Consider the following 115,343-nt stretch of genomic DNA (forward strand, 5'->3'; position numbering starts at 1 on the left):
TCGGGCACCATGAACGTGATGTTTGTTTTTGGCGACACGCTGGTGACGCCCGCCCTGAGTGACTCCATCCTGGCCGGCATCACACGCGACAGCGTGCTGGCCGTCGCGCGCCGGGAAGGCATGAAGGTGGAGGAACGCAAAATAGGGGTGAAAGAATTAATAGACGGTTTGAAAAGCGGCCTCGTCAAAGAAGCGTTTGGCGTGGGCACCGCGGCCACGATTGCCCCCATCCAGGCGATCGGCCACGAAGGCATAGATTACCCGTTGCCCGCGGCGTCAAAGCAAAATTTTGCCGCTCATATCTATTCGGTGTTGGACGAGATCAAACGCGGAATCGCTCCGGATCCGTTCGGATGGGTCGTAAAAATGTAATTTGTTTCCTTTACCTGAATAACTCAACCTGAAACGGTGGACTTGATTGTTCACCGTTTTTTTTACTTTTAGAGGGAAATCGCTACAGGTTGAAAAAGACAAAAGTGCTATGGTGTTTGACGGTGCTGATGGCGTTGGCAACGGCGGGCTATGCTCAGAAGCAACTGGTGTTGCTGAAAGGTGAAAAAGTGTTGTTGCGCCTCGGCTTTGGTGACGAGATCACCTTCCGTCTGAAAGGCAGCAAGACCGTCCGGGTAAGTTATGTGAACAACCTTTTCGACACCGCTGTAATGGCCCACAAGGACATCATTCCCTTCTACAAGATCGACCGCATCTATTTCAAACATTCCAGTTTTGCCAACCGCGTGGGAGGATTCCTGTTGATCGGAGGTGCCGGCTATTTCGTGATCGACCAATTCAATACCATGGTGGTGCAGGGTCACGATCCCAGCCTCGACAAAAGTGTAAACCGCGTATCCATCGCGATGGTGGCCGTGGGGCTGCCCATGATGCTGATCCGGAAAAAATCGCAGCGGATAGGGGGCCGCTACCGGTTGTTCACGGCCGACTATGATTCTCCTTTCTACCAGCACGACCTCGACAGGTTTTAGGCAGACCCTGATTTGTTGCCGGAATTCCTTACTTTTGCCCAAAATTTATTATTCACCATGACAACAGATCAACTGAAAGATTTGAAGGTTCGCGTTAGCGCCTTGAGGAGGTATCTTTGACTACGATCGTAAGATCGTTGAAGTAAGAGACGAGGAGCTCATTACCCAACAAGCGGATTTCTGGAACAATCCCAAACAAGCCGAAGCCATTCTGAAAAACATCCGCACCAAAAAAGTGTGGACCGACGCCTTCGATAACCTTTCCAAAGGTATCGACGACCTGGAAGTACTCTATGAATTCTACCAGGCCGGCGACGTAGGAGAAGAAGAATTAGACCGCGACTATGAGAAGACGGCCAAGGCCGTGGAGGAGTTGGAGTTCAAGAAAATGCTGAGCAAGGAGGAAGACCAGCTCAGTGCCGTGATCGAAATAAACCCCGGTGCCGGTGGCACCGAAAGCAACGACTGGGCCGATATGCTCAACCGCATGTACATCATGTGGGGCGAGAAGAGCGGCTACAAGGTGACACAGATCGACTATCAATCGGGCGAAGTCGCCGGCATCAAGTCGGCCACGCTGGAAATAGACGGCCCGTTTGCCTATGGTAAACTGAAGGCGGAGATCGGTGTCCACCGCCTGGTGCGCATCTCACCGTTCGACTCCAACCAACGCCGGCACACGTCGTTCGCATCCATCTTTGTATACCCGAAAGTGGACGACTCGATCGAGATCGAGATCAATCCCGCCGACATCGAAATACAAACCTCGCGTTCCGGTGGTGCGGGTGGCCAGAACGTGAACAAGGTGGAGACGAAAGTGCAGCTCACGCACAAGCCCACGGGCATCGTCATCGTGTGCCAGGTGGAACGTTCGCAGCACGCCAACCGCGAGCGCGCCATGCAGATGCTGAAATCGAAATTGTATCAGCTCGAAATGGAAAAACGCAACGCCGCCCGCGACAAGATCGAAGCCGGCAAGATGAAGATCGACTTCGGCTCGCAGATCCGTAACTACGTGCTGCATCCCTACAAGCTCGTGAAAGACGCCCGCACCGGCGTGGAGCGCCACGACGCCCAAACCGTGCTCGACGGCGACCTCGATGACTTTATCAAAGCTTTTTTATTGGGAGCACAAGAAATGCCCCAGCAAGCCTGATCCAAAAAAACGCGTTGCTCCCACCCAGGGGCAACGCGTTTCCTTTTTGCATAAGAAAAATTGACCACTCAAAAAATCTACAACACGCCGTTCTGGCTGCTCTGCCTGAGCTCGCTGCTTTTCTTTGGCAGCTTCAACATGATTGTTCCCGAACTGCCGGCGTATCTCACCAGCCTGGGTGGCGGGGAATATAAAGGACTCATCATTTTTTTATTTACAGTGACCGCGCTGCTCTCACGTCCTTTCAGCGGCAAGTTGGCCGACAGGATTGGACGCAAGCCCGTGATCATGGCCGGCGCGATGGTGTGTTTTGTCTGCAGCCTCATCTATCCCGTGCTCACTACCGTGATGGGATTTTTCTTGCTCAGACTCATGCACGGTTTCTCCACCGGCTTCACCCCCACCGGACAGGCAGCATATCTTTCCGATGTCATTCCCGCCAATCGCCGGGGAGAAGCCATGGGGATCCTGGCCACAGCAGGTTCGCTGGGTACGGCCGTGGCGCCGGCGATCGCCGATCCCATCGTGACACATTTTGGATTGCAGGTTATGTTCTATTGCTCATCGGGCGCCGCGATCATTTCCATGTTGGTGGTGTTGGGCATCAAAGAGACGCTACATGAAAAACATCCTTTTGGCGTAGGGCTTCTCAAGGTGAAACGCTCTGATCTGTTCGAGCCTCGCGTACTCAAACCAGGCGTCGTCATGTTCCTGAGCGTGTGTGCCTATGGCGCCATCCTGACGTTGTTGCCGGATTTTGGGACGTATGTAGGCATGCGCAATAAAGGTGTGTTGTTTACCTACTTCACGGTGGCTATCTTGTTCGTGCGCCTGCTGGGAGGCAAGGCGTCGGATCGGTATGGACGCGCGCCGGTGTTGCTGGTGGTCACGTTCGTGATCGCCATCGCGATGTTGGTGATTGCTTTTGCAAAGGATCAGACACAGCTCAGTGTGGGGATCATTTTGTATGGCCTCGCCTATGGAGCCACCTCGCCAACGCTGCTCGCCTGGGCCACGGACCTGAGCGATGAGCATCACCGGGGACGAGGCATTGCCACGTTGTATATTTCCATGGAACTGGGCATTGGCATAGGAGCGTTGGTTTCGGGTTGGCTATATGGAAATGACTATACGCATTTTGTTTATGCCTTTGTGTTTTGCAGCGCGATGTCGGTGTTGGCCTTTGTGTTTCTTTTGTTTCAACGATCCACTAAAAAAGTAAGCGTATGAAAAAAGCGGTATTGATATTCTTTGCGCTCGTTTGCCTGGGCGAATTGGCATCGGGGTGGATGGGTTGGCCGGAAGTTCACCGTGTATGCAAGCCGTTGATCATGATCACGCTGGGCTTGTACTACGTGATCAGTGCCACGCACCGTTCGCCGGTGGTGCTGCTGGCTATTTTCTTTTCGCTGGCCGGCGATGTGTTGTTGATGTTCGAAACCAGCCATGAATTGTTTTTCATTTTTGGACTGCTGGCTTTTCTGACATCACACGTCTTTTATATTTTTTCGTATCGTCAGCATCAGTGGGCTGGGGTCAACGATGCCTTGCAGGGGATTCAGAAAATACGGGCATCATTTCCCATTGTTTTGGCGGGAACGGGGTTGGTCATTGTTTTGTATCCCGTACTGGGACCCTTGCGCATTCCGGTGATGGTGTATGCGTTGGTGCTCATCGTCATGGTGCTCAATGCGCTGTTCCGCTATGGACGCACAGAGGCGATGAGCTTTCGGATGGTGTTTTTTGGGGCGCTGCTGTTCATGTTGTCGGATTCGCTTTTAGCGATCAATAAATTTCTGACGCCCGTTCCGAACAGTGCGAGTTGGATTATGTTGACGTATATGGTGGCGCAGTATTGGATTGTGCTCGGGTTAGTGCGGCACGAGGAAAAAAGTTAAACCGTCTCACCTTCAGTAACCCTTCGGAGACCACGAAAAGCGCGCATAGTGTGCACCCCCGCATCTTTACCTGCACTAGGAGCGGTCAGGGCTAAAGCCCGATGAGCAAAGTGTCGTGGACCCTGGCCTAAAGGCCAGGGTTATTCAGGTCCGGACTGTTCGGCGGACGTATCAATACACGAATGCGCCGGGTGGTATTTGCAATGCCTAACGCACGTCGCCACAGAAAGACACGAGGAATGCAAGTTCGCAGGTGATACCAGCCCTGTTGAATAGTAACCCCGGCCTTTAGGCCGGGGTGTAACAGCCATAAACGCAAGGGCTTTAGCCCTGACCCGCTTCGCAGGCCTACCCTACATTATTTGGATGCATGATCTACTTGTAACCCGGATTTTGGACACAACGACACGGGATTTGGATAACTCCGGAAGGTATCATTTGCGGTCCTTTGCAGAGAACAAAATTCAAAGCTCATGGAAAACATCACGAAAGTAAAGTTAGGCAGCCAGGGATTGGTTATTCCCGCGCTGGGCCTCGGTTGTATGGGGATGACTACTATTGCCGGTGCCGATATTTACGGTAAAGCAGATGAAACCGAATCGATCGCCACCATCCACCGGTCGCTGGAACTCGGAGGCAATTTTCTGGACACAGCCGATTTATACGGACCGTTGCTCAACGAAAGACTCATCGCAAAGGCCATCCGCGGAAACCGGGCGAAGTACATTATCGCCACAAAGTTCGGCTATGAAATTGACGACCAGGAAAAGTTGACCTGGGGATATAATGGAAAAAAAGAATACGTTAAAAAAGCAGCGGAGCGTTCCCTGAAAAATCTCGGAACAGATCACATCGACCTTTACTATCTCCACCGTCTCGATCCGAACACACCGATTGAAGAGACCGTAAGTGCCATGGCCGATCTGGTGAAGGAAGGCAAGGTGCGCTACATCGGTTTGTCGGAAGTCGGTTCCGGCACCATCAGAAAAGCGCATAGCATTCATCCGCTGACCGCGGTGCAAACCGAGTATTCATTGTTTGAAAGAAGTGTGGAAGAAGAAGGTGTTCTGGATACACTCCAGGAATTGGGGATCGGGTTTGTCGCCTATTCTCCGTTGGGAAGAGGCTTCCTTACGGGCGAGCTTAAGTCGCCTGATGATTTTGCTGCGGACGATTTCCGAAGGACGCTTCCGAAATTTCAGGGGGAGCAGTTTTACAAGAACATCGAATTGGCAGAGGCGATCAAAACTATGGCGCGCGAAAAGAACATCACCAGCTCGCAGCTGGCCATCGCCTGGATTGTAGCAAAAGGCTTTGTGCCGATCCCCGGAACAAAGCGGATAAAATACCTGGAGCAAAATATCGAAGCGGCAAAGATCAGACTGTCGTCAGCAGAACTGGCCAGACTGGAGTCGATCATTCCGCTGGGCACGGTTACCGGCGACCGCTATGATGCGGCCAACATGACGGTAGTGGGCAAATAAGGATCCGGTATCCTGCGCACCTCATTAAAGATCAAACAACCATGAAGAGATGCCGGGTGATCTACCCGGTATCCATTTTTTAACTTGGAAAAGAAACAATCACTAACTTCACCCAGGATGACACGCAAACATAAATCACCGCATGTAATTGATTCGGTAGCGGCGTTGCACAGCGCATTCGGCCTGCCTAAACCCGAACACCCGCTGATCAGCGTCGTAAATTTTGAAAATGTAAGCTTCACGGTGAGCGATGTGTGGGATCATTTTGTGATCAATCTTTATTGCGTCGCCATCAAAAAAGGCATTAATGGGAAAATGAAGTATGGCCAGACGTACTACGATTTTGATGAAGGCGTAATGACATTAACCGCCCCCAAACAGGTGATGTCAATCATGAATACAGATGAGATCGCCGTGTCAGGATACCTGATCTACTTTCATCCCGACTTTCTGCAAGGCTACCCGCTGATGAAAACCATCAAAGAGTATGGTTTCTTTTCTTATGAGTTGCACGAAGCCTTGTTACTTTCCGCAAAGGAAGAGGAGTCGATCATCAGGATCATGAAAGAAGTGGAGCGGGAATATCACCATGCGATCGACCGTTTCAGCCAGGACGTGATCATCTCGCATATTGAGCTTCTGCTGGTCTATGCGAACCGGTTCTACAATCGCCAGTTCATTACCCGCAAAAATCTGAACCACGACATGTTGTCAAAACTGGAAGCCATCCTGGAGGAATATTTCAAAGGCGAGAAGGTGGCAGAGAAGGGACTGCCCACGGTAAAATATATTTCAGACCAATTAAATGTATCCCCCGGCTACCTCAGCGATCTGCTAAAAAATCTCACCGGCCAAACCACCCAACAACACATCCACGACAAAGTGATCGACAAGGCAAAGGAAATACTTTCTACCACCTCCCTATCCGTCAGCGAAATTGCCTATCGATTGGGCTTCGAGTACCCGCAGTCCTTCAACAAACTGTTCAAAAGCAAAACCAACGTCTCTCCGCTTGAATTCCGGCAGTCTGTTAACTAATGATCAGCAGTCTGTTGAAATTAGTAATGTCTTTTTTTCAATAACCCCAAGCTGGGACATAGCCGCCATACTTGAAAAGGGCTTTAGCCCTCACTATTTTGACACTAACCCCAGCCTTTAGGCTGGGGTATCACAGCTACATCTGAAAGGGTTTTAGCCCTGACCGGCTTTCAGGGGATCAATACTCAAACATCTTCACCCGCTCATCCCGTTTCAAATACGTATTGAACGCATCCAAAAGCTTCTCTCTTCCATACACCTCATAAAACAACACGAACCCCTTCTCATCCTTCAAGTCACGCTTTCGCTGAAATCCCAACCGGAGTTTTTTCAACTCCAGTTCCAACCCAACAATGAAGTCGCGCTCGTCGGTATACACGATCTTGTAAGACCGCGCATGGTGAATACGATCGACTACGATTTGAAGTTTTTCGAATACGGTGAGCACGATCATCACCACGACCGATCCTACCAGTGCGATAAAATACTGCCCCGCACCCACGGCCATACCCAACGCCGCCGAGATCCAGATCGTCGTGGCCGTCGTGATCCCGGTCACCGTTAACCCGTCTTTAAAGATCACCCCAGCCCCCAGAAAGCCAACGCCGGTGATGATGTTGGATGCGATCCGGTCCTGCGAGTTTCCGCCAATGGCCATCGAGATCTGGGTGAACAACGTGGACCCCAGGCAAATGATGATCATCGTGCGCAGCCCCGCCGCCTTACTTCTGTATTCCCGTTCCAGGCCGATGGCCGCGCCAATCACAAACGAAAGCAGCAGTTGCAAAGCCGTTTCATAGTGCGAATCCAAAATTTCCATTACGCTCGTGTTTTCAGATCACAAGGTAATAAAAACCTTAGCGAAGGTGACGTTGAAAAATTAAATCAGGCCAATGCCAATTCCACTTGGCGAGTCCTGAGCATGGGCTGCCGTTTCCAATAGGTGAGACTTCGCCACACCCATTCCAGCGGTCCGAATAAAAAGTATTTCAGCCAGATGTTGCTGAAGGCGATTTGAAACGCCCAGATCGCAAAAATAAAATAGAACAATTCATAGCGTTCGAATTGTCCGAAGTATCCCAACCCATACCCCGAAAAAATAAAGGTGCAGATGATGGATTGCGAGAGGTAGTTGGTGAACGCCATCTGTCCAACAGCGGCATAAAGTTTCAGGAAGCCATGGAAAACGCCGCTCTTATACAGCAGGGTGATCAGGCCGATATGTCCCATGGCTACGAATGTCCGGTGAACATCATATAGCGTGAAGGGAATGGGCCAGACCTCGATATAGTTGTAATAATTCAATTGCGCATTGTACCACGTTATCCCCGCCAGCAGGCCTTCGCCAATACCCAATCCATAGCCCAGGATGAGCATGCCGGCATAAAATCCAGTCGACTTTTCTCCCGTGAGAATGCCCGCTTTATACAATGCCATGCCCAACAAAATACAGATCATGATGTCGAAAAATGTATTTTGATAGAATACGCTGGACTCAAATTTGGCGTTGGTCGACTGCAGGTGCTTCCATACTTCGGGATAAGATTTCAGCATGGCCTTGTTTTCTTTCTCCACTTCCTTTTTCACGTTCTCCACTTTGCGTTTGTCGATCGTTTCTTTCCATTTTTCAAGATCGCCTTTTTGGTCTTCGGTAAGTGTTTTCTTTTCTTTTTCCAGGGCCATGGCCGCCAATCCTTTTTCGCGTTTCACCAGGGCTTCCTGGTTGCTGAGGTAGGACTTGAACATGTTCACGCAGACAAAGAAAAGGCAGAGGCACAACAATAATTTGACGGAGCTTTTCCGCAGCGGGAACAGGAACAAGCCGCAGATGGCATAGTGGTATAGGATATCGCCGGGCCACAACAACACATAGGCGTTAACCAATCCAAAGACGAGCAGCCAGATAAGCCGCCGGTAATAGACATCGGCTGCCCCGAGGCCCGATTGTTTTTCCAATCGCGAAATGATGAGCAGCGCGCCGGCGCCGAACAACATGGAGAACATGGCCCGGAAAGATCCACCCAGCACAAAGCCGGTGACCATCCACGAAGCGATGTTGCGCATCGAGGTTTCATTGAGTACGCGCCAATCAAAATCCAGTTGATAGGCGCGGGCGAAGAACGGCATGTTGAGGATCAGGATGCCACAGAGGGCAACGCCACGCAGGGCGTCAATCATGAAGATGCGCTCCCTTTGTTGGAGCGGCAGTGAGGTTTCCATAGACATTAGAGAGGGTTAGGGTCAATGAAGATAACACTCAGCGCTCGAGATTACAATACCCGTAAACGGTCATAAAAAAAGCGGGTGTTGGCCCGCTTATTTTTTATGCTGTATGAACGATCACAATTTGTGCACATGCCCACTGCCGGAGGAGTGGCTGTTCACGCGACTGGGATTTCCTTTATAGCCTACGCTGCCACTGCCGGAGATGCTGCTGTCCAGCTCGTCTTTCACATTGATCTCAACATCGCCCGAGCCGGAGATCCGCACTTCGCACTTGCTGGTTTCCAGGTTGGAGGCCAGCACTTTTCCAGAGCCGCTGATCGACGTTTTCACATTGCCGGCGCTGCCCGATGCTTCGATCTTGCCGGAGCCCGTCACACCAAAGTCGGCCGTGCCGCTGACGTTGATGGCGAGGATCACTTTTCCGGAACCGCTCACGTCGCTGTTGAAGCTGCGGCATTTGCCTTTCAGGTTGATGTCGCCGCTGCCGCTCACGTCGCTTTCAATGTCGCCGGTGGCTTCGGCTTCCAGGCGCAGGTTGCCCGAGCCGCTCACATTCAGGTCGAGGTCGCCGGCCATGATCTTGGTTTCGGCGATCACGTCGCCGGAGCCGGCTACGCTGATGCCTTCAATATCTTTTACGGTGATGTATACATTCACCTCGTCGCCTTCCTTCCAGCGCCAGAACTTCCATTCGCCTTCTTTGCCGATCACGAGTTTGTTGCCGTCCACGTCGGTTTCGATCTCTTCCAACACGTCTTTCCTGCCTTCGATCTCGACCTTTTGCGGACTACCCTGGCGCAGGTAAAGCTTGCCGGGAACGCGGAAAGCGATCCGGGTGAAGGTGCCCACGTTGCGGGTTTCACGTGTCTGCGCTTGTGCCCACGAGGTCAGCATGACGAGTGCCAGCGCGATGAGGAATAGTTGTTTTTTCATATGTCTTAGATGTGGATGTCTTACGGTATAGACTGACCATCCCAGACCAAGGTTGCACGGGTTGGCCTGGAATTTTTAATTCTCTTTCTTTGACGCAAATTTCCGGTCTCGGTTACATGCCCGTCTTTTCATATCACACCCTCCAGGCCCCCACGCAGGGAAGCTATAAGGAAAAAGGAAGCAAATTCCTGGCTTTCGCCTACCCGGTGACGTCCGCCGCCGAGATCAAGGAAACACTGGACAGCCTCCGCAAAGAATATTTCGATGCCCGCCACCACTGCTATGCCTGGATGCTCGGTCCGGACCAAAAACATTTTCGCGCCGCCGACGATGGAGAACCCAACCACTCCGCCGGCGATCCCATTCTCGGACAGATCCGCGCCAAAGGATTGACCGATGTGCTCATCGTGGTGGTGCGCTATTTCGGTGGCATAAAGCTTGGCGTGGGCGGACTGATCACGGCCTACAAAGCCGCCGCCGCCGATGCTCTGCAACACGGCACGATCATTCAAAAAGATGTGATGGAAACCGTGACGTTGCGGTATGACTATTCAGCAACGCCCGAAGTGATGCGGCTGATCAAAGATCTCACGGTTCAAATGGGCGAACAGGAATTTGCCGAACAATGCCGGATGACCATCCACTTCCCCTTAAAACAAAAAGAAAAATTCGAGGAGGCCCTGGCGCTGCTTCAGGCATTGGGCACGGCGGTGAGCGCGGTCTGAAATTTTAGCCTTGCTTCCGGAGTTCATTGATGCGCTGCGAAGCCTCCGTTTCTTTCATGGAAGAAAGAATGGCCCACTGCACATCCGGGATCGACAACGGAGCATAGGCATTGAGTAATTCTTCACCGGAAGAATTCTTTTCGATTCGCGTACCCGACTGCCCGCTCAGCGCAAGATCAATGGAATCCAGGTCGAGCTGCTCCACCAAAATGCTGGTGTTCATCCGGTCCACCTGGTGGAGGATCTTTTCGTCGTAGCCGCTGGCTTTGAGTGTGGCCAGGTAGTGTCGTTTGTTTTCAATGAGGTCGCGGGAGATGGAGCGAAGCTTGTGGTCGGGGCCCACCATGTAGGTCTCGCCGCTTTCACCAAGACCGTCTTCGCGCCAGTGATTGTCGCCGGTCAATATTTGGTTGATCTTGTTGATGGGCATCTGGAAAACGAGGATGCCTGTTTTTTTGTCGTTGTCATAGATCGGGCAGGCAATGAACGATGCCGGCGCGTGGTAGGATGGAGCGTAAGGCTCGAAGTCCACCAGCTTTACAAAATTTTTATCAGTGCTCTCGATCGCCGCTTTCACCACGCGTCCGAAGTTTGTGGTCTGGTAACGGCCGGTCAGCAGGCTGGTGCCAAAGTCCACTTCTTTAAAAACACTGTACACAATGTTGCCCGTGATGGGATCGATAAGAAAAATATCATAGTAGCCAAACTTCTCCAGGAAGCTGAGCATCACCGGGTGATAAAGGGCGTGCACCCGGCCATAGTCGCTGTTTTCGCGCGACGTGATCATGAGCGACTTTTGGCCAGTAGGGTGGGGGTTGGAGGAGATGAAAAGGTATTGGAGCACCGTGGCAATGCCGGCGGGAGGCAGATAGTTTTCCACCTTTTCCACATGCGATGTGTTGTCCAGCAAACGCGGCATAAACTCACCGGTATAGTAGTGTTTCACGCTTTCCTTCATCTGCGCCGGATTTTCAGGGGGCAACGCATCGAACGCATGGGTAAAGGCGTTCATGGCGTCGATCACCATTTTGTTTTCCGAGAAGGTGATGATCTGGCTCCGGATGATGTCGAAATAATACTCCACGTTGCGCTTCTTGGTGGAGGTGATGGACTTGAGCTGGTCGAAACGGGATTGATGGTTCAGGCTGGTCAGTTGGCGGAACAGCTCGTGGTATTTGCGGCTGATCTCCTCCTGCGTGGCTTGCAACTCTTCCTGGTTTTGCCGCAGCTCCTCTTCCTGGGCGCGCATGTGCTCGGTCTGTTCCTGCGAATCCTGTAAAAGTTTGCGCGTATGTTCCGCCGTGCGAAAAGAGATGATGTTGTGGGCAATGGTTTCACCGATCTTCTCCACGAAAGCAATCTCGTGTTTTTCAAATTCCTTGAACGAAGCCAGCTCCACGACGCCGACAACGTCTTCATTCATTTTTAGCGGCGCGATCAAAACAAAACGCGGGTTGGCGTCGCCGAGACCGGAGGTGATGCGTATAAAATTGTCGGGCACATTCTTCAGGTAGGCGGTCCGCTTTTCCAGGAAGACTTGCCCGATCAGCCCTTCGCCCGGCGTGATGGTTTTGCTGAGATATTTCCGGCGGTCGAAGGCATAACAGGCCTGCATGTTCAGCAGGGTGTCGCCCGTGTCGGTGGTGTTGATGATGAAAATGGTGCCCTGGTTGGCGCGCAGCAACACGACCAGGTTGCGGAGAATGTCGTGACAGAGTTCGCTCAGGCTTTTGTCGGTGCGCATCACTTCCACAAAGCGGGCCAGCCCGTCGGTGGTCCAGTTGCGCTTCCGGTCTTCGTCTTTGACGGCGAGGAGGTTCTCTTTTATTTTTAGCAGGGAGTGACCGAGTTGATCATCGGCACTGGTAGGTTCATAGGTGGCTTGCAGGTTTCCGTCGCCGATGTGATTGGCAAAGGCCGTTTTGTGTTTTAGCCCTTCGCCGGTGTGGTGGATCGCTTGCGTGATCGCCATGAACTCGTCCTGACCATTTTGGTGGAACGGCTCATCCAGTTTTCCTGCCGCCAAAAGCTTTGATACTTCCTCTACTTTATCGAACCGCAGGATGAATGCCCTTAGAAAAAGGAAGGCAAACAATCCATACCCCAACGTCGCCACTAAAGCTCCAACCCAAACCGAGGCTGGGGGCGTGGGAAATATCGCGAGGGCAAGGACGAACAAAAGGAGGAATAGAACAGGAACGATGACCAGAAGAACGAGCTTAACCAAGAGCCTGCGCTTTGGAAGAATAAGAGCCATGAGAGATACACAGATTTAGGGTGACGCATGAAAATACAAATTTTCTAAATCCAAAGCGTCATGCCCCATTTGCATTTTACCGGTAACGTTTGTGGTAGAAAAGAATAAATTCAGGTCAAGCGCCCGTGTGTGCGTGTTCGTCTCTCAACCCGGCGGCCTATCCGCAGGGTTGGGATGGACTTTACGTCGGCGTGTTTTCATCCTAAACCAGCGCCGGAGCCTTCAGGGCAAAGCAGGCGCCCTGGAGGTTTTCGCTCAGGCGGATCTGGCACGCCAGCCGGCTTTGCGCCGTGGCATTGGGTAGCGTATCCAGCATGTCGAGCTCGGCATCGCCCGGTGCCGGCAGCCGGTCGCCACCCGACAGCACTTCGAGATGACACGTGGCACACAAGGCCATGCCCCCGCACGTGGCAGCGATGGGATAGTCGGAAGCTTTCAATACTTCCATCAGGCTTAGATTGATGTCGCCCGGGAGTTCCAGGGTCTGCACCTGGCCGGTGTGGTCTTCGACGGAGAACGTTATCATGGTCTTGCCGCAGGTTTATTTCAAAGGATCAAAAAGCATTCACGCCGTTGACGGTGGTGTATTTAAAGCTGAGCTTCTGACTGGGATACACAAACTCGAACGCGCGCTGTGCCATCAATGCCGCTTCGTGAAAGCCGCAAAGGATGAGCTTCAGTTTCCCGGGATACGTGTTGATGTCGCCAATGGCAAAGATGCCTTCCACGTTGGTGGAATAATCCACGGTGTTCACTTCAATGGCGCTCTTGTCGAGGTTCAGTCCCCAGTCGGCAATGGGTCCCAGCTTAGGACTCAGGCCGAAGAGCGGGATGAGAAAATCGGTTTCAATTTCCTTCACGACTTTCTGCTTGTCCACCACCGACACACTCTTCACCACGCCGTTGCCGTTCACCGCTTGCAGGTTGGCGCTGAGTAACAGATCGATCTTGCCTTCTTCAGCGAGCTTCATCACTTTCTCCGCAGAATCGGGAGCACCACGAAACGATTCGTTGCGATGGATCAGGGTGACACGCTCGGCGATCGCGGAGAGATAGATGGTCCAATCCAGGGCCGAGTCGCCGCCACCGGCAATCACAAGCCTGCGTTGGCGAAATGTTTCGGGGTCCTTCACCATATAGGTAACACCCCGGCCCTCAAAGCGCTCCAGGTTTTGCAACTCGGGCTTGCGCGGCTCGAAGCTCCCTAAACCCGCGGCGATCACCACCACTTTGCTTTTCACCTGCGTGCCGTCGACCGTCGTGACGATGAAGCTGCCGTCTTCCGAACGGGTCAGGCCATCCACGCGTTCGCCCAGGGTGAAGGTGGGTTTGAAGGGTGCGATCTGCTGACGGAGGTTGTCCACCAGGGTTTGGGCGTTCACTTCGGGAAACCCGGGGATGTCATAGATCGGTTTCTTTGGATAGATCTCCGAAAGCTGTCCACCGATCTGCGGCAACGCGTCGATCAGGTGACAACGCATTTTCAAAAGCCCGGCTTCGAAAACGGCAAACAGGCCCACCGGCCCGGCCCCGATAATGCAAATGTCTGTCTGGATCATAGCGTTTTTATGTTGGTATGCGTGTAAATGTAGTGTAATAACTATTAGTATAACAACTATTTCTATACGAATAAGTTTCAGAAAAGGCCTTTTTTAGCCTAAATTCTTATAGATCGTGTCCAGGATGCGCTTGAATTGGTTGAAGTCCCGCTCGGAGAGACCCTCCCAGGCCTTGAGGCGGATGGCCTTTATTTTCGGGCTCAGTTGCTCTACTTTTTTGGTGCCTTCCTTGGTCAGGCTCACCATGAAACTGCGCCGGTCCGTGGGATGCACGTTGCGCACGGTGAGGCCTTTGTCGCAAAGCAGATCGATGATGCGCGTGAGGGTGGGATTGTCTTTGAATAGGAACTCGGCCAGCTCGTTTTGCTTCATGCTGTCGTGTTCATACAGATGTTTCAACACGATCCATTGATCCACGGTGACATTGAACCCCAGTTCGGTGAAGCGCTGCTGGGCATATTGCTTTACGCGCTTCGCCGTGCGGTCCAACAGGAAGGAATACGAGCTGTACTGGTCGTCGTTCATAACACTAATAATTAGTATACAAACTTATGGATAATTCCGAAAGCTTTTCGGCTTTTCGGAAAAACCAGGAGACCGTAACAAAAATTGGAAAGGGCGGACTATTCGTTTTTCAACGTGGTCGCGGGATTGACACGGGCCATTTTCAACGTCAGCGCGCTGAGGGTGCCCCACGCCAGGCCAACGAGGGCCAACCCGGCGCCGGCAAAGATGAATGGATTCACATCTACCCGGTAGGTAAAATTCTGCAACCATTCGTTCATCAGCCACCAGGCCACCGGCGTGGCCAACACGATGGCGAACAACACCAGCTTGGTAAAGTCCTTCAATAAAATGAATACCAGGTCGGCAAAGCTTGCGCCTAATACTTTGCGCACACTCACTTCCTTTGTACGGTTCTGGAAGGTAAGGGCGGCAATACCCAGCAGGCCCAGGCAAGCGATGAGAATGGCCACCACCGAAAATACGAGCAGCACATTGGCGATCTTTTGTTCTTCGGCATATTGTTCGTTGAGGGTGTCGGATAAGAACGAGAACTCGAACCCGAAACGATTGTCGAACTTTTTCCAGGTGGCGGTGATATCCTTCAGCGTGGCGTCAAAATCAGTGGTGTTCAATTTTATCAGCACATAGTTGAAGCTGGCGTTGCGCACGGTGAAAATGAGGGGTTGCACGGCCTGGTGTAGCGATTGAAAATGAAAATCTTTTACGATGCCGAGGATGCTTCCTTTTTGCAGATCGCCATCGCGGTCCAATATGATTTCCTTCCCGACAGGCTGATTTAGGTTGAGACTCCTGGCGGCGGTCTCGTTCAGCAGGAAGCCTTCGACGTCGGCGGGATTTTCGCGGAGGAAGTCGCGGCCGTCGGCGAGCGGAATGTCGAGCACTTTCAGCAGGTCATAGCTCACGTCAAATTCCGACATATCGACGTCGTGGTCCGGATCGGCAACCGTGTGCACGTTTTGCTGGTTGAACGAGCGGCCCGGAATATTGGAGGCTGCCGACACTTCCATGACGCCTTTCACTTTGCTGAGCTCCGTGTGCAACTCATCCTGGTGTCCGCGAAGGGCACCGCGATTTTTTATCGGGATGACGACGACGGCTTCTTTGTTGAAACCGAGCGAGCGGTGTTCCACGGCGTTCAACTGTTTATAGATGATGGTGCTCACGCAAATCAGGATCATGGAGGCGCTAAACTGAAACACAGTGAATCCATTTCGCAACCTTGCGCCGCCAGGGCTTTGCAACAATTTGCCTTTCAAAACCGAAGCAGGCTTCACTCCCGAAAGAAAGACCGAAGGATAGAATCCCGCCAGCAATCCGGCCATTAGCCCAAGCGTTAAAAGGGCCGCGACGGAGTATCCGGTAAGATGCATTTGCTGATGCGTGGCAAAACTGAACAACGGCGACATCAATTCGATGATCACCAGCGAAAGCACAGTAGCCACCAACGCCACCAACACAGATTCCCCTGTGAACTGAGTCATCAGCTGCCCGCGAAAAGCCCCCAGCGATTTGCGGATGCCAATTTCCTTGGCTCGTCCCGACGATTGTGCGGTGCTGAGGTTTACAAAATTTATACAGGCAATGACCAGGATCAGGATGGCCGCTGCGCTCATCATGTACACATACTCGATGTTGCCGTTGGGCTCGAGTTCCCACCGCAGGTTCGAACGCAAGTGAATGTCAGTGATAGGTTGCAGCCGGAACTTGTAATGGTTCTCTTCGAGATACCGGAAAGTTTCAGCCGACCAGTCCTCGTATTTTTTTACCCAGGGGAGGAGCTTGGCTTCAAGGGCTTTTGCGTCTGTTCCGGGTTTCAGGCGGACGTAGTTGTAGTGACCGAAATCCTTCCAGGTATAATACTCACTGTCCGGATCACCCGCTTTTTCGCGAACATACGGCACCAGGATGTCAGCGTGGAAATGCGATAGTGCAGGCACATCTTTGAACACACCGATCACCGCGATGGTGTTACGCTCGTCATTTACCGAGAGCAATTTGCCCATCGGATCGTCGTTGCCGAAATATCTTTTGGCAGCCGATTCGGAGATCAGCACACCGTCTGTCCGTTTCAATGCTTTGTTAGGATCACCTTTGGTCAGTGAAAATGAAAATACTTTGAAGAACGTGCTGTCGACAGCCAGCACTTCGCGCTCCTCATACTGAATATCTTTTTCCGTGTTCCGGAAAGAGAACGTCCTCCGGGTTAGGCCGGGCCCCCAGAGCGGGGTTAGGCTGACCGCGCTCTCCACTTCCGGAAAGTCGCTCATCATGGCCTGCGCCATGGGGTGGGGAGTGCGTGTCTGTGGATCACCGCTTTCCCAAACGACGCGGTAAATATTTTCGGAACCGGTGTGGTACCGGTCATAGGCTAGTTCGGTGCGGAGGTATTGCAGGATCAAAAAGACGCAGGTGATGCCCAAAGTCAACCCCCCGATATTGATGAGGCTGTAGTTTTTATTCTTGAGCAGGCTCCGGAAGGAGGTGATGAAGTAATTTTTTAACATGGCATTGGGTTAGCGGTTTGCGTTACCCAATTTACGTACCAACGCCCAAATCCCATCCCAATCCATAAAATCCCGCATTTTTAGGTATCGACCGACCGGTTATGTGCAACGGCGTCCAATTCCGGACTATGGCTATTTCTTTGATTTTTTCTATTTTTGATGAGCCTATGAAAATCATGGTTTCTACATATCGCCCCGCAACTGCCGGAATAATGGTGGCCTAACGACAGGCACGTCGCATTTTTTTGTGATCGTCTTTTGCCTGTCGCCCGGATTCTAAACATCCCTTTTATTTCCATTTTCCATTGCCGGATCGCCTTTGCCTTTTTGGTTTAGGGTGGTCTGCTAAACTTTTTTATACCATGACATCATTGGATCAGTATGGCTGGCAAGCCTATCGCTCGTCACATCCACAACCCATAGAAATGAACGGTCTCATCCTGGGCCGCATCGTCAGCATCAAAGGATTTAAATATTATGCCCAAACCGAAAACGGCGAACTCGAGACCGAGCTCTCCGGAAAGTTGCTCTACATCGCCGAGAACACCGAGCTTCCAAAAGTAGGTGACTGGGTTTCGCTCATGGCCTACGACACGATGGGCTATATCATTGATGTGCTTCCGCGCAAGAACGCGTTGGCTCGCAGAAACCCTGGCGCGCCCACCCAAAAGCAAATCCTGGCCACGAACATCGATGCAGCCTTGATCGTGCAGGGCCTCGACCGCGAGTTCAACATCATGCGCCTGGAGCGTTACCTCGTGCAGTTGGCTGCCTGTGGCATTGCGTCCATCGTGGTGCTCAATAAGGCCGACCTTGTTCCTGACCCTCCTGCGTATGTTGACGCAGTTGAAAAATTGCAGCGTCCTTGTGTTGTGCAAGTGTGCAGCACCTATACCGGGATGGGGTTGGATGCGCTAAGACAAAACCTGTTGCAACCGGGCTGTACGTATGTAATGATCGGTTCCAGCGGCGTGGGGAAAAGCTCGCTCCTCAATGCGCTGATGAACACCGCCACCCAAACCATCAACGCTACCAGCGAAGCCAACCATAAAGGCAGGCACACCACGACGACGCGCGATCTTTTTCTGCTCCCTCAGGAAAGTTTGCTCATCGACACACCCGGTATGCGCGAGTTTGGTCTCACCGGCGACGAAGATGTCACATCCGGGGACCTCTTCCCGGTCATCCAGCGATTCGCGGCCCAGTGCCGATTCAACGACTGCCAGCATGTGGATGAATTGGGATGCGCAGTGATCGAAGCGCTTCACAACGGGACACTCTCGTCCGAGGTCTATGACAGCTATGTGAAGCTTAAAAAAGAACAACGCCGTTTCGAGATCGACGCCGAGGAAAAAAAACGATTGAACAAACAATTCGGCAAGATCACCCGCGAGGCCAAGAACTATCGCAAAAAGTACAAGTATTGATTTGCATTCGCGTTTTTAATCAAACAAAAAGCCCCGGCAGGAACCGGGGCTTTTTTTATCGGAGCAATTTATCCCGAATCTCTCTCCACGTGACCAATTGAATGGCATTGTCCTTTAACAACTTTTTGCAATCGGCGCTGCTAAAAAAATCAAAATCAGCTTGCCTCCAGGCAGCGCCGAAGTCCGGGTGCCCGATGGTGACGGCCTGCATCTCCGTGTTGTCGTACGCGGCGTGCAGGAGGATGCAGTTCAAACCCGGTTGAAGGGACGTGAGCGCGCCCGTGTAAAAATTTTTCATGCCCTTTGCATAATCGGCAGGCGTGGCCATCACGATCTTGTCGAGCATAACATCCTTGTCGGTGAGCAGGCCATTGAAATTGGCAGCGCCAAACATATTCACGATATCGCGATTCAGGAGCACAGGCACTTTATACTCGTGCCCCAGCTTGATATAGATCTTTAAGAAATCCAGGCTGGCCAGCACACTGCCCATGTGGGTGTCGAGGTGTGTTGGGTCTACTCCAAATTGTTTGGCCCGTTCCACCTGCGCATGCAACTCCTGTTCCACATCCTGGAGACTTGCCATTTTTGCTAACTCTTCGACGGAGGCGGGCAGAAAACCTTTTTGCGTGGTCAGGCTCTTGGCTTGCTGGTGCAAAACCGGTCCCCATTTATAAGGATCCCACTCGGCGGTCAGGGTAAGGTGCAAGCCAAGGTCTGCATTGGGATGGGCAGTGGCATAGGCCGCAATTTCCGGGAACCACGGGCAGGGCACCATGATACTCCCCGAATTCACCGCGCCTTTTTCCAACGCCTGGATCGAGGCCTCGTTCTCGCTGTGCGAAACACCGAGGTCGTCGGCGTGGATAATGAGGAGCTTGGTGTTTTTTGGATAGCCTAACCGTTCGGCAACGGTCTTCTGTTGCGCCTGCGCGCCGATCGATAACGAAAATAAAAACAGGAGTGCAAAGATTCGCATGGGGGTATTTTTTGGTTAAGGTATTCTTTCGTCAGAGCTTGATCTGCGACAAAGCTGATCTCGCCAGCCTTAGGGTTTCAGCCACAGATCGATGGGCCTGTCTACCTTGGCGTGAAAGGGCAGGCTGATCTTTTTGCCTTGTCCTGCGGCGGCATAGGCAGCATAGATCACTTCCAATACAGCGCGACCCAATTCTCCGGTGACGAGAGGTTCTTTATTTTGCTGAACACATTCGATGAAGTGCTTCAGCTCATGCGGATAACCTTGGTTGAACACTTCCTCGAAAATAGGAAAGCTCCAACCCGCTGTGGTGTCGGCTTTTTCCATAGCATAGCCGTAGCCGTTCTTGCTATAGGCCAACGCGGCGTTGCCCAGGAAGAGGTCGGCATAGATCACGCCTTCGGTGCCATAGACTTCGCTTTTGTCGTCCATGCCGCCGTGCTTTGCCCAACTGTTTTCGGCTACGGCGGTAACACCGTTTTCAAATTCTACGATTACGACCGAGTTGTCTTCGCCTTGCGTACGGCCTCCGTGCAACACGGTAGCCATGCTCGCGGATACGGATTTTACTTTGGCATTATTCAACATCCAGAAAAACCAGCCGAAAGCGTGACAGCCCATGTCCATGAGCACACCGCCGCCGGCTTGCTTGATGTCATAGAACCAGTCGCCATGGGGCCCGGAATGTTTCTCGGCTTGCTTTAGCATATAGACTTTGCCTACGGCGCCTTCTTTCACCAGGTGGCGCACGCGTTCATATTTTGGAGCGAAGCACAATTCTTCCGCATACATCAGTTTCACGTTGGCTTTCTTGCACGCATCGATCATGGCGTCGGCTTCTTCCAACGTAACGGCCAACGGTTTTTCGATGATGACATGTTTGCCAGCCTTGGCCGCTTTCAATGTTGTTTCGGCATGCAGAAAGTTGGGCAGACAAATATCGACCACTTCGCAGCCTGATTTTTGCAGGAGCTCGTCCACATTGTCGAACCATTGGGGGATGTGATATTTTTCGGCGAAGGCCTTGGCCTTGTCTTTATTGCGGGCATAAACGGCCACCACTTCGGCTTCGGGTATGAAGCGGTGGTAGCTTTCTACGTGAATGTCGGTGATGAATCCTGCGCCAAGGATGGCTACTTTTGTACGTTGCATGCGATGTAAGGTGGTTTTATTTTTTTATAATTTCGATGCTTAAAGCGCCCACGCTTTTTCACCCTCCGTATACGGCACACAGCCTTCGAAGCGGCCGGGCACAGGAAGATAATTCAGTGCTTTCGTGGCGCCAGGCTCGGAGGTGAAATATCCCCAGGTGGTGAGCTGTTTTATCAATGTGAAATAATGTTCAGGATCTGCCTCCCGCTTGGTGCTGGCATAGGCTTTTGCCTCCTTGTTCACGGCCGAGAGCAATGTATTTTGCTCTTCTCCGGAAAGTTTGATAAAGTCCTTATCATATTTCTTTTGGCTCAATGCTTTTAGCGTGGCCATGCCGTCGACAAAAATTTTGTGTTCGGCGTCGCTGTAACAATCCGTAACGATCACGCGCATGAAATCCCCGATGCGTGCCGCTTTTGCCCCGGGCGAATCCGTGGTTGTGGGAATGATCACTTCACCGACAGCATCGAGGAAGGCAATGTCGTCGGGGGAAAAAGGTTCTCGTTTCTTTTCCGGTGTTTTGCAGGCTGTCAGAAAAATCTGTGCGCCTACTATACTACCACCCAATACACGGGCCGTTGCGGCCAGGGCTTCTCTTCGGTTCATGATCAGAGGTTTTTGCGTTTCATTTCTTCTACGGCGTGGTTTGCGGCCCGCGCCGTCAGGGCCATGTATAAGATCGAAGGGCTTTGGTTGCCGGTGCTGGTCATGCACGCGCCATCGGTAACGAAAACATTTTTGCACTGATGCACTTGGTTCCACCCGTTGAGGATCGATGTCTTTGGATCGCGCCCCATGCGGGCACCACCCATTTCGTGGATGTCCAGGCCCGGTGCCTGGTGCGTGTCGTAGGGGCTGATGTCAAGACATCCCGCTTTCGCAAGCATCTCGCTGCTTTGCGTAAGAAAGTCTTTGATCATCTTTTCGTCGTTGTCGTCGTATCCTACGGAAGTGACGAGGAGTGGAATGCCCCACTGATCTTTTTCTGTATCGCTGAGCCGCACATGGTTCGAAGCTTTCGGGATGGTCTCGCCTTGCATATACATGTAGGTGCGCCAGCCTCCGGGTTTGGATAATGCACTTTTGAAGGGAGCACCCAGCTCTGTTTCACCGGCATCTTCCGCGCCCCGCGGCCGGTAAGCGCCCACGAACGTGGTGAAGCCACCAAAATAGTCGGTGTCCTGTTTATGAAGATTGCGATAGTTGGCCAGTATAGGTTCCGTTGGATTTCGCCCGTAAGTATAGCGATCTTGAAAACCTTCGATCGAAGCCGATACGCTTCCCCGATAGAGATGGAAGGCAACATACTTTCCAAGCACACCGCTGTCGTTGCCGAGCCCATTGGGGAAGCGATTGCTCTTGGAGTTGAGTAACACCAGCGTACTATTCAATGCCGAACCATTTACAAAAATGACACGGGCAAAATATTCGGTGGACTCCTGCGTGTTTGCGTCGATGACGCGCACGCCGGTGGCTTTTCCTTTTTGTTCGTCATATATAATAGAGTGCACGACGGAGAAAGGACGGACCGTGAGGTTTCCGGTCTTATGCGCCCACGGCAATGTGGATGAGACTGAACTGAAATAGCCACCATACGGACACCCTCGCATACACATGTTGCGCGCCTGACACTTTCCTCTTCCTTGTTTCAAATGAAGTTCTGTGGGCTGCGTCAGGTGTGCCCAGCGGGCGTGAACGAGGTGGCGATCCTTATAGTGTTCTTTGATTTTTTTCTGAAGATGGGATTCCACGCAGTTGAATTCAAAAGGAGGAAGGAATTCGCCATCGGGCATGGCTTCGATGCCGTCTTTGTTTCCGCAGATGCCGATAAATTTTTCAACATGCGAATACCATGGCGCCACGTCGTTATAACGGATGGGCCAGTCCAAACCATAGCCGAACCGGTCGGGTGCCGTGAATTCAAAATTGCTCCACCGTTGCGTGGCGCGCCCCCAGGTGAGTGACTTGCCGCCGACCTGGTAGCCACGAATCCAATCGAAAGGTTTTTCTTGTACGTAGGGGTGATCCTTGTCTTTGATAAAGAAGTGTGCAGACTCTTCGCCGAAGCCCGCGGCCTTACTGATGAGCGGATTTTCTTCCAGGAACTTCCGAGGCATTCGTCCGCGATGTTCAAGTTCCCAGGGTGCCTTTGTGGCGGTGGGATAGTCTTTCTGGTGCTCTACGTTTCGCCCGCGCTCCAAGACCAGCGTTTTCAATCCTTGTTCGCAAAGTTCTTTCGCGGCCCATCCACCGCTGATCCCCGAACCGATGACGATGGCGTCATACGTATTTTTTGCCACGCCGGCGGCGTTGACATTAACAGAACTACTATCTTTTTGCATGGACGCGTCAGTTGGTTTTCGAACTAAAATTGAAAACCGAATCCGACTAAAGCAAACGATTGAATTAAAAGTTGATGGGTGGCTCTGCTTTTATCCTTCGATCGAACGACGGATACCGAGCTCCAGTCCTCGCAACTCCGCCAGTCCTCTCAACCGCCCGATAGCTGAATAGCCTGGGTAGGTCGTTTTCTTCAGGTCGTCCAGCATTTGGTGGCCGTGGTCGGGTCGCATCGGGATGGACGTTTTGCGTCGTTGCATCAGGCGCACGATCGCGTGCACCACTGCGGGCATGTTCGCGTCGCCTTCCAGGTGGTTGGCTTCGTAGAAATTTCCTTGCGCGTCGCGTTGGGTGCTGCGCAGGTGGAGGAAATGAATGTGATCGCCTAGGCGTTGGATCATTCCCGGCAAGTCGTTGTCGGCACGTGCACCATAGGAACCCGTGCAAAAACAAAGACCGTTGGCAGGCGATGGTGCAGCTTGAATGATCTCGGTGGCATCTTTCTCCGTGCTCACAACGCGGGGCAAACCCAGGATGGGGTAGGGAGGATCGTCTGGATGAATAGCCATCTTCACACCGGCCTCCGCCGCGACCGGGATAATTTTCTGGAGAAAATGGAAAAGATTTTCCTTTAATTTGGCTGCGTCAATGCCTTCGTATTTTTTCAGAGCCTCCAATATTTCCTGCGGTGTGAAAGGAACATCGCTGCCGGGAAGTCCGAGCATGGTATTGCGAAATAATTTTTGACGCTCTGCATCACTCATGCTGTCGAAGCGCTCGCGTGCCAATTGTTGTTCGGCAGGGGTGTAGTCTTTCTCCGCTCCGGGACGCTTCAGCAAAAAGAGATCGAAGGCAATAAAGGCAGCCCGCTCGAAATAGAGCGCTTTGCTGCCATCGGGGAGGGTATACGAAATGTCGGTGCGCATCCAATCCAGGATGGGCATAAAATTATAAGTGATCACCTTCAATCCACACTGGCCCGCGTTGCGAAGGCTCTCTTTGTATTGTTCGATGTACCGCAAGTAGTCGCCCGTTTGACGCTTGATGTCTTCGTGGACGGGTAGGCTCTCCACAACCGTCCACCCCAACCCGGCTTTTTCGATCATGGCTTTGCGGAGATTGATCTCCTCGGTGGTCCACACATCGCCCACGGGAATGTGATGCAAGGCAGTGACAACACCGGTGCACCCGGCTTGACGAATATCGGCGAGACTGACCGGATCGTTGGGTCCGTACCAGCGCATGGTTTGTTCCATCATCATGATCGCAACTAAATTATTGGTTGAACGAAAATATACAGTCCTCCAGAACTTCACTACTTCGCAATAGACTTTTTTCGGCTGGGCCCTAATGCTCCTCGCCTTCCTCGCTGTTCTTCATTTTGCCCAGGATATCATAAGCGCCCTTGACGACAACGGCTGCGTTTGGAGAAAACTCCTGCGGTGTGATCACTTCCGTAAACCCGTTTTCGTGGATGCCGGTTTTTATCTCGATCAATTTAAACATACGGCCGCTTTCGCTTGCTCCCTCGGGAGTCGTGAAAATGTATTTCTTTCCTTCAAAGGCCACGATGGCTTCGTCGGGCAGCGTTGGGGTTTCGCGGTTGCCGGTCTCCACCTGGGCGGTCAGGTACATACCGGGCAGCAGGTTGGTGTCTTCGTTGTCGAGATGACAGTGCACGCGCACGGTGCGCTGTTCGCTGATCTCACGACCGATGAGGTGGACGGTGGCCGTGCGCTCCCGGGTTTCATTGGCCAGCACAAACCTTACTTTTTGCCCAATCTTAAGTTTGAGCACATCCTTCTCAAACACCGTGAGCTCAGCGTGCAGGTGCTCGGTGTCTACGATCTTGAAAATGGCGTGGGTGGGCGTGACATACATGCCGATGTTGGCGTTCACCTCGGTCACAAAACCGCTGATCGGCGAGTACAACGGAATGGTCTGATGGATCTCCGACGTCTTCTCCAATTGATCGGGGTTGATGTTGATGAGTTGGAGTTTTCCACGCAACCCGTTCACTTTCGCCAGCATCCCTAAATAGGAAGCCTTGGATTGTTGCAGCGTTTTTGTTGCGTTCACATTCTCTTTGGCCAATTCTTCCTGGCGCTTGAACTCTTCCTGCAGAAAATCCAATTGGCTTTTTTGTTCCAGGTAATCTTGCTGGAGCTGAATGTATTCGGTGCTTTCCATCACCGCCACCACTTCACCCTTGCGAACGGCTTTTCCTTGCAACAGGTCCGTGGATTTAAGAAAGCCTCCCAACGGCGCGGAGATGCTCACGAGATTTTGCGGCGGCACGTCCAACATACCATTTACCGTCACCGCCCCGCTAAGCGCTCTCGGTTCAATCTTTCCCCACTGAATGCCTGCCGTGGCAAACTGGTCGGTCGTAAATTCCACGGCATCGGCATGCACGGCAGTTTCTTCAGCTTTTGGTGTCTCCTCTGGTTTTGATTTTTGACACGCCGATAAGGCAGCCAGCATGACCATCGGAAAAGTGTATCGTATAAAATTTGAGCTCTTGAACATATGTCTTTAGGATTACAATTGACCTTGAATGAATTCGATGCGCAGCACGCTTTGATTGTAGTTGTTTAAAGTTTCCAGGTAGCCCACCTGGAGGGCCGTGGCGGTGTTGAGCCCCTGCAGATACTCCACGTAGCCAATGTCGCCACTCCGGTAGGCTTTGGCGGCGTGGCTTAGGATGAGTGCTGCTTGCGGGAGTGCGCTTTGCTGATAGTAGTTGAGCGATGCCCGGTATTTCTCCCACTCTTGTAGCAATATGGCATACTGGCTTTCTGTATTTTTTTTCGTTTGCTCATAGCGGCTCTCCGCCGAAAGTCTTGTCATCTCCGCGGCCTTGATCCGGCTGGTCTGGGGGTGAAACCAGAGGGGAATGCTCAACCCTACCTGAAAGCCCTGAAAGCGATTGGCCGAGGTGGCCAATTCCGTGTTGGTCACATTCAAGGGTGTGCTGATCAGGGTTTGGTTGAAGTAGCCAAAGGTGAGATCGGGGAGAAGATGATTTTTTTCGAGCGATTTTTCTTTTTCCGTAACGGCGATATCCTGGCGGTACAGTCGCAGGACGGGGTTCATGGCAGTGCTCGCGCTGTCGCCGGGAGTGAAATCGCGTGGTGCCAGTTGATCCGACTGAATGTCTACCGGCTGGTCGGCAAACAACAGCGTCTGCAGGCGTTTTTGAAAAATGAGAATGTCCGCTTCATTCTGACGCAAGGTGGTGTGGAATTGCTGAGCACTGGCTTCGGCTGTTGTTTTTTCCAGGAGGTTGGTTTCCCCCACGCGTTGCTTGGCGGCGGCAGCTTTTGCAAAGGAGGTGAACGTGCTGTCCTGTTGCTGAAGCCAACGATTCAATTTTTTCAGATAGGCCAGTTGATACCACGTTGACTTCACTTCATAGGCCAACTCATTTTCGGTGGTGGCCTTCACGATCTCGCGGCGTTCGACCTGGGCTTTCCCCACAGCGCTTCTTGCACCAAAGACAGTAGGAAAGGGAATGGTCTGCGTGACGGTGATGTTGTTGTCGTTCTTGGCAATACTGTTGTATTGTCCGATCGTGGCCAACACCGAGGTCTTCCCGATCTCGCCGGACGTTTGCTTCATGAACTTGCTGGCTTCTACATCGTAGGTGGCGGCTTTCACAGCAGGGTTTCGTTGCAACGCCAGCGCAACGGCGTTTTCCACCGACAGCGGGGCTGGGGTTTGCGCCACAGACACTCCCGGCAACGCCAGCGCCAGGAGGAGAAGGATGGTGACGATTGGTTTCATGTTTATTCGTTTTTCCAAATAGATATACAAACAGGGTAGCACCAGCAGCGTGAGCAACGTGGCGCTGATCAAGCCACCGATCACGACCGTGGCCAAAGGTTTTTGCACTTCCGCACCGCTGCCTTGCGACAGGGCCATCGGCAAAAAACCCAACGACGCTACCAGGGCCGTCATGATGACCGGGCGCAAACGTACGGTGGTTCCCTTTAAAACAATTTCTTTCAGATCGCTAAGGCCTTCGCTTTTCAAGTGGTTGAACTCCGCCAGCAACACAATGCCATTGAGTACCGATACGCCAAACAAGGCGATGAAGCCAATACCCGCAGAAATACTAAACGGCATGTCCCGTATCCATAAAGCGAAAATGCCGCCGATGGCCGACAGTGGAATGGCACTGAGGATGAGGAGGCTTTGGCCCACGGAGTGAAATGTGAAATATAAAAGCAGAAAGATCAACGCTAGCGCTATGGGCACGGCGATGCTGAGCCGGGTGCGCGCTTGTTGCAGGTTCTCGAATGTGCCACCGTAGGTCACATAATAGCCGGGTGCAAATTTTATTTGCTGATCGATTTTCTTCTGCATCTCGGTAACGATGCTCTCAACATCACGCCCCCGCACATTGAAGCCAACGAGGATACGCCGCTTGGCATCATCGCGCTGGATTTGGTTGGGTCCGGTCACCATCTCGATCGAAGCCAGTTGTGACAGCGGCACCTGACGCCCGTCGGACGCCGTGATGTAGAGCGTTCGCAAGTCGTCGATGCTTTGGCGGTTTTGTTGATCGAGCCTCACTACCAGGTCAAAGCGACGCTCTTGTTCAAAGACAAGCCCGGCAACTTCCCCGGCAAAACCCGCGCGGATAACGCGGTTCACTTCCTCAACGTTCAACCCGAACTGAGCCAGTTTGGCGCGGTCGAAATGCACCACGATCTGCGGCAAGCCGGCCATGCGCTCCACGTAAACGTCTTGCGCACCTTCGACTTTCTGGGCGATGGCGCCGATGCGTTCAGCGTAGGCAGAGAGTTGGGTCATGTCTTCGCCGTAAATTTTCACGACTACGTCCTGGCGGGCGCCGGTGGCCAATTCATTGAATCGCATTTGAATGGGCTGCTGAAAACCATAGGTGGCACCCGGCACATGTTGTTCCAATTTGGATTGCATTTTTTCGGCTAGCGCTTCGCGATTCTCAGCGCTGGTCCATTCGGATTTATCTTTCAAAATAACAATCAGGTCAAACGATTCTGCCGGCATGGGATCGATGGGAATCTCGGATGACCCGATCTTCGCTACCACTTCTTTGACCTCCGGAAAATTTGCCAGGATCACCTTTGATGATTGTGTGGCCGTTTCGATGGACTTCGATAAACTACTGCCTGTCAATATGCGCGTCTCAACGGCGAAGTCGCCCTCTTCCAACGTAGGAATAAATTCCGCGCCCAAGGTATTGAACAGGAACAGGCTGAACAGAAACAGGGCTACTCCGCTCGCCACCACGATTAATTTTTGGTGAATGACGAAACGGATAGCGGGATCGTACAAGCGATGAATGAAGTTCATGATCCGGTCGGAGATGGTTCGCTTGGGCGCGACGTTTTTGCTGAGGAACTGCGCGCTCATCATCGGCACGTAGGTAAGTGAAAGAATGAACGCACCCAAAATGGCGAACGAAACCGTTTCAGCCATGGGCCGGAACATTTTTCCCTCCGTTCCAACCAAGGCCAGGATGGGGAGATAGACGATGAGAATGATGATCTCGCCAAACGCTGCGCTGTTTCGGATCTTGGAGGCTGACTGATATACCTCAAGATCCATTTCTTCTTGCGTAAGCCTGCGGGTCAGGTTCCGGACACCCAGGTGATGCATGGTGGCTTCCACGATAATGACGGCGCCGTCCACAATCAACCCAAAGTCAATAGCACCCAGGCTCATGAGATTTCCGGAGACACCGAAAAGATTCATCATGGAGACCGTGAACAACATCGCCAGCGGAATAACCGAAGCTACGATGAGGCCGGCACGCAAATTCCCCAAGAGCAAGACCAGCACGAGAATAACAATGAGTGCACCTTCTGCCAGGTTTTTCGTCACCGTGCCAATGGCGTTGTTCACCAGCTTAGTACGATCGAGGAAGGGCTCGATGGTGACGCCTTTGGGTAGATTTTTTTGGATTTGGGCGATGCGCTCCTTCACGTTAACGATCACGCGCGAAGAGTTTGCCCCCTTGAGCATGAGCACCAACCCACCCACTACCTCCCCTTCCGTGTTGCGGGTCATCGCGCCATATCGTGTGGCATGACCGAAATGAACGTCGGCTACATTGCGGATCAATACCGGGATGCCATGGATGTCTCGCTTCACGACGATGTTATCAATGTCTTCGGTGCTTTTGATAAGCCCTTCGCTGCGGATAAAGTAAGCATTTGGTTTTTTGTCGATATACGCACCGCCGATGTTTTGATTGTTTTTTTCGAGCGCGGTGAAGACATCATTCATGCTGATGTTCATGCTACGCAGGCGCTCGGGGTTGAGCGTAATTTCATATTGTTTCAGAAATCCGCCGAAGCTGCTCACGTCGGCCACACCTTCCGTGCCCAGCAATTGACGGCGCACGATCCAATCTTGAAGCGTGCGTAGCTCCATGGCAGAATAGGCAGAGTCGTAGCCCGGCTCCGGCCGTAAAATGTATTGAAATATCTCGCCTAGCCCTGTCGTTACGGGAGCCAGGGTGGGCTTGCCCATGCCGGCAGGGATCTCGGTCAAAGCCTCATTGAGCCGTTCGCTCACTTGCTGACGCGCCCAATACACATCGATGTTCTCATGAAAAACAATGGTCACCACCGAAAGACCAAACCGGGAAATGGACCGTATTTCTTCTTTGCCCGGGATGGTGGCCATGGTCTGCTCGATCGGAAACGTCACAAAACGCTCGATGTCCTCGGCACCATTCGAAGGCGACACGGTGTACACCTGTACTTGATTGTTGGTGATGTCCGGCACGGCGTCGATGGGAAGCTGAGTCAGCGAATAGCTCCCCCACGCAATCAACGCGATGACGAAGAGGCCAACAATGAACTTGTTGTGAATGGAGAAATGAATGATCTTATCTAACATAATTTTAGCATATGGAATAAAAAGGCCATGGTGCGCATAGCCGTTCCGGGAAAAAAATGATTACACCGCCATCTTCCTCACGCGACGAAGAGACGGGTTCGGGAATGCCCAGAAAAGGATGGATTATGAACGCCGGGGTGGCTGCCAGATGGATGTCTGACTGTGGACAAGATGTCTATCCAGGTATGGCGTAATGAATTTCGAATTGTGGTTGGGTGCAGCGGTTAGCAGAATGGCATTGGTCGTGAGTTGCACGCTGGTGGCGCAGCACGCGCAGATGCAAAACGGCGAGCATTGGTCAGCGCCGGGTTGCGCGTGTTGGATGTGAAGGGCCGTTTCTCCATGCGCACGCTCATCGGCATCGGTACACGGGTAGCCGACCAGGATGGTGAGGTAGAGCGCGAGAAATAAATAGAGAAGCTTCACGTACCAAAGGTAGCAGGAATCGTCGTGCAACAGGTTTTCATTTGCCGAAAATTTGTGCCTCCCGGGCCCTTTTCAAGGCATTGACCAACCTAATTTGAAATCCGAGCCCGTTTCACGGCAAATATTTCCCCATCCTGTTGCCGCCCTCCCGAGCCCGTTTCCAGGGTATGGGCCTTGTGGGCCACGTCGGAAAGGCTTTGAGCGTGGTATGAATGTTGTCCGCGGGCTAAGGAGTTAGTGCATGTATCACCAAATAATATCAATCATGGAAGACCTGAAAAAAATGAAAGTGGCGATCCTCACGGAAAACGGATTCGAGCAATCGGAACTGACCAGCCCGAAGGAGGCGATGGAAGCCAAGGGCGTGACGGTGCACATCGTATCACCCCAACCCAAGGAAGTGCGGGGTTGGGATGAGAAGGACTGGGGAATCACCCTGAAAGTGGACAAACACATTTCGGAAGCCAAGGCCGACGACTATGATGGCCTGGTCTTGCCCGGCGGTGTGATCAACCCCGACAAGCTGCGCACCAACAAAGAAGCGGTGCGCTTCATCCAGGATTTCTTTGAAGCCGGAAAACCCGTGGCCGCTATTTGTCACGGTCCACAGTCGCTCATCGAAGCAGGCGTGGTGGATGGCCGGGAGATGACGTCATACAAATCCATCAAAACCGATTTGATCAACGCCGGCGCAAACTGGACAGACAAAGAAGTGGTCGTGGACAACGGTTTGGTTACCAGCCGCTCTCCGGCAGACTTAGAAGCCTTTAACCAAAAACTTTTGGAGGAACTTCAGGAAGGCATTCATGCGAAAGTATGATGTACTCATAAAAGATGTACTCATAAAATAAGAAGGCGCACGATAACTCGTGCGCCTTTTTCCTGTAAACTATTGAAATGGCTTAATGCCCAACGTTGCTCATATCCACTTTGTTCTTCGCAGGCTTTAACAACAACACCAGCGGCACGCAGATCAGGAAGAACAGGCCGATGCCCAGGAACACATCCATGTAGGTAAGCAAAGCGGCTTGCTTCGACACCATGCCATCGAGGGATTGATACGCTTGCAAGGTAGCTTTCTCCGCACCGCTTCCGGTGGCCATGAAACCTGCCTTCAATCCTGCGATGCGTTGTTGAACGTCTGTGCTGTACGTTGTTATGTTGGTTACCAGGTCGCCACGGTGGTGCACCGTTTGGCGACTGATGTAGGTACTGATCAAGGCAATGCCAAACGAGCCCCCCAGCTGACGGACCATACCCGTAAAGGCTGCCCCTTGGCCAATCTCTTTTCCTTTGAGGGATGAAAGCGCCAGTGTCGTCGTGGGAACGAACAAGAAGCCCAACCCAATCCCCCGTGTCATCAGCAGCCAAAAGAAGTCGCTTTCACCGGTAAAGGGTGTGATGATCGTGTAGGCCCACAAGCTGTATCCGAAGAACACCGAAAAACCCAGTGCGATCAGATACTTATGCGGAATATCTTTTTGAATGGCTCGCCCCACAATGGGCATCATCAAACCGGTGGCCACCGAACTGGGCACGAGCATTAAGCCCGATTGCAAAGCTGTCCATCCCAACACGTTCTGTGTAAAAAGCGGGATCACAAAAGTAGATCCGTATAAACCGAAACCCAGGATGAAGGACAGCACGGTGCCGATCGCGAGATTCTTGTCTTTCAATACCCGCAGATCCACCACAGGGTCTTTCACGACGAGCTCACGCCAGATGAACAAGTACACGCCAAGGAACGCAACCACCGACAACACGATGATCCAGCTGTATTCAAACCAATCGTGCTCTTGTCCTTTTTCCAATACGAATTGGAGGGCGCCAACGGCCATGACGAGGAACAAGATGCCCAGCCAGTCCACATCGGCCATGGATTTCTTGCCGCCATAGTTGGGGCTTTTCACATACGACAATGTCAACAGCGTGGCAATTACCCCGATGGGTATGTTGATATAGAAAATGTCGGGCCACGAATAGTTGTCGACAATATAACCGCCCAGAGGAGGACCCAGTGTAGGACCAACGATCACACCCATGCCATACAATGCCTGGGCCATACCTCTTTTTTCGGGCGGGTAAACTTCGGTAATGATCGTTTGCGAAGTTACCAGCAATGCACCACCACCCAAACCCTGGATGAAGCGGAAGAACACCAACTCCCAAATGTTGTCGGCGTTGCCGCAAAGGAAAGAAGCGACGGTGAAAATGATGATGGAGGCCGCGAAATAATTACGGCGTCCGAATTGTTGCGACAACCAACTGGTCAACGGAACGATGATCACGTTGGCGATGGCATAGGCCGTGATGACCCAGCTCACGTCGTTGAGGGTGGCGCCCAGGTTTCCCTTCATTTCATTGAGCGCCACGTTCACGATCGTGGTATCGATGATCTCCAGCAAGGCACACATCACCGCGGTGATGGTGATGATCGCCCGCTTCCAACCGTATTCTACCAAAGATTCTTGCTGAAGCATAGAATGGATTAATCTAAATGTACGTCCACGATCACGTTCATGCCGGCGCGGAGCAGGCTTGCTTTTTCAGGAGCATCGGTGAGCACGATCTTTACGGGCACACGTTGTACCACTTTCACAAAGTTGCCCGACGCATTGTCGGCAGGCAGCAAGGCGAACCGTGCACCGGTGGCCGGCGAAAGCGACTCCACTTTGCCCTGGAACGATTCGTGCGGAAAAGCATCTACGGCGATCTCCACCACTTGTCCGGGCTTCATTTTTTCCAATTGGGTTTCTTTGAAGTTGGCGATGACCCATTTTTGTTTTGCCGTCACCAGCGCGAAAATCGATTGACCAGCTTGAACCAATTGTCCGGGTTGAACACTCTTGCGGGAGATGACACCATCGGTGGGTGCCAGAATGTAGGCGTATGAAAGTTGGAGTTTGGCAAACTCAAGATCGGCTTCGCGTTCTTTCACCACGGTTTCGGCCAGGGCGATATTGCGACCGCTCACCGTGCTTTGCGCTCTGCGCGACGAAGTCTCGCGCGACAAAGCTTCCCGTTGACGTTTCGATACTTCCAGTTGCTTTAAAGCAGCATCGCGATCGGCTTCAGCTTGCTCATATTGTTGCAGGGTGATCGAATTGGATTTGATCAACTCCTGGTAACGTTTAAAATCTTGTTCCGCACGACGCGCCCGCACTTCAGCAATGGAAATGCTGGATTCGGATGCTTCGAGGTTTGACTTCGCGGTGAGGACGTTTTCGGTAGAAGTCGTAAGACCGGCTTTAACGGCTGCCAGGTTGGCTTGTGCATTGTCAAGCGCGGCTTGTGCCTGTAATACGCGCAACGCCAGGTCGCGATCGTCCAATACCACCAATGTATCGCCTTTTTTTACTACGACGTTGTCATCAACAAGCAAGCGATCGATGTAGCCCGGCACTTTGGGAATGATGGGGCTGATATCGCCTTCCACCTGGGCGTCGTCTGTTTCTTCGTGGTGTTGTCCGTGAATATATTTTGTGATACCGAAGGTTGCTCCGGCAATAACCAAGACGCCTAACACAATGGCAAATCTTTTATTCTTTTTTGGTTTCGTTTCCATACGTTTAATGATGATGCTTTTTTATTGAAGTGTTCCCATTGATTCCTGAAGTTCATAGTAGGCGATCATGCTGTCCGCCCGGGTTGTAAAGTATTGGATCTTCGCCCGCAACAACGCCACGTCGGCGTCGAGGTAGTCGGAGAGGATCATCAGGCCTTGCTTGTATTTGTTTTCCGAGATCTGGAAATTTTCCTGCGCTTGCTCGATCGCGCGTTGGTTGATGATCAGTTTGTCGACCATCTCCTGCGATTTGAGAAACTTCTGGCGAACATCTAGTTTCACCTGGTCGGTCGCCATCTGGTTATAGGCTGTGGCCTGCTCGTAGCGCGCCCGGGCTTCGTGCATACCATGTTTGGCATGAATCGCACCGGTGATGCTGTATTTCAGCGACAAGCCGCCATTCAACGCATTGGTTACGGTAAATACATTCGGTATATAAACGTTGGCATATCCTGCGCTCACTCCTAATGTAGGCAGCAAGTCGGCTTTGGCAATTTTATACCCCGACTCGCTCGCTTTGATTTGCAGGTCCGACGACTTTATTTCCGTGCGATTGGTCAGACCCGTTTGCAGCGATTCTTCCCAGGTGATCTGTTTGGGCAAGTCGAAACTGGCCGTTGTATCGAACTGGATGGTCGTGTCGTCGGGCACGCCGAGTAATATGTGGAGGTTGTACTCCGCTACTTTCACGCTGTTGTTTATTTCCGTGAGGGCAAGCTCTACGTTGTTGGCTTGCAACTCGGCTTTCAACCGGTCGTTGCGCGCCAGCAAACCTTGCTTCTCCAGGTTTTTAAATTCCGTCACGCGCTGCTGTTCACCCTTCAGATTTTCTTCGATCGTGCGACGGCTTTGCAGCAGTTCGTAATATTGATACACCGCTTTGATGGTGTTGATGGCCACCTGGCTTCGGGTGGTCTGTGCATCATATTGTGCCGCTTGCTGTAAGTAGTCGTTCATGATCTTCGTGTTGCGGATCTTAAAGCCGTTGAACACGGGCATGGAGGCCGTCACCTGTGCCAGGCCGATGTCGTGCAGACTGGCGAGCGATGCCAGGGGCGAATCAGAACCGGAACCGCTGCTGCTACCGGACCCTGAATTGGCCATGGAAATATTCGGGGTGTTGATGTGCAGATACGTTCCGCTCACACCCACGTCCGGCAACGCCCGGTCTTTTGCTTCTGCCAATTTCGCTTGCGCTTCTTTCACCTTGGCGTTGGAGATCATCAATTGCTTGCTGTTGGTGTATCCCAGGTCAATGGCTTCCTTTAAGGTTAAGGTCTTAACCGATTGCGCCTGTAGCTGGAACACAGCCAGCAGGCTCGCCAATCCGATACTGATTTTTCTATACATAAATTTGAACATCTATTTCTTTAGGTATTTAAGGAGTATTTCGTACATGAATTTCTCGATGCGAACCTTGTAGGCCTCGTCTTCTTCATCGGGGCGGCGGTAGCGTTTGCTGAACAGGGTGTGCGTGGTTTGGTACAGGATCCCGGACAGCGTGGCCATGACCAGGTCCAGGTCCGCTTCTTTACGAAACACTTTTTTCTTTTGGCCGTCTTCCAGGAGCTTGCGCAATTCATTGGTATTGCGGTTCAGGATCTTTGTAAATCCTTCCACCAGCTCCACGCGCTCGGTGTTGGCAAACTCGCGGTGGATAAAATGGTAGAATTTACAGTTCGTGAAGATCTTGCTGACGTAGAGTGCGGCCACCTGTTTTAATTTTTCCTCGGGTGTTTGTGTCGACGAATTGATGTCGCTCAGTTTCATCCGGGTGGTATCCATGGAAGTCTCCATGGTCGTGAAGAGCAGATTTTCTTTGGAGCCAAAGTGATAATTGATCAACGCCACATTGACACCTGCCCGCGCAGCAATTTCGCGAACGCTTGTAAGGTCGAAACCTTTCTCTTCAAAGAGATCGCGGGCTGCCGAAAGTATTTTGTCGCTTGTCATATGCTTGATAACGGGCCCAAAATTAAACGGTTGTTTAAATTTAAACAAATGTTTAAAACAATATTGTTCAAAGCGCTTTTTAACCCTCGTGCAAACGGGTGAAAACTTTGAAGTTTTTTCTAAAAAATGATGGCAGCGATGAAAGGCGCCATCGGCTTCCGGCTTCCTTTTTCATTGGGAAAATTTGGGGTGACAGAAATGTTATTTGGCGGCGTAACGCACCTGCCAAATAGTATTGGCCACATCGTCGGCAATCAGCAAAGAACCATCGGGAAGCACCACCACGCCCACCGGCCGGCCGTGCACCTTTTCTTTTTCAAGATCCACGATAAAACCGGTGAGAAAATCTTCCGGCTTTCCGGAGGGCTTGCCGTTTTGGAACGGTACAAACAATACTTTATAACCCGAAAGGGTGGAACGATTCCACGAACCGTGCTGTGCAATAAAGGCACCGTTGTGATATTTTTCGGGAAACGCTTTTTGGGTATAAAACGCCAGCCCCAACGACGCGGTGTGCGGATGGAGATTGATGTCGGGGACCAGGGCGCCTTTGGCCATCACGGGTTTGTCTTTGACCCGGGGATCTTCGTGTTGTCCATAATAAACATAGGGCCAGCCATAAAATCCTTCTTCTTCCACATGGGTGAAGTAATCGGGCACCAGTTCATCGCCTAATTCGTCGCGCTCATTCACCACGGTCCACAGCGTTTTTGTACCCACTGCCCATCCCATGCCAACGGGATTGCGCAACCCGCTGGCGTACACCCGCAGATCGGTCCCGTCGGGGTTGATCTCCAGGATGTCGGCCCGTAAGAGCTCGTTGGCTATGCCGTGTTCCGCTACGTTGCTGCCGGAACCGACGGCGATATATATTTTAGAACCGTCGGCATTGGCAATGAGATTTCGGGTCCAGTGGCGGTTATGTTTTCCTGCGGGCAGGTCGACGATCTTAGTTCCTTTTTCGGAGATCTTGGTTTGACCTGGGGTGTAAGGGAAACGCCACAGGCCATCGGTATTGGCTACATAAAACCAGTTTCCCAGCACCAGCATGCCAAACGGTTGGTTTAGGTGGGACAAGAATGTTTCGCGCACTTCCGGAACCCCATCGTGATTGGCGTCGCGCAGTAGGGTGATGCGGTCGGCGCTGTGTTTCATGCTGTTGGATTTGGTTGCTCCGATAAAGAGCGCCCCGATGCGTTCGAGCAGCGGATGGTTGCTGTTGCTTTCGGCCACCAGGATGTCGCCGTTGGGTGTGACGTAGAGCCACCGGGGGTTTTGAAACGCATCGGCATAGATCGTGACATTGAAGCCCGCCGGCGCTTTGGGCATCGCGTCTTTCCACCCTACAACATTGCTGAAGTTCATGCTCGACTTGGTGGCATAAGGCGCGGGCAACGTATCGGAAGGAGATGTCTTTTTGTAATGGGCTGCAGCTTCGCGGGCTTTCTTCTGCGACCCGCAAGACGCAAATAAGAGGAGGGTAACCAGGAGGGCTAATGAATTCCGGCGTGACATAATATATTATAGAGTTAGACAGGGTGCTCACGCCCCCAATTTTTTCAGACAGGTGTTAAGATTTGTTTTTTCCTTGAGCACGCCCGTAAAGAGATCGCCGGTCTTGGCAAGTCTTTTGGCGATGGTGGTGATGGTGAACGCGCTGGGATGCAAACCAGGCTTCACTTCTTTCCAGGTCAGGGGAGTAGAGACCGTGGCGCCTTCCACCGGGCGAAGACTGTAGGCGGAGGCCAAGGTCTGGCCCCTGCTGTTTTGGAGATAATCGAGGTAGATACGGTTTTTTCTTTTCGACAGCGAACGCTCGAGCGTTGTGGTGCGAGGCAGCTTTTCGCTGGCAAGCCGGGCAACGATCTCTGCGAAGTCGCGCGCGTGATCATAATCATACTGGGCGTGCAGCGGGACATAGATATGCAATCCCGTGGCGCCCGAAGTTTTGCAATATCCGTTGGCCCCCGCCTGGTCCAGCACTTCTTTGATGGCCAGGGCCGCTTCGATCACTTCGTCGAAAGAGTTTCTTTCCGAGGGGTCGATGTCCAGCACGAGGTAGTCCGGCTTGTCGAGGTTTTTCACGCGCGAGCTCCAGGGGTTGATCTCGATGCAACCGAGATTGTTCAGGTAAAGCAGCGTAGCCTTATCGTTGCAAAGGATGTAGTCGACGTCTTTCCCGGTGCTCTCCGAGTGCAAGGGGATGTGCTTTACCCACGATGGCGCGGCCTGCCCGGCATCCTTGTGGAAAAACCCCTTGTTCTCGATGCCGTTCGGATTCCGCTTCAAAGACTCGGGCCGGTCTTTCAAATAGGGAATGATGTAGGGATAGATCGCATCGTAATACGCAATGACATCTCCTTTCGTGATGCCGCTTTTGGGCCAATATACTTTGCTTTGGTGGGTGAGATGAAGCTCGTGACCGTCAACACGCTTGATGACACCGTCTTTGGCCGCAGGATCGTTTTTGGCAACCGCTGGTTTCTTTGATGCGGTCTTTCCGGGGGCGTGCTTTTGCGATGGGTTAGTTTTTTTGTCCACGGCTTTTTGATTTGGTTTCTTTACGTCGACATGATCCACATCTTTGGCCGGCTTATCGATGCGCAACCCCATAAAGACCGGGTGACGCAAAATGCCGTCATCGGTAATTTCGGTAAATTTCACCTGACACACTTTCACGGGCTCAACCCAGGTCACGGGCGAGTTCACCGGCACATGCTCCTCGAAAGGCGAGGTTTCGCGAATGAGCGGTTTCAGGAGGCCGTGGATCTCTTTCAAAACTTTCTCCGTGAACCCGGTACCGGTGTGCCCGATGTATTTCAATTTTCCCTTTTCATATAGACCCAAAACAAGCGCACCGAAATAGCTCCGGCTGTTGCGCGGCGCAGTAAAGCCTGCAATGATGGCTTCCTGCGTGTTTTGATTTTTTATCTTCAGCCAATCGTTCGAACGTTTCCCCTCCGTGTAAGTGCTGTTCTTCCTTTTGGCGATCATGCCTTCCAACCCCATTTCAGAAACCTTTTGGAAAAAAGTTATCCCATCATTTTCAACGTGGTCGGAGTAGCGGATGATGTTGCTTTTCGGAAGGAGCTTTTCCAGGATCTTCTTGCGCTCCTCGAGTGGAAGACCGGTGAGGTCTTTGTTTTTATAGCGAAGACAGTCAAAGACGTAGTACACCAGTGGCCGGTTGCGATTTTCGTCGTAGTGTTGCAATTTTTGAAAACTGGGTTTGCTGTGTTCGTCCAGCACCACGATCTCGCCGTCGAGCATGACGTCGTCTTTTATTTTCTTCAATTCCCGGACGACGGGTGCATAGAGGTCGATGAAGGAAAGGCCATTTCGTGAATACAGGCGTACATCATTTTTTGTTACTTCGGCCACGGCGCGATAGCCGTCCCACTTCACTTCAAACAACCAGTGGTTGTCATCAAACGGCTTGTCGCCAATCTGCGCCAGCATGGGTTGGTGGAAGTGCGCGAGTTTGTCCCGGGTCGAGCGCACAGCGTGAACGCTTGTATGAGTGGCGGCCAGGCTCATTTAGGATGCTTTTTTAATGCTGGCTTTCAACATGCTCATCAGGTCCTCCGTCTTGCGGTGTGTCACCTTCATCGGCGCTTGCTTCACGGGTTTGCCTTTGGCTTTGGCCTTGATGAGCTTCAACAACGCGCTGGCATAGGTGTCTTTGAAGGAATCGATCTTGAACTTGGTCGTCAGCTGATCGATCAGGGAAAGGGCCATCTTCAACTCGGTGGGTTTCACCTTGGTGGTCTTGGGGACTTTGATGGAGCTGGTGTCGCGAATTTCTTCGGCAAACCGGATCTTGTTGAGCAGGATCACTTTTTCATAGGGTTTCAGGATGCAAAGATGTTCCTTGCTCCGCAGCACAAAACTGCCCACCCCAGCCTTGCCGCTTTTCTCCAACGCTTCGTGCAGCAGCAAGTAGGCTTTCTCGCCCGATTTTTCGGGTTCCAGGTAATACGGTGTTTCGAAGTAAAGGCTTTCCACTTCTTCTTCGGCGATGAAATGATCGATGTTGATGATCTTCGTTTTGTCGGGGCTGGCTTGTTGAAAATCCTTGTCGTCCAGCACGACATAGTCGCCGTTGTATTTATAGGCTTTTACGATATTTTTCCAGTCGACTTCTTTTCCCGTGTCTTCGTTCACGCGGTGAAAGCGGATGTGGGCCAGGTCTTTTTTGTCGAGCATGTCCAGGTCCAGATCGCTGGATTGGGATGCACTATAGAGCTTCACGGGAATGTTCACCAGGCCGAACCCAATCGCTCCTTTCCAGATGGCTTTCATAGCATTTCAATTTCGTGACCGGCCGTTCCCGACCGTTTCCGGAGTAAGTTGTTTTGTTGATCTTAATTTTTCCAGCACTTTGGCCGTTGCCCCTTTCGCCAGGAAAGGAAGGACGAGCCGCGTGATCCAATTCGACTTGGCCAACAGCTTTTGGCGGAGCAATAACTCCACCCCCACATCGGCGCCGAACTGGAGCAGGCTTTGGTCGGGCTTTCGCTGGAAGACGCTCAGGAACGAAACCAGGGAAAAAATGGGATGAAGCTTTTCCTTGATCACGCTCACCTCGGTGGCGATCGTGGCTTTGTGCTCGCGCAATAAGCCCTCCAGGCGGAGGCGCTCGGCCAGCAGCTCGTCGTAGTTACTAATCTTGGTCATAGATCTTTTTGATCAACAGGTTTCGGATATTTGGCAAAAGGACTTTGCGCGCCGTCAACAACAGGATGAGCAGCACGAGGACGTAGAAGCCCCCCACGATAAAGAAGCCCGCCTTCATGTTGTCGAGGGTTTCGCCGGCCCACCACGCCAGGCCAACGCCAATAAAGAGCAGGATGAAAACCACCACCAGCAAAAACAGTATCCCGACAATGCTCATAGATGCGCCAAGCGTGGTTTGCTCCACGACGCGCACCGTAACCAGGTTGCGGTAGGTCTCCACCAGGTCGGCGGCGGCCTCTATAATTTTCTCGGTGGATTTCGTCGGCTCTAAAATAAGTCCTTACACTTTTTCACTCAATGCCTTTGTACCTTTCGTCAGGCCTGCCAGGGCTTCTTCGCCTTGCGACCGCGCTTCCTGGGCCATCTCCTTGCCCATGTGGAGGAGAGAGGTGAACTCTGCCAACCAATCTTTCGCACCATCCCTGATCTTGGCTTGCAGATCTTTTCCTTTTTCCGGCGCGAGCAGCATGCCGATCATGGCACCTGCAGCAGCGGCGGCGGCTACACTCAGAATTACTTTTGTCGCTGTTTTCATAGTTGTGGTTTTTATGATTTACAATTTTGGACTAGACTTTTTCAAATGTTGGGCGCGGCCATTCAATCTTCAATTTTTAGATCTTCCGTCTCTGTTACAGAGGCCTGTGACTTCAAAACAGGTTTTGCTTTCGCATGGGGCCGCGGAAAGGTTTTTATTTTCGACAAGACCACGCGCGTGTGTTGTGCCGGCACCGTATCGGGGCATTCGTCACCAAACAAAACGCCCCAAGGATTGAGCTCGGGCACTTTGTCGAAGATCACTTTGCAAACCGCCATGGCGGGGATGGCCAGGAACATGCCGGGAACCCCGCACAATGCGCCCCCGATCAACACGCCGACAATGGTCACCAAAGCATTGATGCGCACCTTGTTGCTGACGATCATGGGCATGCCGATGTTGTTATCGAACAACTGCACCACGGCCAACACCACCCCAACCCAAACCACATCGCCCAGCGTGTCGGAGCTGACGAGAGTCACCAGCATGCACAGCATATTTGCCACGATCATGCCGACATAAGGCACCAGGTTCAGTAGCGCTGCCAGCAGCGCCAGGAAGATGGCGTATTTTATACCGAGCACGAGGAAGCCAATCGTGTTCAGCCCAAAGACAATGGACGTTTCAATGAGCAAACCAAACACGTAATGCTGCCCGATGGTGGTAGACTCCGTCAACACCTCGCGGACCCGTTGTTCAGAGCCGTTGCGAAAGACGCCGATCAGGAAGGTCTTGATGGTGTTCTTATGATAAAGAATCAGGAATGTATACAGCGGAAGAAAAATGAGATAACTCAGCAGGCCCGTCAGCGAGATAAAGGTCATACCCACCAACTGAGGCACTTGTTCCTTCAGGTTCTCTGCCGCCTGCGCGATGTATTGATTTTGTTTGCGCACAGTAATGTGGGTGTTTTCATTCACCCACTTTTGAAAGCCTGTGCTCACTTCGCTGATCCGTTCCTTCAGCGCGGGGATGTCGTCCAGGAAATTCACAACCTGGCTCGACAACACATACAGGACGCCGGCAATAGCGAAGAAAGAAAGTAAAACGGGGATCAGTATGGAGAAGACTTTATGGACTCCCTTTCGCTGCAGGAAGGCTGTGAAGGGCAACAGTAGCGTCGACAACAACACCGAGAACAGCAGGGGAAGAAGAATGTCTTTTCCCAGGAAAACCAGGAGACCTAATAACACCACCGCCAGGAGCGTGAGGCTAAGTTTCAGATAAAAGGGCGAGGCGTGAGGGGTTGCGTCCATAATACAATGCGGTAACTTTTCACTAAGCGTAAGGTAATTTCCGTGCCAATAAAAAAGACACCTGTCCAGGAGATCGAGCGGTTATGCTGGCATCGGTGTTGGGTAAATATCTCCACACCCGGCAGTTTGTTATTCTACAATACGGCCCTTTCAACGCACGACACAGGCCATGTCGTTTGGGAATGTTTCTTGCGAGGGGTGGGTTGATATGAAAAAATTTTTTACGTCGAGCTGGACCATCTTAAAAAAGACCGTCAAGAATTTTATCGAAGACGATTCGTTTAGCTATGCATCGTCCATTGCGTTTTACACGATCTTTTCTTTGCCGGCCATCCTGATCATCGCCCTGGCCATCGGGTCGACGTTCTACGAACAGGAGGTGGTGCAGCGCGAACTGATCAACCAGGTCGCACGGCTCATCGGTCGTACCAGCGCCCTCGAAATCGAAAAAATATTACTGAATGCTTCCATCGACGCCACAAGTTTCTTCGCGAAGACCGTCGGCGGGATCACCCTCGTCTTTAGTGCCACCACGGTGTTCATCTCGCTGCAATCGAGCCTCAACAAAATATGGGGGATCAAGCCAAAGCCATTGCGGGGCATTGTGAAATATATTTTAAACCGGCTTTTGTCGTTGGCCATGGTCATCAGCATCGGCTTTGTGTTGCTGGTGTCGCTCGTGGTGGACACAGCCCTCGTGGTCTTTCAGGGTTTCCTGTCGCGGATCCTGGAAGGATTGACCCTATATATATTAGCCGCCATCAACATTGTTATCTCTTTGGGATTCATCACGCTGATCTTTGGGATGATGTTCAAGGTGCTGCCCGATGCCAAAATAAAATGGCGCGACGTCTGGGTGGGCTCTTTTGTGACGACGATCCTGTTTACGATTGGAAAATTCCTTATTGGATTTTATTTGGGAAACAGCTCCTTTAACTCAGCCTATGGAGCAGCCGGTTCGCTGGTGGTCATCCTGGTGTGGGTGTATTATTCTACGGTTATTTTCCTGCTGGGAGCCGAACTCACTTCCGTGTATGCAGAGGAGACTGGTAGCGAGATCACCCCCTACGACAACGCGGTGAAAGTTCAATTGGTGGAATTGGAAAAGGATGAAAAAAACGGCGAAACTGTAGTGGCCAACACACAGGCCCGCCACTCCGAAGAGCCCACCCATCTTGCGGCAGACGGCCACGAAATTCCACACGCCGAAAATACAAACTAGCGCGTATCTTTGTTGACCAGGTATTCTTGCAAGTGGCACAATTCTTTCTGTCCGAATTAGAAACGAAACGACACAGGTTATGGAAAAGAAGACCCAAACTCCCAGGCCCGGCAAAAAGCAAGTTGCTGTCCGCGCCCCACGCAAGCGCGAACCCAAGGCGCCGTCGAAAGAACCGGTAACGGAAACAGAAATAGATCAGGACGAGCCCCACCTGAACCAGGACGAGCAACATAAGGTGGTCAATCACCTCGAGGAAAATGCGCAAGGTTCGGCCAAAGATCGCGACGAAGCCAATTGACGGATACTAAAAACACGTCAGGTTTCGTTAAACAACACATAAGGCTTCGTAGGGGACCTTCTGGCGATGCATGAATGAAGTGGTTTGTTTGTCAATCATGTGCGCGGGGAGGCTCCCTACGGGGCCATTTTTTTAAACATATACAGGAGTTAAATTTTTTCAGCAGCAAGCATCATAAGGATCATGCTGTGTTTTGCCGTCATTGGGGTTATAAAAGTGGTGGCGCTTTCCAAGTGATGTTCCTGAAGGTGGGCTTCTTTAGGAGAGTCTCTTAACCTTTATCTTTTCCGGTCCGTTTTTTTTCTTTCTTCGCGGACCCATCCAGCACGCTGGACTTTAATCCCGAGAGAAGCGATTTCCACCACAAGTTGAAGATGGCTTTGTGTCTGTCGCGATCAAACTCGATGATACCCGATCGCTTTGCTTTACTCATGGTTTTATCCTTATCGTTTTTGATAAACAGATTGATGAGCCACGTTTTGAATTCACTGGCGTGTGAATGTTTTTCTTTTGTAAAACCGTTGATCTTCAGGTTCTCGTAGTCCACCAGGATGGAGCCGCGCGACTGAACATCGTCATAATGGAAATTGAAAGACAAGTCGTTAAGCTTTCCTGACTCAATGTTCACAAAGGCCATATTTTCCACGGCGCGGTTCAACGCCGGTAGGGGTAGATTCCGAATGTGACCTTCGGCGCGATAGGATTGTTGTTTCCCATAAGGCAACGTGAAAGTAGACGTAATGAGCCCTTTCCCCATCAGTTTGGCAGAGGCAACCAGCGTTGCCTGTCCTTTTGCGGAGGAGTCGCGATTATTGAGATGCGTAAGCGTTGCGTTGAGATCGTCGAACTCGACCTGGCCGGTGTGAAAGCCCTTTTCCGGAAATTCCTCATACACAATTTTGGCATCCGTGATCTTCACGCTATCCACCTGCAAGGCAAAGGGAAATTTGCGGATCATAGCCACGGGCAAAGGCACGTTTTGATGTTTGATAAACGGAAATCGTTTGTCGCGAAAAACATGAAGGCGGGCCGAAGCGATGTGGATGGAGGAGATCACGGTACTGTCGTTGAGCGGATTGAATGTCAGTCCCTCCAGCGCGATTTTCGGGATGCGCAGCGTAAACCGGTCGGTTTGCTTGCCCACCTTCCGGGCAAAGGCGTAGCGGCCATAATTTGGCGTAAGCGAAATGGAATCGAGCTGCAGCTTGCCCGCTGCGCTGTTGATCTGTATAGACGAAATCTTGGTGGTATACAATTTTGAAGAAAGTTGAACCGACGTAAATTCTGCCTGAAATGATTTGACTTTTAAAGCGGATAGAATTTTTTGCGCCAGCGTCGAATCGAGTTGGACTTCCTTTATTGAGACATTGACCACGCCGGATAACGTCTGGATGGAATCGATATGAATAGTGGCTTTGATATTTTTTAAAACTACTTCCCGCACGCCGATCTTTTTGAAGGGCAATGCGGCGTTCGCAGTGTCTGAATGGGCCAAAGCGGAATCGGATCGGTTGACGCTGTCTTTTTTGACTTTCTTCACCACGCTGTAGGTGGCTTCGCCGTCGACAAGTTCGATTCTATCGACCGTGATGTTTTTGTGGATCAGCCAAGCCAGCACGTGAATGCCGCTAACGCGTATGCGTTTCACGGCAATGTGATTTGGAATTCTGATCGAGTCGGCTGCCGTCCACGTAGCGCCCTGAACCGTGACGGCGCGCTGGAACAAATTGAGGTCGAGATCTTCGAGCGAGCCGTTCTTTTCCTCCAGCGCGGCAATGACCTTAGCTTTCAGCACATGCGATAACACAACACCGGCGACGACGAGCAGGATCGATAGAATGAGAACGGGCAACAGCACCCAACGTGTCAGTCGCGAACGGAAGAACGGCTTCATGGAAAGGAGAAGCTGTCTTGACTCCATGCGGAATCAAGACAGCTCAAGGTTAAATCCGCTCTCCGCGAATAAGGCGTAAGATGATAGCGACAATGGCGACGACCAATAATATGTGGATAAGACCGCCTGCGCTGTACACAAAAAAGCCAAGGGCCCATGCGATGATCAATATCACGGCGATGGCATACAATAGACTGCTCATAAGGATTAAATTTTGATTCAACCGGAGAAGTACATTTTCGTGCCAGCGCGCGGCGTGAGTTTGAGGCGCGCACAGGCGCTTTTTTGGCCTGAAAATGACGCTTTTTCGCACAGATGGGGAAATAATTCCCCAATTCCGGGGGGATAAAGCAGGCTCCGGGGCTAGGGGGCGGATGGCATGATTTTTACCCATTGGATCGTAAAAATCCTCTGAGTATGATCGAGTTTCTAAAGTTTGTCGCACTGATGGGAGGTACCTATTTGTGCAGTATGGGATTTGCCATAGTTTTGTTTAGACTATTTTTCCCCTTGAAAACCAAGGAGGAAGTGCAAAAGATGAGAACAGCAAGAAGCACCCAGCCCAGACCGAAACGTCAGCGCCGGGGAGTACTAACGCTAGCCGGTCACGGTCACTAGTCTGGCGAATGAGAAAAGTTCTAGTGGTTGACGATGAAATGGAGATTTGCCTGTTGGTAACTCAATACCTTAAGAAATTAGGGTATGAAGCTGCGTTTGCCCTTTCCATATCGGAGGCCATTTCAAAAATCGCCGGTTCATCGTATGATATTTTGTTTATCGATCTGAATTTAACCGACGGCTCAGGCTATGATCTTATTCATGCCTTGCAGGCGTCGAACAACGCATCAAAAATTGTCGTGATCAGTGCCTACGACAGCGAACGTCAGAAAGCCTTGCAAAAAGGGGCTAGCGTTTTTATGGCCAAGCCCTTTTCCGTCAAGACCATTGAAGAATCGCTGCAGCAACTGAAATTTATAAACTAACGGCCTGGAAACCGGTCGCTATTCTAAACCCGTATTTATTTTTTGCCTATGCCCCGAATATTAATTATAGACGACGACAAAGACATTTGTCTCGTATTATCGAAATTTCTGACGAAGAATAACTACGACGTAGACGCCGCCTACAAAGGAGAAGAAGGCCTGAAGCTACTGCGGGCCTCGCGCTACAACCTGGTGCTGTGCGACTATCGCTTGCCCGATCTGACCGGCGTAGAAATGCTCCGGAAAATAAAACTGCTGCAATCGGATGTCGCCGTGGTGATCATCACCGGCTATTCGGATGTGCGCACGGCCGTGGAAACCTTCCGCTATGGTGCCAATGATTATGTGACCAAACCGCTCTACCCGGACGAGTTGCTGGTCACCATACGCGAGACCATCGCCAAGAATGAAAAGAAGGCCGTCAACGGCGAAAGCAACGACACGGCGCAAGATCCACGCAAACCCAAGTCGCTGGCCAGCTCCAGTTTCTTCATCGTCGGGAAAAGCATTCAATCGCAAACCGTTCAAAAATACATCGAACTCATTGCCCCTTCCGATATGTCGGTCATCATCAACGGTGAGACCGGCACGGGAAAGGAATTTGTGGCACAATCGGTGCATAAATTCAGCAAACGTTCCGACAAACCCTTCGTGGCCATTGATTGCGGGGCCCTGCCAAAAGAATTGGCGGGCAGCGAATTGTTCGGCCATGTGAAGGGTGCCTTCACCGGCGCCGTGAACGACAAGCAGGGAAGCTTTGAAGTGGCCGACACGGGCACGATCTTCCTGGATGAAGTGGGAAACCTTTCCTACGAAAACCAGGTGAAGTTGCTGCGCGTGATCCAGGAACGAAGAATAAAACGCATCGGCGCCACACGCGACACCCCCATCGATGTGCGCATCATCGCGGCGACCAACGAAGATCTCATCAAATCGGTGAAAGAAGGACGCTTCCGCGAAGACCTGTATCACCGCCTCAACGAATTCAAGATCCAGCTTTCCCCGCTGCGCGAGCGCAAGGAGGACATTGTCATTTTCGCCAATTATTTCCTGGAAAAATCAAACCAGGCCCTTCATAAAAATGTGCAGTCGTTCTCGCCGGAGGTGATCGAGCAGCTCACCAACTACTATTGGCACGGCAACCTGCGGGAGCTCAACAACGTCATCAAGCGTTCGGTGTTGCTCACGATGGGCGATGTGGTGCAGATGGATAGTCTTCCACAAGAGATCATTCAGGCCAACAACTCCATGCCGGCTCCAGGGGTTTCGATAGAGGACAATGTAGGTTTGTTGAAATCGATCGCCGGTTCTGCCGAGCGCCAGGCCATCATCGACATCCTCGAGAAAGTGAATTACAACAAGTCGAAGGCTGCCGAACTTTTGAAGATCGACCGCAAGACCTTGTACAACAAATTGAAATTGTATAGCATCAATGCATAGTCTATAGGAGCCCAACCATCAGTCAATGTATCCGTAATGGTTTTAGGTAATACACAAAAAAGAGAGGCTGCCTTGCGACAGCCTCTCTACCTATTTGCCTACCCCTTATGTTTATTGACTGTTATGATTCAGATTGAGCGCCAGGTAGAGTTGTGCACAGGAGTTTTTCGAGTCACCCAGCATTCTCCGGGCTGCATTGCTATCGGCGATCTTCACCAGACCGTAGTTATAGCGTGCTCCCACCTGGACGGCGCCGAAGTTCAGACCAAAGCCACCCACCAAACCAAAGTCGTATGATTTGAGGTTGTCTTTTTTGATCTCGTCGGTGCCATTGACAAAATCGCCCTTGTAGTTGATGTTGGCATTGAGCAGGTAGCTGGCATACGGACCAACGTGGATCTCGGCAGCTTTGCCCAATTTAAAAACGGCCAGCACCGGGAGATCGAGATAGTTGAGATTGTACTTAACGGTTTGGTTGACGATGTTGCTGTATTCTACTTTCGAACCTTTCGTGCTATACAACAATTCGGGCTGGATGGCGAAAACTTCGCTTGCTAAAATCTGACCGTATAGCCCAGCGTTGAAACCGTAGCGTGCATTTTCGTCATCTACATCATCTACGTACAGATTGCTTGCATTGAAACCACCTTTGATACCGTACCGGGCGTTGCTGTTCACTTGCGCGTTCGCATCGTGACTCGACATAACGCCGGCAAAAGCGGTTATTAAGAAAATGGATAAAAGTTTAAATTTCGTATTCATGGTAAAAATTCATTTGTTTGCACAACACCCCCAAAACATCAGGCCAAAACTGGAAAACGTCCATAATCGTCTTATTTTCAAGGAAAAAAGATTTTTGTGTTGAAGGCCAAACGGTGGCATTTGTACACAAGTGTAGACGAGCGACCACAAGATGAAGAATAAGTATATAAAGATTTTGTTCCTGGGGATCGTGATGGTGCTGCTCATCATCAGTGTGATCACGTATAGGAATTTGAAGAATTATACGGAGGAGGTGCGGTTGATCCGTCACTCCAACCACTTGTTCCGTTCGCTGGAACTCGTGTTGTCTACCATCAAGGATGCGGAGACCGGTCACCGGGGTTATCAGCTCACCCACGATACGCTGTACCTGCAACCGTACTATGCCTCTGTGAAGTTGCTGCCCGTGCAGTTGCGCACCCTGGAAGAGCTTGTCGCCGGCAACAAAGTGCAATCCAAACAAGTGGACACGCTTCGGCAACTGGTGAACTATCAGTTTGCCATCATCCAGAAAATCCTCACCAACGTGCAACGCAGTTCGCTCTATATGGACCGCTATGAGAGCCAGTTGCTGTTGGACGGCCGTACGAATATGAATGCGATCCGCGGGCTGGTGCATCGCATGAATACGGCAGAAGAGAGCATCTATCGCCAGCGCGTCGCCAGCGAGACAGATTTCAGGGCGACAACGCCCATGGCGATGTTGGGTTATGGACTTGTGGCGCTGGCCGGCATTAGCCTGTTGTTTGTGCGTATACTCGATGCGTTGGAAAAGCGACGCATCGCAGAAGAACAATTGAAGACGAATTTGCAAGCCCTGCGCACAGAGGTCGGCATCCGCGAGTTCACACAAAAAACATTGCGCAGCGTGCTGGACAATTCGTTGTCGGGTATCATGGCTTTGCGCGCCATTCGCGCGAAGGATGGGAGTATTGTGGATTTCGAATGGACACTGGCGAATGCCGTCAGCGAAGAAATGTTGGCGCTCGAAAGAAATACGTTGGTGGGAAAGCGCATGCTGGTAGCTTATCCTAAAACCCGTTATGAAGAATCCTGGAACATCTATAACCATGTGGTGGAGACCGGCCAGCCGGCGCTATTTGAAAAATTTCAACCGGCTGCGAGAAACAGCTGGTTGCAGGTCACGGCGGTGAAGTTTGAAGACGGTTTTGTGGTTACCATGACGGACATTACGCGACAAAAATCACAAAGGCTGTTGCTGGAAGAGCGCGGCCTCCTGCTCAATGAAGCCGAACACCTGGCAAAGATGGGCAGTTGGAGATGGAACGAGAAGACGAATGAACTCATCTGGTCCGATGGCCTTTACGCCATGCTTGGCAAGATCCGCGACACGTATAGGCCAACCTGGGACGCGTTCCTGGAAAATGTGTATGCCGATGATCGCCTGTTGGTGGAAGATTTTCTGCGGGAGGTGAAAGAGAATAAGACAAGGCTGGAGATTGAATACCGGATTGAAGCACAAGGCGCGCTTCGCTATCTGTCGCTGGTGGCCAAACCTACGTCGACGAGCGATACCAACGATGTGTTGGGGGCGCTGATCGACATCACCGACCGCAAGCTCTACGAGGCCCGCCTGGAAAAATATACCGAGGAACTGCAACGATCAAACGAAGACCTCGAGCAATTTGCGTATGTGGCCTCACACGATTTGCAGGAGCCATTGCGGAAAATACGAGCCTTTGGCGACCGGCTCGCCACGAAATATGACAGCAAGCTGGAGGGGCAGGGGGTAGACTATATTCAACGGATGCAGTCGGCTGCTGCGCGTATGCAGGTCCTTATTGAAGACCTGCTTTCCTTCTCGCGGGTGTCGCGTGGCGTGGCCGTGCCGGAGGTGCTGGACATGGCGCCGTTGCTGCGCGAAGTCATCGACGACCTCGACGCGCAGGTTCGGCGCGACGAGGCGGCCGTGCGTCTGGGAATCGTGCCGGCCATTCTCGGCGACAGGACCCAGATGAAGCGATTGTTTCAAAATATCATCAGCAACGGAATAAAATTCCACAAACCCGACGAGAAACCGGTGGTGGAGGTTCGCGGCCACAAAGAAAAAAGCATGGTACTGAACGCACGTTTTGGCCTTTCGCTGGCCGACCCGGAATATGTGGTCGTTAGCGTCAAAGACAACGGGATCGGCTTTGACGAGAAATACACCGAAAAGATCTTTACACTGTTCCATCGCCTCCATGGCCGCAACGAATATGAGGGTACGGGCATCGGGCTTTCGATTTGCCGGAAGATCGTGAATAACCATAAAGGGTTTATTACCGCCCACAGTACGGAAAATGTGGGATCAGAATTTATAATTATCTTACCTGCCGGTTAACTAAAAACCGCTGCGACATGAAGCACAACCTAAGCCTGCCCTCCATTCTTATGGCCGACGATGATCCTGACGACCGGATGTTGGTCAAAGAGGCGCTGGAAGAAAACAACCTGCGCAACCCCATCCACTTTGTGGAGGATGGAACGGAACTGCTGGACTACCTGCACCGCCGCGGACGGTTCATCACCGAGAAAGCGCCCAAACCGGCCCTCATTTTGCTTGACTTGAATATGCCAAAGATGGACGGTCGCGAGGCCTTGCACTACATCAAAAGCGATCCGTCCCTGCGACGTATCCCGGTGGTGGTGCTCACCACATCCAAGGCCGAAGAAGACATTGTGAAAACCTATGACCTCGGGGTAAATTCTTTCATCTGCAAACCAGTGCGGTTTGATGAATTGGTGGAAGTGACGCGTGAGATCGGCAACTACTGGTTCGGAACGGTGGCGCTGCCCCGGGCATGAGACCATAGAAATTATGAAGAAAACACCCTCGGTTAAAGTTCTCCTGATCGAAGACGATGAAGACGACGTGCTGTTGGCCCGGGAATACCTGGCGGAGAGCGAATACTACCATTTTGATGTGGAATGGGAACCTTTGCCCGAAAAAGCAAAGGACAAGATGGTCCACGGTCACTATGATATCTTTTTGATCGACTATCGGCTGGGCAGTGAAAACGGTCTCGACCTCATCAAGTTTGCCCAGGACAAAGGTGTGATCACACCTTGCATCCTGTTGACCGGCCAGGGCGATCTGAACGTCGATTTGGACGCAACACGCTACGGTGCGGCCGACTACATCGTGAAAACCGAGTTGAATCCCTCTATGCTGGAGCGTAGCATCCGCTATGCGCTGAGCCAGGCGGGGGTGATCCGGGAACTGGACGAGAAGGAAAAAAAATACAGGTCCCTGTTCGAACGCTCCATCGATCCCATTTACTTAGCCAACAACGACCTGAAGCTGATGGATGTGAACGATGCATTCCTCAAATTTTTTAAGTATACAAAAGAGGAGGCCCTCTCGCTGACCATCAGTGAAATATTCGAGCACGACGAGGATTTCAATTATTTCTTTTCCTCGCTGAAGACCGCCGAGCAGATCCGCGACTTTGAAGTGGTGCTGCTCAACAAAGACCGCGAAAAAAAGATCTCGATGCTGAACTGTGTTTTCATCCCCGACCAGATCTCGGAATTTTGCTGTTACCAGGGGATCATTCACGACCTGACCATGCGCAAGAAGGCAGAGCGCGACATGCTGGTGGCCGAGCGGTTGTCCATGACGGGCAAGATCGCGCGCACCATCGCGCACGAAGTACGCAATCCACTGACCAACCTAACCCTGGCATTGGAACAGCTCAAGGATGAAATGCCGCGCAACAACGAAACGGTTAAATTATACAGCGACATCATCGAGCGAAACGCCAACCGCATCGAACAGCTCATCGGCGAAATGCTCAATTCCTCCAAGCCCAAAGAATTGAACCTGCAGTTGTCGAATGTGGACGAAATACTGGAAGAGACGATCGGTCTGGCCATCGACCGGATGAACCTGAACCAGATCCGGCTGGAGCGGAGTTTTGCATCGTCGCTGCCGCGCGTGTTGCTGGACAAAGAGAAGATCAAGATCGCTTTCCTCAACATTATCGTGAACGCCGTGGAGGCAATGAAACCCGGAAAGGGTGTGTTGCGCATCGAAACCCAGATGAGCGACAGTCGCATCACGGTCTGCATCATCGACAATGGAAAAGGCATTCCGCAGGAAGATATCGAAAAACTGTTCGACCCCTTCTTCACCGACAAACAAGGCGGTATGGGGTTGGGTCTTACCTCAACAAAAAATATTCTGAATAGCCACAACGCCGATGTGGAAGTCACCAGCAAGCAAGATGAAGGGACCACCTTTATTGTGGCGTTCAAGCTTCCCTCGTGATCTGGTGGTTTGAAGCCCATCCCAGGTCAGCTCTCCTAGAAGGGGTAGCCGATGGCAATGTTGAATACAAGATTTTTCCCTCGCCAGCTGCTGCTTCCAAAATCGATGTCGTTCGTCACCCAGCCTGAGGTTTGGCGCAACGGGAAGGCTGTATCGAATCGAAGTACAAAAAAACTGAAGTCAAAACGAAGCCCGAAACCTGTGCCGACGGCCAGTTGTTGCAGAAAGTCGCTGCTGATCTTTCCGCCCGTACGCAGTGGGTCTTCATGCCAAAGCCAGATATTCCCCGCATCTACGAACACCGCGCCTTTCAACATCCGGATGATGTCGAAGCGATATTCCACGTTGGATTCCAATTTTATATCCCCGCGCTGATCGACAAACAAAGTTCCTTTATACACTTCTTCAGACTTCGGGTCAGTGCGCACATTGTACGTACCGGGTCCCACCGAACGTGCGGGGAAGGCACGGATACTGTTGGAACCGCCAATGGCAAATTGTTTCACATAGGGCAGGGTCGTAGAGTTGCCAAAGGCATAGCCTGCCCCGAGAATGAGTCGTGTAGCGAGCTTGTTGTGCTCGTCAAATTGCCAGTAATAACGGAAATCAATATCGCCCTTCACATACTGCGAGTAGGGCAGCCCGAAGATCTCGAGCGAACCCGTCTCTCCGCCATGGAATGCACCTTGCACGGTGTGAAGCAGGTTGCCGGCCACGTCTACGTTGCCATTGAAATAGAAGTTGTGCGTTTTATATTGACGCTTCTCATATTTCTGCGTGGGTGTTTCATTGAGTTGCGTATTGATGGTATACGAATAGCGTGTGCCCAGGATGAATTGATTTTCAAAAGAATTTTTCAGTACCGGATTGTGTGCCACTAGCGTGTCGAAGGTGGCAGAACGTTTGTCCGTTCGAACGTAGTTGAGATCGATGGGAAATAATTCGTGGCTTCTCGAAACAGTTTCCCTCCAGTTGTAGCCATAGGCCGCGTTCGCCGAGCTGAGGCGATAATAGCCAACCCGGTTCTGCAAATTAAAACCGGTCTTGATGACCGTCTTTGGTAAATACTTTCGGGAGTTGTAATTGATCTTTATCGGGGTAATGAAACGCGGAATGGTCAGGCTGGCTTCAAACCCCAGCTCGAACGAATTCAACGGATTTTGCTGCTGTTTGCTGATCTGCACTTCATAAGCGGAGTTAAGCTTAAGCTGAAACAATTCCGCACCGCGCAGAAAATTCCGGTTCGTGAACGTAAGCGTCACGCCCGGTCCCACAAAGTTGTTGGACTTGGATACTCCTTGTACTTCGCCGCGTACCGATTTCTTCTTCAACGGGGTCAGAAAAATATTGCTGCGCAACAGGGAAGAGTCGGTCCCCGTTTCCGCAAATTTGATGTTCACAAACTTAAATACCCCCAAACCCATGAGATGGCTTAGGGTGAGGTCCTGCGCTTCGCGGCTGTAGCGGTCGCCCTTCTTGAGGTTGATCACGTTGGTGATGATCTCCGGCCGGAACATGTTCCCCTTCTCCACGTAGGTGACGCCGTTGACGTGTGTGGCGGTGGCGGCATTCTCCAACGAATCTTCGGCGAGTACGTAGTTTGGAAATACTTTTACTTCGCTCAAGGAATAGATCTTGCGGGCCTTGGCCGGGATACCTTGTTCCAATCGTAGCCGGAGATCGACCTTCCGCTCGGCCACCGTACTGTCGGCCTCAAAGATCAGGTAGCGATCATCGAAATAATAGAACCCAAAATCTTTCAACACTTTCTCGATGCGTTCCTGCTCGGCCTGGAGACGCTGCAGATCATAACGCTGTTTCGGCGCCAACAGGGATTCGTCTTTCAGGGTCCTGAAGATGGCGGCATACGTGCTGTCGCGCCCCGCGGGAAAATTGATCTCGCGCAAACGATAGGGTCGCGTCAGGTTCACATGATAGATGACTTTGCTTGCCGTCTTACCCGTTTTTACTTCTGGTCTTACGGTCGATTCGAAATAGCCCTCATTGTTCAATTGTCCAGCCAATATCTTGGCGGTGCGCTCGGGTGCGGCATCTTTTAGCAATACGGGAGGCTGGCCCAATTTATTTTTAATAAAGCCGCGCAGACCATTTTTCTTTTTTGGCTCGCCGGCGACATAATAAAACCAAACGCCGGGACGCATGCCGAAGAGTTTGTTGTTCGGCTTGGGCGTAATGTAGGCATCGAGATCTTTGCGCAACGTTTTTCTGCGACCGACACGCCTGCCGTGTGTATCGAAATCAATGTCGGCGCCCGTATAGAATGTTTCGCCTTCTTTTAAATAGCGCACACCGGTGCATCCCGGAAGAAGCAGCGTCGAACAAAGTCCCAGCCAACAGAGAGACGACCACAGGAGGGTGATGTTATTTTTCCTTCTCATTGGCCCTGAACAGTTCGCGTAGCGTATTATAATCCTTGATGTAGATGAGGCCGGCTCCGGTTTCAATCAGTTCGCCATCGATCATGTCGTAGTTGCTGTTCCGGAAACCCGTGATGCGCAGGCGGCCATCTTCTGTGAGTTTGTATTCCAGCGCAAGGTCGCCGATGTAATCGGCAAACGATTCCTGGCTCGACGCTTCGCCCTCTACATCCACATTGCCTGATACTTTCACCACAAGCCGGTTGTTTAACAGATTCTTCGACACACCGAGTTGTACCTGGGTTTGTCCCTGGGCAGTGCCGGTGGAGTAATCATCATAGGATTTCACATCAAAGGTCAACTGCACGCCTTTAATATTTTCAGAGAGTCGGTTGAGCTGTTCGGTTAAAAGCCTGCCCACACTTCTTCTTGCCGTGGCCGAGACGTCGGAGCCTCCTTGGGCGGCAAAGGGATTGTCGGAGATGAATCGTTTGAGGATCAACAAAGCAAAGACCTGTTTGTTGAGATCGGATTCGCGGGTGTTAATATCCTTGATGATGGCGTAGACCGCTGGATTGCGTGAGTTCTCTGGCATATCAAGCTGAAAACTTACTTCGGGTGTTAACAAATTTCCCTTCAGTTGTAAATAGACCAGGAAAGGCATGCGCTGCATTCGATCCTGTGTCGACGGTTCAATACCCGCTTGAGTGAGCAGTTCGGCGGGCGAGGTCTCCACATTAAAAATGGCGCGGATCGACATCGTTGCATCCAGCGGATCTCCGGCCCACGTGAGTGAGCCACCCTTCTCGATCTTGAATTTGCGCTTCACCAGTTTGTAGAACGAGAGATCATACGTGCCGTCCGTAATTTCGTAGCGCCCCGCGAGTTGCATGTTACCGGTGGGATCGATGTCGAGGGTAAGCGTGGAATTTCCGCGCACAGAAAGCTTGTCACCCGTCACCGGGTCGATGATGATGTTGAAGGTGACTTTATCGGTCAGTTCAATGTTGGCCGTCAGCTCCAATCCGCGAAACCTTGATTTGATGGTGTCTTTCGGGTGAATATTTTTCAGGAAGGGATCTTGTTTGGCGTCATTGTCCACCCACCGAACGATACCTTTTTGTTCCAGCACACCTTTCTCGGATTGTGGTACGATGTAGGTGAAATTACTGTCATCGGTCAATCCTGCGGTGGCGCGTACGTTGGGTTGGTCTGCGTTGCCCGTGATCTTTGCCTCGAGGTTGATGCCCACTTTGCCATAGAATAAGTCGCTGTTGTCTTCGGTAGTGTTCAGCAACTGAAAATTGTTGGCGTTCAGGGTCAGGTTGAGATCGAAGGTTTTGTAGGATTTTGTCTGGATGACGCCTTTCAAGGTGGCTTTGTTGTTGTTTTCATCCAGCACGGTGAAATTGTCGATGGTGATGCCGTCTTCGGTAAACTTCAGCGTTTCATTTTTCAGCGTAAAGCGGCTGTTCACAAACGATGGAACAAAGGAAGCATCGTGAAACTCGATCTCACCCCGAATATCAGGCGACGATGGCCGGCCGGTTATTTTTATGTCACCCACGATGCCGCCCGAAGATTTTTTCAATTGTCCCGCCGAAAGCGGCTCGACGATCGCCAGGTCGGAGATGTCGATATGGGTGGTTAAGTCGATTTCGGGTGCCGTCTCATCGGGGGTGAAATGCCCCGACACCTTGACGTTGGCTTTTTTCCCATCGACCCTTAGGTCGATGATGTAGGGTTTATCCTTTCGCTCCACAGCCAGGGCCAAATTGCCCCACGGCTGGTCGAACAGTTTGAAATCTTTTATCGTGAGTTCCGATTGAAAAGCGCCTTGCGCGGCCAGCTTGAAGTCTCCATTGATCAACCCCTCGGCGGGCGTTACCCCCTCCACCACACTGGTGAGGTTTGGCAGGTTCACATCCTTGAAGACGACCGACAGCGTGGAATCCGTTTCGCTTTTGGTGATGAGCGAAATCCTTTCATTGATGTTCGTCAACGAAAAATGATAGGCCACCAAACCTTGCCGGGTAAAGCGAAGCGCGTTGTCGGGCGGCGTTTCCCAGGGTGAATAGTTCATGATCACCTCGTCTTTCAAAAAGTGAAACTGGAACACATTCTTCAGGCTATTGAATACGCCACCCCAAACATATTTTTCCTTTTGCAAGGAGTCCAGCAAGGTGAATCGGGTGCGGATGGAATCGTCGGCCACGTTGCCCGTGAGTTTTATGGCGGAGATGTGCAGGGTATCGATCTTTAGATTCTTCAGAGCGAAAGTATAATCGAGTGAATTTTTGTCGGAGGTGGCTAAGAATGCGAGGGAATCGACACCAAAGTCGGCGTATTTAACCCCGGCAAGATTCACCCGCAGATCCAGCTTGCTGGCTTCACTGTCGAACGCTCCCGTGATCTCACCGGGTACAAAGGGTTCCAGGTCGGGGAAAATAATTTCCGTGAGCAGGTCGGTGTTTTTGATGACCAGGTTGAACGCGAAATTTTGAGGTGCTGCCGGTTTTTTGTAGGCGTCATCCTGCAGGGAAAAATAATGATCGAAGTGCCGACGCAAAACTTCAGGTAAGCTATAAAGGTTGATGGTGCCTTTGAAATCGCCGGAAAGAATGTCAGAGCGGATGGTGATCGTGCTTTCACCATGTTGATCGATGGAAGCAAACAACAGCGAGTCTACTTTATAGAGAGACTCGCCATTAAAGATGGCAACTTTACGAATGTCGAGGTTGCCGTTGATGACTTTGAAGTCGGAAGTGGCGAGGTCGACATCGATGGTTCCCCTTGCACGGAGGGGTCGCTCAGAGAGGTGCAGGGCTTTGAAGTCGGCGTTCTTTAGTTCGAGATTGAATTTGTATTCGGGCACCTCCTGGTTATAGTCCAGGTCACCCTTCAGTTTGATGTCCAGGTTTTCGTCCGCCAGCAGGGCGGTGCCGGAGAAGAAATATTTTTTCATGGACCCGTTCACTTTGAGGTCTTGATACGTGTAGCCGGCATATTTAAAATCGTCGACATGCACATCGAGCCGCGCATTCAAGTCGTCGATGGAAAGTCCTGAGCCTTTCACACCGGCCCGCATATTCAGCCTGCCCATGGAATCTTGCTTGAGCAGTTTCCCCAAATCAAAATCCTTCACGACAACTTGCGCCGAATAATTTTCTTTTTGTGATTTCTCCAGGTTCATTCGGCCGTCGAGCTTAATGTTCCCCAGCGACGTGGTGAGCCAGGCGTTGGCCTGGGGTGCCTGCAACGTGCCGCTGAATTTCCCGGTCAACTTTATCCATTCCGGCAGGGCGATAGATTGCGGGATCACGGAATCTGGAACGACGGTGCGCACATCGGCAGCCGTGGTGTAAAATTCCTGCAACGTCAGGAGGGCCTTGGCGTGCTTCATGTCGGGCAGCCCGGTCAGGGTTCCGTTTGCTTTCAGGGATGTACGGGAAAGCAGGCTTATGTTGAGCTTATCCAGGGAGAGGTTTTTTACCTGGCCTTTCGCATCGGCGCTTATCGATACCGTGGCGCTGGGAGGGAGGTTCAGCGGCAAGCTGTCGGTGAGGGCGGGATAAAAATACAATACGTCCTGTACGGCCACCGTCATATGGTTTAGGTTGAGGTCGACGCGGGCATCAGGGTAGGTCTTGTCCAGGGAAGCCAGCGACGCAAATTGGGCTTTGGCATTCAGGGCTATTTGGCTCTCGGGCGTTTGAAAATAAAAATCTTTTACCCGTAGCGACTGGTCTGTCAGGGCGAAGATGGTTTTGAATGCCGTCACGCCAAACCCGCTTTTTTCCTGGAGCGATAAATTTTGAAGATTGCCACCGATCGTGTTGCCGGCATATTTCAGGTCTTCCGCATGGACATGGAGGCGTGTAACCCACAAGTGATTAAAATCCACTCCCTTTTTTAAAAACGGCTCGCGGAAGTTGTGGTACTGCACATTGTCGTTGGCCAGTTCCAGGGTTCCCAAGGTGATGTTCCAGGGTTTGGCAACCGTGGTGTCTTTCGACCCGGATTGGGATGACGTTTGACCAGAGGTTTTGGTGGCCGCCTGGTGATAGGCCAGGAATGTATCGGAAAGTGAGAATTTATCGATAGCGATGTCCTGGCTTTCCAGGTCCATCTTCTCGATCTCCAACAGAAGTTTACCCAAGTTTAGGTGAACCATCTGCCCGGTAGCCGATTGTTTGTAGTCGGCCGCGATGTCGCTTAAAGTAATGTCCTCGACGGAAAATGTGAATCTTCCTTGAGCGTCAGGGGATGGGCGAGACGGAGGAGATGCATCTGGCCTCTTGCTCTGCGAAATCGTGGCCTGGACATTTTCCAGGTCAATCGAATTTATTTTTAGAACAGGACCCTCCAGGTCGAACGCGTCGATGTCAACCGTCAGGGTCGCCAGCGTCACATCGGCGTCATTTCCTTCCAGGGCGTCCTGGTAGCGCACATGGATTTGAGTGAGGTCGAGGGTGCCAACGGTGAATTTCCAGGGAGTCTTTGTCGTATCCGGGGGAGAGGTTGGGATGGAGTCGCCGGCAAAGGCTTTGATAATATAATCGAAGTTGAACGCGCTGTCCTGGGCCGGGCGTTTGATGTTTCCAGAAAAGTGATCGAGCTCCACACCGCTCAAGTCGATCTCGTGGCGGGTGAGCGCCCAAAGGTTGGTGTTCACGGCCAGCCTCCCGGCATAGAGCAGCGTGTCGGTGGATTGATCTTCGACATAAAGTCCTTCCAATACGATTTTTTTTGGGAAGGAGAGGCTGATGTGATCCAGCCGCACTTCCGTGCCGATCTTGTCTTTGAGGAAGCCAACGGCCTTGGCCGTGAGTTTATGTTGAACGTAGGGGATTTGAATGACCAGGGCGAGAACCAGGAGAAGGGCGATCACCGACAGGAAGATCCAGCCAAAGATCTTCAAGGTCCTGATCATATATTTTCGTAGACGCCACTGCGTGAGCATTCAAAGTAATGTTAAACCTGGAGCTTCAATTTTCAGGAGTGGATGACCTGTGACCAATATCCCTAACCAACTATTTTTATCCACTCGCAACGCTGCCGAACCATACCGTTGTGGCTATGGTTTGCGTTTTGTTTTTCGCTTGTGCAATATACGATCTCCTGGGTCACTTTCCAGCGCACCGGGTCCATTATCCTCCTCCCGGCTATCGTTGACGCTATAGTTGAGGCGCGTCACCGAAGCATAGAGCGGCCGGCCGGTCTTGTCTTCCTGGTTGGGATGATGTTGTATGCGTGAAGCGTTTTTCATGTTGTTGTATAGAAACGAAAATCCCGGCGCACACGTACGCCGGGATTTCAATTGTTCTTTGTCATCGCTTAAAGATGCTGGCACCAAAGACCAGCGAGAGTACGAAGAGTACCAGGAAGATAAAGAACAAAACCTTGGCAATGGCCGCAGCGCCGGCTGCGATGCCACCGAATCCGAAGACGGCAGCGACCAATGCGATGATGAGAAATGTGACTGTCCAGCGTAACATAGTTTTAGCGTTTTAAGTGGTTATTGTATTTGGAAGGATGGATTAGGCTGCGTCTTCCATGGCAGCTTGCTTCAATTCTTGTGTGAGGGGATAATGCAGCACATTCAAACCGACGATGCCGAAAAACTTGTCGAGTTTCCGCAACACCACGATCACTGAATTTAAGGCGTCCACTTCCGACGAGAACAAAGCTCCGGAAGATTGCTTGTCGTGGTGATAAATACTTTCCACCAGCTCGTCGAGATGCTCGATGGTGTTCGCCTTCTCCTCGTAGCGCCAGTTGGTCACAAAGAGCAACTGGAAGAGACTCGGCATCTTTTTGATAAAGAGCGTCGCCTGCTCGTGCGACAATGATTTTCGCAATTGAGAAAGCACTGCACGCACGAGTTTTACGATCTTCTGCGTGGAGTTGGCGCCCAGGTCATTTTTTATCTCCCGGAAGAACTTTACGGCCTGCTCTTCTTGTGCTAAGGTATTTTCCATCGGTGTAATCATGGTGAGAATAGGTTGGGTTGAGAGTTAGTGTTTCCGGTGAGGGGATATACATTCTTATACCAAACCTGCAAACCTTGAAATTTTGCTGATTTAGGGTGTTCGTTGAATAGAAGTGTGGAATTATATGCCCGTTGCGGGGGATAGATTGAGGAGTCTGAAACCAATTGCTGCAGAGGACGGCCCCCGGTCTACGGCAGGATTCAGTCTGGAGGTGCTTGATTTTTGATGTGATTGTTCTTTGCCTTTTTCGGCAAGTCATACCAAGTCATACATAGCGGGTTTCAGCGGACACCTGACGATTCTCATGCTGATTTCCCGGGTCAAAGTGTAGAGATCACTACCCGTTTGATACGCATAGAACCGGTTAATACCTATGCTCAGCGATTGGCATAATGTTTTCTAAAGGTTAGGCGGATGTTAAATGCATCATCACAGAAATTATCAAATAAATAAAAGAAACGTGTTATGAAAGACCCTAAGAACTTGATTGGAGGTTTTATCGCAGGCGCAGCACTGGGAATAGCCGCCGGAATGTTACTGGCCCCGGATTCGGGTCAACGCACCAGAAAGAAAATTGTGGACGGTTCGATAAAACTGAAAGACGACCTGATGAATACCGTAGATACCTCCCTGGATAATATTCGCCGGCAATTCAATTCGAAGATTGATCAGTTGGCCCGCGCCGGCAAACAAAATATAGACGAGGCGAGTGAAAAGGTTAAAGCCTGACGCCCGGAGATTTTATTTTTTTTATTGTCACATACTAAACCACAGAACGCATGAACAAGCTCACGATAAAAGGATCATGGAACGAAGCAAAAGGTAAACTCAAACAAAAATATGGAGAGCTCACCGACGACGACCTCACGTTCTCGGAAGGTAAGGAAGACGAATTGGTAGGCCGTCTTCAAAAACGCCTGGGTAAGACCAAGGACGAGATCCGCAAAGAATTGGAATCATTATAAGCAGTTAAATAAAACCTGTGGGAAAACCCTGAACGGTTTTCCCACAACAACATAACCCCCAAAAGCAATGAAACGAATCGTATATATGGTTGCCGTGGCGTGTAGCGCGGCAGTCTTCTATCAGTGTAGCCCGTCCTCCAAAGAGAAAGTGGACCAGGCACAGGAAGAAGTGAAAAAAGACATTAGCAAGGACAAAGAAGAGATTACCAAAAATCTTCAATCGATCCGCGACGACATCAACGGACGGCTCGACAAGATCACGGCAAAGCTCGAAAATGCCAAAGCCGACTCCAAGGCACAATTGGAAGAAGCCAAGGAAAACCTGACGCAGCAACGCGACCGCGTGGAAAAATCACTGGATGAGATCGATAAAGCTTCTGAGACCGCATGGGACGATATTCAACAACGTGCCCGCAATACGGCCGATGACGCGAAGATCGAAGTTCAACGCTGGGGCGACAAGATCGACGCGGCACTAAAAGATAAGCCTTAACGATCCGTAAAAACGTACGACTATGAAAAACAAGATCATAACCTTCTTTGCCGCCCTCATGATGTTCCTTGCCGTGTTGCTGACGCAACTCCTGGTAGGGTGCCAGGCCTCCAACACAACAAAAGGCGGCGCCATTGGTGCCGGTGCGGGAGCGGCCATCGGCGGCGTGATTGGACACCAATCGGATAATACGGTGGTCGGCGCCATCATTGGCGCGGCCGTGGGTGGCACAGCCGGTGCGCTCATCGGACACCATATGGACAAGCAAGCAGAAGAGTTGAAAAACGACTTGAAAGGTGCACACGTTCAACGCGTGGGCGAAGGCATTCTCATCACTTTCGATTCGGGATTGCTCTTTGAGTCGAATTCGTTTGGCCTGCAACAGGCGACGAAAACAAATCTCACCAACCTTGCCCAAACGCTCAATAAGTATGATGACACGGACATCCTCATCGAAGGACATACCGACAACACCGGCGAGGATGCCTACAATCAATCCCTTTCCGAACGCCGTGCGAATGCGGTGGAAGGATACCTCGAACAACAGGGCGTGAAAGCCACCCGCATCACCACGAAAGGATACGGCGAGAAACAACCCCTTGGTTCCAACGAAACGGAAGCGGGACGACAATCCAACCGCAGAGTGGAAGTGGCCATCTATGCCAACAAGGAGATGAAGAAGCTGGCGAAGAACGGCCAGTTGGGTGAGTAACACCAGTACGCTAATTATATAAAAGGGAAGCGCTATGCAAAACGCATAGCGCTTCACCTATAGGTTGACGGATATTGAAACCATAACAACGATGAGACTGCGATCGAAGGAGCCCTACTGGCTATTGAAGAACGGCATCCTTCATGCCTACCCATCGTTGCGAAAAGACATTTCCTGCGATGTGCTGGTGATGGGTGGCGGCATAACCGGCGCCCTCCTGGCCTACCAGGTGGCCAGCGAAGGATACCGGACCGTGCTCATCGACAAGCGCGACGTATCTCAAGGCAGCACCAGTGCCACGACCTCCCTCTTGCAATATGAGATCGATGAACCGCTGTATTCCCTCAAGAAAAAAGTTGGCGACGCCGTGGCGATAGAAAGTTACCGGCAAGGCATTGCGGCCATTGCGCAGCTGGGAAAATTGGTGGACAAGCTTGACATCGACTGTGACTTTGAAAAACGAAGAAGCCTCTATATCGCCCATTCAAAAAAAGATGCAAAGTGGCTGGCAGAAGAATGCCGGCACCGCGCCGAAGCCCGGATAAAGGTGCGGTGGTTGAGCGGGGAAGAATTGGAACAAGAATTTAACGTTCATGGCGGTGGCGCCATTCTTTCCGAAGACGCTGCCTCTGTGGATGGCTACAGCCTTGCGCACGGCCTATTGACCTATGCCGTAGAGCATCTGCACCTGGAGATCTACGATCACACCGAGGTGACGGGGGTGAAGTACGATCAGCACAAAAATTTCGTGCGCACCGATAGTGATCATCAGATCACCGCCCAGTACGTGATCTATGCCACCGGCTACGAGAGTCATGAGATCTTAAAACATAAAGTGGCGGACCTCATCAGCACCTATGCCTGTATCAGCGAACCGCTGGATGCCCTGCCCGCCATTTTGAACGACACGGTGCTTTGGAATACGCACGATCCCTATCTCTACGTCCGCAGCACCGCCGACAACCGCATCCTGGTGGGCGGTGCCGACGAAAAATTCAAGGACCCGGAGCGTCGCGACCGGCTGATCGAAAAGAAAGAAGTGGAGTTGATGGAGCAGTTTGGCCATTTAATGCCGGGCGTGTCCTTCATACCGGATTTTAGCAGGGCAGGAACCTTTGGGGTGACCAAAGATTCGCTACCCTATATCGGCGGGCACCCGGATTTTCCGCAGAGCTATTTCGTGCTGGGTTTTGGAGGCAATGGCATCACGTTTAGCGTGATGGGCATGCAGATGATCTCCGATGCCCTGGCGGGAAGACCGAATCGGTTTTTGGAATATTTCAGGTTTGGAAGATAGAATATCTAATCGTCAAGCATTATGGAAAGCAACATCGAGAAATTGAAAGCGCTGGTGGCCAAGTGCCGCGTGGGCATGCTGGGCTGCTGGGAAGACGAGGAAACACCGATGCGTTTCCGCCCCATGTCGCACGTCGACGTGGATGACTCGGGGAACGTTTGGTTCTTCACGTCGGTCGATTCGGGAAGGATGGAACAGCTCAAAAAGCATCCGGCCATTCAGCTCACCTATGCGTGCGAGAGCGAAAGTACGTACCTGCATATCTCGGGGGCCGCTCACCTGAGCACGAACAAGGGCAAGATGAAAGAACTTTTTAATCCCTATATCAAGGCATGGTTCCCGCGAGGCCTGGAAGATCCGACGATCGCGCTGCTGGTGGTGCGGCCACTGGAGGTAGAGTATTGGGTGAGCAACAAGGACAAGGTGTTGCAGAACCAATGGCTCATGGGCCGTGAAGAAACGATAGACGCCAAAGCCATGCACGGCAAGCTGCAGGTTTGACAGGCAGCGCCAGGTTTTCAAGGACGTGGCGATGTAGTTATACTAAGCAAAAGCGTGGCTTCGTACACGGAAAAAAACAAACATCCCGAAACAATCTGGGCAGACAGATAGTATCCTATTTGGGGAACACATTTTTTATAAACTTCAAAAAGAAATGCTCATGAGAACCACAACAAAATCGAAGACGGCCGTTTCCATGAAACGCGCGCCGGCCAAAACAAAAACGATCAAATCCTCCAAGGAAAACCTGGAAGATATTTTCGAAGACCAACTGAGAGACATCTATTGGGCCGAGAAGCACCTCGTCAAGGCCTTGCCAAAAATGGCTCGGGCAGCATTTAATGACGAATTGAAAAATGCCTTTAACACGCACCTGGACGAAACGCGGATACAGGTAACCAGGCTCGAAAAATGTTTTGAATTGCTTGAAAAAAAGGCCGTAGCCAAAAAGTGTGAAGCCATGGAGGGTCTGGTGGAAGAAGGTGAAGAGGTCATCGAAGAATATGACGAAGGCCACGCTCGCGATGCTGCCCTCATCGCTGCCGCGCAAAAGGTCGAGCACTATGAGATTTCAGCCTATGGCACCCTCCGCACGATGGCCAACGTGTTGGGCAAAGTCCAATGCGCCCAATTGCTGGAGGAAACCAAAGACGAGGAGGCGCAAGCCGATTTGAAGCTGACCAAGCTGGCAGGAAGGATAAATCAGCTTGCCGCTGAATTGGAAGAAGAAGAGGTTGAGTGAAAAGATTATGTTACTCATTCGGCAAGAAGTCATCCTGAAGGATGACTTCTTTTTTTATTGGTGTCTCAGCATGGCTAACCTGGCGGTGAGGCAATCAAACAGACATCGGTGTGTAGATCCTATAGTATTTGACGCGCTTTGGGGAAACTCCGCCACACTGTATCATGTCGAACCCCCTGAAATCGTTTGTTTTTTCCTGGCAGGATTTTTTATACACCACCAGCAAAACAAAACAACATTCCCCATGAAAAAGGACGAACAAAACGCCACCCTGCAGATGCCGACGCTGTTGGAAATCACCAACAAGGCGATCCAGGATGGATATACCGAAAATTTTAAAGTCGTGTCGGAGGGGTTGACCAGCGGCAAGGAAGAAAAATTCTATACGCCACAGGAAATATCCATCGCCAATTTTCACCGGTTCGAAGGCTATTCCAACACGGACGACAATGCTGTGGTCTACTTCATCGAAACCAACGACGGCGTGAAAGGCTTGCTCATCGATGCCTACGGGGCTTATGCCGACGCCAAGCAGTCGAACTTCATTCGCGAAGTCGAAGACATGCAAAACCATATCAAGAAAAACTTAAGAAAATAATCGACGAGGACGATCGCCCATGATACGGTTTGCCCAAAATTTGCCCGTCCCTGATGTGAAGAGTTTACAACGCCACACAGAACCTCCGGTTATAACCTTTCACCGGATGGTGTTCGCCTTTCTTCACAACGATTGGATCGCGCTGTTGAACGCCTCCTGTATCCTGAGTGTCACCTTGCTTTTCGTACTCATGTCGGGCGCGCATTCCGGTAGCACAAACGCCTGACCATGCTGCAAGTTGTGCCCATCGCCATCACACGCACCGAGTCCATCAAAATGCACCGCGACTATAAGCGTGCCGCTGCCGTAGCCAGTTTGCGCTATGTGAGCGACACCCTGCCGGGCATCCGCAGACAAAAGAAAGGAACGGGTTTCAGCTACCTGCAGGACGCCCGACCGGTGAGAGACAAAGACACGTTGCAGCGCATCCGCAAACTGGCCATTCCACCGGCATGGACAAAGGTGTGGATCTGCGCGCAAGAGAACGGACACATACAAGCTACAGGCTATGATGTGCGCGGGCGGAAACAATACAAGTACCACGCCCAATGGAGCACCGTCCGGAGCCAGACCAAGTTCCATCGTCTCCTTGAATTTGGAAAAGGATTACCCGCCCTGCGTCAACGCATCGAGCGTGATATTTGTGTTTCCAGCCTCACCAAGGAAAAAGTGTTGGCCACGGTGGTGAGCCTTATGGAGCGAACGTTTATTCGCGTTGGCAATAATGAATATGAAAAATTATACGGATCCTATGGATTGACGACGTTGAAAGACGACCATGTGAACATCAGCGGCGCCACGCTGAAATTTTCGTTCAAAGGAAAAAAAGGAATCTTTCATTCGATAACACTGAAAAGCAAACGGCTGGCCCGCATCGTCAAAGCCTGTCGCGACATTCCCGGGAAAGAGTTGTTTCAATATATGAATGATGAAGGCATTCGCTGTACCATCGATTCGGGGATGATCAACAACTATATCAAAGAGGCCTCCGGAAATGATTTTTCGGCTAAAGATTTTCGCACCTGGGCAGGAACGCTGGCGATGTTGAATTCCTTCAAATCGCTAGGAGAGGCCCTGACGCCAGCCGAAACCCGGAGAAATGTCCTGCTGGCCTTGGATGAGGTGAGCGCCAAATTGGGCAACACCCGCACCGTCTGCCGCAAATATTACGTGCACCCACAGATCATCGCACTCTACGAAGATCACGGCTTGCAAAAATATCTTTCCCAGCTCGAAGACATCGAAGCCTGCGACGGGCTGATGGATCTCACACCGGATGAAAAAGTATTGATGCGTATTCTACGGAAAGTATAGTACGGGGAAAGACAGTAAGGATTTCTCAACAATGCTCAGTAATTTGGCTACAAACCGGAAATAACCACTGTTTATATGAACTCAACAACGCCTTCCAGCGACGACAAGAAACTACCTCAAGAAATCGCTCCTAAGCCTCCTGCCAAATCAGTGAAGCTCTTTGACAAGATCTCAAAATATGTGACCCGCGCTGCCGGTCGCCCCGCCGCCTTTATCACTGCGTTTTGTGTGATCGTGGTTTGGGGTATCACCGGGCCCATCTTTAAATATTCCGACACCTGGCAGTTGGTCATCAACACCGGCACCACCATCATCACCTTCCTCATGGTGTTTGTCATCCAACAATCGCAAAACCGCGACACCATGGCCTTGCAATTGAAGCTCAACGAACTGATTGCTTCACAGGAAAATGCCAGCAACCGGCTCGTGGATGTCGAAGATCTCACGGAAGACGAACTGCAGGTGCTGAAGAAATTTTACATCCAGCTGTCGGTATTGGCCGAAAAGGAAAAGGACCTTTACGGTTCGCACTCCATCGATGACGCTTTGCGCGTCCACACTGCCAAGAGAAAAAGGAAATCGCCTCCCAAAGACAGTGTGGAACAATCTCCACAGTCATAGCGAGTTTCCATCCGATGAATGCGTGAAATAGCCGTTTTAAGAGAACGACAGGCCGGATAATCATCTGGCACATTATTTCTCTGAGTCTCTTCACGTAACACAGATGTGAATGAAATTCAGAAAATTCCTTATTGCCCTGGCCGAGGTCTTCAGGTTTATAAAAAGATTTTTCAAAGAGGCTTTTTATCCGCCCTTCGAGGTGAAGGAAACCCTGCGGCAATGTTTCCTGTTGGGAAACCGGTCCCTATTCCTGATTGTCTTCACTTCTTTCCTGGCGGGCATCGTGTTCACCAAACAGTCGCGGCCATCGCTGGCGTCGTTTGGCGCCGAGTCGTGGTTGCCGTCGCTGGTGTCGCAGGCGGTGGTGCGCTCGCTGGGGCCACTCATCACGGGATTGATATGCGCGGGCAAGCTGGGCTCTAACATCGGGGCCGAGTTGGCCAGCATGCAGGTGTCGGAGCAAATCGACGCCATGGAAGTTTCCGGCACCCGACCCTATGCCTACCTGGTGGTGAGCCGTGTGCTGGCGACCACCCTCATGCTACCCTTACTGGTGATCTTTGCCGACATCGTGGCCCTGATGGGCTCGTTTGTTATGGTGCATGCCATCAATAAGACGAGTTTCACGCTTTTTATCAACGAGGTATCGGCCGTTGTTACCTATCTCGATATCTTTTCTTCGCTTGTCAAATCTGCGTTCTTCGGTTTTGCCATCGGCATTGTGGGAAGCTATGCGGGCTATCATTCCGAAAAAGGAACAACGGGTGTGGGCAAGGCAGCCAACACGGCCGTGGTGGTTTCCATGATCTTTATTTTTGTGATCGACTTAGTCTCGTTGCAAGTCCTAACCTTATTCCGCGCCCAATGAGACCCCAAACCGACACCATCATAGATTCTAAACCCGATACCCGTGGCAAGGTAGTGGTCGAGATGCAGCACGTTCATAAAAGCTTCGGCGACCGCGACGTGCTCACCGATTTCAATCTCCAACTTTTTGAAAGGGAAAACCTCGTCATCCTCGGCAAGTCAGGAAGTGGAAAATCCGTCGCCATCAAAATTATGGTGGGTTTGCTCAAGCCCGATTCCGGATCGATAAACGTATTGGGCTACGATGTCCCTAACCTGTCTAACAAGGAATTGAACGAACTGCGACTCCAGATCGGATTTTCTTTTCAACTCAGCGCTCTGTACGATTCTATGTCGGTGCGCGAGAACCTGGAGTTTCCGCTCAAACGAAACCTGGGTATTTATGATCGTCAGCAGCTAAATGAAAAAGTGATGTCGGCGTTGCAAGACGTGGGCCTCGAATCGGCCCGGGACATGAACCCGGCGGAACTTTCGGGAGGTATGAAAAAACGCATTGGCATTGCCCGCACGCTCATCCTAAACCCAAAGATCATGCTGTATGATGAACCCACCGCCGGACTGGACCCCGTCACCTCAGGCGAGATCAACGAGTTGATCCTGCGGGTAAGAGACAAGTACAACACCTCCTCCATCATCATCACCCACGACATCAGCTGTGCCCGGCAAACGTCCGACCGCATCGTGGGGTTGTTCGACGGTCGCAATAAAGTGGGAGGGACCTTCGATGAACTGAAAAAGCAAAATGCTCCCGACCTGCAACCATTCTTTAACTATTAAAAACACCTGCTATGGAAACCAATGAAGTGAAACAAAACATAAAGCTGGGTGCCTTTGTACTCGGGGGCCTCCTCCTGTTCGTCATCATCCTGTTCTATATCGGAAGGGAGAACACCTTCTTCAACAAGACCTTCACCATCTCGGCGGTCTTCAAAAACATCGAGGGCCTGAAGGAAGGTGACAAAGTGTGGCTCTCCGGCGTGAAGATCGGAACGGTGAAACACGTGCAGATCGTTTCGGAAGGAAAGGTTATTGTAGCCCTCTCCTTACGCGACAAGCAAAACGAATTCATCAAAAAAGACGCCACCGCGTTCATCGGCTCCGACGGCCTGGTGGGCAACAAGATCGTGGTCATCCGCACGGGCAACGACAAACAGGTCATCCAGGACAACGACACCATCAATTCGCTTTCACCCACCGACACCCAGGAACTCATCAACATCGCCAAAGATGTGGGTTCCAATACACGCTCCCTCACCGAAGATTTGAAGGTCATCACGGCTAAACTAAAGAAAGGCGAGGGCATCGTCGGCGATTTACTGCAAGATGGCCCGCTTTCGAACGACATCCGTCAAGCTGTCGTGTCTTTGAAAAATGCCGGTGAAAATACCAACCGCGCTACGGCCGACCTGCAAGTGATGCTGAGTGAAATCAAGAATGGCGATGGCCTGGTCACGAAGCTCATCGAGGACACCACCTATGCGGTCACCTTCGAAAAGGCGCTCAACAACGTGGCCGAAGTGGGAAAGAACTCCAAGCAAATGTCGGAAGATCTGAAAGCGGTCATCGCCAAGATCAACAGCAACGACAACGCTATCGGCGTGCTGCTGGCCGACACCGCCTTTGCCAATAAACTCAGGGCCACATTAGGAAATGCCGAGTCGGCGTCAGTAAAGCTGGATGCGAACATGGAAGCATTGAAACACAACTTCCTGCTGCGAGGCTATTTCCGTAAACAAAAGAAAGCTGAAGAAAAAGCAAAGGCTGCTCAACTCAATCCGTAACGCACATCGCTATCCGCCCAGAACCTTCAGCGGACTTATGTTGGTCGTGTCCGGCTGACTGGCGCGCTGTATTTTGAGCTTGCGCTTATACAACGTTTCAAGAAAGGTTTCATTCGGTGGCGCCTTGGAAGTGTCGGCGGCAATCAGCGAATCGCGTTGCATGACCTTGCGCTTGATCTGCGCGACCAGCGTATCACTCAATTCATATAAGTCGCAATCCAACTCGCGTTGCAACACCGGCGGAAGGGTTTTGAACTTGGCGTCGGAAAGATTTTTGAATGCCGGATCCTGGTTGACGTGTTTCATAAAATAGCCCACCATCGGCAGGGCCGTGTTGGAGCCTTGGCCCAGTTCGGTATAGCGGAAGCGAATGCGTGGATCGTCGGCACCCACCCAGGTGCCCATCACCAGGTGCGGCGTCATGGCGATGAACCAGCCGTCGGCGTTGGATTGGGTTGTACCGGTTTTACCAGCCACATCGTTGTAGATCCCGTAACGCCAGCGAAGCCGTGAAGCCGTGCCCTCGTGCACCACGGTCTGCATCATGCGGGTAACCAGTTGTGCCGTCTCTTTCGACAAGGCCCGCTTGCCGGTGCCTTCGGGTTTAAAATCGGTATACACTTTTCCTTCCAGGTCGCGCACCCCCGTGATATAATACGGAAAATTCGCCACGCCTTCGTTGGCGATACACGAGTACGCCCCCGTCATCTCGATCAATGAAATAGAAGACGACCCCAGCGCGATCGAAGGCACATCGGGCATCTCGCTGTTGACACCCATCTTGCGCGCCAACGCAATGGTGTTGTCAACTCCCGCGAGTTGGATCAACTTCACGGCTACGGTATTGACCGAATAAGCCAACGCACCCCGCATAGTATACTCCACCTGGTAGTCGTTTTGGGAATTGCGCGGCGTCCACTTTTCACCTTCTTTATCGATGTAGGTCTGCTGACCAGCCGAAATCAAGTCGCACGGCGGCACACCCTTCTCGATGGCCATGGCATAGACAATGGGCTTGAATGTAGAACCGACCTGCCGCTTGGTGGAGGCCTTCACGTGGTCGTATTGAAAGAAGTCGTGTTCAATGCCACCGACCCAGGCTTTCACTTTTCCGGTCTCCGGTTCCATGGCCAGGAAACCGGCGTTGAGGTATTGCAAATGGTGCTTAATGGAGTCGATCGGGCTGATCTCTGCATCCTCTTCGCCTTTCCAGGTGAACACGCGCATGGGAATAGGCTTTTTCAGGATCTTCATGATCTCCTTTTCCGACAGGTCGCGCGACTTCAATTGGCGGTAGCGCGCCGAGCGATGGATGGCTTCGGTCACCACCTCTTCCTTGCCTTTCCAGGGTTTTTCTTTTCCCCAGTGATCGAAGAATTGTTTTTGCACATCGGCCATCTGCTGACTCACGGCCTTCTCGGCATAGTCCTGCAACTTCGAGTCGAGTGTGGTGTAGATCTTCAAGCCGTCGGTGTAGAGATTATAGGTGGAGCCGTCTTCCTTGGTGTTGTTCTTACACCACGTGAGCAATTCAGCTTTCAGATACTCCCGAAAATAAGGCGCCAGCCCCTGGTGGTGCGAGATCTTGTTGTACTTCAATTCAATAGGCAGCACCTGCAGCGAATCGGATTTGCGCTCCGTAATATAGTTGTACTTCACCATCTGGCTCAACACCACGTTGCGCCGGTTGAAAGCACGGTCGGGGTAGGTGCGCGGATTGTAATAGGTGGTGGCTTTTAACATACCCACCAGTACAGCGGCCTGGTCAAGGGTCAGATTTTTTGCCGTGGTGGAGTAGAAGCGTTGCGCGGCTGCCTGTATGCCAAAGGTATTGTCGGCAAATGGGATCGTGTTGAGATATAAGGTGATCAGTTCCTGTTTGGAATAGATGCCCTCCAAACGACGGGCGGTGATGGCTTCGCGCAATTTGTTGATCAGCATGGAAAGGATCCAATAGCGCTTTCGCGGATAGAGATTCTTCGAGAGCTGTTGTGTGATGGTGCTGCCGCCCCCCGAAGATTCGTCCTGTTGCAAAATGGATTTCACCAGCACGCGCCCTAGGCTGATAAAGTCCACCCCTTCGTGTTCATAAAAGCGCACGTCTTCCGTGGCGATGAGGGCGTCGAATACCATGGGAGAAATGTCAGCGTATTTAACTTCCGTGCGATCCTGGATATAGTATCGTCCCAGCAGCACGCTGTCGGCGCTATAGACTTCGGAGGCCTGTTGGTTTTGGATGTTACGGAGTTCTTTGTTGCTGGGGGTTTCGATCCACACGACCAGGAAAAGCAGGAACACAGCGCCAAACGGCGGACCCAAAATCAGGGTCCATTTGCGGGCGCGGGGATGGGTTCTGTAGTATTCGCGGACCCGCTCGTATTGTACGCGCAACACATGCAGCAGCGGCCGGGCTTTGCGTAGCCCCAGAATATAATAATAGCGAATACTGCGTCTGAGCTTCCTGAGTTGTTCTTCCATAGTCCGTTACACCACCAACCGGGGGCGGAAGATAGTGAGTGTCAAACTAGGGCGCAAATCGTGCCCTGCACCAAAAAGTTCCGTGTCCGGCAACCCGGAAAGGAAGCCGACGAAACTCTGAAAAAAGCAGTTTATAAGACAACACAAAAACAACTTTGAAAAGATGTAATTTGTCGCCGCCGGCATCGCTACACCCCGGTTTTTTGCATCGACCATGACCCCGACCGCCACGTTTATCGATCTCCAAAAGATCAAACAAAAAAAAGTCAGAAAATTCCTGACCGATAAAGGCATCACCACCACCGCTCAGTTTCCCATACTCATTCCCGTTTGCACGGACGCGTCCCGGTTGGCCACCTACCACCAACACGCCAAAACATTTTTGATACACCGGCGTTTGGCGGAAGTCTGGGAGATCTACAAAACCATCAGCCCCGAGGAAGCCTGGCGTGGCGAAATGGTGGGCTTCGGTTTGCAATACAATCGCTCAAAAGACAGGATAACGTATATGTACGATCCCTACGAAGGCATGGAAAAAGGCCAGGTCATCATCCTGAACCTGCGCCTCTTCGGCGGATTGTTCAACCTGGCCGTCGCGCATGAAGTGATGGAGGTGAACGATGAAGAACATTCCTTGAAGTTGTGTTATATGAAAGGCGGCGCTTCCGAAGGCTCTCAACACATCAGCTTAAAGGAAACACCGGAAGGGTTTACGGAAGTATTCCATCATACGTATTACAAAAGCGGTTCAAATTTTCGCGACACGCGTGTCTATCCGCCCTTGCACACCAAGGCGATCTCGGAATTTCATAACAATGTGAAACGGAAAGCCGAAAGCCTATGATCCCACGGTGGCGCGAGGCATCGAGGAGGTCCCATCCAGTTTTTGGATAGCTTTCTCCGCCCGCTCATACGCGAGCTTCTTTTTATAGATGAACCATTTCTCATCGTTCATCTTGCGCATGATATTGTCGGTGGTCCGTTGGACGGTGAGGTTATAGACGCCCCGCAATTTCATCTGCCAGCTATAGGCCATGGTGCGCACCGACAAACCAAAACCTCCTTCGAGATATTCGATGTGATGCCAATAGCCGCTGGGCATGAACAAGGTGTCGCCATGCTCGAGCACGGCCGATTGGCCTTTCACATAATTCAATCCGGGGTAGGCATCGTAGTCCGGGTGGTCTACATCTACGGTAGAGTGAACATTGAAAGGTAAGCGGTACAACAAAGTCGATTGATCGGGCGCAAACAGGATCACGCGCTTCCGGCCGTGAAACTGGGTGAGAAACACGTTGCTCATGTCGATGTCCTGGTGCATGCGCACGATGGATTTGGGTGGACCAAAGAACATGAACGGGATCTTGATATAGCCCCCGGCAATGGAAGGATATCCGAAATCTTTCAGCAACTCGGGTTTGTATTTGAAAACGGGAAAGAGGAACAACCGCAGATCGGTGGGCTCGCGTTCGATCAGGTTCAGGTATTCATCGAAACGCATCTTTGCGTTGGGCACTTGCAGGGTTTTGGAAATGTCTTCGGGGCGGTTGCCAAAAAGCCCCACTTCGATGTTGCCCATCGTCTTCTTGAAAAAGTCCATGGTCCACTTCGAGTATGCCGGATATTGTTTCCACAGGCCACGCAAGACCACCGGTTTTTGAGGGCGGTAATATTGGGCATAGAATTCTTCGCGGGTCATGGTGGAGCCGTCCACCACGGGAACAGGAGTCTGCACGTCTAAGGCCATATCCGGGATATTTGAGTCTTTGACAAAAATAACCCGATATTTTTAAATAAACACGGTAAATCCGGTCACAATGACGAGCCCTGGGATGAGTTGTTACATCCGGAGTTTTTTGAAACCGACATAGGCCTTGCAGTAATTGAGCACGATGGAGTAGTTCCGCATCACCTCCATGCCCACCGACGCAGAATCGTGCCACTGCGAATACACAATGCCCGCCTTGGGCGCCATGATCTCGAACGCCTCCACCAGCAGCCGGTCCGGATAGGCCTCGGTGCCCTCGATGTTGCCGTTCAGCCCCCGTCCCAAAACACCTTTCGTGTAGCCCGAGGGATATTTGGTCAGATCGGTCGTTTTCAACAAAAGCCCCAGCGACGAGCCGGTGTCGATCATCAGGTCGCACGATTGACCTTCCTGACCCGTAAAGAAGATGCGCGAGCTGATCACCGGCCGCGAATCGACCACGCGGATGGGAAGGCGCTCATACTCCGCCGGGATCTCGGCCCGTGCCGCCGGCCGGAAGGTAATGATGTGCTCTTCGGGGTTGAGCTCCACTTCGAACTTGATGAAAATGTCGTAGCCGATCACACCATGGACATTGTCGTATTCTATAAAAATATTCTGACGCGGAACCACCACTACCGGGATGCGCTCGCCGATCACCGCGTGGATCGACACTCTGTTGTTCAACGAAACACCACCCACCACCGGGTGGCCGGCGCCAAGGCCCGAGAATTTTACTTCCCTGCCCGGCTGGATGTCGAAGAGTTTTTGAAAGCGCTTGCCAAACAACACCAGGTTCCGGCAGCCGGTGTCGAGAATGAGATTCACTTTCACGGTGTCGTTTATGATCACGGGCAAGAGGATGAGCCCTTGAACAGTCTTATAGCGAAAAGTTACCTCGCGCACAGAATCCGGCATCGAGAAACCTACGTTGGCGAGTGTCGATTTGTTGCCGAGTATGGCGACTAAAAGCAACAAATTGAAAAAGGAAATTTTGATAAAGGCTTTCATGGAAGTAGCGTTTGCAATAGAAAAGCTACCTCTCCTCTACTTCGTGGGAAACACGCGTAAAGGCGGATATTTTATCACCCTCGAAACATCGCCCTGGTGAAACTGCTGAAGGGTTTCACGCGAAAGCGGTAGGCAAGTCGGTAAATATCAAACTAAACCTTCACGTCAATGACGGGATTTTTGATTGCTGACGATCAAAAAAAAATGCAAACGACTGGCGTTTGCATGTTTCTTGTGTCGATAGTGAACGGTTTGTGTACGCTTTACTTGTTGGCAGGCGTCGATTTTATCGATTCGGCAAGCTTCACGGCCTCGTAAGCATTGATGACACCACCGGTGATGCTCAAATTGTCGAGTGTCACCTCGTTGGCTGTGCCGGGTTGAGTAACTTTCAACGAAGCAAACTTGCGCGTCGACTGATCGATGATGGTCTTCACCTGGTTGGCCGTGAGGTCGGGATAATAAGAGAACAACAACGCGGCAACACCCACCACGGTGGGACACGCCATGCTGGTGCCTTGCAGATCTTCATAGCCGTTGTCGGGAATGGTGGAATAGATCTCGACACCGGGAGCAAATACATCTACCGTTTTTTTGCCATAGTTCGAAAAGTCGGCCACCAGGTTTTCGTTGGCTCCCCACGAGGAAGCGCCCACTTCGATCCAGGTTTTTGTTTGTCCGCCCTTTTGAAAGGTGCGGTTCGGAAAGTCGGGCTCCAGATCCAGGTTGTCGTTGTCATTGCCCGCGGCATGCACCAGCAAAACACCTTTGGATTCGGCATATTTCACCGCCGCATCCACGAGGTCTTTGTTGGGCGAGAATTTTTTGCCGAAACTCATGTTCACCACCTGCGCCCCGTTGTCGACAGCGTAGCGAATGGCGTTGGCAATGTCCTTATCCCGCTCGTCGCCGTTGGGCAATGCCCGCACCGACATGATGCGCACATTGTCGGCGATGCCCCGGATGCCGATATTATTTTTGCGATTGGCACCGATCACGCCGGCGATGTGTGTGCCATGCCGCGCATAGGGACCCGTCACATCGTTGTTGCCATAATATTTCTCGTGCACATTGTTGGGATCGTCGCCCACGATGTCGCGCGGGTTGTAGCTCATGTTGTAGCCGTAGTCAACGGCCGTGCCATAGTGGTCCACGCCTTCTTTCAACTGCTTCAGGTATCCATCCAGCTCGTTCAGAAAGGCGGTAACGGAAGTGCTATCGTCCGTTTCTTTCAACACGCGCAGCAACGTTTCCTTGGCGAAGCGGATGGTGTCATTTTTTGGCGCGATGGCAGTCAGCGACGTTTTGGTCAGTGTTTGTCCATCACCCTGCGCGCGCAGCAGGCTGTCGCAGAAACTCAACGTGCCAAAGGCATTGATATAGACCTGGTATTGTTGATTGTATTGATCGAACTGATCTTTGTTGAATTTGAAGTCGTGTTCATATTTTGCCTTTACCTTTTTATAGAGGGCATACTCGGCCTTATCTTTTTTGGCGATCTTATTTTCATCCGCGTGCTCGAAGCGGGGTTTGAGGCGGGCGTATTCACGGGTCACTTCGTAGGTATCCTTTTCTACATTACCATTCTTGCCACCGATAAAATTCCAGCCGTGCACATCGTCGATGTAGCCATTCTTGTCATCGTCGATGCCGTTTCCGGGGATTTCGTCTTCATTGGTCCAGATCACATCTTTAAGGTCTTCATGATTGATGTCGATACCAGTATCGATCACGGCCACCACGATGGTTTTGGATGGACGGCCACGCAACAACGTGTTGTAGGCTTTTTCCACACTGAGGCCCTGCAGGTGGTCGGTTTCGGGATCGCGTAAGAACCAATCCTTCGGCACCGTTGTCGTGTCCTGAATTTCGGGTGTGGGGTGTGTGGCCCAAACATCTCGTACATGGACCAAAACGATCAGAAAAATCAGGAAGCGGGTGGCGTTTTTCATCATAAAGACTTGATTTTCAATGGGCATGGGGCAAGTTAAGGAGGCAAAGTTTAAATTATAGAAACGTTATACGAACGGTTTTCCGGATGGAAAACACACAAAAGTCCTGCCGATCTTACCTTCGTGCCCCCTGCCTCAAGACCGCCAAGTCTACGCGTGCCCGATCAACCATATTTGTAACCACAACACCACCACTACGCTTATGATTGGAGTCTTTACAACATTTATACTTTTTTTCACCTTACTGCTGGGCTACGCGGACCATTACAACCGCACGCACGAGCCGTCGGCGAAAGAAGAAGAAAAATTCATGACTGGCGCTAGGTTGGGTCGGTCGTTTCCACGGGTTCTCGCAGGATGGTTCTAAGTTTCACTTCCGCCGTATTTCTGAAGTCAGAAAGATACACTTCCTGGTGCAGACCAGCTTTGGTAAGCTTGTGGTCCATTATAAACATCTGCATCCTCTCCAGTGTCTCGGGCTCGCGTGAAAACGACCCCGTGTGCAGCATCTGGACCACCGTTCTCTGTTTCATGTCGTGCAACCCCACCTCGTTTATCGTCACCACTTTCCTTTTTTGAAAGGCTTTCGCCGTTGCCTCCGCCACCCGGGCAGGTGTTATAAAATCGGGCATCCGGATCAATAGCCGGTAATACCACAAGTGACGCGGGATCTTCAAAGGTGCCTCCGCCATCGATACGCCACCAAAGGCCTCCTCATCAAACCACCACAATCCTTCCAGCTTCGGCACCACAAAATCGCGGTGATCGGCCTTGCTCAAAAATTTCACGCCATAGGCCACCGCATACAACGCCTCGATCTTTTTGCCAAATGCTTCCGACGACGGATCGCCCTGGCCGGAGATGGAGAGATAGGTGACCGGCTCGATCGTTGCCAGTTCGGGATGGGGTTTGGCCGTGTAGTAGGCCCGGTACTTCTTTGCCAGATCAAGTTTTTCCATGAAGATTATTTTTTATTGGATGAACAAAGAAGGGCCACGCAGTTGACAGCCGTATGTCAGTAGCGAAAAACGGGTTATATTTTTTAAAACCGATAACGCCTATCTTGAGCATCCTAAACCTAACCTGATCATGAAAGCCGTCCTTTGTATCGTACTCATCGCGGGCCTCTGCGCCGCCTGCAGCCGCAAGGAGATCTCCGCTGCCGAGTTGGAAAGCATCGTAAAGAAAAACAACACCCAATTGGGCCACTATTTTATGACGGCCAATGCCGATAGCCTCGCGTTGTTCTATGGCACAAACGCCACCCTCTGCCCCAACGGCGACGACTTTGTGAAAGGTCGCGACAACATTCGTCAATACTGGAAAGAAGACATGAAGACGAGTAAAACCCTGTCGATGGAAACCGAAACTATTTCGATCGCCGGCACACCGGAAGTGATCTATGAAACCGGCCGCACCCATTTCAAGATCCTTTATAACGACTCCACGTTCACCACCTCGGTCAAATATTGTAATGTTTGGCGCCAGCAACCCGACGGCAGCTACCGCCTGGAGGTAGACATCTGGAACCGGGATAAAACCCAGTAAATGGCCAGCCCAACCCTGAGACCATCCCAGGCCAGTGTGTAAAATTTTACACATTTTTCTGGGCAGGCGAGGAGCGTTTCACACGCCGATCGTGTTTGTGCAGATAGGATCGACCCACAGGAAAAGGGAAGTCTTCCGAAAAGGTTTGCAAGCGGCCCAGGGGAAATGCCCCAATCAGGCCGGTTTAGGCTGGTCGACAGCCGGAAACCTTCAAGGAAAAGCCAAAATGGCCACAACGCTTTTAGAATCATGACGTTTTGGCACAAGTCCCTGATCTGGTACAGAGGTTGATCTTATGGAATCAGGAAGGAGAAACACAACATGAAAAAAGAACAGTATTATGAGTTGCTTACTTCGGTAGACGTGATGAACACTTTGAACGGAGGCAGAACGGAGCCTGTGGTAAACATAAAGAAACACGATCAGTTCAGGGAGATGCGTGTCAAGGTTCCCGGTATCGATCCGGAGACCATTCAACTGGAAGTAAACGATAACACGGTGTCTGTATTCTATGTCCGCAATTTTGTTTCGTTCGACAAAGAAGTGCAATTGCCGCACACGGTCTACAATCAACCGCAACCCTATTTCATCGACGTCACCAACATCAATGCCCATGTAGAGGGAAGTGAGCTGGTCATTCAGCTTCCTTTCAACCGCCTGGCGCAAGGCTATCATAAGAACATTCCTACGCGCGAAGAGTGATCTTTCGTCGCATAAATGAAAAGGCCGGTGCATTTTGTTTGCACCGGCCTTTTTCTTTTTAGTCAGCTAAGCTTAAACCTTAACGTGTCCCCAGTTCTCGCCGGTTTTGATCCGGTGGATCTGCATGTCGGAAACCCTGTACTTTTTGGCAAGGGCCTTCAGTGTAGGCTGTTTCTTGGATTTGAACAGGGCTTGCTTGATCACTTTCACTTTGTCGGCCGTGAGTTTGGGGCCTTCGTCGGGGTTCATGCGCACCAGTACGTTGGGGTCTTTGAGTGCGTGTTTGATCTGATCCTCGTGTTTCACCCAGCGCAGGTTGCCCGATTTGTTATTCTCTTTTTTGTGGTCGACGTGGATAACGAAGTTGTAGAGTGTTCCGGGCTGTTTGCAAAAGTATTCCGCCACCAGACGATGGATGTAGTAATTCTGGCGTGTTTCCTCCCGGCCGATGGTGATGCTGGGATAACCTTGAGTAAGTCTGGGTTTGAGTGCATAGCCATCATCCAGCTTCTCCTTGAAGCTCACAATGCGTCCTTTGTCAGAAACGGCATACCGCTTGGTGGTCGTGCCTTTCTTTAGTTTCAATTCCTTCCAGGTTTCCCCCGCCAAGGACTTGAATTTGGGTTGTTTGGTTGTTTTCGCCATAGGTTTAAAATAGTAAGGGTTCAGATAGTTTTGGTATGAGTAAATGTAACTGCTCCTGGAGGGTAGGCAGCAGATTACGTCCTGCGCGATTGATGATCGCGCGGCCGTCCATTTCGGTAACCGGGGTCAATTCTCCCATGGTGCCGGTGGCAAAGACTTCGTCGGCGTTGTAGAATTCGGTAAGGGAGAGGTTGCGCTCTTGTAGCGGAAGCGCAAGGGAATGGCATATGTCTATCACAAGGCCTCGCGTGATACCGTGAAGGCATGCATCGGGGAACGGTGTAAATACTACTCCATCTTTTATCATAAAAAGATTGGTATCGTTAAGTTCTGCTACAAAGCCTTGAGGGTCCAGCATAACGGCAGCATCTACACCCGCTACATTGGCTTGAACCTTAGCGAGTATATTGTTTAACAAGTTATTATGATGAATCTTAGAATCCAAGAACTGCGGGTTGTTTCTGCGTTGCGAGGAGCTAATAACGCGAATACCCCGGGTGTTGTCATACACCAAGGGCTTCCACTCCGCAAGCACGATCAAACATGATCCTTTTGTGTTCAACCGCGGGTCCATGCCCGACGTTATCTTCTCACCCCGGGTCAACGTAAGACGGATATGGGTCTCGTCGCGCATGCCGTTGGCCTGCAACGTCTCGAAGATCGCACGCCGGATGTCGGCCTTGGATGGAATGTCGGTGAAGGCCAGCGCATGCGCCGAAGCATGCATCCGGTCCAGGTGATGATTCAAACAAAAGATGCCCCCGGCATATACCCGCAGTCCTTCCCACACGGCATCGCCACCCTGCACCACACTGTCGAACACCGACACTTTGGCCTCGTTGCGAGGCAATAACTTACCGCCAACATGCACCATGATGTTGGCATTACGGACATCGTATTTCTGTAGCATATTTTATTTTAACCGGCGCGCTATCGTTCCGCATCGTGCAAGAACGTCCATGCGTCAAGACACCTACTTATCTCCTACGACTTAACAGTTCACAACCGGATAGGTTCAACAACGGGCTCCGATGATAAAGTTAAAGATTAATTCCACTCCACGTCAAGGCTGTAACGAAAATGGTAACAGCATCGCGTAGTAGCGTTGGGCGGTGTCGTTCAGTGATTCCAGGGAGCGCGGCAACGGCCGGCTGCTGGTCGGCTGTTTCTCGAAGCCGGTAGAGCGGTGCACGTTGGCATACCAATGTGGCGCCCACACCCCGTCGTAAGACTTGGGTCCCGCGGGCCACTGTAGCATGGCCTCCTCAAACGGTAGGCCCACCCGCTTGCACAGCTGCTTTAGGATGGCCGTTGGATGCTCCACCACCCCAGCCGAATCCAACACCACCGGATCCTGCCCGTTGTCTTTTAAGCGTTTGAACAACGATGCCTGGTACTCGATGCCGATGTCGCGCAGGGTGGGGGCCTCGATCACCTGCGCATAGCTGGCAATGATCTGCCGCGGGTTTCGGATGAGAAACACGTTGGTGAGGCCGGCCAGCATCGCCTCGTCCATCAACTCCAGGTGATGGGCCATGTTCTTGATGAAGAGCACAGGCTTCTCCCATTCCTGATACAGCGTGGCATAGACTTCTTTGTAGTCCAGCGGCTGGGTCTTTAACACATCTTCCTTGCCGGGATGATACACGCCACTGGCATGAAGGTAGAACGCATAGAAGGGTTCGTCCAACACCGTGGTGTCGCTCCGTTGCGCGAAGGAGTACATGAGTGCTGTGGAAATGTTGCGGGGTCCCGAAATAAGATTGATGCGGATCATGCGGCAGGTCTTGGCTCTTACTAAAATACAACATTCCGGGGGAGAATGTTGCAGGTTTAGGGTGGAAGTTGAATAGGGAACAACGCTTTGAAAAAACCTGACCCGGCAAATTGGTCGGACCAAGGATCAGTGGAATTCGCCGAAGATCATGTAAAACGAAGATGCCTTTAGCGGATCGCAGCAATGCACTTCAGTTCGATGGCGATCGGCGTGGGTAACGCGTTCACCTCAACCGTTGTGCGACAAGGTTGATCGGTCTTGAAATATTGTGCATAGATCGCATTGAACACGGGGAAGTCCTGTTTCATGTTGGTCAGAAAAACCGTCACGTCCACCAGGTCTTCCCACCGCGCCCCGGCGTCCTCCAAGATAAATCGCACATTTTGAAACACGGCATGACATTGTTGTTCGATGTCGTAGCGCACGATGCGACGCTGATCGTCCAAGGTCACACCCGGGATTTCGGAAGAACCTCGCTTTCGCGGACCCACGCCCGAGAGGAACAACAGGTTGCCCACGCGGCGTGCGTGCGGATAGGCGCCAACCGGTTCGGGCGCTTGTGAAGATTGTATTTCACTCATACATTTTTATTGATGAACACCATACACGAGACTGCCCCAATAGCTTTGCCAATCGGCACCTTCCTGTGTGCTAGGCACCATCTTCACCACACTCACCATCCACATTCCCGGGTTGCTCACCCGCGTCTCCACGACGCCGTTCTTTTCGGTGTAGATGTTTTGAATGGTAGTGCGGCTGTCGAACCGGTTCCAGATGCGCACCTTCGCGCCAAACAAGGGCTTGCCGTTATACAATACTTTAAATCGGATCACATCCCCCTGCTTCAACGCATAAGGATTTTGCTCGGACACGATCTCCAGTGGAAAGCCGACGATCTTGCTAAACGTGTTGTCCGTTTTGTGACCCATCTGCACCAACAACTTGGTGTATCGCATAAAATATTCCTTGGACGGTTCGGTGAGCGTGTTAGTTTTCTTACGTTGGTCATACGCCTCATCCAGGCCGTCTTCTTTCAGATATTCGTTGAATTTGTCGGCTTCCATGCCGATGAACGTATTGTCGCTTTGCATCGCGAGCAAGTGTGTGCCTTCTTCCCGGATGCGGAGTGAAAGATTGTTCTTGGCACCCGGAGCGACACTGTCTCGTACACTTCGGGATTGGTTGAGGTGGTACAGGTCGAGGCGTTCGATCTTGTGTGTGGTCAGATCCCAGGGTTCTCCCGCGAAATTCTCACCCACTTTGAAGCTGACCACCAGGTGCTCGCCAGGTTTCAAAAAAAAGTTGACGGGCTGTAGCCAAAACTCATGGGCCTGTGCGAGGCCCGCAGCAATGATCAGCAACAAGAGAGAGGTGATTTTTTTTTGCATAAGCAGCGATCAGGCGTTCATCAGGTCTTCAATCTCTTCCACCTCGATGGGAATGTTCTTCATCAGGTCGAGCACACCGCGTTTCTGGATCACCACATTGTTCTCGATGCGTATGCCCAAGCCTTCTTCACGAATATAGATCCCAGGCTCCACGGTCCACACCTGTCCAACTTGCATGGCGTGATACATGTTGCCCACGTCATGTACGTCGAGCCCCAGTTGATGGCTGGTGCCGTGCATGAAGTATTTTGCAAATAAGGGTCTGTCGGCGGGCTGATTTTTTACATCTTTTTTGTCGAACAACTTTAAACCGATCAACTCGCTTTCCGTGATCTTCTGAACCTCCTTGTGATAGTCGTAATATTTCACACCCGGCGCCAGGATCTTCATGGCCTCACGTTGCACGCGGAGCACGGCCTTGTAGACCTCCTTCTGACGCTTCGTGAACTTGCCATTCACCGGAATGGCGCGGGTAAGGTCGGCGTTGTAGTTGGCATATTCGGCGCCCACGTCCAGCAACAGGATGTCGCCGTCCTGGCAGGGCTTGTCATTTTCAATATAATGCAGCACACACGAATTGGCGCCCGATGCGATGATGGGTTCGTAGGCAAACCCACGCGATCCGTTGCGCAGAAATTCATGGGCCCACTCGGCTTCGATCTCATATTCTTTTACTCCCGGCTTCACAAACTTGAGCACACGCCGGAAGCCTTGTTCGGTGATGTCGCATGCCCGTTGGAGCAGGTCGATCTCGGCATCCGACTTCACGCTGCGCAGGCCGTGCATGATCGGGGCCAGCCGTTCGTATTTGTGGAGGGGATATTTTTGTTGACAGGATTTTACAAACCGCATCTCCCGCGTTTCAATGGCGACATCGGCGCGATAGTGGTCGTTGGTGTTGAGGTAGACATGTTCTACATCGCCCATCACCATCATGGTATGAAAGAGGCGGGGAAACTCGGAGATCCACTGAACGGTTTCAACACCCGTGGCTTTGCGAGCTTCCTCTTTGGTGAGCTTGTGGCCTTCCCAGGTAGCGATCTGTTCGTTGGTTTCGCGGAGGAAAAGCACTTCGCGAAATTTTTTATCCGGGAAGCCCGGGCAAAGGACCAGGATGGTTTCTTCCTGGTCGACACCGGTGAGATAGAAGAGGTCGCTGTTTTGCCGGAAACGCATCGTGCCGTCGGAGTTGGTGGGGTTAATGTCGTTGGCGTTCACCACCACCACACTGTGTGACTTCAGTTCTTTGAGCAGCCGCTTGCGGTTGGCGACAAACAGTTCTTTGCCGATGCTTTTGTATCTCATAGCGAATCCTTATTTTTCAATGACGCAATTTAATTAAAACTCAATGAAGACAACCAGAATTTCAACGCTCCGGCAATCTGCCCGACATAAACCGTGGCCGGTAGGTGTGCTGCTCGGACTACTATTACTGACCACCCCAACCCTTGCACAGACCTATCAACCTACACCTGAGAACATGAAAAACCGCGAATGGTTTCAGGATGCCAAATTCGGTCTCTTCATCCATTGGGGTGTCTACAGCGTGCTGGGCGATGGCGAGTGGGTGATGAACCAGCAACAGATCCCCGTGAAGATCTACGAGAAGATTCCCACCTTTTTTAACCCGACCGACTTCGACCCGAAGGCCTGGGTGCAAATGGCCAAGGCCGCCGGCATGAAATACATCACCATCACCAGCAAGCACCACGATGGCTTTGCCATGTGGGACAGCAAGGTGTCGGACTATAACATCGTGAAACGCACACCCTATGGCAAAGACGTGCTGAAGATGCTGGCCGACGAATGTCACAAGGAGGGCATCAAGCTTTTCTTCTACCATTCCCAGCTCGACTGGCACAGCCCCGACTATTTTCCCCGCGGCTCCACGGGTGGAAGCTGGACCGGCCGTCCCGAAAGCGGCGACATGAACAAATACCTCGACTACATGGATGCCCAGCTTTCCGAACTGCTCACCGGCTATGGTGAAGTGGCCGGCATCTGGTTCGATGGCATGTGGGACAAGAAGAACGCCGACTGGCGTTTGCAAAAGACCTACTCACTCATTCATAAACTTCAGCCCGGAGCCCTGGTGGGCAGCAACCACCACGTGACGCCCTTTGACGGTGAAGATTTCCAGATGTTCGAGAAAGACCTACCGGGTCACAACACCACGGGCTTTTCGGGCGAGCAAACGGTGGGCGCGCTGCCGAAAGAAACCTGTGAGACCATCAACAATTCGTGGGGCTTTAATCTGAAGGACGATCATCACAAATCGAAAAAGGAATTGGTGCAATACCTGGTGAAGGCGGCAGGCTATGGCGCTAATTTTTTACTTAACGTGGGGCCTATGCCGAATGGGAAGATCCAACCCGAGCACATCGCTTCGCTGAAAGGTGTGGGAGAATGGCTCAACGTGAACGGCGAAACTATCTACGGCACCCGCGGCGGTCCGCTTACGGCCCGCGATTGGGGCGTCACCACTCAAAAAGGCAACAAAGTATACGTCCATCTCCTCAACTGGTTCGACGAATCCATCACCATCCCTTCCTGGGGCAAGAAAATAAAATCGGCTACGCTTTTCCCCGGCAAAACGCCAATAAAATTTCTGGAGAACGACTACGGCATCACCCTCAAAGTTCCCAAAGCAAGCCTCGACGAGATCGACACGATCATCGAACTGGAATTAAAATGATTAATGATAGGTGTGTATAAAAAAGGAGCAGAGAGCTAAACTCTCTGCTCCTTTTTTTGCTTCGCCCGCCGAAGCTTCAGCGAAGGAGAGCCTTTCTATGCCCGTCGGCTTTATGATTTCTTATCGATCGGCTCGTTCACCTGATCCGTGTTCACCCAATTCAGCAACACGAACGTCACCAGCAATCCCGAGAAAAAGCCTTCCAGCACCACGATGAACGCCGACATGTAGGGATTGAGGTAGCGTCCCATGGGTTCGTTTGCGACAATAGATGCCATCATGGAGCTGTCCAACTGCATGTAGATAAAAAGAAAGAGTCCGAATCCAAGCGACCCGATGCCCGCCGTGGCTACGCCCATGATGAGGCCGCGAAAATAATTCAAATGATCGGCGTGCTCATTCTTAAATTTCTTCAACGCAAGATAAACACCCAGTGAAAGAATGACCAGGTTCACCAACCGTAGCTCTACGTGATGGCTCAACCCGATAACTTTCATCAAAAGAAAATAAGCAATCAAACCGACGGCGATGCGCAGCCCATAATTTTCGGGAATGCGATTGGGATCTGTGAACAGGTTCATAGTTGTATCAGACGTTTGGTGTAGCCTAATTTTTGCATTTTTAGAGACATTTACAACGTTTTCGATAGTTATAAATTTGGTATCTTAACAACGCTAACCCATAAACCCAAATAACCGCATGAAAGCGCTCAAAATCATCGGCATCGTTGTGTTGGCCATCGTGGTCATCTTTGCGATTGCCGTGCTCGTGCAGCCTTCGCAAGCGCACATTGAAAAATCCATTGTGATCAACGCACCGGCGTCTTCCGTTTTTCCGGAGGTGAGCCGGTTCAAGAATTTTACCGCCTGGTCGCCCTGGTCGAAGATGGACCCAGAGGTGAAACAAACTTTTGAAGGCGAGGAGGGAACCGTCGGCGCAAAAATGATGTGGGACGGCCCCAAGACCGGCAAAGGCTCGCAGGAAATCGAAACCATAGAAGAAAACAAGTCCGTGAAATGCGCACTTCGGTTCGACGGCTATGACGGCGTTTTCTACAGCTCGTTCATCCTGGAACCCGAAGGTGAAAACACCAAAGTGACATGGACCTACGACGGCGCCAACAAAGGCTTTGGCGGCAAGGCGATGTGGATGTTGATGGGAAGCATGATGAAAGATCAATACGACGAAGGATTGATGGATCTCAAAAAACTCGTGGAAGAAAAACCCAAACCGGAGCCCGTCCCCGCAGATTCGACAGCTGTGAACCAATAAACAACCATCATGGTAAAGAAGATCCTCATTGTAGTAGGCATTTTGGTGGTGTTGATCATCATCGTGGGCTTCATGCAACCCCACACCACCACGCTATCGCGCCAAAAACTGATCAAGGGCCAGCCGGAGGAGGTGTTTGCAGAAGTGAATGACCTCCGCCAGTGGCCGGCGTGGTCGTGGTGGATGAAAAATGATCCCACGATGAAGATCACGTTCGGCGAGCCCACCACCGGATTGAATGCATCCTACGCCTGGACCAGCGACGATGGCAACGGATCGTTGAGCATTATTGAAAGCGATCCGGGCAAGTCACTGAAAACCGCCATCCACTTCACCGATTTTGGAACGGCCTACGGAACGTATACCTTCGCACCCGCCGGCGACAGCACGCGCGTGACCATGGAGTTTTCGTTCGAGAACGGAATGAATCCCCTCATTCGCCTCATGAGCGCCTTCATGATAAAACCGGAGGTGGATGCAGCCTTTGAATACGAGCTCTCCACCCTCAAAACGATCATTGAAGGGAAGCCTGCTGCTACGCCATCAAAGTAAACCACGATAAACCCCGACATGACGTTCGACGAATTCCACGCCACCCTAACCCACAACGCACCCCCTGCCGGCCTTCACAAATTAGTGGAAGCTCTCTGGTATGACGCCAACAACCAATGGGACAGGGCCCACGACATCGCCCAGGATGTGCACACCGATGAAGGCTCGTGGGTGCACGCCTATCTCCACCGGAAAGAGGGCGACCAGGGCAATGCGTTGTATTGGTACAGGCTGGCGCACCGGCCCGCCAGCCAGAAGAGTTTGAAGGAGGAGTGGAGGGAAATCGTCACCGCGTTGCTTCGCTAGTTTTCGTGTGGCCGGGATCGCACCGTCTGTTTTTTCCATAACTCCAATTCCGCACGGCGCTGGGCCAGCTCCGCTTCGCTGGGCATATAGTTGATCAGACTTTTCAGGTCCGGTTGACCGGCGTCCACCCAGGCCGTGAACCAGAGGTCGCCCACCATTTTGATGGCGTCGCGCATACGTTGCTCGACCATGCCCTGCAGTGCGCGGTGATAGGCCGCCGCAAATGCCGGCGCGTATACCTTTACCGTTTGACGGCCCTTGGTTTCGAACGTGTATTTTTTGTCGGCCATCTTTTCCGAGAGCTTCTTTTCTTCCTCCAGCACCTGTTTCAGGTGACGATGCGAATCTTTCACGGCGCTCCAGGCTGCCTGTTGCGGGTTGGCGATGTATTCGGCCTTGCCCACGAAGAAGTCGTAGCGATCGGAAAACAATTCCGGTAGACGCGACTCCCAGAATCCATGAATGCCCTCCTGGCCGGTGAGCTGGCCGTTGTAGTTTTCGGTGGTATGCAGCGGCACATGCGCATCGGCCACATAGTGCCCCAGTTCGGCCGACACTTTCAGGATGCGGGCGGGATCGCGCAATTGAAAGGCATCCCGGAGGGAGCGATACATGCGCGTGATGTGCCAGGGCACGATGCCATACGCCTGCAGCGTGTCTTCAGAATATTTTTCAACCGCTGCGGCCCAGCTTTGTGGCATTCTAAAAAAAACGCTGTCGCCGTAGTGGTCAAGGTCGATGTAATGGCGGGGTGCTTCTTCTTTCACGGAATAGCGTCGCCGGTCGGGGTTTACGGCCGCTTCTACGATATAGTGCAGGTTGGCCTTATAGAATCCGATCATTTCGGGGGGCAGGGTGAACACGGCCAGGCGGTTGATGCGCTCGTGCCCAAAAAAGCCCCAATTTGAAAAAAGAACAAGACAAGCCGCCAGCGCGGCGGAGAGAACGATCCGCTTCATAACAATCAACGGTTTTGGATGAAAAAAACGAGGGACCCTTTGGTACACCCAATCTAAACAATGGCCACCCGAAAATAAAAACAGCGCCCCTTGAAGTGCCCCAGGACGGTGATTTCGTCGTTTTTTGGATGGTCTCGGTCACTCGCGGCCGGCGAAATGCGGGCGTGATCAAAAAATATTTCGCGACGTGGGAGGTCGAAATCAGTGAAAAAACCACATTGAAGGGCATTTTTCCATCTTTACGACAGATTTGACGGAGCCAACCTTTTGCAAATTCCACAAATCCCTTACCTTTGCAGTCCTTATTTTTAGAGAAAGCATATGGCAAATCATAAGTCAGCAGAAAAAAGAATCCGCGCCAACGAAATCAAGCGTGTAAGAAACCGCTATCAGCATAAGACTACCCGTACTTTCATCAAGAAATTGAGAACCTCCACGGTGAAAACAGAAGCTGTGGCGCTTTTGAAAGAAGTTTCTTCGATGATTGATAAATTGGCAAAGAAAAACGTGATTCATTGGAAGAAAGCTGCCAATCAGAAGTCGAAACTGACCAAATTCGTTAACAAGCTCGCGTAATTTAAAGGAGTCAATCCTTTGTTATACAATATTTTGTAAGCCCTGTCGGACGGGGCTTATTTTTTTGTGTTTTTTTTGACCTTCATCCGAGGGGAGAATGTATCTTGGTCTTCCGGTTAGCTGATATGAAGACAAGAGAGCAAAAGATCACCATCAAAGATTGGGCACCCGAAGACCAGCCCCGCGAGAAACTCCTGAAGAAAGGAAGACCCGCCCTGAGCGACGCAGAATTGATCGCCATTCTGCTGTGCACCGGCACCGCTACACTAAATGCCATGGATGTGGCCAAGGAGTTACTCAAAAGCGTCAATAATAACCTTCACGATTTTGGCGGGCTGACGGTAAAAGACTTTACCAAGATCGCCGGCATCGGCGAAGCCAAGGCCCTCACCCTGATGGCCGCCCTGGAGCTCGGACGCCGGCGCGTCGATTTTGTTCCCGATAAAAAGCCTGCCATCACAAGTTCCCAGGCAGCCTATGACTTGCTGCAGGGCGAACTTTCTGATGCTGGCCATGAACAATTTTGGGTCATCCTTTTGAACCGGGCCAACCGGGTCATAAAAAAATGCATGGTGAGCCAAGGCGGCGTGTCGGGCACCGTGGCCGACCCGAAGATCATCTTCAAAGCAGCGCTCGACGCGCTGGCTTGCAGCGTGATCCTGGCACACAACCATCCGTCGGGAAACCGCGAGCCCAGCATGGCAGACCGCGACCTAACTCAAAGATTAAAAGCGGCCGGTAAACTGCTCGACATACAAGTTCTGGATCATATTATCGTGGCGGGCCGGAAATATTTTAGCTTTGCAGATGAAGGACTGATGTGAGGAGACCCCACTTGTCCGGAGCCGCAGGATGAAATTGAAACACTACATTTTTATCGGCGCCCTGCTGATCATCATACCATTCTTGATCGCCCAGGTGGCCAAGGAAAAGGCCGCTTTGCAGGAGCCTGCCCCGAAAGCGGCTGTCCAGCCCAAGCCGGTCAATCCCGTCCTGGCCGAAGTGCTTCGGGACTATGAGGAGCAACTTAAGGTGCTGGCCGAAGCTTCGGGCACCCCCGGCGCTGCCATTGCTGTGGTGCAAGACTCTACGATCGTTTTTTTGAAAGGCATGGGACGCCGCAGCGCCGATGCACCACAACCCGTGGATGTGAACACGTTGTTTCGCATCGCTTCCGTGTCCAAATGTTTTGCCTCATTCCTCACCGGCATTTTGGTGCAAGACAGTGTGCTGCACTGGAACGACCGCATTGTGGATCGCCTGCCGCATTTTGCTTTGAACTCGCCGGAGGAAACCCAGAAGCTCACCATCCGCCACGTGTTGTCACACACCACGGGGCTGCCCTATCACACCTACACCAACATGGTCGAAGAAGGCAAGCCATTGGATTCGATGTTGTCGTGGCTCAAACGAATTCCCTTATCGTCGCCGGTAGGAGAAACCTACAGCTATCAGAACGTAGCGTATAGCCTGATCGGGAGGGTGATCGAATCGGCCACCGGAAAGAGTTATGAAGACGAAATGCGCCAGCGGGTGTTTGGTCCCTTGCATATGCTGACGGCGTCTATCGATTATGCCGGCATACAGCAAAGCACCAACCTGGCCAAGCCCCATAAGCGTCGTGGCAACCAATGGGTGCCCGCCGCGATCACGTCCACCTACTATAACGTGGCCCCTGCCGGCGGAGTGAACGCCAGCATCAGCGACATGGCGCAGTGGATGATCGCGTTGTTGGGCAACCGCCCCGATGTGATCTCCCGGGAAACCCTGAAACAGTTGTACTCTCCGGAAGTAAAGGCCCGTTCGAAGAACCGTAACTATGGCCGGATGCACCGGCTCAGCGATTCGTTCTATGGCTTAGGATGGCGGGTGATCTACTATCCCGACGATACCTTGTTATACCATGGCGGTTACGTGAACGGCTACCGCAGCGAAGTGGCGGTGAACCCCAAAGACCACCTGGCCGTGTGCATCCTGGCCAACGCTCCGGGCGACCTGGCCGATAATGGCATTCCCTTATTTTTTAACTTGCTGCAACCCAAACGCGATTCGGTTCGCGCCTGGGAGGAGAAAGAACGAAAACTCCGTCAGCAAATCCTGGTTCCATGAAAACAAAAAACATCCTGTTGCTCATTGTCGTTGCCGTGGTGTTGGCAAGCGTGTTGTACTCGTTCATGGGAAGCCATGACCAATCGGCTTATGTGGATGAAATAAAAAAAGAGCGGGAAGAAAAAGAACGCTTCATGCGCACGTCGCCCGAATCGCCGTTTGTCATGGACGCAAAGACCTTCGAGGGGTTGAAATATTTCCCGGTAGATCCAAAATACAAGATCACGGCCGACATCACCCCCATTCAAAGTAAAAAGATGGTGGTGCTCACCACCAGCGACGCCAACGAGCAGCGCTATATCGAATATGCCTACGCCGATTTCGACCTGGAGGGTTTTCATAACCGGCTGCTGATCCTGGAGGTGACCGACATGGGCCCCTTTCGTGGAAAGCTTTTCCTGGCGTTTGGGGATGAGACCAGCGCCTCCGAGACCTATGGCGCCGGGCGCTACCTGGACGTGAACAAAACGCCGGGGAGCAATACCATTACCCTTGATTTTAATAAGGCTTACAATCCGTATTGCGCGTATATCGAAAAATATTCATGTCCCTTTCCTCCGGCGGAGAACTTGTTGAAGGTTGCTTTGCGGGCGGGGGAAAAGACCTACCATTGAAGGTTATTTTGAACTCGCCTTTGCTGACGCTTCGGGGGACCCTCCTTCGCTAAAGCTACGGCGGGCCCTCCTTCGCTGAAGCTACGGCGGGTAAACAAGCAATGTTGTTGCGAAGGGGTTGTGTTGTTTGTGGATTGGTTCTTTTCGGTTCAGTTCTTTTACGGAAACTGTTTTTACTTCCTTTCAAAGGGCTTATTTTTACACCCTTTACAGTATAGCAAATGACCATTTCTTACAATTGGCTGAAGGAGTATATCGACATCCCTGAGACCGCCGATGCCATTGGCAAGGTGCTGACCAACACGGGGCTGGAGGTGGAGAGTGTGGAGGTGCATGAAACCGTGAAGGGTGGATTGCAGGGACTCGTCATTGGCCAGGTGCTCACCTGCGCCAAACATCCCAATGCCGACAAACTTTCGGTGACCACGGTGGACGTTGGCGGCGGCAGGATCTTGCCCATTGTTTGTGGTGCACCCAACGTGGCTGCTGGCCAAAAAGTGGTAGTGGCCCTTCCCGGAACGACCGTGCACCCTACGAAGGGGGAGCCGTTCACGATCAAGCTGGCGAAAATTCGCGGCGAGCAGTCGGAGGGGATGATCTGCGCGGAGGACGAGATTGGGTTGGGCGAAAGCCATGCGGGGATCATTGTGCTGCACACGGATGTTCCCAACGGAACGCCCGCGGCTTCTTTCTACAACATTTCTTCAGACTATATCATCGAGATCGGGCTAACCCCTAATCGCGCCGATGCCGCGTCGCACATTGGTGTGGCCCGCGATATCAAAGCGTCGCTGGATCGCGAGATCCGTTGGCCGTCGGTGGAGAGCTTTGTTGCAGACGATTCAAGTCTTATTATTCCTATTGAGGTACAGAATACTGCGGCGTGTCCACGCTATTCGGGCGTGACGCTTTCCGGTGTGACGGTAAAGGAATCGCCGGAGTGGTTGAAGAACCGCTTGCTGGCAATCGGGCTCACGCCCATCAACAACGTGGTGGATATCACCAACTTTGTTTGCCACGAACTGGGGCAACCGCTGCATGCCTTTGATGCCGACCAGATCGCGGGGGGCAAAGTGATCGTGAAGACGCTGCCCGCGGGCACCAAATTCGTGACGCTCGACAACAAAGAGCGTACGCTGCTGGACACCGACCTGATGATCTGCAATGGCAAGGAAGAGGGGATGTGCATCGCGGGTGTGTTTGGTGGTGCAAAGTCGGGCATCACGGAACAGTCGAAAAATATTTTCCTGGAGAGTGCCTGTTTCTCACCGGTATACGTTCGCAAAACTTCACAACATCATCAGTTAAAGACCGATGCATCATTCCGTTTTGAGCGAGGCACCGATCCGAACATCACGGTGTATGCGTTGAAACGTGCGGCGTTGTTGATCAAGGAACTTGCCGGTGGAAAAATCTCGTCGCCGGTGGCCGATGTTTATCCGGCGCCCATTCCGAACCGGAGCATTGAAGTAAAAGACAAAAATGTTAATCGGTTGATCGGTAAGGTCATTCCACGAAACGAAGTTCACGGCATTCTTTCCAGGCTCGATATTCGTGTGATGGATGTAAAGGACGATCGGTATACGGTTTCAGTTCCTCCGTATCGTGTGGACGTAACGCAGGAAGCGGATGTGGTGGAGGAGATCCTGCGCATCTACGGCTTCAACAATATCGAATTGTCGGACATTGCGCGCACCGACTTCCTGGCCGAATTTCCCGTAAAGGATATCGACAAGTATAAGCGGAATCTTGGCGAGTTGCTGACCGGCAATGGCTTCAATGAGATTTGGACCAATTCGCTGACCAACTATGCCTATCAGCAAAAGCACAACCTGAAGTTCAAGGGTGAGGCCATTGAGATCTTGAACAAACTGAGCGAAGAGCAAGGCATCTTGCGGCAAACGCTTTTGTTTACAGGGTTGGAAGTTTGTGCCTATAACATCAATCGCCGGCAGAAAGACCTGAAGGTGTATGAGTTCGGTAAGATCTACTATAAAGAAGGCGGTGCCTACAAGGAGGAGGAGCGCCTGGCTTTGTATATGACGGGCAACGTGGAGACGGAGAACTGGCGGCATAAGACGCAGGCGGTAACGTATTATGACCTGGCGCAACACGTACAGCATGTGGCGCTAAAATCGGGACTGACCAACCTAAAGCAGGAATCCATTACTGATCCGGTACTGGAATATGGTGTGAAGTTGTTGCGTGGAAATGTGGAAATCGGCAAGGTTGGAAAAGTAAAAGCCGCGTTGCTGAAAGATTTTGGCATGAAGCAGGATTTATTTTATGCGGAGCTTTATACGTCCTTGCTTTTCCAATCGGCAAACCCTAAGTTAGTAATTCAGGAAGTGACGAAATTTCCCGAAGTAAGAAGAGACTTGTCGTTGGTGATCGACAAGCAGGTTAGCTTCGATGAGATACGCAACCTGGTCATGGCTACCGAGAAGCGGTTGATTAAAAACATTATTGCGTTCGATGTGTATGAAGGAGAGAACATCCCGCAAGGAAAGAAAGCGTATGCCCTGGGCTTCACCCTGCTGAACGAGCAGAAGACCCTGACGGACGAGGAGATAGACCAGACCATGGCGGCATTGATGACGGCCTTCGAGGAGCGACTGGGGGCCGTAATCCGGAAATAAGGCAACCCTTGGCTTGGGTTGGAACGTACTGACTATAGGATGGCAGCGGGATAGGATAGGAGACCCCGGGTGCAGAACGGAATGAAGGGTAGACGGATTCTCGGATATTATCGGGGCTGCAACAGATAAATTGGTTTTAACGGCCGACGCACAGGCGGAGGCAAAAAAAATTCGCATGGATCAGGAACTCTTAAAAACCAACCTCAACGGGTTGGAGCGCAAAATCTTGGTGCTCGTCAACGAACACAAGAACCTAAAGGAAGAGCTGAAAAGCCTGAAAAAAGAGAACCAGGATCTGAAGGGAGCCATTCGCGCCCGCGATGAGCAACTCGCAGGCTTTCATAATCAAGCGAAAATCACTAAAATTGTGGATAGTTTAAACCCGGAAGACGGAAGTGTTTCGGAGTTGAAGAAGAAAGTGGACGAATACATTCGAGAGATCGACAAGTGTATCGCCCATTTAAGCAGATAAAAGGAACCCTGTAAGCATATTTCATGGACGACCTCTCAATAAAAATCAAGATAGCAGACCGCGAATACCCAATGAAGGTGAAGCTAACGGATGAAGAGCGCGTTCGACTGGCCAGCAAGATCATCAATGAAAAATTAAAGACTTACCGGGAGCAATTTGGGATAGATGATAAACAAGATCTGTTGGCCATGGTGGCCTTCGACTGCCTGGTAGACAAGATGGCGGCCGAGGAAACCTACCAGGTGATCGACCAAACGGTGTTTGAGAAAGTTAGCCAAATCAACCACCTCGTCTCCCAATCCATTCTCTGATCCTTCCCACTCCATCTCCTTCCTGAGCCAAGGCGGCAATCCGGGGTTAGTGTATATATAACCCATATCTATCTTTTATGCCAACGACCGTCATAGTTATCGTGGTCAGCGCGATCGCAACGATCCTGCTGAGTCTGTTGATCGGGTCTCTCCTCTATAAACGTAAACTTCAAAAGAACGAGGAAAACGCCGACGCCAAAGCCAAGCTCATCATCAAGGAAGCCGAAATTGCTGCAGAAAACCTGAAAAAGGACCGCATCCTGGAAGCCAAAGAAAAGCTTCTGAAAATGAAGACCGAATTCGAGGAGGAAGCCAACAAGAAGAAGAGTCTCATCATCAGCAACGAGCAAAAGATCAAACAACGCGAGGCCACCCTCAGCAAAGAGATCGAGAACCTCAAACGCAAAGAAGGCGAATTGGACGACATTCGCCTCGACCTGTCGGCCCAACTGGAGCACACCAAAAAACGAAAGGAAGAGCTCGACAAGTTCAACCAGCAAAAGATCCAGGTGCTGGAAAACATCAGCAAGCTCACCGCCGACGAAGCCCGTGAGCAACTGATCGCCAGCCTGAAAGACGAAGCCCAGACCCGCGCCTCCAGCTATGTGAAAGACATCATGGAACAAGCCAAGCTGTCGGCCACCAAGGAAGCCAAGAAGATCGTGATCGAGACCATTCAGCGCACCGCCACCGAGCATGCCATCGAGAACTGTGTGTCGATCTTTAACATCGAAAGCGACGACATCAAAGGAAAGGTGATCGGCCGCGAAGGACGCAACATCCGCGCCCTGGAAGCCGCCACGGGTGTGGAAATTATCGTGGACGACACCCCCGAAGCCATCATCATTTCGGGCTTCGATCCCGTGCGTCGCGAGATCGCCCGGTTGTCGTTGCACCGGTTGGTTCAGGATGGACGCATACACCCGGCGCGCATCGAAGAGATCGTAGCCAAGACCACCAAGAATATTGAAGACGAGATCGTGGAAATCGGCGAACGCACCGTGATCGACCTGGGCATTCACGGGTTGCATCCCGAGTTGGTGAAGATGGTGGGTCGCATGCGCTTCCGCTCATCGTATGGGCAAAATTTGCTGCAGCACTCACGCGAAGTGGCCAACCTTTGCGCCATCATGGCGAGCGAACTGGGATTGAACGTGAAACAAGCTAAGCGTGCCGGTCTGTTGCACGATATCGGCAAGGTGTGGCCCGAAGAGTTGGAGAAACCTCACGCCATTGTGGGTATGGAATTGGCACAGAAATACAAAGAGCACCCCGCCATTTGCAACGCCATCGGCGCCCACCACGACGAAATTGAAATGACCAACATCATCTCGCCCATCGTGCAATCGTGCGACGCCATCAGTGGCGCCCGCCCCGGTGCCCGCCGCGAGGTGATGGAGCAATACATCAAACGCCTGAAAGAACTGGAACAACTGGGTCTCAGCTTCGACGGTGTCGACAAGTGCTATGCGATTCAAGCCGGCCGTGAGCTCCGCGTGATTGTAGACGCCGAGAAAGCCACCGACGAACGGGCAGGTCAACTGAGCTTCGACATCTCGCAAAAGATCGAGCGCGACATGCAATATCCCGGTCAGGTGAAAGTCACGGTGATCCGCGAAATGCGCAGCGTAGCCTACGCGAAGTAATATTCAAGTGCTGCCTTGCGAAAGGCTTTGAAGAAACGTTCGGTCCCTTGTGGGGCCGGACGTTTTTGTTTTTACGGTAGTGCCTTGCTGTCCCTGCATTTGGGGTCCGGTCGTGCTCATGATTCTTTTCGATTTCGTCTCGACAATCATGGCGTTCGTCGCGACCCTAACGCCCGCTCGTGTATTCAAACGATTGTATAATTTACTTTAACGGTATGGTACTTTTCAGTATTAAAAGTATTTTTAGAAACCTGTTACCTACGCTCTACTGGAAAATGACCCGTCTCCTATGCCTCGCAGGCTTCGGCCTGTCCCTCTTCTGCAGCATACCCTGCACGGCACAGCCCAAGGCTGACACTGCTTTTGTTGCCAAGGCCGACCTACACGCCAAGCATGTTTATTCGCACTATATACAAGGACAAGCACGTCTCTTCAATGGCGTGGAATACACGGAATATGTTTCGCGAAACGACGAGTTTCCCTTCTACCTTTCCGACGATTGGATCATGGGCGACGTGCTCTACGACGGCGAGTTGTATGAGAATGTTCCCCTGGAATACGACATCCGCGTCGACCAGGTGGTCACCGAACACCTGCTCAATGGTGCAAAGATCCAGTTGGTCACCAACAAGGTAGACCACTTCGCGATTTCCGGTCACACGTTTGTGTTGCTCTATGGCACAAAGACCAACGGTATCACCACCGGATTCTATGACCGGCTGTATGACGGCGCCACCAAGGTATATGTGAAGCGTGAAAAGAACCTGCAGGAATCCATCGAGTCGCAGGTGATTGTGGCCCGCTTCGAAGAGAAGAATCACCTCTATATCGTCAAAGATGGCGTGTTTTACCCGGTGAAGAAAAAAGGATCGGTGCTGGATGTGCTGAAAGACCGGAAATCGGATGTCAAATCTTTTCTCAACAAAAGTAAAATACGCTTCAAGAAAGATCGTGAGAAGGCCGTAGTGCGGGCGGCAGAATTCTATGACGCGCCTAAAAACTGAGCATGAAGACACTTTACACGTTTATTATTTGTGGGATAGCCATGCTGGCCCTGACGCAGACCGCCAACGGTCAACAACGGGGACTCATCAACGTAGAGTTAAGCGGCGCTCCATTCAAGCAGCTCGTTGATGCGATCGAGTCGCAAACGGATTATCATTTCTATTATAATCCCCGGACAACCGACAGCCTGAAGATCACCCTGTCGGCGCAGAATCAAAACGTGAACGCCGTGCTGGGGCATGCGCTGGCCGGCACGCAACTGCATTTCGCCGTAGACCCTCAAGGGAATATTTTTGTGACGGAAGGCCGCGACATCATGACCGACTTGCCCGTAGATTTTTTTGATACGGGTGTTGCACCCTCGCAGCAGACGCTGGCGTCAGGATTTGACTACACCGCCTACGAAAAACGGGAAAAGGAGAAAAAGTTGGTGGAGAGCAAGCTCTACGCGATCGGTCCCAAGAGCAGCAACCTGCAGGGCAACGCCACCATGGCCGGCCACGTGCGCGACGTGACAAATGGCGAGCCGCTCGTAGGCGCCACCGTGTATATAGAGAAACCGTTGATCGGCGTGATCACCGATCAGTTCGGATACTACGCCATCACCCTGCCCAAGGGACGCCACGAACTGAAGATCAAAAGCATCAGCATGAAGAGCACCGTACGCCAGATCATGCTCTATGCCGACGGTAAACTGGAGATCGAACTGGACCCGGACGTTACGCCGCTGAAAGAAGTGGTGGTGGAGTCCGACAAGGACGTTCGGGTGATGGGCATGCAGATGGGGATGGAGAAGCTGGACATCAAGACAATGAAAAATATGCCACTGGCCTTGGGTGAGACCGACATCATGAAGGTGGTGCTGGCCTTGCCGGGCGTGCAGAGCGTGGGCGAGGGCACGGTGGGCCTGAACGTCCGCGGCGGCGCGGCCAACCAAAACCTGATCCTGTTCAACGACGCCGTGGTTTACAACCCGTCGCACCTTTTTGGATTTTTCTCCACCTTCAATCCCGACGTATTGAAAAATGTGGAGCTCTATAAAAGCGGCATCACCGCCGACTATGGCGGACGTTTGTCGTCGGTGTTGGATGTTTCTTCGCGGGAAGGCAACCTGAAAAAATTTCAAGGGTCCGGGGGCATCAGTCCCATCACGGGGCGGCTCACCCTCGAGGGCCCTCTGATCAAAGAAAAGACCTCGTTCCTGATCGGCGCCCGCTCAACCTATTCCGACTGGATCTTGCGCCAACTGCACAACGAACGCTTAAAGAACAGCCAGGCGTCGTTCTATGACGTGAACCTCAACGTGAGCCACAAGATCAACGACCGGAACAATCTTTACCTGTCGGGCTACATGAGCCACGACAAGTTCAAGCTCAACACCGACACGTCCTATGCCTATAGCGATCGCAATGCGTCGATCAAGTGGAAGCATATTTTCAATAACAAGCTTTATGCGGTGGCCACGGGAGGGATCAGCAAATACAGCTATACCATGAGCAGCGATCTGAATCCGGTGGAAGCATTCGATATGAATTTTTCCATCCAGCAGATCAACGGCAAAGTGGACTTCAGCTATTTTCTCAACGCCAAGCACACCATCAATGCCGGTGTGAGCGTGGTCCGCTATTCGCTGCAGCCGGGCCACATTGCGCCCAAAGGCGAGCAGTCGACACAGAAAACAATGGCCCTGCAACACGAACAAGGTCAGGAAAACGCGATTTATATTGGCGACAATTTCGAAGTGTCGCCCAAGCTCTCCATCTATGGAGGGGTTCGCTATTCGTTCTATGAATACCTGGGGCCGCGCAATGTGTACCAATACGCCAACGGCATTCCGCGTTCGGAGAGTTCCATCACCGACAGCCTATACTACGGCAGTGGTAAATCCATCGCGTCCTACGGCGGTGCGGAGCCACGGTTCTCGATCCGCTACAGCGTGTCGCAAAATGCGTCGGTGAAATTCAGCTATAACCGGATGCGCCAATACATCCAGATGCTGTCCAACACCACGGCCATGACGCCGACCGATATCTGGAAATTAAGCGACGCGTATATCAAACCGCAAGTGGGCGATCAGGTGTCGTTGGGTTTCTACAAGAATACCCGGAAACATTCGCTGGAGATCTCGCTGGAAGCTTACTACAAGACCACGCAGAATGCACTCGACTTTAAAGGTGGCGCCGTGTTGTTGCTGAACAAGCACATCGAAACGGACGTCGTCGATTCGCGGGGCAAGGCCTACGGCGTGGAGTTTATGCTGAAACGCGCGGCGGGTAAGTTGAATGGCTGGTTGAGCTATACGTATTCGCGCTCGTTCCTGCAAACGGTGAGCCCGTATGCGTCGGAGGTCGTCAACAAGGGTGATTATTATCCGAGCAATTATGACAAGCCGCATGCCGTGAATTTTGTGGGGAACTATAAATTCAGCCGTCGCTTCAATTTCTCACTCAACATGACCTACAGCACGGGGCGGCCCATCACGTTGCCGCTGGCCAAATATGAATTGGGCGGCAACTACCGGCTTTATTACTCCGACCGAAATCAATACCGGATCCCCGACTATTTCCGCACCGACATCTCCATCAACATCGAAGGCAACCACAAGATCAAGAAGCTGGCCCACAGCTCGTGGACGTTTGCTGTGTATAACCTGACGGGTCGCGCCAATGCCTACTCGGTGTTCTTCCGTTCGGAGAATGGCCAGGTAAAGGGCTACAAGCTTTCCGTGTTCGCCCAACCGATACCGACGGTGACGTATAACTTCAAATTCTAAGATGCAGGCCGGCAAACCATATGGACTCTTCTACTACACCTGCATGACCATGATCATGTCGGGATGTCTGGAGCCCTATGCGCCGCCCGACGCCGACACCGGCGTCGACATTTTGGTCGTGGAAGGATTTCTCGACCATGGACGTTCCGCGGCATCGGTGCGTCTGACCCGTGCCATCGCGCTTGCCGCCACGGAAACGCCCAGCCCGGAAGAGAATGCCAAAGTGACTATCGAAGAAAGCGATGGCCCCACGATCACCCTGACAGCCGACACGATCGCCGGCTCCTACAGGGCAAGCGACCTTACCATCGACCCCGACAAACAATATCGCCTGCACATCACCACGCAACAAGGCAGCGAATATGTGTCGGACTATGAAAATGTTTACCCTACGCCCGACATCGACAGCGTTACCTGGCATGGCACGGCGGCGGGTACCACGGTATACGCCAGCACACACGACGCCACGGGAAACGGCAGGTACTACTTGTGGGATTATGTTGAGACCTATGAGTACCGGTCGACCTATGCGCCCGGCTATCAAATCCAAAGAGGTGAAGTCGTACCGTTACGCGAGGAGGACTATGTGAATCGCTGCTGGGCCACAAAGCCGGCGACGTCTATTCTTTTGCATTCGACAAAAAATCTGGGCGTCGATGCCATGCTCGACTACCCCCTTGTGTTCATGCCGGTGCGTTCCATCAAACTGTCGATCCGCTATAGCATTCTGGTAAAGCTGAAGGTGGTGTCGGAGAAGCACTACGCATTTTGGCAACAGCTGAAAAACACCACGGAAAATATAGGCGGTCTTTTCGACCCCATGCCCTCGCAGGTGGTGGGCAACGTACATAATATACGCGATGCCCGGGAGCCTGTGTTGGGATATTTTGGGGCAGGAGAGTTGCGCGAGAAACGCATCTTCATAAAACACGATGAATTGCCCGAGGAGTTGCAGCGGGTCACCCCCAAGCCGCAAGGCTGCGAGATCGACACCGTGTTGCTCGGGTTGATCAAAGCGCTCCCCGACAAGACGTACCTGATCTACCCGGTGGGCGCGAACGGACCGGGAACGGCGGGAGGCTACACCACGGCGATGCCCATCTGTATGGATTGTCGCGTGCAGGGCGGTGTGACGAAGCGACCGGATTTCTGGAATTGAACGCCGTATGAAATGATGGAAGGAAGAATGATACAAGAAGAAACCATGATGCTAGAGAAATTTTTGCCGCGGACTATTGAACAGATCGATTTGAACTTTGCCGTATGACGTTTACAAAAAAACATATCTCTGTTTACGCACTGGCGGCCTTTCTGTTTTCCAGTTGTCTCGACCCTTATTCACCGCCGGCCACGACCGGCGATGTCGACCTGCTGGTGGTGGATGGTTATCTGAGCGTGACGTCATCCTCTGTCGCCGTGCGGCTCTCGCATGCCGTGGCGCTGGACGACAGCGGTGTTCCTCCCGCTGAGCAAAATGCCAATGTCAGGCTTGAGGAAAGCGACGGCGGCGCGGTGATCTTATCCGGTGGCACGGATGGTAACTATACGGCCACAGGATTGACCATCGATGCATCCAAAAAATATCGCGTCCACATCCAGACCCTTGGCGGGAAAGAATATTACTCCGACTATGTCGACGTGCTCAAAACACCCGACATCGATAGCGTGACCTGGCGGCCGAGCGACAAGGATCTTACGCTGTATGTGAACACGCACGACGACACCGGGAACTCAAAATACTATCTCTGGAACTATGTCGAGACCTTCGAATACTCCGCACCCTATCCGGCGGGTTACGAAGTAATAAATGGAGAGCCTACGTATTTGCCAGTGGATGAACGGGTGGACATCTGCTATAAAACGAATCTGTCGACCAACATCCTGGTCACGTCTTCGGAACGTCTTTCTGTCGATCTCATCCGCGATTTTCCCTTGGTGGTGATTCCCGCCGGCACCAGCAAGATCTCCAGACGCTACAGCCTGCTGGTGACCCAACGCACGATCTCCAAAGAGGCCTATACCTTTTGGACGCAACTGCAAAAAACAACGGAAAGCCTGGGAGGATTGTTCGACCCCATGCCTTCGGAAGTGGTGGGCAACGTTCACAGCGCTACCAGCGCCACCGAACCCGTGTTGGGCTTCTTCAGTGCTGGTGAAGAAAAGCAACAACGGATCTTCATCAACAACCGCGATCTGCCCGACAACATCCGGAGGATGCCGCTTCCCTTTTGTCCATTGGATTCTATTGAGATGCCCATTGTCAGATCGCTTCCAGACCACACCTTTCTCGTATATCCTTATGGCGTTCCGGTCACCCTGGGCTATGTTTCGACGACAATTGATTGTATGGATTGTCGGGTCAAGGGGGGCGTAACACACAAGCCCGATTTTTGGTAATAAGAAATGCAGCAACTTTCATGAACGTAAAAAAGATCATCTCGCTTTTCCATACACGCCTCTCGCTCGGGGTGATGATGACGTTGCTGGTAACCGCGACATCCGCGCAGCAAGCGGGGCTCGACTCACTCCAACGGAAATTCGACCGCTATCGCATCAATCACCTGCAGGAAAAATTGTATGCCCACCTCGATCAATCGCTCTACCTGACCGGCGAAACCATGTGGTTCAAACTTTACCTCGTCGACGGCGCGCGACACCGGCCTTCAGATATCAGCAAAGTGGCCTACCTCGAAGTGATCGACAAAGACAAGCAAGCCGTGGTGCAGACCAAGGTAGCTTTGCAAGACGGTGTGGGGAATGGCTCCGTGTTTCTGCCGGCGTCGATCACATCGGGAAACTATGTGGTGCGCGTGTACACGAATTGGATGAAAAACTTTGCGCCCGAATTTTATTTCCACACCCCCATCACCATTGTCAACACCTTCCGGAAACTCGATCTGGATAAACCCACCGCCGCCGCACCCGACATTCAGTTTTTCCCGGAAGGCGGCAACCTGGTCAACGGTGTTCCAGGCAAAGTGGCATTCCGTGTCACGGATAAAACCGGTAAAGGATTGGTGTGCAAAGGCGCGTTGCTGAATCAGCAGAACGACACCGTCGCCCGTTTTGAGCCTCATAAATTTGGCATAGGAAATTTTTCCTTCACACCCCTTCCAGGAACGGAATACCGGGCCGTGATCACCGATGATCAGGGGAGGAAGAACACCGTCAAGCTTTCTGCTGCATTGGATGCCGGCTATGCGCTGCAGGTGAAAGACAGCACTAACGATCTGTTGTCGATAAAAATAATCCAGAAAGGCGTCGTATCGTCCGCGCCGGTGGTGTATTTGTTTGTACACGCCCGCAACGTCGTGTCCACGGCTTCACTTTATTTTCTACAACATGGGCAGGTCACCATTGCCATCCCAAAGAAGAGCCTGCAGCCCGGCATTTCGCACATCACGCTCATCGATAGCGATCTTCATCCACAATGCGAACGTTTATATTTTACGCAACCGGATAAAAAACTAACGCTGGGCGCAGAAATAAGCCAAGCCCAATTTGGCATCCGGCGCAAAGTCTCCGTCGACCTCACCGCGCAAAATGCACAACATCAACCCGTGACATCGAACCTCTCCGTGGCCGTCTATAAAACGGACTCGCTGCAGGGGCCACTTCAACAAGATATTTATTCCTTCCTCTGGCTCTCTTCCGATCTGAAAGGAGCCATTGAATCGGCGGAATACTACATGGACGGCTCCGACGCGCTCGCCACCGACAATTTAATGCTCACCCACGGCTGGCGGCGATTCAACTGGAGCGACGTGTTGGGTACAGCGCCGGCACTCACCTTTGTTCCGGAGTATCGCGGGCACCTCATCACCGGCCATGTCTTTGATCCGATCGGCGGCAGCGCACGCGGCATCACGACCTTCTTGTCGTCGCCCAGCCGGAAAATTCAGCTCTACACATCGGTGAGCAACAACAAGGGTGAGGTGTATTATGAAGTGAGGGATTTTATCGGTCCCAAAAAAGTGATCGTTCAAACCAATACCGAAAAAGATAGCATGAGCGTCGGCCGCATCACGATCGACAATCCTTTCTCAGATAAATTTGCACCACTCAAATTTGCACCGTTCACCTTTTCTTCCGCGCTGGAAAAACGATTGCTTTCGCGCAACATGAGCATGCAGGTGCAGGACATTTTCTACCAGGATCGCGCGCCCCTTGCCAATGCCGTGAGGGATAGCTCCAATTTTTATGGAAAGCCCGATGCTTCCTACCTCCTTGACGACTACACCCGCTTCACCGTTATGGAAGAAGTGATGCGGGAATACGTGCCCGGCGTGTTGGTGCGCAAGCGCCGGGATGGGTTTCATTTTATGAATCTCAACGACGCCCACAAGAGCGTCTTCAACGACGACCCGCTGGTGTTGCTGGACGGCGTGCCCGTATTCGATATCGACAAGATCATGGAGTTCGATCCCTTGAAAGTGAAAAAGCTGGACGTATTCACGCACCGCTATTACCTGGGCAACGTCTCCATGACCGGGCTCGTGAGCTACACCACCTACACGGGCGACCTGGCCGGCTTTGCACTGGATCCACGCAGTGTGGTGGTCAACTACGAGGGACTGCAGCTTCAACGCGAATTTTATTCACCTCCTTATGACACACCAAAACAACGCGAGAGCCGCTGGCCCGACCAACGCAACGTGTTGTTCTGGGCGCCGCAGGTGGTGACCCGGGAGGGCAAACAACATCTTGAATTTTACACCTCCGATGTGGCCGGTGATTATAACATCGTGATCCGTGGCATGACTGCGGATGGGCTTTCGGGGTCGGCTGTGTATGCTTTCCAGGTGAAGCAATTTGATCATTGATGTAGGGGTGAGTGTTCTTTTGTAGATGATCTTTATAAAAAGATATAACGTAATCGGCTTGTTGCCCGCGCTTGTTTTTTTCGGGTGCCTGGATCCGTATTCACCCCCGGATGTGAAGGGCGATGTCGACATCCTGGTGGTCGATGGTTTCCTGAGCTCCACGTCTTCTTCCATTGCCGTACGCCTTTCACACGCCATCGCCCTCGACAGCGCAGGCACTCCGCCACCCGAGCTAGATGCTACGGTAATCCTGGAGGAGCAAAACGGAGCTTCGGTCACGTTGAACGGCACCCCTGATGGCAACTATGCCAGGGCGGGATTGAGCGTGGACATTGGAAAACAATACCGCCTTCATATCAAGACATCTGGCGGAAAGGAATATTTTTCAGACTTTGTAAATGTGATTAAAACGCCTGAGATCGACAGTGTGGCCTGGCGGGCTGGTAACCAGAACCTGACCATCTATGTCAACACACACGATGCCTCTGGAGAAGCCAGATACTTCTACTGGGATTATGTCGAAACATACGAACATCACGCGCAGTTTCCGGCAGGGTATATCATGATGGCCCATGAACCGAGACCGTTAGCCCTATCCGAACGCCTGGACCAATGTTGGACGACACAACCTTCCACCAATATTTTTATAGCGTCTTCCGAAAATCTTTCCATCAATGCCATCCGCAATTTTCCGTTGATCGTGATCCCCGCAGGTACGCCACAACTTTCCATCCGGTACAGCATCCTGGTGCGGCAGCGTGCAATTTCCAAAGAAGCATATGTCTTTTGGACGCAACTTCAAAAAACAACGGAGAGCCTGGGTGGGCTCTTCGACCCCATGCCGTCGCAGGTAGAGGGCAATGTTCATAGTACGACCGATGCCCACGAACCCATTCTCGGTTTCTTTAGCGCAGGCGAAGAGCGACAAGAGAGGATCTTCATCCGTCACGATGAGTTGCCCGTTGATATCCGCATTTATCCCCATTATTTTTGTCCATCGGATTCGATTAAACTCGGAGCCGTTAAAGCCTTACCGGACTATACGCTCCTGGTATATCCTTATGGAATGGGTTTACCGGAAGGATACATATCCACGAGCGCCATTTGCATGGACTGCCGCGAAGTGGGCGGCGTAACTCAAAAGCCTGATTTTTGGTAACGACCAGGCCTGTTCCCGCACGATTCTGCGGCCTCTTGTCTAAAACATTTGTCCCAGGAGAAAATCTTTTCATTCCAGGTCTTTGCGGGAAAATCATACCTTAGCAGTAGCCTGAAGTATCAAAAAACATCAACCCCGTGCTGCGTCATCGAATCGCTGTAAAGATTGCCTTCTTTGTTAATGGGTTTATCCTGGCCAACTGGGTGTCGCGGCTGCCACGCATCCAGGAACTCTACGGGGCCGACAATGGCGACATCGGCTTGGTGTTGTTCTCATTGTCTATCGGGGCCGTTGTGGCCATGCCGTTTGCGGGGTGGGTGATCATTAAAAATGGAAGTCGCAGCATCTCGTTGCTCACGGCGATCCTCTATTCGGCCATCGTGCCGCTGGTCCCCCTCATGCCTAACTTTCCTGCGCTGTTGGCGCTCTATTTTTGCATGGGCGTTGTCACCGGAATGTTCGACGTAGCCATGAATGCGCAGGCCGTGATGGTAGAGCGGGAATACCAACGTCCCATCATGACCTCCTTTCACGCCTGGTTTAGCCTGGGCATGATGCTGGGCGGAGGATCGGCCGCATTGTTCTCGATGGCGAGGGTTAACCTGGAATCACATTTCCTGATCGTGACAGGAATTTCCCTGGCGGCTGTAGCGTGGGCCAGCAGGAATTTAATACACGATCGACCAGATCCCGGAGCACATGCCGAAGGGCCTTTGTTTCGGCTACCCAATGGATCACTGATCAGCATCGGCGTCATCGCTTTTTGTTGTATGATGGGAGAGGGGGCCATGTCAGAATGGACCGCAAACTTTATGGAGCACATCGCTCTTGCCCCCAAGGAGCTGGGACCCATCGCAATTTCGGCATTTGCCACAGCGATGACGTTAGGACGATTTTTTGGTGATCGTGCACGGGCGGAATTTGGCGATCGAAAAATGATCATTCTCGGTGGTTCGCTGGCCTTCACCGGGCTTTCACTGACCCTCCTGATCCCGCTGCCCTATGTTTCGCTTGCCGGATTTTTTCTTGTGGGCCTGGGCCTCTCCACCATCGTGCCCATCACCTACAGCATCGCCGGCAATACGCGAGAGCTTCCTTCAAGCGTGGCGTTGGCCATGGTCACCACCGTGGGATACTCCGGATTTCTCATTGGCCCACCCGTGATCGGCTTCATCGCCGACGCGCAAACCCTGCGCGTAGCGCTGGGCGTGGTGGCCGCCCTTTTTATCGTGATGACCGTGTTGGGAATTCGATACAAACCAAAATAAACACATGGACATAAAACTGGAAGAATCAGGCACACGGGGATATTTTTATATAGAGGAAAATGGCAAGCGCCTGGCCGAAATGATCTTCACCAAGGCAGGCGACACCCGCATCATCATCAATCACACAGAAGTCTCGGATGCGTTGCGCGGAAAAAATGCAGGCAAGCAACTGGTCGCAGCGGCTGTCGATCATGCCCGTAAAAATAACCTGAAGATATTTCCGCTCTGCCCCTTTGCCAAGTCGGTGTTCGATCGCGTGGCCGAGTACCAGGATGTGCTCGATAAATGATCAGCGTTTCAACGTGACAGCTTTTGTGCGGTAAACGTTGCCGGCTTCACCGGGCATGAGTTCGCCGAGACGGTCGTAGATGTCCACCACGGTGCTGTCGTATTGAAGGGCCTCCTGGTAGAGGGGTATAGCCTTCTGCGTGTTGCCCTTTGAGTCGTAGATATAAGCCATGATATAACACAGAATATGACTGCGCGAACTTTCGTTGGCATACACGCTTTCATAGAGCGGCAACGCTGCGTCAAATTTCTGTTGGCTATAATAGCAATCCGCCAGCGCCTGCCGGGCATCCTCGTAGTCCGGATAGTCCGCCGCGAGTTGCTTTAGGATGGCGATGGCCTCGTCATATTTTTTTTGATCGGCGAACACCTCGGCCTTACCATAGGAAGCTTCTTTCAACCCCGGGTCGATGGCCAGCGCCTGGTCGAACAGGATGATGGCCGAGTCGGGCTGGCTTTGTAAGAAGAGCGTCCTTCCGTAACCAAGATACGCTTCCGCATATTTTGGATTCACTTGCCAGGCCCGCCGGTAGTTCATGCGGGCGGAATCGTATTGTTGGTTGTAATAATGATTATCGGCCGTTTGAAAATAGCCATAAGCCTCCAGGGAGCCGTCGTCCGAAAACAAGGAAGACAGGGTGACCACCAGGATAATGGTGAATACAAAAACAACAAAGATGATCACTACCGCCGCGCTTCGGCGCCGGGGATTGGGTGGTGGGTAATTGGTCTGTTGCCCTTTTAGCAATCGCCCGAACAACACGGAAAGGAATGTCGCGGGCGTATAGTCCCTTTGTTTCTGAAAGACAGGACCCTGGCGTCGCGGCGTTGACGCAGGCCGGCTGTTGAACGCCAGAAGAAAGCATATCGCAGCAAAGCCCAACAAAATGGCCACCACGGAACGGTCGACCGACCACAACAGCGCCATGAAAAAAAGCCCCGTACATCCCAGCAGGAAATACAGGCGGGCCTTGGTGGGTTGAGGACCGGGAGAGGTGCCGTCGTTCATACCTTCAAGGTACGCAGAATTTTTACTCCATGTGACGGATCACTTCGCGCTCGTCGATGCGGATGTCGTCTTCGCCCAATTCGTCGAAGGGGTGTTCGAGGTGGTCCTGGATGTTGTCGAGGCTCACCAGGATGAAGCTGTACAACACGGGCATGACATATTCCAGCGACGCCGAAAAGTCCTTGAATGTGCTGGCAAAATAGGGACCGTAGATGATCGGGAAGACATAGATGAACACCTTGCTGTAGGCCCGCAACGTGATGGGCGTGCGGTAGACGTGAATGATCTTCAGGTTGTCGAAGGCGATGATCATCTTGCTCACGTATTGACTCAGCCGCGAAAACTCGCCGCTGGGAATGCCATAGTGTTTATAGGAGGTGGTGAGGGCCGAAAGGCGCGAGAAATACTGAAAGATCTTTTGCTCGTTCTCTTCCCATTCGCGCCGGTGCAACGACGTGAACATGGTGCGCATGAGGCGGATCATCTCCGTGACGATCTCGCGGGTTTGTTCGGGCAGGTCGTTGTCCTTGTCGGTGGTCCAGTCGCGCGAGGCATAGTAGAGGGCGATGGCATGGCCTTTGAAATCGGAGAAGCGTTGGAGCGCCAATTCCCTGCGATTATACGCCGACCCAATCGAGAACACCACCGGGAACACGATAGCCACTCCCACCAGCATGTCGGGGAATTTGGCGATGAGCCCATAATGAAAACACACAGAGGTGGAAATGACCGATAGGGTCGTAATGATCAGCGTCTTGTAGTTGATGATCAGGAAAAAGCTCTTCAATACTTTCGTCATAGGGCCGTGGCTCGGGGGAACAAATAAAATACATTTCAAAATAAAAATCGTCCATAAATGCCAAAAGCCCTAAACAGGGCTTCCAGCGGGGCTCCAATCGAGAAAAGTTTCTTATTCGTCCAGCATTTCCACCTCCACGCGAACATTCTTCTTGGCGTTCACGCTGTTCTTGTCATAGATAGGACGCTTCCCGCCCCAGGCCTTTATTTCCATGCGCGTCGCGTCGATGCCTTTGCTGACCAGGTAGTCTTTGATGACTTCGGCACGTTTGTACGAAAGATCTTTGGCCGACCCCATGCCTTCATGAGCGCCTTCCAGTGAGAAGAATTTCTTGTCGGGACCCACCGTCAGGATCTTGCCATGGTAGTTGCCATTGGAGTGGCCGTGAAGACGGATCTTGTATTTTGGATTTTCTTGCATGAGTTGCAGCAAACTGTTGAGCTCATAGTTAGACTCAGGCAGCATAAGCGCTGCATCGTTGTAGAAGTAGACGTTATACAAGGTGGCGATGTCGCCCTTGTGATAGCGCACCAGGTCGAAGTCGACCACCAGCGTGGTACCCATCAGCTCGATGTAGTTTTTCACCGTATCGGCTAGTGGCAGCGGGTAGTTGATCTCTTGTTGAATTTTCCGGTAACCGAACGCCTCGCAAACCAGTGTGAGTTGTCCCGATTTGCTTTTCGGATCGGGCAACACCAGGTATTCATTTCCTTTCACGCTGGTGATGAGCCGTGAACGGTCCGTATCGATTACCTGCACCTCGCCATTCACGATGCGGTTGTTGCGCGCATTGTAAAGACTGAGGAAAACTTCGGTGTTGCCCAGAGTCATGACCTTGTGTTGCACAATCTCGGGATTGTCGGTGATCTCTGGTTCGGTGGTCTCCACGGCAGGAGCGGGTTGCGTTTCCTGGGGTGCGGTGGCCACGGCCGTTGTCTTGGGAGGCGCAGGCATTTCAGGAGCCGGTGCGTTGGGCACAGCGGCGTTGTGTGGTGTGATATCGCCGGGCACTACACGTACCCAGGCATCTTTGAACTCGGGCGTATTGCGTGCCGTCGTCATGTACTGCAACGACTCTCTCAGGCTCTCAAAATATTTCAGATAGACAAAGAAAAACCCACGGCCCGAATTGAATCCGTAGTGCGCCTCCTTACCCTTCATTTTCAGGACCTCCACGTAGTTCTGCGCCACGTTCTCACGCGACGGTGCATAGGCGTTGATCACGACATAATAGCCGGGAGCAAGCTCTTTAGAATCCTGGGAAAACAACGGGAGGGATAGGCAAAAAAGCCCGAAAACGAGGGCACTTCTAGTTAGGTTCTTCATGTAAGGACTACCGTATATTTGGGCGAATATTTTCTAAAAATATCTAATTTTTTAGTCTAATCAAGCTATTCGCCACATTTATTGGTTTACCTGGGTGTATGATTTCTGAACTTTTCTTTCAAAAAACCGATCCCATAGCCCCACAGCTGGAGCAGGGCGGCAGGCACCGACAAGAAGGCTACGGTGAGATCTTTACCCTGTCGTAGTGAGTCGATGAAGATGGCTAGCAAATAAACCACGAAAAAGCCAACGGCGATACCGAAAAGTGCGAGGCTAATGAACGGGAGAACAAGCAATGCCCCCGAGCCTAGCAGGAAAAGCGCAGGAAACCAATGCGCGGGCTTCACGGCCCCTGGATGTACCCGGCCGATCTGGATGCGACCTTTGCCAAAGTTGGACACCTGGTGATAGAACTGGCGGAAGGTGGTGCGCCGTTTATGATAGACAAACGCCTCCGGGATGAGCCCCACCTTGAAACCCATCGTGCGCATGCGAATGCTGAACTCGATGTCTTCTGCAAAACGATCCAGCTTGAATCCCCCGGTCTGTGTGAACACGTTCCGCGAGATGCCCATGTTGAAACTTCTCGGCTGAAACCTTGTCGCCTGTTGCTTCCCGCCGCGGATCCCTCCAGTGGTAAGTACCGAAGCCATCGTATAGCCCATCGCGCGCTGCACCGGCGTAAAATTCTCATGCGCCCGGTCAGGACCACCCCAGGCATCCCACCCGTTTTCCTGCAGGGAACGCTCAACCGAAGCCAGATAGCCCGGCGGAATGATGCAATCGGAATCGAAGACAATAAAATACTCACCCCGCGCCTGCGCGTAGCCAAAATTGCGGCTCGGTCCAGGCCCCGAGTTGGGCTTAAAGAAATAATGAATGGAAAATTTGTCGCGATAAAGATCGACGACGCTATCACAGCGCAACGTCGAACCGTCCTCCACCACAATCACCTCAAAGTCCTTCACCGTCTGCAACACGAGACTGGCCAACAACTCGTCCACTTCCTGTGGACGATTATAAACGGGAATGATGATCGAGTAGCGTGGCGCTGCCATGCGGCAAAATAAGCAGAACTATCCGAAGAAGCACAGACATGCCAAGGTGAAGCCCTTTGCCTGCTTGCTTGCTTGCTTGCTTGCCCGCCGTAGCTTCAGTAAAGGAGGGCCTTTCTTTGCTCGCCGTAGCCTTAGCGAAGGTGAGGCGGTTAAAAATGATTTCTCGGGGAAACGCCCGACTTACTCCTGTAACTTCAACCGTTGCTCCGTTTCAGGCAACCCCACCTTATCGATAACAAGGTAGTCGCGCTTGGACAGTGACTGCATAGCAAACATCTCCGCCAGGAAGCCCGTCACAAAAAGCTGTACGCCGATGACCAACGCCACCAGCGCCAGATAGAAAATGGGCTGTGCCGTGATGTCGCGTTTCACAGGAATTCGGGAGATGAAGATGGCATCCATCTTATCATAAAAAAGCTTACACGTAAACAGAAAGCCCACCAGGAACGACAGCGTTCCCCAGGTGCCAAAGAAGTGCATCGGCTTCTGCCGGAAGCGGCTCACAAACGTGATGGAGATCAGATCGAGGAACCCGTTGATGAAACGCTCCAAGCCGAATTTGGTCACACCAAATTTGCGCTCGCGGTGTTCCACCACCTTCTCGGTAATTTTGGTGAAGCCCGCCCACTTGGCGATCACAGGAATGTAGCGATGCATTTCGCCATACACGGTGATGTTCTTTACCACGCGCGATTGATAGGCCTTGAGTCCGCAGTTGAAGTCATGCAACGGTATGCCCGAAAG

General features: G+C 51.8%; 106 protein-coding genes (2 of these 106 only partly in view). 53 read left to right on the plus strand and 53 right to left on the minus strand.

What is annotated here, in order from left to right; genetic code table 11:
* The 7 genes from BUB30_RS30495 to BUB30_RS30525 all read left to right on the plus strand — a co-directional run.
* Positions 1-372, plus strand: partial view of a branched-chain amino acid aminotransferase gene (locus BUB30_RS30495; RefSeq protein WP_073142156.1) — the 3' portion only. 693 nt of this gene lie to the left of the window's left edge; 372 of the gene's 1,065 nt are visible here — the last part of the coding sequence; the start codon falls outside the window, past its left edge; it ends in the stop codon at positions 370-372.
* A gap of 89 nt (positions 373-461) precedes the next feature.
* Positions 462-983, plus strand: a complete 522-nt coding sequence (locus BUB30_RS30500; RefSeq protein ID WP_073142158.1) for a hypothetical protein — start codon at positions 462-464, stop codon at positions 981-983.
* Between the two features lie 57 nt (positions 984-1,040).
* Positions 1,041-2,139 (plus strand): peptide chain release factor 2 gene (prfB, locus tag BUB30_RS30505; protein ID WP_119753184.1). Its coding sequence is split into 2 segments (ribosomal slippage): positions 1,041-1,100 and positions 1,102-2,139, totalling 1,098 coding nucleotides; the frame shifts between segments, so codons are not numbered across the junction.
* A gap of 60 nt (positions 2,140-2,199) precedes the next feature.
* Complete coding sequence (locus BUB30_RS30510) at positions 2,200-3,369, plus strand: MFS transporter (protein ID WP_073142161.1); 1,170 nt, start codon at positions 2,200-2,202, stop codon at positions 3,367-3,369.
* On the plus strand, positions 3,366-4,037 hold the full coding sequence (locus tag BUB30_RS30515; RefSeq protein ID WP_073142163.1) for a lysoplasmalogenase: 672 nt from the start codon (positions 3,366-3,368) through the stop codon (positions 4,035-4,037). The genes BUB30_RS30510 and BUB30_RS30515 overlap by 4 nt, the downstream gene beginning before the upstream one ends.
* A 473-nt stretch (positions 4,038-4,510) precedes the next feature.
* Positions 4,511-5,521, plus strand: coding sequence for an aldo/keto reductase (locus BUB30_RS30520; protein ID WP_073142165.1), 1,011 nt, complete (start codon positions 4,511-4,513; stop codon positions 5,519-5,521).
* A 117-nt stretch (positions 5,522-5,638) separates the two neighbouring features.
* Positions 5,639-6,559 carry a helix-turn-helix domain-containing protein gene (locus tag BUB30_RS30525; RefSeq protein WP_073142167.1) on the plus strand — a complete coding sequence of 307 codons (921 nt, stop codon included), beginning with the start codon at positions 5,639-5,641 and terminating at the stop codon, positions 6,557-6,559.
* Positions 6,560-6,737: 178 nt separating this feature from the next.
* Here BUB30_RS30525 and BUB30_RS30530 read toward each other — a convergent pair whose 3' ends face one another.
* The 3 genes from BUB30_RS30530 to BUB30_RS30540 form a co-directional block, all read right to left on the minus strand.
* Positions 6,738-7,379, minus strand: coding sequence for an MgtC/SapB family protein (locus tag BUB30_RS30530; protein WP_073142168.1), 642 nt, complete (start codon positions 7,377-7,379; stop codon positions 6,738-6,740).
* A 65-nt stretch (positions 7,380-7,444) separates the two neighbouring features.
* Entirely contained in the window at positions 7,445-8,779 is a 1,335-nt protein-coding gene (locus BUB30_RS30535; protein WP_178377234.1) for a DUF418 domain-containing protein, read from the minus strand.
* 120 nt (positions 8,780-8,899) lie between these two features.
* On the minus strand, positions 8,900-9,718 hold the full coding sequence (locus tag BUB30_RS30540; RefSeq protein WP_073142171.1) for a head GIN domain-containing protein: 819 nt from the start codon (positions 9,716-9,718) through the stop codon (positions 8,900-8,902).
* 89 nt (positions 9,719-9,807) lie between these two features.
* Between BUB30_RS30540 and BUB30_RS30545 the strand changes: the two genes are divergently transcribed.
* The gene (locus BUB30_RS30545) at positions 9,808-10,443 is read left to right on the plus strand and encodes an IMPACT family protein (protein WP_245804202.1); all 636 of its coding nucleotides are present in this window, start codon (positions 9,808-9,810) and stop codon (positions 10,441-10,443) included.
* A gap of 4 nt (positions 10,444-10,447) precedes the next feature.
* Here the strand turns inward: BUB30_RS30545 and BUB30_RS30550 are convergent, their stop codons facing one another.
* The 5 genes from BUB30_RS30550 to BUB30_RS30570 all read right to left on the minus strand — a co-directional run bounded on the left by BUB30_RS30550 (position 10,448) and on the right by BUB30_RS30570 (position 17,291).
* Positions 10,448-12,670 (minus strand): GAF domain-containing protein, encoded by a 2,223-nt coding sequence (locus BUB30_RS30550; RefSeq protein WP_178377235.1) that lies wholly within the window; start codon positions 12,668-12,670, stop codon positions 10,448-10,450.
* Positions 12,671-12,902: 232 nt separating this feature from the next.
* Positions 12,903-13,226: a 2Fe-2S iron-sulfur cluster-binding protein gene (locus BUB30_RS30555; protein WP_073142177.1), complete on the minus strand. Its 324-nt coding sequence runs from the start codon at positions 13,224-13,226 to the stop codon at positions 12,903-12,905.
* A 28-nt stretch (positions 13,227-13,254) separates the two neighbouring features.
* The gene (locus BUB30_RS30560; RefSeq protein ID WP_073142179.1) at positions 13,255-14,259 is read right to left on the minus strand and encodes an NAD(P)/FAD-dependent oxidoreductase; all 1,005 of its coding nucleotides are present in this window, start codon (positions 14,257-14,259) and stop codon (positions 13,255-13,257) included.
* Between the two features lie 93 nt (positions 14,260-14,352).
* A complete protein-coding gene (locus BUB30_RS30565) occupies positions 14,353-14,784 on the minus strand; it encodes a MarR family winged helix-turn-helix transcriptional regulator (protein ID WP_073142180.1) in 432 nt (143 codons plus the stop codon).
* A gap of 98 nt (positions 14,785-14,882) precedes the next feature.
* Positions 14,883-17,291, minus strand: coding sequence for an ABC transporter permease (locus BUB30_RS30570; RefSeq protein WP_073142182.1), 2,409 nt, complete (start codon positions 17,289-17,291; stop codon positions 14,883-14,885).
* 362 nt (positions 17,292-17,653) lie between these two features.
* On the opposite strand from BUB30_RS30570, the gene rsgA reads away from it, so the two are divergent.
* Complete coding sequence (gene rsgA, locus BUB30_RS30575) at positions 17,654-18,718, plus strand: ribosome small subunit-dependent GTPase A (RefSeq protein WP_073142183.1); 1,065 nt, start codon at positions 17,654-17,656, stop codon at positions 18,716-18,718.
* A gap of 55 nt (positions 18,719-18,773) precedes the next feature.
* Here rsgA and BUB30_RS30580 read toward each other — a convergent pair whose 3' ends face one another.
* The 8 genes from BUB30_RS30580 to BUB30_RS30615 form a co-directional block, all read right to left on the minus strand.
* The gene (locus tag BUB30_RS30580; RefSeq protein ID WP_073142185.1) at positions 18,774-19,697 is read right to left on the minus strand and encodes a polysaccharide deacetylase family protein; all 924 of its coding nucleotides are present in this window, start codon (positions 19,695-19,697) and stop codon (positions 18,774-18,776) included.
* Positions 19,698-19,766: 69 nt separating this feature from the next.
* A complete protein-coding gene (locus tag BUB30_RS30585) occupies positions 19,767-20,849 on the minus strand; it encodes a Gfo/Idh/MocA family protein (protein ID WP_073142186.1) in 1,083 nt (360 codons plus the stop codon).
* A gap of 39 nt (positions 20,850-20,888) precedes the next feature.
* Entirely contained in the window at positions 20,889-21,455 is a 567-nt protein-coding gene (locus tag BUB30_RS30590) for a gluconate 2-dehydrogenase subunit 3 family protein (protein WP_073142188.1), read from the minus strand.
* Between the two features lie 2 nt (positions 21,456-21,457).
* Positions 21,458-23,191, minus strand: coding sequence for a GMC oxidoreductase (locus tag BUB30_RS30595; protein ID WP_073142190.1), 1,734 nt, complete (start codon positions 23,189-23,191; stop codon positions 21,458-21,460).
* A gap of 90 nt (positions 23,192-23,281) precedes the next feature.
* Positions 23,282-24,451, minus strand: a complete 1,170-nt coding sequence (uxuA, locus tag BUB30_RS30600) for a mannonate dehydratase (protein WP_221408822.1) — start codon at positions 24,449-24,451, stop codon at positions 23,282-23,284.
* A gap of 85 nt (positions 24,452-24,536) precedes the next feature.
* Positions 24,537-25,718 (minus strand): efflux RND transporter periplasmic adaptor subunit, encoded by a 1,182-nt coding sequence (locus BUB30_RS30605; protein WP_073142192.1) that lies wholly within the window; start codon positions 25,716-25,718, stop codon positions 24,537-24,539.
* 12 nt (positions 25,719-25,730) lie between these two features.
* Positions 25,731-30,086 (minus strand): CusA/CzcA family heavy metal efflux RND transporter, encoded by a 4,356-nt coding sequence (locus tag BUB30_RS30610; protein WP_073142193.1) that lies wholly within the window; start codon positions 30,084-30,086, stop codon positions 25,731-25,733.
* Positions 30,087-30,209: 123 nt separating this feature from the next.
* Entirely contained in the window at positions 30,210-30,512 is a 303-nt protein-coding gene (locus BUB30_RS30615; protein ID WP_143165151.1) for a DUF6660 family protein, read from the minus strand.
* 265 nt (positions 30,513-30,777) lie between these two features.
* Here BUB30_RS30615 and BUB30_RS30620 point away from each other — a divergent pair, with 265 nt between their 5' ends.
* A complete protein-coding gene (locus BUB30_RS30620) occupies positions 30,778-31,332 on the plus strand; it encodes a type 1 glutamine amidotransferase domain-containing protein (protein WP_073142196.1) in 555 nt (184 codons plus the stop codon).
* 82 nt (positions 31,333-31,414) lie between these two features.
* Here the strand turns inward: BUB30_RS30620 and BUB30_RS30625 are convergent, their stop codons facing one another.
* The 11 genes from BUB30_RS30625 to BUB30_RS30675 form a co-directional block, all read right to left on the minus strand.
* A complete protein-coding gene (locus tag BUB30_RS30625; protein WP_073142198.1) occupies positions 31,415-32,992 on the minus strand; it encodes a DHA2 family efflux MFS transporter permease subunit in 1,578 nt (525 codons plus the stop codon).
* Between the two features lie 8 nt (positions 32,993-33,000).
* Positions 33,001-34,077 (minus strand): HlyD family secretion protein, encoded by a 1,077-nt coding sequence (locus BUB30_RS30630; RefSeq protein WP_073142199.1) that lies wholly within the window; start codon positions 34,075-34,077, stop codon positions 33,001-33,003.
* Between the two features lie 21 nt (positions 34,078-34,098).
* Positions 34,099-35,427, minus strand: a complete 1,329-nt coding sequence (locus BUB30_RS30635) for a TolC family protein (protein WP_178377236.1) — start codon at positions 35,425-35,427, stop codon at positions 34,099-34,101.
* Positions 35,428-35,439: 12 nt separating this feature from the next.
* Positions 35,440-36,030: a TetR family transcriptional regulator gene (locus BUB30_RS30640; RefSeq protein WP_073142203.1), complete on the minus strand. Its 591-nt coding sequence runs from the start codon at positions 36,028-36,030 to the stop codon at positions 35,440-35,442.
* Positions 36,031-36,231: 201 nt separating this feature from the next.
* On the minus strand, positions 36,232-37,545 hold the full coding sequence (locus BUB30_RS30645) for a PQQ-dependent sugar dehydrogenase (RefSeq protein WP_073142205.1): 1,314 nt from the start codon (positions 37,543-37,545) through the stop codon (positions 36,232-36,234).
* Between the two features lie 27 nt (positions 37,546-37,572).
* A complete protein-coding gene (ligD, locus tag BUB30_RS30650) occupies positions 37,573-39,567 on the minus strand; it encodes a DNA ligase D (protein WP_221408823.1) in 1,995 nt (664 codons plus the stop codon).
* A complete protein-coding gene (gene ku, locus BUB30_RS30655) occupies positions 39,568-40,332 on the minus strand; it encodes a non-homologous end joining protein Ku (RefSeq protein ID WP_073142207.1) in 765 nt (254 codons plus the stop codon).
* Positions 40,333-40,338: 6 nt separating this feature from the next.
* Entirely contained in the window at positions 40,339-40,707 is a 369-nt protein-coding gene (locus tag BUB30_RS30660) for a hypothetical protein (RefSeq protein WP_073142209.1), read from the minus strand.
* Entirely contained in the window at positions 40,694-40,987 is a 294-nt protein-coding gene (locus tag BUB30_RS30665) for a hypothetical protein (protein ID WP_073142211.1), read from the minus strand. Before BUB30_RS30665 ends, BUB30_RS30660 begins: the two co-directional genes overlap by 14 nt.
* A 60-nt stretch (positions 40,988-41,047) precedes the next feature.
* Complete coding sequence (locus tag BUB30_RS30670; RefSeq protein ID WP_073142213.1) at positions 41,048-41,302, minus strand: YtxH domain-containing protein; 255 nt, start codon at positions 41,300-41,302, stop codon at positions 41,048-41,050.
* A gap of 62 nt (positions 41,303-41,364) precedes the next feature.
* Positions 41,365-42,558, minus strand: a complete 1,194-nt coding sequence (locus BUB30_RS30675) for an AI-2E family transporter (protein ID WP_073142215.1) — start codon at positions 42,556-42,558, stop codon at positions 41,365-41,367.
* 208 nt (positions 42,559-42,766) lie between these two features.
* On the opposite strand from BUB30_RS30675, the gene BUB30_RS30680 reads away from it, so the two are divergent.
* A complete protein-coding gene (locus BUB30_RS30680; RefSeq protein ID WP_073142216.1) occupies positions 42,767-43,780 on the plus strand; it encodes a YihY/virulence factor BrkB family protein in 1,014 nt (337 codons plus the stop codon).
* 79 nt (positions 43,781-43,859) lie between these two features.
* Entirely contained in the window at positions 43,860-44,078 is a 219-nt protein-coding gene (locus BUB30_RS30685) for a hypothetical protein (protein WP_073142218.1), read from the plus strand.
* 271 nt (positions 44,079-44,349) lie between these two features.
* On the opposite strand, the gene BUB30_RS30690 is transcribed toward BUB30_RS30685, so the two are convergent.
* Together BUB30_RS30690 and BUB30_RS34970 are read right to left on the minus strand one after the other, a co-directional pair.
* Entirely contained in the window at positions 44,350-45,999 is a 1,650-nt protein-coding gene (locus tag BUB30_RS30690) for an AsmA family protein (protein WP_084138482.1), read from the minus strand.
* A 22-nt stretch (positions 46,000-46,021) separates the two neighbouring features.
* A complete protein-coding gene (locus BUB30_RS34970) occupies positions 46,022-46,174 on the minus strand; it encodes a lmo0937 family membrane protein (protein ID WP_143165152.1) in 153 nt (50 codons plus the stop codon).
* 424 nt (positions 46,175-46,598) lie between these two features.
* On the opposite strand from BUB30_RS34970, the gene BUB30_RS30705 reads away from it, so the two are divergent.
* Together BUB30_RS30705 and BUB30_RS30710 are read left to right on the plus strand one after the other, a co-directional pair.
* Positions 46,599-46,955, plus strand: coding sequence for a response regulator (locus BUB30_RS30705; RefSeq protein WP_073142225.1), 357 nt, complete (start codon positions 46,599-46,601; stop codon positions 46,953-46,955).
* 48 nt (positions 46,956-47,003) lie between these two features.
* On the plus strand, positions 47,004-48,395 hold the full coding sequence (locus BUB30_RS30710; RefSeq protein WP_073142226.1) for a sigma-54-dependent transcriptional regulator: 1,392 nt from the start codon (positions 47,004-47,006) through the stop codon (positions 48,393-48,395).
* Between the two features lie 111 nt (positions 48,396-48,506).
* Here BUB30_RS30710 and BUB30_RS30715 read toward each other — a convergent pair whose 3' ends face one another.
* Positions 48,507-49,157 (minus strand): porin family protein, encoded by a 651-nt coding sequence (locus tag BUB30_RS30715; protein ID WP_073142228.1) that lies wholly within the window; start codon positions 49,155-49,157, stop codon positions 48,507-48,509.
* Between the two features lie 151 nt (positions 49,158-49,308).
* On the opposite strand from BUB30_RS30715, the gene BUB30_RS30720 reads away from it, so the two are divergent.
* Genes BUB30_RS30720 through BUB30_RS30730 form a run of 3 tightly spaced genes read left to right on the plus strand, consistent with a single transcriptional unit; the run spans position 49,309 to position 53,430 of the window.
* Complete coding sequence (locus BUB30_RS30720) at positions 49,309-51,501, plus strand: sensor histidine kinase (RefSeq protein WP_073142230.1); 2,193 nt, start codon at positions 49,309-49,311, stop codon at positions 51,499-51,501.
* A 17-nt stretch (positions 51,502-51,518) separates the two neighbouring features.
* Positions 51,519-51,965, plus strand: a complete 447-nt coding sequence (locus BUB30_RS30725) for a response regulator (protein WP_073142232.1) — start codon at positions 51,519-51,521, stop codon at positions 51,963-51,965.
* A gap of 13 nt (positions 51,966-51,978) precedes the next feature.
* Positions 51,979-53,430 carry a hybrid sensor histidine kinase/response regulator gene (locus BUB30_RS30730; RefSeq protein ID WP_073142234.1) on the plus strand — a complete coding sequence of 484 codons (1,452 nt, stop codon included), beginning with the start codon at positions 51,979-51,981 and terminating at the stop codon, positions 53,428-53,430.
* A gap of 35 nt (positions 53,431-53,465) precedes the next feature.
* Here the strand turns inward: BUB30_RS30730 and tamL are convergent, their stop codons facing one another.
* The 5 genes from tamL to BUB30_RS30755 form a co-directional block, all read right to left on the minus strand.
* On the minus strand, positions 53,466-55,829 hold the full coding sequence (tamL, locus tag BUB30_RS30735; protein ID WP_084138483.1) for a translocation and assembly module lipoprotein TamL: 2,364 nt from the start codon (positions 55,827-55,829) through the stop codon (positions 53,466-53,468).
* Entirely contained in the window at positions 55,813-60,741 is a 4,929-nt protein-coding gene (locus BUB30_RS30740; RefSeq protein ID WP_073142237.1) for a translocation/assembly module TamB domain-containing protein, read from the minus strand. The genes tamL and BUB30_RS30740 overlap by 17 nt, the downstream gene beginning before the upstream one ends.
* A 144-nt stretch (positions 60,742-60,885) precedes the next feature.
* Positions 60,886-61,077, minus strand: a complete 192-nt coding sequence (locus tag BUB30_RS30745) for a hypothetical protein (protein WP_073142239.1) — start codon at positions 61,075-61,077, stop codon at positions 60,886-60,888.
* Positions 61,078-61,138: 61 nt separating this feature from the next.
* Positions 61,139-61,306, minus strand: coding sequence for a DUF1328 domain-containing protein (locus tag BUB30_RS30750; RefSeq protein ID WP_073142241.1), 168 nt, complete (start codon positions 61,304-61,306; stop codon positions 61,139-61,141).
* A gap of 42 nt (positions 61,307-61,348) precedes the next feature.
* The gene (locus BUB30_RS30755; RefSeq protein WP_143165153.1) at positions 61,349-61,801 is read right to left on the minus strand and encodes a DUF2267 domain-containing protein; all 453 of its coding nucleotides are present in this window, start codon (positions 61,799-61,801) and stop codon (positions 61,349-61,351) included.
* Positions 61,802-62,266: 465 nt separating this feature from the next.
* Here BUB30_RS30755 and BUB30_RS30760 point away from each other — a divergent pair, with 465 nt between their 5' ends.
* The 13 genes from BUB30_RS30760 to BUB30_RS30820 all read left to right on the plus strand — a co-directional run bounded on the left by BUB30_RS30760 (position 62,267) and on the right by BUB30_RS30820 (position 71,692).
* Entirely contained in the window at positions 62,267-62,530 is a 264-nt protein-coding gene (locus tag BUB30_RS30760; RefSeq protein WP_073142244.1) for a YtxH domain-containing protein, read from the plus strand.
* A gap of 50 nt (positions 62,531-62,580) precedes the next feature.
* Positions 62,581-62,766 carry a CsbD family protein gene (locus BUB30_RS30765; protein WP_073142246.1) on the plus strand — a complete coding sequence of 62 codons (186 nt, stop codon included), beginning with the start codon at positions 62,581-62,583 and terminating at the stop codon, positions 62,764-62,766.
* Positions 62,767-62,833: 67 nt separating this feature from the next.
* Positions 62,834-63,259: a sll1863 family stress response protein gene (locus BUB30_RS30770; RefSeq protein ID WP_073142247.1), complete on the plus strand. Its 426-nt coding sequence runs from the start codon at positions 62,834-62,836 to the stop codon at positions 63,257-63,259.
* A gap of 22 nt (positions 63,260-63,281) precedes the next feature.
* Complete coding sequence (locus tag BUB30_RS30775) at positions 63,282-63,971, plus strand: YiaD family glycine zipper/OmpA-like lipoprotein (protein ID WP_073142249.1); 690 nt, start codon at positions 63,282-63,284, stop codon at positions 63,969-63,971.
* 91 nt (positions 63,972-64,062) lie between these two features.
* Entirely contained in the window at positions 64,063-65,268 is a 1,206-nt protein-coding gene (locus BUB30_RS30780; protein ID WP_073142251.1) for an NAD(P)/FAD-dependent oxidoreductase, read from the plus strand.
* Positions 65,269-65,289: 21 nt separating this feature from the next.
* The gene (locus BUB30_RS30785; protein ID WP_073142253.1) at positions 65,290-65,769 is read left to right on the plus strand and encodes a pyridoxamine 5'-phosphate oxidase family protein; all 480 of its coding nucleotides are present in this window, start codon (positions 65,290-65,292) and stop codon (positions 65,767-65,769) included.
* Between the two features lie 160 nt (positions 65,770-65,929).
* Positions 65,930-66,511 (plus strand): YciE/YciF ferroxidase family protein, encoded by a 582-nt coding sequence (locus BUB30_RS30790; RefSeq protein WP_073142498.1) that lies wholly within the window; start codon positions 65,930-65,932, stop codon positions 66,509-66,511.
* Between the two features lie 244 nt (positions 66,512-66,755).
* Complete coding sequence (locus BUB30_RS30795; protein ID WP_073142254.1) at positions 66,756-67,109, plus strand: hypothetical protein; 354 nt, start codon at positions 66,756-66,758, stop codon at positions 67,107-67,109.
* Positions 67,110-67,337: 228 nt separating this feature from the next.
* Positions 67,338-68,423, plus strand: a complete 1,086-nt coding sequence (locus BUB30_RS30800) for a DNA topoisomerase IB (RefSeq protein WP_073142256.1) — start codon at positions 67,338-67,340, stop codon at positions 68,421-68,423.
* Positions 68,424-68,498: 75 nt separating this feature from the next.
* Positions 68,499-69,044, plus strand: coding sequence for a low affinity iron permease family protein (locus BUB30_RS30805; protein WP_084138485.1), 546 nt, complete (start codon positions 68,499-68,501; stop codon positions 69,042-69,044).
* A 109-nt stretch (positions 69,045-69,153) separates the two neighbouring features.
* A complete protein-coding gene (locus tag BUB30_RS30810; RefSeq protein ID WP_073142258.1) occupies positions 69,154-69,912 on the plus strand; it encodes an MlaE family ABC transporter permease in 759 nt (252 codons plus the stop codon).
* Positions 69,909-70,688 (plus strand): ABC transporter ATP-binding protein, encoded by a 780-nt coding sequence (locus BUB30_RS30815; protein WP_073142259.1) that lies wholly within the window; start codon positions 69,909-69,911, stop codon positions 70,686-70,688. The genes BUB30_RS30810 and BUB30_RS30815 overlap by 4 nt, the downstream gene beginning before the upstream one ends.
* 11 nt (positions 70,689-70,699) lie before the next feature.
* On the plus strand, positions 70,700-71,692 hold the full coding sequence (locus BUB30_RS30820) for an MlaD family protein (protein ID WP_073142261.1): 993 nt from the start codon (positions 70,700-70,702) through the stop codon (positions 71,690-71,692).
* Between the two features lie 9 nt (positions 71,693-71,701).
* Here the strand turns inward: BUB30_RS30820 and BUB30_RS30825 are convergent, their stop codons facing one another.
* Entirely contained in the window at positions 71,702-74,170 is a 2,469-nt protein-coding gene (locus tag BUB30_RS30825; protein ID WP_073142263.1) for a penicillin-binding protein 1A, read from the minus strand.
* Between the two features lie 214 nt (positions 74,171-74,384).
* On the opposite strand from BUB30_RS30825, the gene BUB30_RS30835 reads away from it, so the two are divergent.
* Positions 74,385-75,014 (plus strand): hypothetical protein, encoded by a 630-nt coding sequence (locus BUB30_RS30835; protein WP_073142267.1) that lies wholly within the window; start codon positions 74,385-74,387, stop codon positions 75,012-75,014.
* On the opposite strand, the gene BUB30_RS30840 is transcribed toward BUB30_RS30835, so the two are convergent.
* From BUB30_RS30840 to BUB30_RS30855, 4 genes are all read right to left on the minus strand, one after another.
* On the minus strand, positions 75,009-75,917 hold the full coding sequence (locus BUB30_RS30840; protein WP_073142269.1) for a cupin-like domain-containing protein: 909 nt from the start codon (positions 75,915-75,917) through the stop codon (positions 75,009-75,011). The genes BUB30_RS30835 and BUB30_RS30840 overlap by 6 nt on opposite strands.
* Before the next feature lie 93 nt (positions 75,918-76,010).
* Complete coding sequence (locus BUB30_RS30845) at positions 76,011-76,928, minus strand: aspartyl protease family protein (RefSeq protein ID WP_073142270.1); 918 nt, start codon at positions 76,926-76,928, stop codon at positions 76,011-76,013.
* A 263-nt stretch (positions 76,929-77,191) separates the two neighbouring features.
* Positions 77,192-78,883 carry a S8 family peptidase gene (locus BUB30_RS30850; protein WP_245804203.1) on the minus strand — a complete coding sequence of 564 codons (1,692 nt, stop codon included), beginning with the start codon at positions 78,881-78,883 and terminating at the stop codon, positions 77,192-77,194.
* A 317-nt stretch (positions 78,884-79,200) separates the two neighbouring features.
* Positions 79,201-79,839 (minus strand): GyrI-like domain-containing protein, encoded by a 639-nt coding sequence (locus BUB30_RS30855; protein WP_073142272.1) that lies wholly within the window; start codon positions 79,837-79,839, stop codon positions 79,201-79,203.
* Between the two features lie 130 nt (positions 79,840-79,969).
* On the opposite strand from BUB30_RS30855, the gene BUB30_RS30860 reads away from it, so the two are divergent.
* Both BUB30_RS30860 and BUB30_RS30865 read left to right on the plus strand, forming a co-directional pair.
* Positions 79,970-80,428, plus strand: a complete 459-nt coding sequence (locus tag BUB30_RS30860; RefSeq protein ID WP_073142275.1) for a YybH family protein — start codon at positions 79,970-79,972, stop codon at positions 80,426-80,428.
* Positions 80,429-80,749: 321 nt separating this feature from the next.
* On the plus strand, positions 80,750-81,130 hold the full coding sequence (locus BUB30_RS30865; protein ID WP_073142277.1) for an Hsp20/alpha crystallin family protein: 381 nt from the start codon (positions 80,750-80,752) through the stop codon (positions 81,128-81,130).
* Between the two features lie 72 nt (positions 81,131-81,202).
* Here BUB30_RS30865 and BUB30_RS30870 read toward each other — a convergent pair whose 3' ends face one another.
* The 6 genes from BUB30_RS30870 to BUB30_RS30895 all read right to left on the minus strand — a co-directional run bounded on the left by BUB30_RS30870 (position 81,203) and on the right by BUB30_RS30895 (position 86,245).
* Complete coding sequence (locus BUB30_RS30870) at positions 81,203-81,775, minus strand: NUMOD4 domain-containing protein (protein ID WP_073142279.1); 573 nt, start codon at positions 81,773-81,775, stop codon at positions 81,203-81,205.
* A 4-nt stretch (positions 81,776-81,779) separates the two neighbouring features.
* A complete protein-coding gene (locus BUB30_RS30875; protein WP_245804204.1) occupies positions 81,780-82,649 on the minus strand; it encodes an aminotransferase class IV in 870 nt (289 codons plus the stop codon).
* A gap of 189 nt (positions 82,650-82,838) precedes the next feature.
* Positions 82,839-83,552: a sulfotransferase-like domain-containing protein gene (locus tag BUB30_RS30880; protein WP_073142282.1), complete on the minus strand. Its 714-nt coding sequence runs from the start codon at positions 83,550-83,552 to the stop codon at positions 82,839-82,841.
* 167 nt (positions 83,553-83,719) lie between these two features.
* On the minus strand, positions 83,720-84,133 hold the full coding sequence (locus BUB30_RS30885) for a RidA family protein (RefSeq protein WP_073142284.1): 414 nt from the start codon (positions 84,131-84,133) through the stop codon (positions 83,720-83,722).
* A gap of 6 nt (positions 84,134-84,139) precedes the next feature.
* Complete coding sequence (locus tag BUB30_RS30890; RefSeq protein WP_073142286.1) at positions 84,140-84,940, minus strand: DUF4198 domain-containing protein; 801 nt, start codon at positions 84,938-84,940, stop codon at positions 84,140-84,142.
* Between the two features lie 9 nt (positions 84,941-84,949).
* Positions 84,950-86,245 (minus strand): aminopeptidase P family protein, encoded by a 1,296-nt coding sequence (locus BUB30_RS30895; RefSeq protein ID WP_073142288.1) that lies wholly within the window; start codon positions 86,243-86,245, stop codon positions 84,950-84,952.
* Between the two features lie 43 nt (positions 86,246-86,288).
* Between BUB30_RS30895 and BUB30_RS30900 the strand changes: the two genes are divergently transcribed.
* Positions 86,289-87,635 carry an alpha-L-fucosidase gene (locus BUB30_RS30900; RefSeq protein ID WP_084138486.1) on the plus strand — a complete coding sequence of 449 codons (1,347 nt, stop codon included), beginning with the start codon at positions 86,289-86,291 and terminating at the stop codon, positions 87,633-87,635.
* A 110-nt stretch (positions 87,636-87,745) separates the two neighbouring features.
* Here BUB30_RS30900 and BUB30_RS30905 read toward each other — a convergent pair whose 3' ends face one another.
* Complete coding sequence (locus BUB30_RS30905; protein ID WP_073142290.1) at positions 87,746-88,216, minus strand: DUF4199 domain-containing protein; 471 nt, start codon at positions 88,214-88,216, stop codon at positions 87,746-87,748.
* 118 nt (positions 88,217-88,334) lie between these two features.
* On the opposite strand from BUB30_RS30905, the gene BUB30_RS30910 reads away from it, so the two are divergent.
* The 3 genes from BUB30_RS30910 to BUB30_RS30920 are packed head-to-tail and all read left to right on the plus strand — an operon-like array spanning position 88,335 to position 89,765.
* On the plus strand, positions 88,335-88,907 hold the full coding sequence (locus BUB30_RS30910; protein ID WP_084138487.1) for an SRPBCC family protein: 573 nt from the start codon (positions 88,335-88,337) through the stop codon (positions 88,905-88,907).
* Positions 88,908-88,916: 9 nt separating this feature from the next.
* Positions 88,917-89,459 carry an SRPBCC family protein gene (locus BUB30_RS30915; protein ID WP_073142292.1) on the plus strand — a complete coding sequence of 181 codons (543 nt, stop codon included), beginning with the start codon at positions 88,917-88,919 and terminating at the stop codon, positions 89,457-89,459.
* 18 nt (positions 89,460-89,477) lie between these two features.
* A complete protein-coding gene (locus tag BUB30_RS30920) occupies positions 89,478-89,765 on the plus strand; it encodes a hypothetical protein (RefSeq protein WP_073142294.1) in 288 nt (95 codons plus the stop codon).
* Here BUB30_RS30920 and BUB30_RS30925 read toward each other — a convergent pair.
* Positions 89,762-90,724 carry a zinc dependent phospholipase C family protein gene (locus BUB30_RS30925; protein WP_073142297.1) on the minus strand — a complete coding sequence of 321 codons (963 nt, stop codon included), beginning with the start codon at positions 90,722-90,724 and terminating at the stop codon, positions 89,762-89,764. The two genes, BUB30_RS30920 and BUB30_RS30925, sit on opposite strands and share 4 nt — an antisense overlap.
* Positions 90,725-91,045: 321 nt before the next feature.
* Between BUB30_RS30925 and rpsT the strand changes: the two genes are divergently transcribed.
* The 16 genes from rpsT to BUB30_RS31010 all read left to right on the plus strand — a co-directional run bounded on the left by rpsT (position 91,046) and on the right by BUB30_RS31010 (position 110,408).
* Positions 91,046-91,300 (plus strand): 30S ribosomal protein S20, encoded by a 255-nt coding sequence (rpsT, locus tag BUB30_RS30935; RefSeq protein WP_073142301.1) that lies wholly within the window; start codon positions 91,046-91,048, stop codon positions 91,298-91,300.
* Positions 91,301-91,425: 125 nt separating this feature from the next.
* A complete protein-coding gene (radC, locus tag BUB30_RS30940; RefSeq protein ID WP_073142303.1) occupies positions 91,426-92,124 on the plus strand; it encodes a RadC family protein in 699 nt (232 codons plus the stop codon).
* Positions 92,125-92,152: 28 nt separating this feature from the next.
* Positions 92,153-93,409 carry a serine hydrolase domain-containing protein gene (locus BUB30_RS30945; protein WP_073142305.1) on the plus strand — a complete coding sequence of 419 codons (1,257 nt, stop codon included), beginning with the start codon at positions 92,153-92,155 and terminating at the stop codon, positions 93,407-93,409.
* On the plus strand, positions 93,406-94,023 hold the full coding sequence (locus tag BUB30_RS30950; protein WP_073142307.1) for a DUF1684 domain-containing protein: 618 nt from the start codon (positions 93,406-93,408) through the stop codon (positions 94,021-94,023). The genes BUB30_RS30945 and BUB30_RS30950 overlap by 4 nt, the downstream gene beginning before the upstream one ends.
* A gap of 221 nt (positions 94,024-94,244) precedes the next feature.
* The gene (gene pheT, locus BUB30_RS30955; protein WP_073142309.1) at positions 94,245-96,662 is read left to right on the plus strand and encodes a phenylalanine--tRNA ligase subunit beta; all 2,418 of its coding nucleotides are present in this window, start codon (positions 94,245-94,247) and stop codon (positions 96,660-96,662) included.
* A gap of 175 nt (positions 96,663-96,837) precedes the next feature.
* Entirely contained in the window at positions 96,838-97,134 is a 297-nt protein-coding gene (locus tag BUB30_RS30960; RefSeq protein WP_073142505.1) for a hypothetical protein, read from the plus strand.
* Between the two features lie 23 nt (positions 97,135-97,157).
* Positions 97,158-97,445, plus strand: a complete 288-nt coding sequence (locus BUB30_RS30965) for a cell division protein ZapA (RefSeq protein ID WP_073142311.1) — start codon at positions 97,158-97,160, stop codon at positions 97,443-97,445.
* Between the two features lie 77 nt (positions 97,446-97,522).
* Positions 97,523-99,091: a ribonuclease Y gene (gene rny / locus BUB30_RS30970; protein ID WP_073142313.1), complete on the plus strand. Its 1,569-nt coding sequence runs from the start codon at positions 97,523-97,525 to the stop codon at positions 99,089-99,091.
* A 275-nt stretch (positions 99,092-99,366) separates the two neighbouring features.
* On the plus strand, positions 99,367-100,095 hold the full coding sequence (locus tag BUB30_RS30975) for a hypothetical protein (protein ID WP_073142315.1): 729 nt from the start codon (positions 99,367-99,369) through the stop codon (positions 100,093-100,095).
* Between the two features lie 2 nt (positions 100,096-100,097).
* Positions 100,098-102,869 carry a TonB-dependent receptor gene (locus tag BUB30_RS30980; RefSeq protein ID WP_073142317.1) on the plus strand — a complete coding sequence of 924 codons (2,772 nt, stop codon included), beginning with the start codon at positions 100,098-100,100 and terminating at the stop codon, positions 102,867-102,869.
* Position 102,870: 1 nt separating this feature from the next.
* Positions 102,871-104,028: a DUF4249 domain-containing protein gene (locus BUB30_RS30985; RefSeq protein ID WP_073142319.1), complete on the plus strand. Its 1,158-nt coding sequence runs from the start codon at positions 102,871-102,873 to the stop codon at positions 104,026-104,028.
* 104 nt (positions 104,029-104,132) lie between these two features.
* On the plus strand, positions 104,133-105,266 hold the full coding sequence (locus tag BUB30_RS30990) for a DUF4249 domain-containing protein (RefSeq protein WP_073142320.1): 1,134 nt from the start codon (positions 104,133-104,135) through the stop codon (positions 105,264-105,266).
* Positions 105,267-105,286: 20 nt separating this feature from the next.
* A complete protein-coding gene (locus tag BUB30_RS30995) occupies positions 105,287-107,692 on the plus strand; it encodes a hypothetical protein (protein ID WP_073142322.1) in 2,406 nt (801 codons plus the stop codon).
* Positions 107,693-107,750: 58 nt separating this feature from the next.
* Positions 107,751-108,851: a DUF4249 domain-containing protein gene (locus tag BUB30_RS31000; RefSeq protein WP_178377238.1), complete on the plus strand. Its 1,101-nt coding sequence runs from the start codon at positions 107,751-107,753 to the stop codon at positions 108,849-108,851.
* A gap of 137 nt (positions 108,852-108,988) precedes the next feature.
* The gene (locus BUB30_RS31005) at positions 108,989-110,119 is read left to right on the plus strand and encodes an MFS transporter (RefSeq protein ID WP_178377239.1); all 1,131 of its coding nucleotides are present in this window, start codon (positions 108,989-108,991) and stop codon (positions 110,117-110,119) included.
* A 4-nt stretch (positions 110,120-110,123) separates the two neighbouring features.
* Positions 110,124-110,408: a GNAT family N-acetyltransferase gene (locus BUB30_RS31010; protein WP_073142328.1), complete on the plus strand. Its 285-nt coding sequence runs from the start codon at positions 110,124-110,126 to the stop codon at positions 110,406-110,408.
* Here BUB30_RS31010 and BUB30_RS31015 read toward each other — a convergent pair whose 3' ends face one another.
* From BUB30_RS31015 to BUB30_RS31035, 5 genes are all read right to left on the minus strand, one after another.
* Positions 110,409-111,416 carry a tetratricopeptide repeat protein gene (locus BUB30_RS31015; protein WP_073142330.1) on the minus strand — a complete coding sequence of 336 codons (1,008 nt, stop codon included), beginning with the start codon at positions 111,414-111,416 and terminating at the stop codon, positions 110,409-110,411.
* Positions 111,417-111,438: 22 nt separating this feature from the next.
* A complete protein-coding gene (locus tag BUB30_RS31020) occupies positions 111,439-112,215 on the minus strand; it encodes a hypothetical protein (RefSeq protein ID WP_073142332.1) in 777 nt (258 codons plus the stop codon).
* Positions 112,216-112,326: 111 nt separating this feature from the next.
* The gene (locus BUB30_RS31025; protein WP_084138488.1) at positions 112,327-113,541 is read right to left on the minus strand and encodes an OmpA family protein; all 1,215 of its coding nucleotides are present in this window, start codon (positions 113,539-113,541) and stop codon (positions 112,327-112,329) included.
* An 86-nt stretch (positions 113,542-113,627) separates the two neighbouring features.
* Positions 113,628-114,599, minus strand: coding sequence for a glycosyltransferase family 2 protein (locus tag BUB30_RS31030; protein ID WP_073142335.1), 972 nt, complete (start codon positions 114,597-114,599; stop codon positions 113,628-113,630).
* 180 nt (positions 114,600-114,779) lie between these two features.
* Positions 114,780-115,343 carry the 3' portion of a glycosyltransferase family 2 protein gene (locus BUB30_RS31035; RefSeq protein WP_073142337.1) on the minus strand. 435 nt of this gene lie beyond the right edge of the window, so the window shows 564 of its 999 coding nt (coding positions 436-999); its start codon lies off the right edge, out of view; its stop codon occupies positions 114,780-114,782.

This window comes from Chryseolinea serpens (assembly GCF_900129725.1).
In the GTDB taxonomy this organism is placed as follows: domain Bacteria; phylum Bacteroidota; class Bacteroidia; order Cytophagales; family Cyclobacteriaceae; genus Chryseolinea; species Chryseolinea serpens.

Coding starts and splice junctions, on each gene's coding strand:
- BUB30_RS30855 (WP_073142272.1), bottom strand. CDS start 79,839: ATGGAAAAACTTGATCTGGCAAAGAAGTACCGGGCCTACTACACGGCC.
- BUB30_RS30770 (WP_073142247.1), top strand. CDS start 62,834: ATGAAACGAATCGTATATATGGTTGCCGTGGCGTGTAGCGCGGCAGTC.
- BUB30_RS30530 (WP_073142168.1), bottom strand. CDS start 7,379: ATGGAAATTTTGGATTCGCACTATGAAACGGCTTTGCAACTGCTGCTT.
- BUB30_RS30780 (WP_073142251.1), top strand. CDS start 64,063: ATGAGACTGCGATCGAAGGAGCCCTACTGGCTATTGAAGAACGGCATC.
- BUB30_RS30605 (WP_073142192.1), bottom strand. CDS start 25,718: ATGTTCAAGAGCTCAAATTTTATACGATACACTTTTCCGATGGTCATG.
- BUB30_RS30960 (WP_073142505.1), top strand. CDS start 96,838: ATGGATCAGGAACTCTTAAAAACCAACCTCAACGGGTTGGAGCGCAAA.
- BUB30_RS31030 (WP_073142335.1), bottom strand. CDS start 114,599: ATGGCAGCGCCACGCTACTCGATCATCATTCCCGTTTATAATCGTCCA.
- BUB30_RS30540 (WP_073142171.1), bottom strand. CDS start 9,718: ATGAAAAAACAACTATTCCTCATCGCGCTGGCACTCGTCATGCTGACC.
- BUB30_RS30725 (WP_073142232.1), top strand. CDS start 51,519: ATGAAGCACAACCTAAGCCTGCCCTCCATTCTTATGGCCGACGATGAT.
- BUB30_RS30620 (WP_073142196.1), top strand. CDS start 30,778: ATGGAAGACCTGAAAAAAATGAAAGTGGCGATCCTCACGGAAAACGGA.
- BUB30_RS30730 (WP_073142234.1), top strand. CDS start 51,979: ATGAAGAAAACACCCTCGGTTAAAGTTCTCCTGATCGAAGACGATGAA.
- BUB30_RS30680 (WP_073142216.1), top strand. CDS start 42,767: ATGAAAAAATTTTTTACGTCGAGCTGGACCATCTTAAAAAAGACCGTC.
- BUB30_RS30745 (WP_073142239.1), bottom strand. CDS start 61,077: ATGAAAAACGCTTCACGCATACAACATCATCCCAACCAGGAAGACAAG.
- BUB30_RS30825 (WP_073142263.1), bottom strand. CDS start 74,170: ATGGAAGAACAACTCAGGAAGCTCAGACGCAGTATTCGCTATTATTAT.
- BUB30_RS30845 (WP_073142270.1), bottom strand. CDS start 76,928: ATGAAAGCCTTTATCAAAATTTCCTTTTTCAATTTGTTGCTTTTAGTC.
- BUB30_RS30560 (WP_073142179.1), bottom strand. CDS start 14,259: ATGATCCAGACAGACATTTGCATTATCGGGGCCGGGCCGGTGGGCCTG.
- ku (WP_073142207.1), bottom strand. CDS start 40,332: ATGAAAGCCATCTGGAAAGGAGCGATTGGGTTCGGCCTGGTGAACATT.
- BUB30_RS30570 (WP_073142182.1), bottom strand. CDS start 17,291: ATGTTAAAAAATTACTTCATCACCTCCTTCCGGAGCCTGCTCAAGAAT.
- BUB30_RS30740 (WP_073142237.1), bottom strand. CDS start 60,741: ATGATCAGGACCTTGAAGATCTTTGGCTGGATCTTCCTGTCGGTGATC.
- BUB30_RS30945 (WP_073142305.1), top strand. CDS start 92,153: ATGAAATTGAAACACTACATTTTTATCGGCGCCCTGCTGATCATCATA.
- BUB30_RS30640 (WP_073142203.1), bottom strand. CDS start 36,030: ATGACAAGCGACAAAATACTTTCGGCAGCCCGCGATCTCTTTGAAGAG.
- BUB30_RS30705 (WP_073142225.1), top strand. CDS start 46,599: ATGAGAAAAGTTCTAGTGGTTGACGATGAAATGGAGATTTGCCTGTTG.
- BUB30_RS30905 (WP_073142290.1), bottom strand. CDS start 88,216: ATGAACCTGTTCACAGATCCCAATCGCATTCCCGAAAATTATGGGCTG.
- tamL (WP_084138483.1), bottom strand. CDS start 55,829: ATGAGAAGGAAAAATAACATCACCCTCCTGTGGTCGTCTCTCTGTTGG.
- ligD (WP_221408823.1), bottom strand. CDS start 39,567: ATGAGCCTGGCCGCCACTCATACAAGCGTTCACGCTGTGCGCTCGACC.
- BUB30_RS30555 (WP_073142177.1), bottom strand. CDS start 13,226: ATGATAACGTTCTCCGTCGAAGACCACACCGGCCAGGTGCAGACCCTG.
- BUB30_RS30980 (WP_073142317.1), top strand. CDS start 100,098: ATGAAGACACTTTACACGTTTATTATTTGTGGGATAGCCATGCTGGCC.
- BUB30_RS30630 (WP_073142199.1), bottom strand. CDS start 34,077: ATGGAAACGAAACCAAAAAAGAATAAAAGATTTGCCATTGTGTTAGGC.
- BUB30_RS30920 (WP_073142294.1), top strand. CDS start 89,478: ATGACGTTCGACGAATTCCACGCCACCCTAACCCACAACGCACCCCCT.
- BUB30_RS30870 (WP_073142279.1), bottom strand. CDS start 81,775: ATGGCGAAAACAACCAAACAACCCAAATTCAAGTCCTTGGCGGGGGAA.
- BUB30_RS30820 (WP_073142261.1), top strand. CDS start 70,700: ATGGAAACCAATGAAGTGAAACAAAACATAAAGCTGGGTGCCTTTGTA.
- BUB30_RS30890 (WP_073142286.1), bottom strand. CDS start 84,940: ATGCAAAAAAAAATCACCTCTCTCTTGTTGCTGATCATTGCTGCGGGC.
- radC (WP_073142303.1), top strand. CDS start 91,426: ATGAAGACAAGAGAGCAAAAGATCACCATCAAAGATTGGGCACCCGAA.
- BUB30_RS30885 (WP_073142284.1), bottom strand. CDS start 84,133: ATGAGTGAAATACAATCTTCACAAGCGCCCGAACCGGTTGGCGCCTAT.
- BUB30_RS30865 (WP_073142277.1), top strand. CDS start 80,750: ATGAAAAAAGAACAGTATTATGAGTTGCTTACTTCGGTAGACGTGATG.
- BUB30_RS30765 (WP_073142246.1), top strand. CDS start 62,581: ATGAACAAGCTCACGATAAAAGGATCATGGAACGAAGCAAAAGGTAAA.
- BUB30_RS30760 (WP_073142244.1), top strand. CDS start 62,267: ATGAAAGACCCTAAGAACTTGATTGGAGGTTTTATCGCAGGCGCAGCA.
- BUB30_RS30995 (WP_073142322.1), top strand. CDS start 105,287: ATGAACGTAAAAAAGATCATCTCGCTTTTCCATACACGCCTCTCGCTC.
- BUB30_RS30580 (WP_073142185.1), bottom strand. CDS start 19,697: ATGCGAATCTTTGCACTCCTGTTTTTATTTTCGTTATCGATCGGCGCG.
- BUB30_RS30925 (WP_073142297.1), bottom strand. CDS start 90,724: ATGAAGCGGATCGTTCTCTCCGCCGCGCTGGCGGCTTGTCTTGTTCTT.
- BUB30_RS30805 (WP_084138485.1), top strand. CDS start 68,499: ATGAACTCAACAACGCCTTCCAGCGACGACAAGAAACTACCTCAAGAA.
- BUB30_RS30775 (WP_073142249.1), top strand. CDS start 63,282: ATGAAAAACAAGATCATAACCTTCTTTGCCGCCCTCATGATGTTCCTT.
- BUB30_RS30535 (WP_178377234.1), bottom strand. CDS start 8,779: ATGGAAACCTCACTGCCGCTCCAACAAAGGGAGCGCATCTTCATGATT.
- BUB30_RS34970 (WP_143165152.1), bottom strand. CDS start 46,174: ATGAGCAGTCTATTGTATGCCATCGCCGTGATATTGATCATCGCATGG.
- BUB30_RS30815 (WP_073142259.1), top strand. CDS start 69,909: ATGAGACCCCAAACCGACACCATCATAGATTCTAAACCCGATACCCGT.
- BUB30_RS30685 (WP_073142218.1), top strand. CDS start 43,860: ATGGAAAAGAAGACCCAAACTCCCAGGCCCGGCAAAAAGCAAGTTGCT.
- BUB30_RS30625 (WP_073142198.1), bottom strand. CDS start 32,992: ATGCTTCAGCAAGAATCTTTGGTAGAATACGGTTGGAAGCGGGCGATC.
- BUB30_RS30915 (WP_073142292.1), top strand. CDS start 88,917: ATGGTAAAGAAGATCCTCATTGTAGTAGGCATTTTGGTGGTGTTGATC.
- BUB30_RS30565 (WP_073142180.1), bottom strand. CDS start 14,784: ATGAACGACGACCAGTACAGCTCGTATTCCTTCCTGTTGGACCGCACG.
- BUB30_RS30790 (WP_073142498.1), top strand. CDS start 65,930: ATGAGAACCACAACAAAATCGAAGACGGCCGTTTCCATGAAACGCGCG.
- BUB30_RS30900 (WP_084138486.1), top strand. CDS start 86,289: ATGAAGACAACCAGAATTTCAACGCTCCGGCAATCTGCCCGACATAAA.
- BUB30_RS30710 (WP_073142226.1), top strand. CDS start 47,004: ATGCCCCGAATATTAATTATAGACGACGACAAAGACATTTGTCTCGTA.
- BUB30_RS30785 (WP_073142253.1), top strand. CDS start 65,290: ATGGAAAGCAACATCGAGAAATTGAAAGCGCTGGTGGCCAAGTGCCGC.
- BUB30_RS30610 (WP_073142193.1), bottom strand. CDS start 30,086: ATGTTAGATAAGATCATTCATTTCTCCATTCACAACAAGTTCATTGTT.
- BUB30_RS30595 (WP_073142190.1), bottom strand. CDS start 23,191: ATGCAAAAAGATAGTAGTTCTGTTAATGTCAACGCCGCCGGCGTGGCA.
- BUB30_RS30835 (WP_073142267.1), top strand. CDS start 74,385: ATGACCCCGACCGCCACGTTTATCGATCTCCAAAAGATCAAACAAAAA.
- BUB30_RS30850 (WP_245804203.1), bottom strand. CDS start 78,883: ATGATGAAAAACGCCACCCGCTTCCTGATTTTTCTGATCGTTTTGGTC.
- BUB30_RS30720 (WP_073142230.1), top strand. CDS start 49,309: ATGAAGAATAAGTATATAAAGATTTTGTTCCTGGGGATCGTGATGGTG.
- BUB30_RS30750 (WP_073142241.1), bottom strand. CDS start 61,306: ATGTTACGCTGGACAGTCACATTTCTCATCATCGCATTGGTCGCTGCC.
- BUB30_RS30985 (WP_073142319.1), top strand. CDS start 102,871: ATGCAGGCCGGCAAACCATATGGACTCTTCTACTACACCTGCATGACC.
- BUB30_RS31025 (WP_084138488.1), bottom strand. CDS start 113,541: ATGAAGAACCTAACTAGAAGTGCCCTCGTTTTCGGGCTTTTTTGCCTA.
- BUB30_RS30910 (WP_084138487.1), top strand. CDS start 88,335: ATGAAAGCGCTCAAAATCATCGGCATCGTTGTGTTGGCCATCGTGGTC.
- BUB30_RS30895 (WP_073142288.1), bottom strand. CDS start 86,245: ATGAGATACAAAAGCATCGGCAAAGAACTGTTTGTCGCCAACCGCAAG.
- BUB30_RS30525 (WP_073142167.1), top strand. CDS start 5,639: ATGACACGCAAACATAAATCACCGCATGTAATTGATTCGGTAGCGGCG.
- BUB30_RS30590 (WP_073142188.1), bottom strand. CDS start 21,455: ATGAACCGAAGAGAAGCCCTGGCCGCAACGGCCCGTGTATTGGGTGGT.
- BUB30_RS31010 (WP_073142328.1), top strand. CDS start 110,124: ATGGACATAAAACTGGAAGAATCAGGCACACGGGGATATTTTTATATA.
- BUB30_RS30860 (WP_073142275.1), top strand. CDS start 79,970: ATGAAAGCCGTCCTTTGTATCGTACTCATCGCGGGCCTCTGCGCCGCC.
- BUB30_RS30795 (WP_073142254.1), top strand. CDS start 66,756: ATGAAAAAGGACGAACAAAACGCCACCCTGCAGATGCCGACGCTGTTG.
- BUB30_RS30520 (WP_073142165.1), top strand. CDS start 4,511: ATGGAAAACATCACGAAAGTAAAGTTAGGCAGCCAGGGATTGGTTATT.
- BUB30_RS30645 (WP_073142205.1), bottom strand. CDS start 37,545: ATGTCACGCCGGAATTCATTAGCCCTCCTGGTTACCCTCCTCTTATTT.
- BUB30_RS30690 (WP_084138482.1), bottom strand. CDS start 45,999: ATGGAGTCAAGACAGCTTCTCCTTTCCATGAAGCCGTTCTTCCGTTCG.
- pheT (WP_073142309.1), top strand. CDS start 94,245: ATGACCATTTCTTACAATTGGCTGAAGGAGTATATCGACATCCCTGAG.
- BUB30_RS30990 (WP_073142320.1), top strand. CDS start 104,133: ATGACGTTTACAAAAAAACATATCTCTGTTTACGCACTGGCGGCCTTT.
- BUB30_RS30950 (WP_073142307.1), top strand. CDS start 93,406: ATGAAAACAAAAAACATCCTGTTGCTCATTGTCGTTGCCGTGGTGTTG.
- uxuA (WP_221408822.1), bottom strand. CDS start 24,451: ATGATGATGGAACAAACCATGCGCTGGTACGGACCCAACGATCCGGTC.
- BUB30_RS30515 (WP_073142163.1), top strand. CDS start 3,366: ATGAAAAAAGCGGTATTGATATTCTTTGCGCTCGTTTGCCTGGGCGAA.
- rny (WP_073142313.1), top strand. CDS start 97,523: ATGCCAACGACCGTCATAGTTATCGTGGTCAGCGCGATCGCAACGATC.
- BUB30_RS30670 (WP_073142213.1), bottom strand. CDS start 41,302: ATGAAAACAGCGACAAAAGTAATTCTGAGTGTAGCCGCCGCCGCTGCT.
- BUB30_RS30660 (WP_073142209.1), bottom strand. CDS start 40,707: ATGACCAAGATTAGTAACTACGACGAGCTGCTGGCCGAGCGCCTCCGC.
- BUB30_RS30585 (WP_073142186.1), bottom strand. CDS start 20,849: ATGCAACGTACAAAAGTAGCCATCCTTGGCGCAGGATTCATCACCGAC.
- BUB30_RS30840 (WP_073142269.1), bottom strand. CDS start 75,917: ATGGCCTTAGACGTGCAGACTCCTGTTCCCGTGGTGGACGGCTCCACC.
- BUB30_RS30635 (WP_178377236.1), bottom strand. CDS start 35,427: ATGTATAGAAAAATCAGTATCGGATTGGCGAGCCTGCTGGCTGTGTTC.
- BUB30_RS30965 (WP_073142311.1), top strand. CDS start 97,158: ATGGACGACCTCTCAATAAAAATCAAGATAGCAGACCGCGAATACCCA.
- BUB30_RS30875 (WP_245804204.1), bottom strand. CDS start 82,649: ATGGTGCATGTTGGCGGTAAGTTATTGCCTCGCAACGAGGCCAAAGTG.
- rsgA (WP_073142183.1), top strand. CDS start 17,654: ATGACATCATTGGATCAGTATGGCTGGCAAGCCTATCGCTCGTCACAT.
- BUB30_RS30810 (WP_073142258.1), top strand. CDS start 69,154: ATGAAATTCAGAAAATTCCTTATTGCCCTGGCCGAGGTCTTCAGGTTT.
- BUB30_RS30715 (WP_073142228.1), bottom strand. CDS start 49,157: ATGAATACGAAATTTAAACTTTTATCCATTTTCTTAATAACCGCTTTT.
- BUB30_RS30975 (WP_073142315.1), top strand. CDS start 99,367: ATGACCCGTCTCCTATGCCTCGCAGGCTTCGGCCTGTCCCTCTTCTGC.
- BUB30_RS30800 (WP_073142256.1), top strand. CDS start 67,338: ATGCTGCAAGTTGTGCCCATCGCCATCACACGCACCGAGTCCATCAAA.
- BUB30_RS31015 (WP_073142330.1), bottom strand. CDS start 111,416: ATGAACGACGGCACCTCTCCCGGTCCTCAACCCACCAAGGCCCGCCTG.
- BUB30_RS30880 (WP_073142282.1), bottom strand. CDS start 83,552: ATGATCCGCATCAATCTTATTTCGGGACCCCGCAACATTTCCACAGCA.
- BUB30_RS31020 (WP_073142332.1), bottom strand. CDS start 112,215: ATGACGAAAGTATTGAAGAGCTTTTTCCTGATCATCAACTACAAGACG.
- BUB30_RS30675 (WP_073142215.1), bottom strand. CDS start 42,558: ATGGACGCAACCCCTCACGCCTCGCCCTTTTATCTGAAACTTAGCCTC.
- BUB30_RS30755 (WP_143165153.1), bottom strand. CDS start 61,801: ATGATTACACCGATGGAAAATACCTTAGCACAAGAAGAGCAGGCCGTA.
- rpsT (WP_073142301.1), top strand. CDS start 91,046: ATGGCAAATCATAAGTCAGCAGAAAAAAGAATCCGCGCCAACGAAATC.